Here is a 115,343-nt window from a genome sequence, read left to right on the forward strand (position 1 = left end):
TCAGCTGCTGCTGTTGTTTCCTCAGCTGCTGCAGTTGTCTCTTCTGCTGCTGCAGTTGTTTCCTCTGCTGCTGCAGTTGTTTCCTCTGCTGCTACTGTTGTCTCCTGAGCTGCAGCTGTTGTAGCCTCAGGTGCTGAAGTTGATCCACATGCTGAAAGTGCAAGCATAAGACCTGCTGTTGCTGTCATCATTACTAATTTCTTCATATTTTTTCTCCTCCTTGATCTGAACTGTCAGTCCCTTTGATTCTGGTGGGACTCATTTCAAATACAAAGTCGGATTTTACACTTTTGCATCCTCCATGTCAAATTCAAAGCATTAAAAAAGAGCGGTACAAAACCGCCCTTTTTTGAAAAACTCTGTTGATTTTCAACAAGTATTCTTTTTAGATACTTCCTAAATTGATAATAATCACAAACAAACGAAACGCATTTCTTTCAAATTGATTTCATTTTATTTATTTTTGAATCAATTCAGTACCAGGACTTTTGTTTGTTTTTTGACCCATTCCGGGCGAAGCCTTTTGTTTACTTTTCAACCCATTCCGGACTATGTTTTTTGCTCTCATAAAGCTTGTTGTCTGCCTGCCGGTTCACTTCCACAAAATCCTCGGTACCCTCTACGCGGCCGAATGCATAGCCCACACTGCAGGTTATTTTATGTTCAACCTCACTTATTTCTATCCCGCCAATCTTTTTCCGGAACAGGCTGATCTTTTCCTTGACCTCATCTTCACCAATATCCCTCAGGATGACCATCAGCTCATCTCCGCCGAAACGATATCCGATTCCGGGTGAAAATGCCCCCTTCAAAGCATTGGAAACATCAATCAATACCCTGTCTCCGACGATATGTCCGTAGGTGTCATTGAACTTTTTAAAATGATCAATGTCTATCATTATGATGCATATTTCATGGCTTACAAGCTTCTGATAGTCATCTTTTAAACCAAACCTGTTACGAAGACCCGTAATCTTGTCTTCCCTTGCTTCCTTGCCAAGCACCGCATTGATACGTTCAAGCTCTATCATCTGACTGATGGATCTTATCTTTGCTTTGAATCTCATAACTGAACCTGTCACGCACATAAAGGCAAGGGAGAAATAGTTCACAGAATGAATATTTGCGGCTCCGTCATATCGATATGCCAAAAAGAATAAGACATCAAAAGCAAGCAGTATCATAGCCGTCGCAAATTTCGGAGGTAGTGTCACAAGGCAGGTTACTCCCATCATTACAACATAAAAAATACTGATCTGCATTCCGATCTTATAATGATATATCGAAATATGGATACTCCATAGGATAAGGGCGATAAAATATATGGCATTAAGTATCTTCCTGTGAGTTCTGTTTCGACTGAAGAACCTTGCAAACCTGACCAGAATGCAATATCCAAAATTTATCAGAAATCCAATTGAAGCCTGTTTTACGCTATAGTTGCTGCTGTAATGTCCATTTCCTATAAGAAGAAATATAACCATCGCAATAAGCTCCGCTACAGCAAAACCAAATGTCAGATATTTCATTATGTAGGCATTCTCATCATCGGCTCTGTTTTGTACATCTACATCCGGAGTCGTCGTAAATAATATTTTTAAATACTCTAAACTGCTCATAAACTCTTCTTTATATATGAGAAAGCAGTGTTTGAATGCTGCCTGTTTGGGGAAGTCTGATTGGTCAAATGTTCCCAATGCTTCCTTTGTTCATGTTAGTTTTCCCATTGTATACCCAAATTATGAATTTTTAAAGAACAATATTTACATATCTTATACGCCTAAAATTTGCAAATCATTTGCAAAAGTCTTGACATTGGCTTTCTGTAAGGTTATTATAGCGCAAGTCGGAAATTTGCAATTGATTTGCAATTTATAATTTGTTATTCAAAAAGGACTATTATATGCAGCGTCATTATCATTCAAAAGGAAGTTATTTAGTTGAAAGCTATGCAAAAGAACATCAGGAATCTGCTTTCAGCGCAAAGCAGATAATGGATTATGCAAAAGAGCAGAATGTTAATATCAATACCGCTACCATATACAGAAATCTTGAGAAGATGGCTTCGGAAGGTATGCTTCTTAAAACAAAGGGGCAGGAATCCGATTCTGTTTTCTACCAGTTTGTTTCGGAGCATGTAGATTGTCATAATCATTTACATGCAAGATGCAGGAATTGCGGCAAGATCCTTCATTTGGAGCATGACACCTGTGAAATGTTTTTTGAACACATGATGAAGAAATACAACTTCACCATAGAGGCCGACATGACAACCATTTGCGGTTTATGTGAGGATTGCAGAAAAAGGGCGTAACCTATTTCAGATTTACATTTGAGTGTCAGATGTCAAAGCTCAAAACCGGCGTTAAACGATGAACCAGTCAGATCTAAATCTGAATGTCTGCTATTAAAACTCAAGAAAATACTTTAACACGAGGAGTCATTCTTATAATGAAAAAAAATTTATTTGCAGGAATTATTTCTTTGGTCATTGTAGCTTCAGCACTTGCAGGCTGCAGCCAAAATTCTGTTCCCGAAGTATCAAACAATATGCAGTCAAGTGCCTCCGGAACTGATAAGGTTTCCGTTGTCTGCACCAGCTTCCCGCAGTACGACTGGGTATGTCAGCTCACAAAGGGCCTGGACGATAAATTTGAGATCACTTACCTCCAGAATACAGGAGCTGATCTTCACAGCTATCAGCCAAGTGCCGTAGATATCGCAACCATAGGTTCATCAGATCTTTTTATATATATAGGAGGCGAGTCCGACTCCTGGGTGGAGGGCGCTCTTAAAAATGCTGTAAACCCAAGCCTCATCTCCATAAATATGCTGGATGCTCTCGGAAGTCGTGTAAAGGAAGAAGAGCTTAAAGAAGGAATGCAGGAAGATGACCACGAAGAAGGCGAAGTGGAGTATGACGAGCACGTTTGGCTTTCCCTCAGAAATGCAGAAACCCTCACTGAAATGATTGCTGACCGTATCGAGACATTGGCACCGGAATCTGCAGATACAGTAAAAACAAACTGCGATAATTATGTGGCTGAGCTTAAGGCTCTTGATCAGGAATACGAAAAAGCTGTTGAAGCCGCTCCTGTAAAGACCATCATCTTCGGAGACCGCTTCCCCTTCCGCTACCTTGTGGACGATTACAACCTCGATTACTATGCTGCCTTTGTAGGCTGCTCAGCAGAAACTGAAGCAAGCTTTGAAACTATTTCTTTCCTCACCAACAAGGTGGATGAGCTGCAGGTACCTGCCATCCTCACCATTGAGAATGGTGATCAGAAGGTGGCCAAAACCATTCTTAACAATACAAAATCAAAGAATCAGCAGATTCTGGTTATAGACTCCATCCAGTCGGTATCTCAGGAAGCTATAAATGGCGGAAAGACTTATCTCGGAGCCATGGAAGAAAACCTGAAGACATTAAAGACAGCGTTGGGCTTGAAATAAGCCCCGGAGGCATCAATGGCATATATCACGTGCACGGACCTGGCCGTAGGCTACAGTCCCTATATAGTGGCAAAAGATATCAATTTTGAGATCAATAAAGGCGATTACATCTGCGTTGTGGGAGAAAACGGTGCGGGAAAGAGTACCCTTATGAAAACCATTCTCCATCTGCAGAGTGCCTGTGAAGGCTCCATAACTCTCGGTGACGGACTGACTCCCAGAGAGATAGGCTACCTTCCCCAGCAAACATTAGTACAGCGCGATTTCCCGGCAACAGTTCGTGAAATCGTTCTTTCCGGAACCATCACAAAGGGTTTCGGCTTTTTCTATAGTAAGGAACAGAAACAGACCGCAGAAAACATGATGGAACAGCTCCACATAGCAGATCTTGCTTCTCAGAGTTATCGACAGCTTTCAGGCGGACAGCAGCAGCGTGTACTTCTTGCCAGAGCCCTCTGTGCAACGGACAAGCTTCTGGTTCTGGACGAGCCCATAAGCGGCCTTGATCCTTCCGCAACGGACGAGCTTTATCAGCTTATATCAGAGCTTAATGCCAACGGCACCTCGATCCTCATGGTAACCCACGATCTCAATGCCCTCCAGTATGCTTCCCATGTATTGCATGTAAACAAAGACAGCAGTCTCTTCCTAGAAAGGGATGCATACCTGGAAAGCAAGAATTACATCAAGTTAAACAAGGAGGAATCCGATGGAATGGATAGCTAAACTACAGTATTATATGGGATTTCCCTTTGTAAAATACGCACTCATAGTTGCGGTTCTGACCGCCCTTTGTTCGTCCCTTCTGGGGGTAATACTGGTGCTGAGGCGTTTTTCCTACATCGGAGACGGACTTTCCCACGTAGCCTTCGGAGCCCTGGCAGTTGCCTCTGTACTTAAGGTTACAAATCAGATGGTGATCATACTTCCCGTCACTATCATTACCGCGGTTTTACTTCTGGCGGGAGGAAAGAACAAGAAGCTTACCGGAGACTCAGCCATCGCCATTTACTCCGTGGGAGCCCTTGCAATCGGTTATCTTCTTATGAACACCTTTTCCACCTCAGCCAATATTTCCGGCGATGTATGTACAACCCTGTTCGGATCCACATCGATTCTGACCCTTACAGGAGAGCAGGTTACGTTATGTATCGTTCTTTCCATCATAACCGTTCTGGTGTTCGTACTGTTTTATAACCGTATCTTTATGGTGACCTTCGACGAAAGTTTTGCCAAAGCCTCAGGCATCAATACAGCCGCTTATCAGACTCTGATAGCCGTCATCACCGCAATGGTCATCGTACTTGCCATGAACCTGGTTGGATCGCTTCTGATAACTGCCCTTTTGGTGTTCCCGGTGCTTTCCGCAATGAGAGTGTTCCAGAGCTTCCGGGGCGTAATCGTTTATTCTGCGGTTCTTTCAATCTTCGGAGCCGTAACCGGAATCCTGGTATCCATCCTGGCTTCCACACCGGTGGGTTCCACCATTGTTATATTCGATCTGATACTTTTCCTGATACACTGTGGTATAGGAAGTTTTAAAGGCGAATAAAAAAATCCGCATGGGTTTAACCCATGCGGATTTTTTACTATTGATTCTAAATTACTTAAGAGTAACCTTAGCGCCAACTTCCTCAAGCTTCTTCTTGAGCTCTTCAGCCTCTGCCTTAGGAGCCTGCTCCTTAAGTACCTTAGGTGCTGACTCAACAGCTTCCTTAGCTTCCTTAAGACCAAGACCAGTTGCCTCACGAACAACCTTGATAACCTTGATCTTCTCTGCGCCTACCTCTGTAAGCTCTACGTCGAACTCTGTCTTCTCCTCAGCTGGAGCTGCACCTGCAGCAGGACCTGCAACAACAACACCTGCAGCAGCAGATACACCAAACTCTTCCTCAACAGCCTTTACAAGGTCATTAAGCTCTACAACAGAAAGCTCCTTGATAGCTGCGATAAACTCTTCTGTAGTTAACTTAGCCATTTTTATTTCCTCCATTTAGAAATTTGTGCCCGAGGCACTGATAATAATAATTGTTATAAACTATGCAATTTACATTGCTTTTGTAATCCTTGGATTACCATGTGAAGCTTAAGCTGCTTCACGATGCCTTAAGCTTAGATTTAAGCTGCAGGCTCGCTCTTCTCTGCAACCTGATTGATAACGCGTGCGAAGTTTGCGATTGGGCTCTGAAGAGAACCACAAAGTCTTGAAAGAAGCTCTTCCTTTGAAGGGATAGCTGCAAGAGCCTGAACCTCGTTCTTGTCATAAAGCTTGCCTTCAGCAACTGCTGCCTTAAGCTCAAGCTTAGGAGCTGTCTTAGCAAACTTAGAGATGATTCTTGCTGCTGCTGCAGGATCATCCTTTGATACTGCAATAGCTGTAGGTCCCTCAAGTACGTCATCAAGCTGAGCGAAATCTGTACCCTCTGCTGCTCTCTTGATAAGAGTGTTCTTGTAAACCTTGTACTGAACACCAGCCTCTCTTAACTGCTTACGAAGGATTGTATCCTGCTCAACAGTAAGTCCGAGGTAATCAACGGCAGTAACAGCTACAGCACCATCAAAAAGTGCCTTGATCTCGTCAACGATTGGCTGTTTAATTTCAACCTTTGCCATTTTACGGTTTTTCCTCCTTATAAGATTTCGTATAAACCTTTCTAAAAGGAAAACCCCATGCCAAAAGACACGGGGTTGAACAAACTAAATCGTTTGTATCTTTCCTCGGCAGGCGTTCTGTCTTACGGTACTTTACGGTACCACCTGCTGTCTTCGGGTTAATACGTTGCGTATATTAACATCCGATTATCGGATTGTCAATAACCAATATGTATTCTTTAATTAAGCACCGAACTGAACAGTATCAAGCTTAACTCCGGGACCCATTGTAGATGTCAGAGTAGCTGACTTCATGTATGTTCCCTTAAGAGTTGCAGGTCTAGCCTTAACGATAGCACTCATAAGTGCGCTAAGGTTCTCCTGAAGCTTATCTGTCTCGAAAGATGCCTTTCCAACAGGAACGTGGATGATGTTAGCCTTGTCAAGACGATACTCAACCTTACCGGCCTTAGTATCAGCGATTGCCTTGGCAACATCCATAGTAACAGTACCTGTCTTAGGGTTTGGCATTAAGCCCTTAGGTCCGAGGAGACGACCGATACGTCCAACAACGCCCATCATATCAGGTGTAGCGATTACTACATCGTAATCGAACCAACCACCCTGGATCTTAGGAATAAGCTCCTCTGCTCCTACGAAATCTGCACCGGCTGCCTGAGCTTCATCAGCCTTAGCGCCCTTTGCAAATACGAGGATTCTAACCTTCTTACCTGTTCCGGCAGGAAGTACAACGGAACCACGAACCTGCTGATCAGCGTGACGTGAGTCACAACCGGTTCTGATGTGAAGTTCAACGGTCTCGTCGAATTTTGCTGTTGCATTCTTCTTTACAAGCTCGATAGCGTCTACTGCACTGTACTTTACAGCTCTGTCTACGCCCTGAGCAGCTGCATTATATCTCTTACCTGTTTTCATAATCAGTTGACCTCCCTATTACTTCTCTACTTCAACGCCCATTGATCTGCATGTTCCGGCGATCATAGACATAGCAGCTTCAAGTGATGCAGCATTAAGATCTTTCATCTTTGTCTCTGCAATCTTCTGAAGATCAGCCTTACTGATTGTAGCAACCTTGTTCTTGTTAGGCTGGCCTGATGCCTTCTGAAGCTTACAAGCCTTCTTGATAAGAACTGCTGCAGGAGGAGTCTTTGTGATGAAGCTGAAGCTTCTGTCAGCGTAAACAGTGATAACTACAGGGATGATAACGTCACCCTCGTTAGCTGTTCTTGCATTGAACTCCTTTGTGAATGCAACGATATTTACACCATGCTGTCCAAGAGCAGGACCTACTGGTGGAGCCGGTGTTGCTTTACCAGCTGGAATCTGTAACTTGATATAACCTTCTACCTTCTTTGCCATTATGGCACCTCCTTGTGGTAATTACGGGGTAGACGAACTATTCGCTAACCCTCCCATACTTTGTTATCTGAGTTTCTGAACTTCTCCGTAGGATAACTCTACAGGAGTTTCTCTGCCGAACATCTCTACTGAGATGGTAACGGTCTTCTTCTGATCATTGATCTCGCTGATGACACCGACTGTATCCTTCCATGCTCCGGAAATAACAGAAACTGTATCTCCCAATGCGAAATCCACAAGCACTTCTGACTTTCTATAGCCGAGGCTTATGATTTCCTCTTCTGAAAGAGGCGTTGGCTCTGATCCGGGGCCAACAAATCCGGTGACGCCACGTGTATTTCTCACAACGTACCAGGTTTCCTGATTCATGACCATATTAACGAGAACATAGCCCGGGAACATTTTCTTATCAGTCTTCTTCTCAACGCCGTTCTTCATTTCAATGACCGGCTGCATCGGAACGCTGACTTCAAGAATAAGATCCTGAAGACCACGGTTTTCAATGGTCTTTTCCAGATCCATCTTAACCTTGTTCTCGTAGCCTGAATAGGTATGCGCTACATACCAACGAGCTGCAGAATTTGTCTCTGACATCGATATCCCCTTTACTTAAGTATAAAGCCAAGTCCTGTCTTCATGATGAGATCAAGAACTGCGATAACTACTCCTATAAGCAAACCTACAACGATAGTAGCTGTAGTCTCCTTGATAACGTCCTGTCTATTCGGGAATATAATCTTGTTAAATTCCGTCCTGAGACCCTTGAAGAAGCTCTCTAAACCGGAACTCTTCTTCTCGTCCATTACTTTGTCTCCTTATGAAGCGTGTGCTGTTTACAGAATCTGCAATACTTACGAATTTCCATTCTCTCAGGATGGTTCTTCTTTTCCTTAGTCGTGAAGTAATTTCTCTGCTTACATTCTGTACATGCTAAAATAATCTTTGTGCGCACGGCTGTTCACCTCCAATGATTCTTAACTCCGCATGACTACGAAATTAGTGCATAAAAAATAGGGCTGAGCCCCTTGTTTACGTGCAAACTATAACATGTAGTCCCGATATCGTCAAGCAAAACGCCAAAACCTTCTGTTATTTAAATTTTTTAGTGATTATCACATTTGTAATTGATTAAAATTATAATAGTTTATATACTATCTAGTAAGCGTAACAAAGCAATGTTATAGTCCGGAGCTTTCAAACCCGTTCCGGCGTCTTTACTTATCACTCTATACATCTTAATAGGAAGGCACACCATGGATCTACGTCGAATTGAAAATATCATACGTATAGCAGAGGAAAAAAACATTACCCGCGCCGCAGACAAGCTTTTTATTTCCCAGCCCGCCCTTAATCTGCAGCTTCTAAATCTTGAGAAGGAGCTCGGAACCAAACTCTTCTATAGAAGAGGAAATGAATGGGCCATCACCGAAGCCGGCAAGATTTATGTTGACACCGCCCGGAAGATGATAGCCATGAAGAAGGACTGTTACTCAAGGATCTCCGACATTGCAAAACTTCATAATGAAGAAATCGCCGTCGGAGCGGCAGGTATCGAAGCCGATTATATGATGACTTCCATCTACCGTCAGTTCCACAAGCAGAATCCTACAGTTAAGCTCCAGCTTAATATCATGAAGGGCTTGAAGGCCCAGGAGCTGGTAAAGAACGGTACCATCGATCTCGGTATCATCCTCATGGGTGACAAGCAGAACTACCGTCTTCAGTATGAGTTCTTAAGCCATGTGGAAATGGTTCTGGCCGTTGCTTCATCAAATCCTCTGGTAAATGAAATCGAAACCGAAGAGGACGGCACAGAGGTTATCGATATCCAGAAGTTCAAGGATGTTCCTTTCTTCCTCGGACCAAAGGATTCAACCGAGCGTTATGTTTCCGAGATGGTATTTGAGCAGGCAGGCTTTGAGCCTGATGTATATATGGACGCCGAGGGTATCAACTATGAGCTTGCTCTTGTGGCAGCGGATGAATGTGCCGCTCTTATCGGAGCTTCACATCACGTTGAGATTCCGGATGATGTGCGTCTCATAAAGCTGAAGACCCATCCCGTAATGAATGCCTATGCCGTATACCGCAAAGACAAGTATCTGTCCGAGCCTATGCGAAACCTCATTGATCTCGCAAGGGATTACTGGACAGAAGGGTAATCGGACCAGTTCAGCCGGGACACAGACGGAGCCGGAGGGCATCCAATTAAAACCGTAAAGCTGAGTCATGAAAAATCAAAATCAGACCCCTTAGAACCACTTGGTTTCCTTTTTCCTTAGCCCCCTCGCCAAGTCAGATGTTGTCATAAAGAGAACTCTGACATTGGCGAGGGCCTAGTGGTTCTTAGGGGTCTGATTTTAGATTTTTCTGACGAAGCGTCTCGGTTTTAATTGGATGCCCTCCGGCTTTGACCGTGCCCCGGCTGAACTGGTCCGATTAGCCGTCCGCCTTTATAGCAAGGGCGAAACAATATATCCTTTCCACGCCGGCGGCTTTCAGGCAGCGGCTGGCGGCCTCAAGGGTTGCGCCGGTGGTGAAGATGTCATCTACTATCAATACTGAGTGCAGATCTCGCGGGATGTAACCCGCATAGAACGCACTCGTCAGATTTTTAAGTCTTTCCGCAGCATTAAGTTCCTTTAGTGCTGCGGTCTTTTTATGTCTGTTCAGGGCTTCCTCGTAGACTGGAATACCAAGGGCAGCTCCCATGATATCCGCAAGGACTGCTGCCTGGTTGTAGCCGCGCTTCCTGAGTCTCGACTTATGCACCGGAATAGGCACAATGGCATCCACCCCCATCTGCTTTATCCTGTCTCCGTAAAGCTCAGCCGCTTTCTTTCCATAATAATCAAGAAACTCCCTTGCACCGGTATATTTTATTCTCGTAATGGAATGAGCAACCTCATCGCTGTAACTCATGAGGGCATAGCCGTACTCAAAACTAAATCGGTGGCGCTTGCAGTTGCTGCAAAGCTCCTCCTCTTCCGACACGATCTCTCTGCCGCAGACCTTGCATACAGGTTCTGTGATGAAGTGGATTCGGCCGGTGCATTCAGGGCAGATCAACTCTCCCCTGGGCGATACTATATCCTCGCAGATGGGACACTTTCTAGGGAATAAAAGCTCAGTCATCGCAGCTCTCACTCTCTCTGAAACCCATTGACCATAGCCCTTCCCTGATCGAATTTTCATTGAACTGTATTTTTCTCCATCAAACATACGAGATTCCTCAGAGAAACCATATTCACCGGCCCCACTCCTTAAGGATGCCTCCTCTGAACCTCCTCGCATTTTAACAACATCACCCTGCATCCTTTATCTCCTGCAGCCTCTCCTTCAGGGACGAATATCGCCTTGCCTCGGATTCATTGTTTATCATCTGCTCAAATATCTGCGGGTTTCCCACGAGGCACACGCACCTCTTGGCTCTGGTGACTGCAGTGTAGAGAAGATTGCGGTTCATAAGCATTTGCGGGCCCTGGTACATGGGGATGACCACCGCCGGATACTCTGACCCCTGGGACTTATGTATGGTTATGGCATAGGCCAGATCGAGGCTGTCGCACTGTTTGAACTCATATTCAACAAATCTGTCGTCAAACTGAACCGTAAGGGTCTGGGCAAAATTATTGATCTCTGTTATTGTGCCAATGTCTCCGTTGAACACACCCTCTCCCTTTTCGATGGGGATACCGAATCTGCCCTTGATTTCCCAAATGAGGTTGTAATCATTCTTTACTTGCATAACCTTGTCTCCAAGGCGGAACAGGGTACCGTTTATTTCCTTCTCCGGTTTCTTTCCATCCTTGGGGTTAAGTTTTTCCTGAAGGAGCTGGTTAAGTCTCTCAACTCCGAGAGCACCCTTTCTCTGAGGCGTCATGATCTGAATCTCAAGAGGATCCACACCGAGATACCCCGGAAGCTTATCTGTCACAAGTGCCGTGATGGAGCTGAATATCTGATCCGGATTCTGATTCCTTATAAACAGGAAATCCTTTGATTTTTTGCCGAGATCCACCTTTGCGCCTTCGTTGATCTTATGGGCGTTAACAACTATGTCGGACTCTGCGGCCTGTCTGAAAATATGATTAAGCTTCACCGTACGTATGCAGCCTGAGCTAATGATGTCTCTCAGAACATTTCCGGCCCCCACGGAAGGCAGCTGATTAGCGTCACCTACCATGATAAGCCTGGTGCCCTTGTGTATAGCTTTAAGAAGCGAATTCATGAGAAATATATCCACCATGGACATCTCATCGATGATTACCACATCACACTCCAAAGGATTCAGATCGTCTCTTTCAAAATGACCTCTTACCTGCTCAAGTCCTTCCTTGTCATCCTCCTCAGGTCTTCCCTGATACTCCAGAAGTCTGTGAATGGTGGAGGCCGGCCAGCCTGTGGACTCCGACATCCTCTTTGCGGCTCTGCCGGTGGGGGCTGCCAGAAGAATGGTTTTACCCTTCTCGGCATAAACTCTTATGATGGTATTGATGGTAGTGGTTTTTCCCGTACCGGGACCTCCCGTAATGACCAGAAGTCCTGAATTAACCGCAATGGAAACAGCCTTTCTCTGGAGGTCATCAAGCTCTATACCTTCTTTTTCGGTTATTTCGTCTATTATCTCTTCCAGTTCCTCATCCGGTTCTTCTGCGCCTTCGATATTTAACTCCTGAAGCTTCGTTGCCACCTGAAGCTCTGTGTAATATAAAGATGCTCTGTAGACTCTGGTATCCGGGTCTGTGTTCCTGTCGTCAGCATTATAAACCACATCCCCGCTTCCGCTCTCCGAAAGAAAATCATCGAGAGTCATCTTTTTCGCAGCATTTTTCACTATGACCTTCCCCTGCATCTGAAGGTCTATAAGGTAATGATTAATTTCATGTATGGTGATATTGAGAAGCACCTCGGATGCCTGCAAAAGCTCAGGCAGCGGCAGATAGCAATGTCCGTTTCCCTCAGCCATGGAAAGGGCATACTGAATACCGGACTCGATACGAAAATCGGAATCCGCCTTTATACCGGCATTCTGAGCAATCTCATCACAGGTACGGAAGCCAATGCCTTCGATATCCTCGGCAAGCTTATAGGGATTATCCCGGATGATATCGTACATTTCATTTCCGTAATGTGAGTAGATTTTTCCCGCCATATTGATGGAAATGCCGTACTGCTGCAGAAACATTACCGCATCCTGCATATCTCTTTTGGAATTCACGGAAGCCGCTATATCCACAGCCTTGCTTTTGGAAATGCCTTTGACTTCAGCCAGTCTCTCCGGCTCCTCCTGGATGATGCGCATGGTATCGTCACCGAATTTCTTTACAATGCGGGCAGCCATGGCGGCACCTATACCCTTTATGGCTCCGGAACCTAGATACCTTTCCACAGCCTCAGCGGTCTCGGGAGCCACCACCTGGTATTTATCGATAACAAACTGGGTACCGTAAATCTGGTGGGTGGTTTCATGACCGTCGGCCTTGATATTTTCACCGGCTTCTATCCCGGGAACCGTACCCACCAGGGTGTAGTCCTTACCCTTCATGACTCCGACCATAACCGTGTAGCCGGTGGAATCACTTCTATATATAATATGGTCTATATATCCCTCAAAAAAATCCAATTCTAAATTCCTTCTTTAATATTCCGAAATATTCACTATCCAGCATAGACTTCGGAAAGCCCGCGGATGTGTAAAGCTTTTTCTGCATTTTCATTATTTTAATATAAAAAGGGCAGCCCCTGAAGGCTACCCCTAGAATATATCATGTTTACAATCCTTTTACTTCTGCATTTAACGATCAACTCTCAGAAAATGTGAGCTGCACATCATTTCCATCAGTATTAAAGATCATCATCGTCGCTGTTTGCAATATCGATAAACTTACCTGTTCCGATAGCGACAGCAGTGAGAGGATCCTCAGCAAGTACACAGTTAATTCCTGTCTTCTCCTGCATAAGCTTGTCAAGACCGTAAAGCAGAGCCCCTCCGCCCGTCATTACGATACCTCTCTCATATATATCAGCTGCAAGCTCGGGAGGTGTACGCTCCAGAACATTATGTACAGCATTTACAATCATGGTTGCCGGCTCCAGAAGCGCATCCATGATCTCGTCGGAGCTGACTACCACAGTCTTTGGAAGTGCCGTAACCAGGTTACGTCCCCTCACTTCCATAGTGATATTCTCAGGTCTCTTGCTTGCGCAGCCGATATTGACCTTGATATCCTCCGCCGTTCTCTCTCCTATAAGAAGATTGTGCTTCTTACGCATATATCTGATGATGGCTTCATCGAAATCATCACCTGCCACCTTAACGGACTCAGAAACAACCGGTCCGTCAAGAGCGATAACTGCTATATCGGAAGTGCCTCCACCGATATCGATGATCATATTGCCCTGAGGTCTGCTAATGTCTATACCGGCACCTATGGCTGCAGCCACAGGCTCCTCAATGATGGTAACCTCTCTTGCTCCTGCATGATAGGTAGCATCCTCGACCGCCTTCCTCTCAACCTCTGTTGCGCCGGAAGGGATACAAACCGATACACGGGGCTTACGCAAAGTACGTCTGCCCACAGCCTTATCAATGAAGTGCCTGAGCATCTGCTCTGTTAATGTATAGTCCGAAATAACACCCTGTCTCAACGGACGAACAGCCGCTATGTTCTCAGGTGTTCTTCCAAGCATCAGACGGGCATCCTCACCATAAGCCATAACCTTGCCGGTGTCTTTATTGACAGCAACGACAGCCGGCTCCTTGAGAACCACACCTCTGCCCTTGATATACACAAGCACGCTTGAAGTACCAAGATCAATTCCGATATCGTTTGAAATCAATGAAAACATTAAAATCTCCTATCAAATACCATAATCTACAATAGTATAAGATATATCCATTTATTTTTAAAGTTTTTTTTCATAGAGGCCGGAGGGCATCCATTTGGATGCCCTCCGGCCCGTCCTTAGGTGGTGCCTCGTACCACCAACTTTACGTCAAGAACATTACGCTCCTGGACCTCTCTATGCTCAATGGTATCGATGATCATGTCAAAAGCAAGCTTCGCCATCTCACTCATAGGCTGATGGATGGTAGTTATCTGAGGAGTTGTCAGTCTGGAGATCGCTGTATCATCGAAACCTATGATCTTCAGATCCTCCGGAACCCTCCGTCCAAGCTTGGCTGCCACCTGCAGTGCCTGAGCCGCGATAAGATCGGAACTGCAGAAAATACCGTCAGTTTCAGGGAACTCGGTAAGAGTCTTCAGGATACTCTCATGGTATTCCATTTCCTTGAATTCTTCAAAATTACTGTTGAGGACTCTGGCATTAACACCTTTTTTGCGGCAGACATCCATAAAGCCGTCCTCACGGATATCCGCAGGCATCTTACGAAGTCTGACACTTCCCAGCATGACCAGGTTTCTGCAGCCTTTGTTGATCAGCTCCTCGGCCGCAAGCTGACCTCCCTTATAGTTATCGCAAAGAACGCAGCCTGTACCGCCTTCGATAAAACGCTCTATGGTGATGATGGGAAGATCGAATTTTTTCAGAGTCTCCGGCTTTACCTGATTACTGAATATGAGAACTCCCGCAACCAGGCTGTTCTCGCAAAGCTCAAGGACGCTCTTCTCTTTCTGAGCATCTCCTGAAGAGCTGCTGACATATACCTGAAACTGCCTTTCGGCAGCAAAACGTTCTATCTCTCCAAGCATCTGTGAAAAGTACGGATGCATCATATTGGGCACGATAACCGCAATGGCGTCGGATCTTCCTTTGGAAAGGGTCCGGGCAACCATGTTCGGTCTGTAGCCCAGCTTCTCCATGGAGTCATATACTTTTTTTCTTGTCTTCTCGCTTATATAGCCCCTGTTGTTGAGAACTCTCGAAACAGTCTCAACTGCCAGTCCGGCTTCTTTAGCCACGTCCTTTAATGTAGTTGCCATGTCATTTTCCTTTGTAAAATTGATTTAAAAAAAGCCGGGCAGATACATCGCCCGGCTCTTATTATACTAAAATTTTATATTTTTCCCAGCAATATATCTGTGTTACTTAACCGCACCGGCAACCATACCTGCAATGATCTGCTTCTGTAAGAAGAAGTACAGGATAAGGATAGGAAGAAGTGTAAGTACAAGTGCCGCCATGATGAGGCCGTAATCTGAGCTGTAGGTTCCGTAGAAGCTGTAGGTTGAAAGCGGAAGTGTATAAAGAGGCTTCTTTACGAGAACCAGGCTCGGGAGCAGATAGTCATTCCAGAACTGCATCGCATTAAGGATAACAAGTGTTGCAGTTGTGGGCTTAAGAAGCGGGAATACTATCATTCTGAAGGTCTGCATCTTGGTACAGCCATCGATATATGCTGCCTCCTCCAGAGACTTGGGAACACCACTCTTCAGGAATCCTGCGTACATGAACACCGACATACTCATTGCAAATCCGGTGTGCATGAAAACAAGTGATAAACGATGGTTAGTGAGACTAAGGTTTGCTCCATAAATTGATACCAGAGGTATCATGATTGACTGGAACGGGATGATCATTGAAGAGATCATCAGTGCAAATATCACCTTCGCAAGGTTTGTGTTAGCACGGACAATGTAGTAAGCCACCATGGAGGATAAGATAATAACCGCAATGGTTGAAAGGCCTGTGATGAAAAGTGAGTTTCCGAAGGCCTTCATGAACTCCATCTGTTTAAATGCTTTTCCGTAGTTATCAACGCTCATTCCGCTGGCACCGATAATGTCCATAGGTGCCTTGATGATATCCTTCTTCTGCTTGAAGGAGTTGATGATGACCATGAAGAAAGGCACAAGATAAAACAGTGCGCCGATAGTAAGCAGGATATAAATAAGTATATCCTTTATAAGCTTATTGATACCGCCCACTCTGTCAGCAGCCTTAGGCTGAGATGAAATATTCTCGGAAGTAACATTATTCTGATTGCCCATTATGCTTCTACCTCCTGCTTCTTACCTAAATAAACCTGAAGTCCCGAGATCAGTGCAACCACGAAGAACAGGAATACAGCCTCTGCCTGGCCGATACCATACTGTCTTGCGGTAAACGCCTTCTCATAAACGTGCATTGCAACAAGCTTGGTACTGCCGTAAGGCTCACCGCCCGTCAATGTAAGGTTAATGTCGTAAACCATGAATGCTCTTGAAAGAGTAAGGAATATACAGATAACGAAGGAAGGTACCATGAGAGGCAGAACGATGTGGCGCATCTTTGCCCATCCGTAAGCTCCGTCAATGGAAGCAGCCTCAAGTACATCCTCAGAAAGTCCTGTGAAACCGGCGATGTAGATAAGCATCATATAACCGCTGAGCTGCCACACAGTAACGATGACCAGTGCCCAGAAAGCCTTTGTAGGATCGGACAACCATGACTTTGAGAAGATGGCGATACCGAGATTCTTACCAAACTTTACAAGAAGCTGTGAAAAAACGAACTGCCAGATAAATCCGAGAACGACACCACCGATAAGGTTAGGTGTGAAGAAACCGGCACGGAAAACATTCTGACCGGTTTTGATTCTTCCCGAAAGGAAGTATGCAAAAACAAATCCGAAAGCATTAACAAGAAGAACCGAAAAAACCACATACTTAAGGGTAAGTGCCATGGAATTCCAGAAATTCTTATCTGCCATGAGTGCTTTATAGTTATCAAATCCCACAAGGTTCTTTACTGCTGCAACTCCGTTCCAGTCTGTGAATGTGAGATAAAATCCGTAAAGGAACGGAATGATAACTACACAAACGAAAACGAAAGTGCCTGGCAATGCGAACATAAGAAAACTTTTGATTTTATCACCGGTTGTACGGCCCAGAGAATTCATATTGATCTGCCTTTCTGCAAAAAAATCAGGACATATCCTCTTTAATCCCGGGATGTCTACCCATAAGAACCATAGCTCCTGCGGATACTTGACATCCCGTCTTGTTTTCAAGATTCCGGCAAGAAGATAATGTCCTGAATTATGTTTAAATGTATACGAACTATACTTATACTATACGACCCTTGACCCGGACCGAAGAACCGTGTTCAAATGGGTTTTGCTTAATCTTTTAATTAAGCCTGTGCCTGCCAGTAAGCATCGATCTCAGATGCTGCGCCTGCACGGTCTGTCTCACCTGCTACATACTTCTGCATGATAGCACCAACTACTGACCAGTGGTCTGAAGGAGCTACGAAGCTTGATGAATATGTGTGACCTTCAGCCATCTTGGCAACGATGTCACGGCTAAGTGGATCAAGAGGAGCAACTGTGTTGTTTGAGCAAGCAGGGATAAGAGCAAGCTTCTCAACAAGACCGTGCTGTCCTGACTCAGAGTTTACAAGCCAGTTGATGAACTCAAGAGCTGCTGCCTGCTGCTCAGGTGTTGACTGCTTTGCATCAACCATAAGCTGCTTTGTAGGTGAAGCCTGCATTGATGTGTTTGCAAAATCAGCTGTATCATTTCCGAGAACGAATGGGATAAAGCCATATGCATCATCTGTTGTTGCACCTGCTGTCTCGATGTTTGGCCAAGCCCAGTTACCGTTTGGCCAGAAAGCTGCCTCACCCTCTACAAGGTGCATAGGATCCTCATCATAGTTAGCGCCAAGCGGATCTTCCTTGTTGTAGTTGTACTCAAGGATCACATCCATTGTATCCATGAACTGGTTGAAACGCTCATAATCCTCAACCTTCTGAGAACCATCCTTAAGAGCTGCCATGATCTTGTCAGCGCCTGCTGTTGTTCCGTCGTTTGTATCATAGATATATCCGAGCTGGTGAGCACCGAGTGACCAGTCTTCCTTTGAAAGAACTACAGGATTCTCCATGCCTGCTGCTCTTAACTCCTCACAGATTGCCTTGAAGGAATCAAGTGAGTTGATGGATGCAGGATCAAATTCCTTACCGAGAGCATCCTCGATTGACTTCTTTGAGTAAATGATTCCACGACCCTCAACACAGAACGGGAAGCTGTAAACCTTACCGTCGATCTTTGTTGTCATGCTGTCGCAATACTGGTTCCAGTCCTGATCTGTAAGGTCAAGTCCGTACTCAGCGCCAAGTGCGATAACGTCTGTTGTATCAAGGATAGCCATGGTTGGTGCTGTTCCTGAGCTGTACATGGAAGTAACCTTAGTATAAGGAACCTCACCTGCTCCGCATGCAAGAACCTCAAGGTTGATGCCTGTCTCCTCTGTAAATGTTCCTGCAAGCTCCTCAAGAGCTGTCTGGATCTCACCCTTTGAGTTAAGGATGGTGATCGACTGTCCTGCAAGATCTGATGTATCAGCTGCTGCCTTTGTCTCTCCATCGGCTGCTGCAGCTGTTGTAGCCTCTGCTGCCTTTGTATCAGCAGGTGCGTTTGTCTCAGGTGTTGAGCTGCCTCCGCATGCTGCAAGTGAACTTACCATAGCTGCTGTCATGAGTAATGCAGCCATCTTGTTAATGCTTTTTTTCATGATATTCTCCTCTTGTTCTAAAAAAATAACCTATTTAATGTCATGCTCTGTCAACCGCTTGACACTTGATGTATCTAGAATATAACGCTATTCACAAATTCTGTCAATCGGACAACATAACTTTGTACATATTGTGCAACATTTGGCATCGTTTTTTGTGAGTTTTTTTGTATAAAATGCCGCTATCCCCTGTTTTTAAGGATAACGGCATTTTTAATGTCAATATGCTTTATGCACTTTTAATAAAAATAAACCCTTATTTTATAATCTCGTAGCTGTAATCTGCGAAATCCACTTTAAGGCTTGCTGTATGTCCCTGGTTGTTCCAGGTCATGGTCATCTTTGTGCCATCGGTCTCAACATTAAACTCTGCATCAAATGAGAAGGCAGAGCATGTATTACGGAATCTGAGGAGCTCGATCTGCTTTGAAACAACATCCGATGCAAGTCTCTTCTCCATCTCTTCCGGAGAAAGGTTTGTACGGTTGATCTCCTTGTGTCCTGCGGCGCCGGCGCGCTTAACTGCCTCGTGGTCATTCTTACCGGCAAAGAGATCAAGATACCATACCTGAGGCTTTCCGGGCATAAACATCTGGATAGCACGTGCAAGGAGCATCTTCTTATCGTCTTCGCCGAGAGCGCTGTAGTAGGTAGCATTAACCTGATAATACATGTTCTTCTTGCCGTGAAGATCCTTTACGAGACCGCCTCTTCCCACGATGGTATCGATAAGGTTCTGGATCTCCTCCTCGGGAAGAAGTCCCTTAAGGTCAAGAAGAGGGATTCCGTCATGGCAGCCAAGCATGTTGACTGTGCGGATCTTGTCATTAAAGATCTCCTGTGCCCAGCGTGCGAGATCCTTACCGCTCTTCTTCTCCATGGCGTCGATAAGGAGACCCGGAAGGAAGAAGTCGTAGGTCATGTAGCCCATGTCGGCAACCTTCTTGTAAACCTTCTCGCCGTAGCTTGCATGAATCTCGGGAAGAAGTGTTACGTGATACTTGTCGGCAAGCTCGCGAACCTTTGAAAGGAGATCCCAGGTGTCGGGCTCATTCATGAAGTTCTTCTTACCCGGCTCCTTAGGAGCATAAGCGAAGGCATCGAGACGAACGATGGAAGCGCCGTAGCCTGAAAGGGCCTTGAGAGTATTGTCATAATGCTCCCACACAAGATCGGACTTAACATTGAGATCCATCTGTCCTAAGTACTTGCGGTTCGACTCAAGGTAATCGATAACCTTGTCGCGATACTCTTCAAAACCGGTGAAGTCAATCTCAGCGGGCTTCTTTCCTGCACCGAGCTCAGCATTAACCTTCTCGCAGATGCGCTCTGCCGCAAGGTACTGGATGTCCATGGCACCCATTAAATCCATGGCATCCGGGCGCTTGTAGATAACCTCCTGATAGAAGGTGTTCCAGTAAGGCACGTCCTTACCATCGGGCATACGGACCATAAGGATGGGAAGGCCCGGCTTCCGGAAGAACATGTCCTTGATGTACTCCTCGTCAGGCTGGATATAGCCCTCCTCTGTCATCTGACCCTTGCCCTCCCAGAACTTGTTCCAGTTGATGAAGAAGTCAGCGTACTTTGAGTTCTCGCCGTTTTTGATGAGATCCTGGAACTGAGGTGAAAGGACTGAAGCGTGATTAAGGATGAAGTCCAGCTTCAGGTTAATGCCCAGGGCGCGAAGTCTCTCAAGATCCTGCTCGCTGCCCATCTCGCGGTTGATATCGTAATCTATTACAGAAAATCCACGGTCCAGATCTGTGTTGAAGATGCTCGGAAGGATGTAGAAGGACTGGAAGCTGTCTTCCATCTCCGGCTTCTCCAGGAAGCTAACTACATCGCTGAGTCTGCCGCCCATGCTGTCGGGGTAAGCATTGAGCATAGGGCCGTTATCGGTATAATGTTTCTCCATTTATATAAACTCCTCTTAAAAGAACTAAGGCTGATTGGTATCGCAATCGGCGCCTGGTTTTCCACCGGTGACGGTGGCTCGTCCCCGGCGGTATGTCTCAGAACTGATCTTTCATCAGCTCTGTGTACTATCCGGGCTATCGTAAACAGTTTTTGAACGCCCAAAATCCGGTTTAAAAATCAAAACTGGTCTTTCATCAGCTCTGTGTATTCGTCAAAGCTTATAAGGCTACCGTTTTTTGCGCAGATGATGCCGGCCTTGTGTGCCTGGTCATGAAGTTTTCTCTGCTCGATCTCGAGAACCATTGTTGTGAATGCGCTGTCAGTCTTTCCGTCACGGTTTCTTGATCTTCTGTGGGCCAATGTCTCTGCCGGTGTGCTGTTGAGGAGTACCGGGATATCTACGCCCTGAAGGAAATCACTGTTGCCGTGAGTCCACTCGATAATGAGGATCTGCTTGTCCTTAACATTAACCTCATCGTACCAGAGGCTGGCTGCATCTCTACCCATGCGCTTGAGCCAGAGAGTCTCGGCACCGTCCTTGAAGGCACTGATGATGGTGCTAACCTCGACGAAATCTGTCTCGTTTGGTGTTCCGAGATAGCCTGCAAGACCCTTACGGCCTGCCGCAAGATAAGACTCGAACCATGCATTTCCATCAAGATGGGACTTGTCTGCGTCTGTATCCTCCTGCTGCCACTGGCGAACTTCTTTGAAACGATCGTCTGTATAATCGCCGGCATCGATCATGCCTCTTACTGCACTCTCGCGGAAAATGTGGAGACGCTCAGCGTCATTGTACATAGGGATGCGGTGAGGATAGTTATCGCCTGAAAGGATGTAGGCACCGATGCCTGACTGCTCAAAGAACCACCCAAGTACGGAGGCGATCTCTGACTTTCCTACTCCGGAGCCGCCGCAGACACTGATAACTGCACGCTGGTAAGGGTTCTCCTTTATCTTCTTTGCAAGCTTCTCGGCAAGAGCCGGGAAAATAACATTTGCCTTAGCTATGTGTGACTCGTCGATCTCGATCTTGTCTCCGGGCATATCCCCGTGAGGAATATCTGAAGGAACTTCCTTAGTCTCCCAGGGAAGAACGCTCATAAGCTTCTCTTCGAAATCTGTTGTTGGTGTATTGATTTTATTGTAATTCTTATTCATATTGATCTCCATTCCGCCGCTTTCATCCGGCGGTACAAATAGTGATAAAAAAAACTATTTGCACTATTATCGTTAACATATGTTAAATATGTTAAGCGGTTGACATATCTACGTTAACAAATTCTCAAACATCTGTAAAGAGACTTTACTAATATTTAATAAGCTTTTTTAGGTTTGGAATTTTTGGATGATATGCTGCGGAAAGGGGAATTTTTGAAAGTTGAGTCAATTTTTCTATTTGGAATGAGAATTTCTGAAAGTTGAGTCGATTTTTCTATTCGGAATGAGAATTTCTGAAAGTTGAGTCGATTTTTCTATTCGGAATGAGAATTTCTGAAAGTTGAGTCGATTGATACAGGATGCTTTGACTTTATAATTTGTTTATACTTTTTAGACTTCTTTTAGGTGTGAGACATATTTCAGTCACAAAGCTCCGCTATTATATACACAAGTTACAAGAGATGTAACACAAAAAAAGCTTTTCATACTCATACTCCGGAGATGTAATACAACTCCGGAGCCCCCTTCAGAAACAACGGTCGAAAATGTGTATGAAGAGAGCGGTTTGTAAAATATCGTTCCTTTCAAGCATGACCGTTTCAAATATACTTAGTAAGAGTTCCGATTCCCCCCTTCAAAGAACTCTTGACATACAAAAATAAGAATAGACATTGAGAAGACCCCATCGAAGCGTAAAAGCTCCGGTGGGGTCTTTGGTTTTAGGAATTTATCAGAACCTGAAATCTCTCCTGTTGGAATTCCTGATCTCCTTTATATTCTCCTCAGCGATGGTTCTCACCTTTTCGGCCGGGATCTTCTTAAGCTCTTCCTCGATCATCCTGTAACCCTTTTCCTTTGTCTCGGGGCTTGCATAATCCTCGAGGTACTCTGCAAGTGTCATAAGGGCATTGGGATGACAGCAGTTAAGGATCTGTCCGTTCTTGCAAAGCGCCATGAAACGGTCTCCGGTTCTGCCGGCACGGTAGCAGGCTGTGCAGAAGGACGGAATGTGTCCGGAATCCATAAGCCAGCTCACAACTTCATCCAGGGTTCTCTGATCCGAAACATCGAACTGCTCTGTGTCATGAGGACGCTCCTCCTCGGTGTATCCGCCAACCGAAGTTCTGGAGCCCCCTGATACCTGGGAAATGCCCACTCTCAGAAGCTTTTCACGAACCGACGCAGTCTCTCTTGTGGAAATGATCATGCCTGTATAAGGCACCGCCAGACGGATGCAGGCTGCAATCTTTGTAAAGATTTCATCGCTGATTCCATTGTCAAACATGTCAGGGTCAATGTCGTCGGCCTTCTTCACGCGTGGCACGCTGATAGTATGCGGTCCTACCCCATGAACCGCCTCCAGATGCTCAGCGTGCATGATAAGTCCCGCAAACTCATATTTATACATCTCAAGGCCGAAAAGCACTCCGAGACCAACATCATCAATGCCGCCCTCCATGGCACGGTCCATTGCCTCTGTATGATAAGCATAATCATGCTTGGGGCCTGTGGGATGAAGTGTCTCATAGCTCTTCTTATGGTAAGTCTCCTGGAACAGAATATAGGTTCCGATACCTGCCTCCTTGAGCTTTCTGTAGTTCTCAACCGTTGTTGCAGCGATGTTGACATTAACACGGCGAATGTCTCCGTTTTTATGATGTACACTGTATATAGTGTTAATGCAGTCCAGGATGTATTCAATCGGATTGTTCACGGGATCCTCACCTGCCTCAATGGCGAGACGCTTGTGACCCATATCCTGAAGAGCGATTACCTCAGCCCGAACCTCTTCCTGGGTGAGCTTCTTTCTTCCTATGTGCTTGTTCTTTAAATGATACGGGCAGTAAAGGCAACCGTTGACACAATAGTTGGAAAGGTAAAGCGGTGCGAAAAGCACGATTCTGTTTCCGTAGAATGCAAGCTTTATCTCCTCTGCGATCTCATACATTTTCTCAATCTTGTCCGGAAGCTCGGTAGCAAGAAGTACAGATGCTTCGCGATGAGTGAGACCCGCGCAGGTGCATCCGTTACCGTTCTTCACCGGTCTTGCCTTCTCAAGTATTTGGTCTATAAGTTCGGCATCATTCTTGTGAGCCTCCGCGTACTCCAGGGTTGCGAGGATCTCCTCGTCGTTGATGAATTCCTCTGCTTTAAGTGATTTTGGGTTGTAAACAGCCATAATTGTTTCTCCTTTTTATTTCTTCTCAACTACTATATATCCAATTTTTTCGATCCTCTGTTTCAGGTCCGCCAGGTTCTCCGCGGCCTCCGCACCTGCGGCAAGCTTCCCATCATACAGCAGGTATTTGCTCCGGACATTTGCAGGTGACAGATTCGGCATGACAACATTGGCACCGGAAAGGATACCTTTTTCACGGCCTTCCGGGTCCATGGTTCCGAGAGCCGTTGTGGCGGGCAGAAGCACCTTCGGACAAATGATCCTTATGACGGACAATAGGAAGCAGGTGAGTTCCACAGACCCGGCGCTGTACTCGGAAAACGGGGTGTCATGATGGGGAATGAAGGGTCCGATGCCGCACATTTCCGGCTGAAACTCCTCCAGGAACTTGAGATCCATGGCGAGGTTTTCCGTAGTCTGAAAGGGCGAACCTACCATGAAACCGGCACCGGTCTGGAAACCAAGCTCCTTCAGTTCACGAAGGCACTCCATCCGGTGCTCAAAGCTCATCTCCGGTGGGTGCAGCTTCCGATAATGCTCCCGATCCGCAGTCTCGTGCCTGAGAAGATACCTGTCCGCTCCCGCAGCACGCAGACGCTGAAAGCTTTCCCTGCCTCTCTCACCAAGAGACAGTGTCACCGCGCAGTCGGGATACTTTTTCTTAATCTGCCTTATAATGTTTTCCAGCCTTTCATCCGTGTACCAGGCGTCCTCCCCGCCCTGAAGTACGAAGGTTTTGAATCCAAGTCCGTAGCCTGTTTCCGCCGCAGATAGAATCTCCTTTTCACTCAGTCTGTACCTTTCCGCACGCCAATTACTCTTTCGGATGCCACAATACAAACAGTCATTTTTGCAAATGTTACTGACCTCGATGAGCCCCCGGATCAGGACTTCATTGCCATAGGTTTCTTTTCTGATACATACCGCATGTTCTCGCAAGAACTCTGTAGTCTCAGAGTCTCTGTGTTCTATGAGATATGCATATTCCTCTGCCGTGAGCTTACGGGTTTCCAAGAGCTTACACGCAAGTTCATTAATATAATTATCCATTAAATACTTTGATGCTCCTTTCCAGAATCCCGGTCATCTTCGCGATCACGATCCCGTAATTCGTGAAGGGCACATGCTGATCTTCGGCACACCTCATGCGGTAGCGCATTTCCCTTTCGGTATTCATGCAGCCTCCGCAGTGAATAACTGCCGAAAATCCACTGAGATCCTCCGGAAAATCCTTCCCCGAACAGGTCTCTATGCTAATGCTTTTCCCGCTGTATTTTCGCAGCCAGTTGGGGATCTTCACCGTTCCGATGTCCCCGCACTGCCTATGGTGTGTGCAGCCCTCCGCCATCAAAATCCGATCCCCATCCTTAAGGTGATCCAAAGCCTTAACCGCCTTTACGGAGCTCTCCAAAGTTCCCTTGTACTTTGCCATCAAAATGGAAAATGAAGTTAATGCTACCTCCTCCGGAACCACACTACTCACATAGGAAAACACCTGACTGTCGGTAATGACTACATCCGGTTTTCTGCCAAGTCCCGAGAGAGTTTCCTTCAGTTCAGAATCTCTCGTCACAACAACAGTGGCGCCTTTGTCAAGTGCGCTTCGGATGGCCATCTGTTGAGGCATTATAAGCCTGCCCTTGGGTGCCGCTTTGTCAATGGGGATGACCAGCACTGCAAGTTCGCCCGGACCGATGATCCCATCAAGAAGTGATTTTGAGTCTTCATTGTCCTTCAGGAGAGCTCCGATTCTTTCCTTCAGTTCCTCGATTCCGGCTCCTGTTTTGGCACTGACATATATGATGTCCTCTTCCGAAGGCTTTACTCTGTCCTTTTCGATGAAGCAAGTCCTTGCTTCTCTTTTTTCGGAATTTATTTCTTCTGAATCCAAAGACCTCCTCTCCCCTGAATCGACATCTTTAATTTGTATCGCATCGATCTCATGGGATTCCTGACAATCAGCTGCAAAAAAAGCATCTGAAATATCAGCTTTGTTCCAAACCACCAGATACGGTATCTCGTGCTTTTTGAACATTTCAAGAAGCAGCATGTCCTCCGACCTCATGCCGGTCTCTGCATCCACAACAAGCACCGCAATATCAGTCCGGTTTATGACCTGCCTTGTTCTCTTTACCCTCAGATCCCCCAGCATTCCTTCATCATCAAAACCCGGAGTGTCAATGATTACCACCGGCCCCAGCGGCAACAGCTCCATTGATTTAGTTACCGGATCGGTAGTGGTTCCCTTGACCTCGGAAACCACCGCCATATCCTGACCGGTGATACGGTTAACGAGACTGGACTTTCCTGCATTCCTGCATCCAAAAAAGCCGATATGCAGCCTGTTGGCGGATGCCACCGAATTCATATTTTCCTGTAAACTCAACTTTTCCTCCTAAAACACATATGTAAAACGCCCCTACTTAATACCGCTCTGACCCTCATATGTGCCTTTGTGCAAGTAAAACACACACGTGACGACTTTATCGCAAAAAAAGAAGGCAGTATAAACCGCCCTCTAAAAAGTATAATAGTAAAAGAAAAAGCCGGAGGGTACACTTCCCCTCCGACTCTTGTGGCAGATTTCCACGGAACCTGTTGTGGCTCCGGCCTTCGCACAGCGAACTAAATAACCGGAGTTACCAATCTTTTTTATTCACGTCACTTTCACCGCAAGAGCCGAAGCCGTTTTGGTGTCAGGGGCTTATTCAATTTTCATATATCCAAGTAACAACTTTACTGCCTTGTGCAAATCACCTTTGCCGTAATCTCCGGGATACGACCGAGAGCACCGGTTAAGGCATTGATCTTATCTACGGGTGCATCCATAGCAACGCAGATTACATTGATCGCTTTCTCACGATATGGTATTCCCATACGTCCAATGATATACTGGCCGTACTCATGAAGCAGTTCATTAAGCTGATTGGCTGCCTCATAATCCTCAACTATGATACTCAAAACCGCAACTCTTGTTTCCATGTCTCCTACCTCTGAAATATTTTCTGTTACAATACTAAGATAAGCACTACGTAGGATTCTGTCAACATCTCAAATATGCGACATAATCATGTAGTCGAAATTCAGACCATATGCAAATCAATAAATCTTTGATATCATCACTTTTACATGACCATTCAATCATGTTTTAAAAAATTCCGTCACGTTCTGTGATCAAATTTCATCCAAATTACTATAAAAATGTAGAGGTGTATATAAACCCATGATAGACGATATAAAAACATCCTCATCAGGGACTCCTTTTGATGATGTGTTTAAAACCGGAACCGAAAAACTGAGCCATTTTCTGATTCCGATTATTGAGACTATGTTTAACGTCAAAGCTTCAACAGCTGATTTAGAGGAAATCTCAAGACTGGCCAATGAGCATTATCTGATTGATGAAAAACAGAATAAGATTTCAAAGAAATATTCCGACAGTTGTTTCAAAATTGGTGAAAAGTATTATCATATCGAATGCCAGTCCACTGAAGATGGCAGCATTCTTTTCAGACTGGCAGAGTATAATGTTAGAATAGCTCTTGATAATGCAGAACAAAATCTCAATTCAAATATAGTCATTATCAATCTTCCGGATTCCGGTCTTATTAATCTTAGAGGTTCCAATAATTCATCCAAATTTTATCATATGAACATTGTCTACAAGTATTCAAATCAGGAAATATTACTGCCGGTTCCGGTAATGAATGTTTCCGCATATTCTGCAGATGATATATTCAACAATAGATTATTCTTTCTAATTCCATTTTATGCTATAAGATATGAAAAGCATTTAATGAAAATATCAGATTCGGAAGATCCTGAATATGATAATATATATTTAGAGTTGCAGGATTATTTTAATAGATTAAAAGACGCTTGTGATAAAGGTATCATCTCTGAAGATGACACTCGTAAACTTGCTGAACTTTCAAAAATCATTCTCATACATATATCAAGAAATCTTAATACGAACTTAAGCGAAAGGATGGTGAATCTCGTGGGCGGACAGATACTTGAACTTCAGGAAGACAGATGGCTTAAGCAAGGCCGGGAAGAAGGTCGTTTAGAGGGAAGCAAATCTATATTGTTCTCTTTAGTCATGGATAAAATCATAGATATTTCAGTTGCTGCCGAAAAAGCAGGTGAAAGCGAAAGTGAATTCATTAAAGAGCTGGAAGATTACATCAATAAAAAAAAAATCATAGATATAAACGAAAAAATAGATCGATCATAACTGTAAATTAATTTTTATGCGGCATAAAAAAGTGCCGGTTCTCGATGTTGAGAACCGGCACTCTTCTTATCATCTATTCCATCTCATCGATATGCTCATCTCTTAAACTTTCGAATTCTTTTTCTATACGGGCTTCTATTTTTTGAAAACCCTCTTTGTATCTTCCGGCTGCTTCACGAAGCTTTTCAAAGCCTTCAGAGCCGCCCTTTAATGTTGGGTTGTTTCTAAGCATACTTGCAACCCACCAGTTCATACGACCTGACTTTTCATCACCGCCATCCTCCAGCACACGAAGACGTTCTGTCATGTGACGGCTGTGGAGCTTTAGGCTGACTGCCTTTGCGGCTGCCAGATTGCCCTCGGTTTCAGCGATGGATTTCACCTCGGAAACATTGGCCTTTGCCTGCTCCTGAAGCTCCAGAAATTTAGTTTTGGCTTCAGAGATATTGAGTTTGAGTGCCTGTATCTCCTCGCTGTTAGCGGCAAGATTCTCAAGACGTTTTTTGAGATCCAGGGCACCGATAACGGAAAAGATAACATCCTCAATGAACAGCGTGTACAGCATGGTGACCGCCACCACAAATCCGGTGTAGGTCCAGTCCTTTGAAATCACAGAAACCCGGGGATGAATAAACTCGATGAAAATCACCGCAAGAGCTCCCCAGGCAATGGATGTATACAGACAGATATAACCGTGAAAGTTGAGTGGATTTTGACTGTAATCCCACCATCTCATATGGAAAATATGAAACATGAGGTAACCGGTCACCAGCTCCAGCGCCGATCCAACCAACATTCCCGTCAGAAATGCCTTCCAGTACTCACCCTTGAAAGGTCCGGCAAATACAAGCATAAGTATAGCTCCCGACCCGTAAATCGGAAGCCAGGGTCCATGACAGAAACCGCGGTTAAGAAGCTTTAGCTCCTTTATGGAACAGTATGTCGACTCAAACACCCACCCCAGCATGCAGTAGAGAATAAAAAACAATGCCCACTGAAGTATAGTGTAATCCTCAAATATCCAAAGGTTTTCAATATAAACGTACATAACTGAAAAATTTTCTCCCATCCATAATCACTTTTTTCGCGTGACAGCATTATCGCAAAAACAAGTGCAGCCACTGCTTACTTGATATCCTAAACCACCGGACTCTTCATTTTTCATCTATTGTAACTTCGGGATTTATCTTTGCCTTTACTTCCGAATTTATATTTTGATTTAGATTTAGATTTGGCTCCGGATGCAATACATGACTCCACAATATACAGCAGAGTACTGAAAGGAAAGGCGAATATCTTCGCTGAAAGCACCACCGTCAGCAGCACACTGCAGACAATCAATATGGAAAGCTGAGAAAGATTTGACGGATCCACACAAGTGATATAACCGGCGGCAAGTATCAGATCCCTGATTGGTCTGTGAAGGATATAAATCTGAAGTGTCCTCTGTCCTGTTTTTGTTATAAAAGGAATGTAACCCGTAGGCATGAACCGCAAAAATGTGAAGGTCATATTTCCGGCCATAATGTACCATACAAGCCTCACTATCCACTCAGTAGAAAGACTTCCCATATAAAGTCTGCCGTCTATTCCCAGTGGTGAAACCTTTTCATACCAGGATCCATATACTACATAACGATAGTCCCACAGGTAGTCGAACATAAAAAATCCAACAGCGATAACGGACGCTGCAGTGATCAGGAGATTCAATGATGAGAACACTGAAAACACTTTCCGGTAATCATAATATTTCTCCAGCTTTTCCTGTCCAAGAAAATATCCTGCAAAGAAAAACGGTGCGAAGCTGATAACTCTGTCCAGTTCCAGATATTTCTCAAATACCTGGAAATAACCTCCGGCGAGAGACAATATCGTTATACATATCCACAAATGCAGACTGCATGGGATCTTCAAAGCTTTTTTTCGATATATTATGTTGTTTCGGCGGTATTTTTTATCCGACCCGATCCTTATGTATTTATCCTTAAATAAACTGAAGAAAGGTATGAAAAGATACCATATGAGCAGAGCAAACAGATACCACGGGGCTCCGGTGTCTTTAAGGAAATTGGGAAAATCTGAGGTTTTTCCGTAGGCAGGTATCTCAGAAAAGAATGTAATGATCTCAAATACGATGTACAGCACAAGAGTCCTGAACCATCTTGACCAGTTGAATCTTTTCCGTCCCTGTATCTCCCTGTAAATACCCCGGGAAAATAACCCGGATATAAAGGTAAATGCTGCCATGTGAAATGTATATATCAGGAAAAATATATTGCTGCATACTCTGGTGTTACCCTTTATGGGAAGCAGAAAATGCCCCACCACCACAAGTATTATCAAAATCCCTTTTGCATTGTCATACCTTAGGTTCCTGCCGTCAGCCATAAAACTCCTATAAAATCCACTGAACCATCAGGGATAGTTCCGAACCGTCCCCGGTGGTTAACCCGGTGGATTGTGTCGCAAAAAAATGCAGCCACATACGTGACTGCACTATAATATCATATTTTTTTGTTCTGGTTAATATATACACCATCCCCCGGTGATTTACCCACGAAAAAAGGACTGCCGCCTCAAGCGACAATCCTTTTCTGAAATTTAAACCTTATTCATTAAATCACTCGAGTATAGGCTTTACAGCTGCTGCAAGCTTATCCTTCTCAGCCTCTGCTGCCTGGAGGTCCTTACCGAGGGTTGTGAAGTAAGTCTTGATCTTCGGCTCTGTACCTGAAGGTCTTACGACGATGGTAGAACCGTCATCGAGACCATAGATGAGAACATTGGCCTTTGGAAGTCCTGTCTCCTCTGTCTTCTCGTAGTCGGTAACCTTAACAACCTTCTTGCCTGCGAACTCTGCGGGAGCTTCCTTACGAAGACCTTCCATGATGGATGCCATCTTGTCCATTCCGCTGAGACCGGGGAACTCGAAGGAATCTACCTTGTTGAGGTAACGTCCGTACTCCTTGTAGATCTCCTCAAGTCTCTGCTTGATGGAAGAACCGATTGAGCGGTAGTAAGCAGCCATCTCGCAGATAAGCATTGAACCAACTACGGCATCCTTATCTCTTACGTATGAGCCTGAAAGGTATCCATAGGACTCCTCAAATCCGAAAATGAAACGCTCAACCTCGCCTGCTGCCTCAAGCTGTGCGATCTGGTCGCCGATCCACTTGAAACCGGTGAGAACCTCTCTCAGCTCAACGCCATAATGCTCGGCAACAGCATTGGCAAGAGGTGTGGAAACGATGGACTTAACTGCTACGGGCTTCTCAGGCATAGTGCCCTGCTCCTTGCGGCCTGCGCAGATGTAATCGAGAAGAAGTACACCCATCTCGTTTCCGGTAACCAGCTCATAAGTTCCGTCCGGACACTTCATGGCGATACCAACACGGTCTGCATCGGGATCAGTTGCGAGGAGAAGATCTGCGCCTTCCTTCTTGCAAAGCTCGAGACCCTTTTCCATAGCCTCGAAGATCTCAGGGTTAGGATATGAGCAGGTTGTGAAGTAACCGTTCGGGTACTCCTGCTCGGGAACGATGGTAATGTCGTCAATGCCGATGTCATTGAGAACCTTGGTAACGGGAACAAGTCCGGTTCCGTTGAGAGGAGTGTAAACCAGCTTGAGTCCTGAGTTCTTTGCAACACCCGGACGAACCTGGCGTGACTCGATGGCATCATAAAGGCCCTTCTTGCAATCGTCGCCTACGAACTTGATAAGACCCTTCTCAACACCTTCTGAGAAGCTGATGTACTTAGCGCCTGTAAGAACGTCTGTCTTCTGGATCTGCTCATAAACGATAGCTGCCGCATCATCTGTCATCTGGCAGCCGTCAGGACCGTATGCCTTGTAGCCGTTGTACTTTGCAGGGTTGTGAGATGCTGTAACCATGATACCTGCATTGCACTTGTAGTAACGGGTTGCGAAGGAAAGTGCGGGAACCGGCATAAGCTCGTCATAGATACGAACATTGATGCCATTGGCAGCGAGAACGCCTGCTGCTTCACGTGCGAAATTCCAGCCCTTGAGACGAGAGTCGTAACTGATGGCAACTGTCTGTGTGCCGCCCTGAGTCTTTACCCAGTCAGCAACACCCTGTGTAGCCTGGCGAACAACCCAGATATTCATGCGGTTTGTTCCGGCACCGAGAGTTCCTCTGAGACCTGCGGTTCCGAACTTAAGTGCAACCGCAAAACGCTCCTTGATAGCTTCATCATCACCCTTGATTCCCTGAAGCTCAGTCTTTAAATCAACATCCTGGAGGTCGGCAGCAAGCCAGCGCTCATATTCATCTTGATACATATTTAGTTCCCCTCTCTATGACCCGCCATGCATGATTTTTGCACGGTCGAGGTGATTAATGATAAATGTAAAAGCTACTTATAAATATACCAATTTTAGCGTGTCTCATCAAGAGTTTAGGCACCCATTTTGTGGACCCGGGGGACGGGGTTCGTGGACCATTTTATATGAAAAATGGCCCACGAACCCCGTCCCCCGGGTCCACTGTCTTATCATCTTCTGGCCAATGCCAAAAGCACATCTTTTTCGTTTCTCGACGGCACCTTCAGCACCTCGTCAAGGAGCATGTTGAGGATCATGCCAACCTCTGGTCCCTTGGGAATTCCCATTTCCATGAGGTCTGTGCCTGTGACCTTCAGATCAGAGAGGCTAATGCAGTCGCCCGCATCTCTAACGGCTTCCACGTGATTTCTCGTTACCCTGATCCTTTCGAGACGCTTTGCCGGTTCATCACCTGTTATCTGGCGGTTTAAGCATTCATCTGCATCAAGGAATGCGAGGTAGGTATCAAAGCCTATAACCGACAGAGTCTTTCTCACTTCATAAATGCTTTCCGGAAGATCCTCATCGAAAAGTCCCGCGATGATCCGGGCTTTATCAATGGTGTCGTTATCCATCTTCAGTTCCTTAAGGATGATCTTAGCCTCCTCCGGAACCGCTCTCAGGAAGGTGCCCCATCTCACATACTTTTCGTTCGGGATACCGTCGGGGATCCACTGACGGATGTCGGGATAAGGTGCGCCCATCTCGTTTGTAACATCAAAGGCATCATCAAAATGATCGGAAATATATCCGGAAAGTCCGCTCTCCGACACAAGGGCTATATGGTTCGGATGATCTGACATAAGTAGCTTCGTGAGCTCAACATTGATCCTCTCCTTTGAAACATTAATGAGGTTCGGGGCCAGCTCCTTGATTGCCTCGTAGGTTTCCGGATCGATCTCGAATCCGAGCTGAGCCGAAAATCTCAGGGCTCTAAGCATTCTGAGAGCGTCCTCCGTAAACCGCTGCTTCGCATCGCCCACTGCTCTTATGACATGAGCCTCCATGTCCTTCATGCCGCCGAAGTCATCCACCAGGCCGGAGTCAGCATTAACGGCCATGGCATTGATGGTGAAATCCCTTCTTGCGAGATCCTCGTGGAGGGACGGGGTGAATGTCACCGTGCTGGGGTGGCGGCCATCCAGATACTCGCCGTCTATGCGGTAGGTGGTTACCTCGTAGCCGATGAAGCCCTTGCCTGTGCGAACGGTTGACTGCATATCGGCAGCGCCCGGAGCATAGTCAACTCCTTCCAGGGCCTCAGCTTCCTTTGATTCATCCTCTCCTTTGTGAGCCTTCAGAAGAACCGTAACGGTACCGTGCTGTATTCCGGTGTCGATGGTTCTTTTGAACACCTTCTTGATCTCCTCAGGCTTTGCGCTGGTGGTTATATCCCAGTCCTCGGGAAGCCGCCCCAGAAGGCAGTCTCTCACGCAGCCGCCCACGGCGTAGGCCTCATGACCCGCATCCTCAAGCTTCTTAATTATATGTTTTACGTTTTCCGGTAATGTTATCTTTTCCATCTGTCTTCCTTCCATTGTAATGGGGGCAGACCCCATTACAATATTTTACGTAAATTCAGCCGGTGGACCAGGCTTTTGCTTGACTCATAATCTGCTTTACGGGGATATGAGTCATGTAGAATCATACTTGGCATTGACTCATATCTGGGGTTTTGATGATATGGGTCATGTAGAATCGGACTTGGCATTGACTCATATCTGGTGTTTTGATGATATGAGTCATGTGGAATCAGACTTGGCATTGACTCATATCTGGCGTTTTGATGATATGGGTCATGTAGAATCGGACTTGGCATTGACTCATATCTGGTGTTTTGATGATATGGGTCATGTAGAATCGGACTTGGCATTGACTCATATCTGGTGTTTTGGTGATATGGGTCATGTAGAATCGTTCTTAACAATGACTCATTTCCGGATTTTAGAGTTTTGGGTCATGGAGCAGCAGAACTTGAATATCTACTACTCATTCGTACACCATGGTTCACAGGCTGAACTGTTAACTATTTTACCCTATTATAGCAAAAAGTGTAACCTGTTATTATTGTAACAATGCCGCAATCTGTGTTAGAATATGGAGAAGTTTAAACATTATTCCAAAGGAGAGTCACGCCCGGAGAGTTCGGACGTTGTGAGAGGCAGATCATGAAAGACAAATACATGGCGTATATCGGTTCATACAGCTATACCGGAAACGCAAAGGGAATCACCATATGCGACGTTGATGTGGAGAAAGGTGTCCTCATCAAGAGAACAGAGATCGAGGTCAACAATTCTTCATATCTTGTAGCGTCAAGAAACCAGAAAACCTTATATTCCATTTCTGACGAGGGCATCGTTTCCTTCCGGATCATGGAGAACGGATCCCTCAGCAAGCTCAATACAAGAAACATCCGTGGTATGCGTGGATGCCACCTTGCCGTTGACCAGTATGATGAGTACATAATGGTTTCAGGCTATCATGACGGAAAGGCAACACTTCTCAAGCTGGAGAAAGACGGCTCAGTAGGACCTATCGTCGACGGTGTTTATGACAAAGGCATTGGCTCCGTTGCAGAAAGAACCTTCCGCCCCCATGTATCCTGTGCGAGAATGACAGACGACCAGAAGTACATCATGGTTGCTGACCTCGGTATAGACCAGGTGCGTGTTTTCAGATTTGACAAGGGCGACGGAAAGATGCGCCAGATCGACACCATCCGCTGCGAGCTGAAATCTGCACCCCGTCACTTCCGTTTCTCTCCCGACAGAAAGTATCTTTATCTTATGTATGAGATAAAGAATGTCATCGGCGTTTACCGCATGGAAGAGGGCGCAGGCTACGACGACGTTACTTTTGAGAAGATACAGGAAATTCCCACCCACAAAGAAAAGGGCGACACCAATCTCATTGCGGCAGCACAGATGAGATTCTCTCCGGACAAGGAAGCAAAGCATGTTTTCTGTTCCAATGCCGGAAACGATACAGTTTCCATATACGATCGTGACGTGGAGACCGGTCTCCTTACCATGAAGGGAAGTCTTCCTATCGCAGGAATTTATCCTAAGGATTTCTGCATCTTCCCTGATGAGAAGCATATCGCAGTGGCTAACCACGAGTCAGGCACCGTGACTTTCTTCAGCATTGACTATGACAACGGCCTGCTGGTAATGAGCGCAAGAGAAATCCGCGTGGATGAGCCGAACTGCATCTGCATGGTTAAGCTTCCTCAGAAAAAATAATCAGCAGCGAAGATAGCACAGCACTCCATCAATTCACTTGGAAAGATACATTATCTCTCAGAGACAGATGGATACACATCAATCAGATTTTGGAATAGCAGATATTACGGGTCGAGTAGAAGGGTATGCCTTTCTACTCGATTTTGTGTTATTATCACAACGAAGAGGGTTAGGGATTTCAGGGCTAATGTCTAACCCCAGGGCAGAGAGGCATCTCTGCTGTATATTGAAAAAATGTTTGCTTGAAAGGATATAGATATATATGGCCGGTAATACTTTTGGAAAACTTTTCAGGATAACTACTTTCGGTGAGTCCCACGGACCTGCACTTGGTGTAGTGATAGACGGATGTCCCGCGGGGCTGGAGCTCTCGGAAGATGACATTCAGCCATACATGGACAGGAGAAAGCCGGGGCAGAACCTGAAGACCACTGCCAGAAAGGAAGACGACAAGATCGAGATTCTGTCGGGCGTTTTTGAGGGTGTGACAACCGGAACTCCTATCGCTATCATTGTCAGAAATACCAATCAGCACAGTAAGGATTACTCGGATATCGCCCATGTTTTCCGTCCGGGACATGCGGATTATGGATTCTTCCAGAAGTACGGGTTCAGGGATTATCGCGGAGGCGGAAGGTCCAGCGGCCGTGAGACTCTGGCGCGGGTAGCCGGCGGCGCGGTGGCTGCCAAGGTTCTTGCGGATATCGGAATCACTGTGGATGCCGAGGTTACAGAGCTTGCGGGAATTGATGTGACTACACCTCAGGGCAGGGAAGCTGCGGACGCGAAAATCCTGGAGCTTAAGAGCGAGATGGACAGCGCCGGCGGCGTGGTGACCTGCTTTGTCAACAACATGCCCACGGGTATCGGCGAGCCGGTTTTCGACAAGCTGGACGCAAACCTCGCCAAGGCTATCATGTCTATCGGTGCAGTCAAGGCCGTGGAGATCGGTGACGGCACAAAGGTTGCCCGAATGCGTGGCTCTGAAAACAATGACGGCTTCGAAGCAGTTTCCGTTCCCATCGCTCCCATGGAGGATATGGAGGACAATGAAGACATCGAGCACGAGCCTTCACTTGAGGAGATAAACCACTTCCGCATGTCTCACGGTCAGGAGCCTCTCTCTTCGGAAGAGTATGAAGAGATGGTGGAGAACGGCGAGTTCAGCGGAATGGAGGAGATCTTCCAGGTCACCAGCAACCACGCAGGAGGCATCCTCGGAGGCATGTCCGACGGCGCCGAGATCGTCATCAGAGCCTACTTCAAGCCCACCCCTTCCATCGGTCAGCCTCAGCACACCGCCAATGAAGAGGGCGAAAACGTCACCATCGAGATCAAGGGCAGACACGACCCCACCGTTGTCGAGCGTGCCAATGTTGTCGTCGAGTGCATGGTGGCTGCCACCATACTGGACCTACTCCTGGAGAACATGGGGTGCAAGATGGACAACCTAAGAGATATTTACCCGGAAGATTGAGCCTCATATTCATATTCTTCATGATGAGTCAATAATCCATAAGTATTGTTGACTTCAATTCCAGAAATACATTATTTAAGTCACTCCACAGGCTTGCTACTGTTGACTTCAATTCTAGTAATATCTAATTTAAGTCATTTCACGGGCTGTTATTGACTATCCATCATGTAAAGGAGCAGAGCTCTTGCAAAAGCTCCCCCTCGTTGTTACAATTAACGGGCAAACACCCCCGTGGCCAAGGGCTCGCGGGAAAACCTGCAGCGGCAAGGCACAACGGAAGTGCGCTGATGCCCCTGCAAATATATATTAAGAAAGGCTATTATCATGGCAGACAAGAAACTTGTTGAGCAGATAACTCCTATGGAGGAGGATTTTGCCCAGTGGTACACAGACGTTGTTAAGAAGGCAGAGCTTTGCGATTACAGCTCAGTAAAGGGCTTCATGGTCATCCGCCCGGCGGGCTACGCTCTTTGGGAGAACTACATGAACGTTCTCGATAAGATGTTCAAGGACACAGGCGTTCAGAACGTGGCTATGCCAATGCTTATCCCGGAGTCACTTCTTCAGAAGGAAAAGGATCACGTCGAAGGATTTGCTCCTGAGGTTGCATGGGTTACAGAAGGCGGACAGAAGAAGCTTGAGGAGAGGATGTGTGTACGTCCTACTTCTGAGACACTATTCTGCGACTACTTTGCAAAAGTAGTTAAATCCTACAGAGACCTTCCACAGGTTCTTAACCAGTGGGTATCAGTTGTACGTTGGGAGAAGACCACAAGACCGTTCCTGAGAACCAGAGAGTTCTTATGGCAGGAAGGCCACACTGTTCACGCTACCGCTGAAGAGGCTGAAGAGCGCACAGTACAGATGCTTAACATTTACGCTGACTTCACCGAGCAGTATCTCGCTATCCCGGTTGTAAAGGGCAAGAAGACTGACAAGGAGAAGTTCGCAGGTGCCGTAGCTACATATACTATCGAAGCCCTCATGCACGACGGCCAGGCACTTCAGTGCGGAACTTCACACAACTTTGGCTCTGACTTTGCCAAGGCATTTAATGTTCAGTTCCTCGACAAGGACAACCAGCTTAAGCCTGTTCACGAGACTTCATGGGGTTATACAACACGTATGATCGGTGCTCTCATCATGGTTCACGGTGATGACTCCGGACTTAAGATTCCGCCTCGTATCGCTCCTATCCAGATCTGTGTGGTTCCTATCCAGCAGAAGAAGGAAGGCGTTCTGGACAAGGCTTATGCCCTCAAGGATCAGCTTATCAATGCCGGCTTCAGAGTAAAGGTTGATGACAGTGATAAGTCTCCGGGATTCAAGTTCGCTGACTGCGAAGTAAGAGGTATCCCTCTCAGAGTTGAGATCGGACCCAAGGATATCGAGGCAGGACATGCTGTTCTCGTTCGCCGCGACACCCGCGAGAAGATCCAGGTGGCATTTGAGAATCTCGAGGAAGAGGTTGCTAAGGTTCTTGAGCAGATCCAGAAGGATATGTTCGAGACAGCAAAGAAGTTCCTTGAGGACCACACCTCCAGTGCAACCAACATGGATGAGCTTGTTGAGATCGTTAACACAAAGAGCGGTTTCGTAAAGGCTATGTGGTGCGGATGCCGTGAGTGTGAGGACAAGCTTAAGGATATGTCAGGAATCACTTCAAGATGTATTCCTTTCGAGCAGGAGAAGATCTCCGACAACTGCGTTGTCTGCGGAAAGCCTGCAACAAAGATGCTTTACTGGGGCAGAGCATATTAATCAAGAAGAAAAAACAGGAGCACCACCATCCTTTCGGATGCGGTGCTCCCTTCCTTTTTTCCTTTCTTTAAATATTCTTACTTCTCTCCCTTGTTTTTCTAAATCTATTATTTTTCTTTATCTCTTATTTCTTATTTCCTATTTCCTTTATTTTCTGTAATTGAGTCCGGCTCCTTCTACAGTTTTGTTCGCGGTTGATGTTAAGGATTTTGTAATGGGGTCTGACCCCCTTACATTTCACTTACATTCCGTTCATCCTTTTTTTCATGAATGCCATTACCCAACCGATCATCACCGCCAGGGCTGTTAAGAAGCAAATTGCAGAAATCATCATGAAGCTGTTATCTCCGGTTCTTGTGGCTCCTCTTACTGCTCCGAGAACCTGTCCTATCGGGCTCTCTTCGATTTTATCACGGGCTGCTCCGAGAACCTGTCCCACCGGGCCGTTTTCGATGGCATCTCTTACTGCTCCAAGAACGCTTCCACCGGGGTCTGTAGTTTCTTCTCTTTCATGTTTCTTGCGGTTATCCTTAGGTTCTGAACTTGATCCTGAACTGCTTCCGTTGTTTGCAGGCTGGGTTTCAGCCGGTGCTGTCTCTTCCTTCTTTTCTCCGTAATGGTTGTTAAATTCTATGGAGTCAACAGCTTCTGTTCCCTTAGTGATTGTCATGGTGGCTGTCAGAACTCCTGCCTTCTTTTCAACTACTGCCTTAACTGTGTATTCAGTGGTATCGTAGGTGAAATTTGAAAGGTCTTCCTTTTCCTCGTAAATCTTATATGTATAGGTTCCTGCCTTCTCGTACTCTATCTTTCCGAATTCTACTTTACCTGTTCCAGCTTCAACAGTCTTAGCTCCGTCAACGCTTCCTGCCGGCATCGGGAATGTCTTGTCCTCTGCCTTCAAGGTGAAATGGAACTTTGCTGTATCCGGTGCGGTTCCGGAATCATTGGTTACCACCTTCTTTACCGGAGGATCGATTTCCGCCGGGCAGTATCTGTTTATGAAGATAGCTGCATCCTGTTTTGTTCCCGGATCGTCATCCTTATAAACCTTTACTACCGATGCCTTTAAACCCATGGTCTCCGGATCATTCTCTACGAAAACGATGGCGGTATATACTGTGTCGTCATATGTGTATGCATCTGTAGTTCCGGCTGTTTCTCTGATCTCATATCTGAAATCTACAGGCTCTGTGAAAGTCCTGGTAAATTCAGCCTCCACTGTCTCGCCCTTTTTAGCCTGAACCTTTAGAGAAGTCTGATCAAATGCCGGTGCATCGTCCAGCGGAGTCATCACTATGGTTACTTCCTCCGAAGATGCTTTCTCTCCCTCAAGAGTAACTCTCACAGGAATCTTCACAGCTGCTTCATATTTTCCTGTTGCTGCAAAAACGCTGATGTTAAGGAGCAAAGCAAACAGCATTACCAGGAATGCTCCTATATATTTATTTCCAGAATTTCTACTCATCATCACGAGCCTCCTTAGGGGTTTGCTCTGTCGGCACTCGACCTGTCTGTTAGTTTAATGTCTCTGCATCCGGTATCATCTAAACCCTTTTGGGCTTCTCACCGGAAAAATCTTGTCTCAATCTCCGGAAATTGTCTTCCATTCTCTGCTGTTTTTGCAGCTTTGGCTTCTCACCGGAAATCTTCATCTCAATCCTTTTATCTGTATCCTGTGGAGCCCCGAAGGGCTCCACCCGGACTACTACTAAATTTTAGATTGATAGTTTATTCATTGGGGATCAGACCCCCTTACAGGTTTCTTACATCATTCAGGTTTTGCCTGATCCTTTTCCCTGTAATTTATATTAAATACTTTGTTTATAGTTCCGTAATGGGGTCAGACCCCCTTACAGGTTTCTTAATTTATTTACTGTGACTAATGTCTAAAATACTTTGTTTATGGTTCCTACGCTTTTCGATTTCAATAGTGATTAGATTTCACTGTATCTTTGTATATGTTCTTTTGATCCTTTCCTTTTATCACTCTTCGAACTGATCTTTCTTTCTAAGGAATGTAACTGCTGCGCTTCCTGCCAGAACTACCATGAGTGCATATGGAGCGATATCCATTGCTACACCGGTAGGTGTTACATTGTTTCTATCGTTGATGATGGTAAGTGTTGCGCCATCAGCCAGTGCGTTTACAGTTGCCTTTGCATCTGCATCTACAAGTGCCTGTGCTGCGGTTGTGTTTCCTGCATCATCGCCTGTGATTGTGTAAGTTGTTGTGTAACCGTTAAGTCCTGCCTCATTCTCAGATACGTATACATCGTAATCGCCTGTAAGTCCGTAAATGTGAACTGCCTCGCTATTGCTGAGGGTTACTGCAACCTCTGTTCCGTCTGCTGCGATATTCTGCTTTCCGCCATCTGCATCCTCAAGCTGGAATTCCTGAGCGCTTGATGCGCCTGTATCTGCCTTAGCACGGATTGAAATCTTGAATGTGAAGTCCTTGTTAAGCTCTCCGGCATTTCCGGTAACTGACTTTGTGATTGTAAGATCGTGTGTTGTATTATTTTCTGCACCAAAGTCGTTAGTAATGTCAGCTATCTTTGTGCCGTCGTCCTTTGCAATAACTACATTGTCAACCTTTACTCCGCCGCCTTCCTTATTTACTACACTTACGTACATGTAGTAGGTATTGGCATCGTATGTAATTCCGCTGTAGCCGCCGTTCTTCTCTTTTACTGTGTAGGAGTAAACTCCGGGTACTGAGTAAAGACTGTCGGGAACCTTGATTCCGAAATCTGCCTGATAAACTCCATCTGCCGGGTACTCGGTGATGTTTGCAAATGCTGCACCCGTTATGGTCATTCCGGTGATCTGCTCTGCAGTTCCCGGGGTGAGCTGATAAGTATGAGTCTGATCATCGTTTCCCAAAAGGTCTACAGTTGTTGCATCTGATGGGCCAGCTGTTACTTCAAGCTCGAAGGTTGTCTCAGGTGCCATGGTGTGGTTGTTGGTATCTGTCGGTACCTTCTTGGGGATTGCAATTTCATTTGCTGCGAATGCTGTTAAACTCATGGTTGCTGCCAGAATGCCTGTGGTGATAACTGCCATTAATTTGTTTACGTTCTTCTTCATGATAAACCCCTCTCTAAAATTTAGTTTTATGTTGTGTCTTTATTTTTATAAGTACCTACGCATGTACTTATTGAGTTCTGAATAATGTCTACGCCTTTATTTTGACTTTTCTCTGTTATCTGATTCCTTTGTTCTTTCTGAGTCCTTCCGGATCCGGATCTTTGTCCGGATCCCCGGGACTCATTTTATGGTATTCGTTTGTTTTTTAATCCTCGAACAGTCTCTTCTTCTCGAAATCACATGCCAGGAAGAACATTGCTCCGAATCCTGCAAGTGCCAGTGCCATGAATGGTCTCATGTCATCGTTGAATCCTGTCGGTGCTATAACATTGTTTTCATTTACGAAATATATAGCGTTGACTGTTCCGAGAACCTGAATGCTTGTAATGCTGCTTTCATTTGTTATTGCATTTTCTGCTACTCCCCACTTGGTTTTGTAGGTTGCATAATCTTTATTTGCTTTTACTTCAGAAACCTTGTATTTAACTCCTGAAGGAAGTACAATTGTTGCGGTGGCCGGAGTACCGAGAGTGGTTGGTGTTATGGTGAATCGGTAAGCTCCGTCAGACTGTTTAACAACCGTCGTTCCACCCGCATTAAGGGTTTCTATATAGTTTTCTGTGTAAACTGCAGGAGTTGTGCCATCTTCGTTGTAAAGGTACAAATCGAATGCAGTTTCTTGTGCTGTCGCCATATTTCCTGTGTAGGTCTTGGAAACCTCGAGAGAATCAACCTTTATAACGTTATGTGCAGTTAATGTTGTAAGTTCTTCTACGTCTTCGAGACTTTCTATTCCTGTTATGTGTCCTCCTTCATCGTGTGAGAAGATTACGTTCTTCATGACTCCGTCCACCAGCATCGGATGGTAGGTAATGTCTTCAAGTTCGAAACAGATATTTCCGCTTCTTTCGGTGAACTTATAGTCATGTCCTGTTTCTATCATGTAGTATCCGGATATCAGCTCCACGCCCGGCATGGATGAGAATCCGTATTCATCGCCCTTTGCCTTTGATACCAGGATTCCGGGTGATACATTGATCTCTGTATCATTGGTCCAGGTTATCTCAAGTTCGTCTGCTGAAATGGAAGCATTTGAGTTATCAAGTGTGATTCCGGTTCTGTAATCAACTCCGTCCTTCTGTAATGCAAGTACTATGGAGTTATCTTTTATGAGTGAAATCTGATCTTTGTGATTCAGCTTCCAAAGCTTTGCGATGTCGAGTTTTGTGCTTGCCAGAATCATGGGCTCCGGAGGATCGATGGTTACTGTCTGAGGATCTGAGTAAGTTGTACTTGAAGATCCGTCCTGAGTAACAACATCTACTGTCTGGTAAGTAACTTCTGCGCTTGTGTTTGTCTTGTAGGTCCAGCGACCTATTACAGAATCTCTTACAAGATTCGAATCAGTTACTTCTGTTGAATCATCATTCATCTTGTCAGCAACTGTATCGTATGCATCCTGCTTCGGCCAAACTATGAAGCTTACCGAGTAAGTCGCTCCGTCCTCAAGTCTGTAATTTGTACCTCCTAAGTTCCATACAACCGAGCCGTCACTGTAAGCTGCGGTCTTTAATTCACTGTCTACGTCTTCATGATCTACTACTGTATCGTCTCTCTTAACGATCTTGTATGTGTAATTGCTTGTTCCGCCGGAAACCACTACAGAAGCTGTAAGGTTTGTGAGTCCGTCGGTAATGCTTACATTGGCGTATGAGAGATCCTGCTGGATGATGCTTATAATCTGGCTGAATGCTGAGTTCAATGCTGCCTGATCTGTTGCTTCGAAGTAATTCTCTTCTTCACTGAGAAGTCCCTGCATGTTTGTTGCATCACCGAAAGCATTGATTGTATATAAATGTTTGTTGGCGTTTATTATAGCTGTAGCTGCTGTTTTCGCTGCGTCGTAGCAATATCCATGAGAATCCTTGTTACCTTCACCGTAAACCCCGTAAGTATAGTTGTAATCACTTAAGTAACCGTTTGCATTTTGTCTGAAGGTAGGATTACCGTCTGATACGAAGATCACATATACCGGATCATCATCGTTGAAGTTGTAACTGTTGGCTGCCAGTAATGCTGCCTCCCAGTTGGTTCCTCCGTCAGCTGACAGACCGTTTACTGCTGAACTGAAAGCTGAAAGTGTTGTGTACTTACCTGATGTGGAGTTAACCTTTGTTGAGAAGGTTATGAGTCCAACCTCGATGTTGTCCGGATTCTCCGGTGTGTTGTTGGCGAACAACTGCTCTGCCAGGCCATTGATGGAATCCTTTGCTACTTCAAGTCTTGACTTTGATGATGAGATGTATTTATATCTGGTTCCTGTGTAGGTGTACCACTTGTTGCCGGACTTATATTTCCACTTTCCATCTCTTATCTGGAGCTGTACGTATTTTCCGTTAACCTTTCCGTAATTCGCGTCACTTGCGGTTGATTCAACATATGAGCTTGTTACATCATCCATACTTCCCGAAGTATCGAGAACTACCAGAACATTGGCCTGGGACCTCTGGGTTGCTCCCTTGGATGCGCCCTTAACACTGAGTGTTAATGTATAAGTTCCGTCTCCGTTGTCTTCCAGTGTCTTTGAAGTCTTCGGTGCATCCAGCTCTAATGGATCTACCTCTCCGCCTTCCTGAACTTCTGTCTGCTTGTAGATAAGATAAATGTCTTTTTGTACTGTACTGATGTGGCTTCCGGTTAAGCTGCCTTCATAACCTGCCGAATCCTGCTCGACTCTGTTTCCCGAAGCATCGAAGAAGTCTACGTAATAATTTGTTCTCATGCCCATATAGGCACTTGATTCTCTCTTCTTTACTCTTGTTATGACGTTTCCGCTAACGCTTCCGAGTCTTGCTTCCAGGTAGTCGTGATTTGTAACTCCGCCCTGATAATCTGCAAGTACTACCTCGCCATCTCCGAGATCAAGTGTGTATCCGTTCTCGTTGTTGAGGATCTCTGTTCCGCTCTGATCTACGTAGTGAACATGTATGTCTGCTGCGTTATTGTCTTCTATGTACCAGGTGATTGCGAAGAGTGAGAAGCTGTCTACTTCAAATTCTGCTACCGCACTTGCTACCTCAACTGCCTCTTCCTCATCTCCTTCGAATCTGATCTCATCGTCACTTGAATCCAGTGCCTTGACATCGTCTGTATCTGCTACCTTTTCAGTTTTTAATGTGCTGTTGTTGTCCTTGATGTGATGTACCTCGAGTGAGGATGCATCGATTGTATTCAGGAACTGTTCATCGTTTAATGTTATCTTTACCTTTACATTTCCGTTTGGTTCGACTTCATTTCCGTAATCGTCCTTAAAGCTGATGTCAAGTAAGAGTGAATTGTCGTAAATTCCGTTAGCCTTAAGCTCTGCGATCTGTGCGTCTGTAGGAGCTTCTCCGTTTCCTTCAGCTTCTTCCGGCTTGTAAAGTCTCTTGACTTCAAGTGTTGGTTTGAAACCTCCAAATGCGTCCTGTGATGCGAAAATTTCTACTGAGTATCCATCTATCTCTGTGAGGTAATGTATCTTTCCAAGTGAACCGATGGAGTACTGTACGATCTTCGCTACCATTAATTCTTCTTTTGCAGCTTCCTTATCTTCCAGAACGGCTTCCTTCACTTCGGCTATGAGTTCCTTTGCGAAGTCGTCGTACTCACCCTTTGTCTCCTCGACCTCTGATGGTGAAGCAACCGGCATTTTAACTGTTGTTTCCGGCTTCTGAATCTCTTCTGCTGCTGTGGTTTCCGGTTCAGCCATCATTCCTGTAAGGTCTTCCAGTGTCATCTGTCCTTCAGGAATCGTTCCCTCGATGCCTTCTACCGGTTCATCCCCTGTGGATATTTCTGTTGAAGTTGTATCTGTCTGAACCCCTTCTTCCTGATTATCTTCTGTGAAAATGTCCACTATAGTTACATTTGATTCATTTCCTGATCCTGCTTCATTCTGTCCAGCTATTTCTGCTCCGGATCCATCGTTCTGTTCCAATGTCTCTGTTCCGAGTCCATCACTCTGCTGTTCGATTTCCTGTCCATCCTGCTGTCCTTCTTCCTGTCCGTATTCCTGTCCGCCCTGCTGTCCTCCTTCTGCTGCTCCATTGTTGTCGTCTAAGTCTGCCTGTATTTCCTGTTTGTCTGCTGCATCGTTGTCATTTCCGTCTGTGTTTCCCGCTTCTGCAGCTATATCTTCATTTTTTTCCTCTTCTTCTGTTTCGGGACCCTGCTGCTCTTCTTCGAAAACGTATCCCTCGCCTATGACCTCAGCGTAAACAACCATTCTTCCAAGTATTATGTTTGATACATTGTCTACTGCATCTGAGATCTGGTCTGTGATGGAATCTTCGTTATCTTCAATGTCTTCGATCTGTGCCTGTGCTCCATCTTCGTTTTCGACATTAGCATTATCTTCTGTATCGCTGATCTCTGCTGTATCGTTATCTGTCAACTCTGCTGCATCATTGTTTGTTAACTCTGCTGAATCATCATCTGTCACCACTGCTGTGTCATCGTTTGTCTGCTCTGCTGCGTTGTTTTCTGTCAACTCCTGCTGTGATGTGTTTGTGTCGGCCTCGATGTAACCCTGGTTGTTATCTTCTGTATCAGCACCGTTCTCTATGTCTGTGGATTCCCCTGCTCCTGCTTCCTGTTCAGCTGTAACAGGATTTGAGATTTCAGTGCTGCCATTTTCGTTATCTTCCGGTGTTATAATCTCGGATGTATCTGCTATTCCTTCCTGAATGTTTTCTTCACCGGGCTGTGTGAGTTCTTCTGTTCCTGTAGGTCCGGCTTCCATGTTTACAAGTTCCGGTGCCTGTGTAGTTTCAACCGCCTGTGTGGTTTGAACTACCGCTGCTGTTGTCTCCTCAGTCTTCTTTACACCTGCCTGTGCAAGTACTCTCTTGAGAGCTGCTGTTCTTCCGCAAACCTCTACGGAATCGTACTTGACGCCGTCAACCTTAAGTGTGAATCTTACTGCTCCGTCGGAAGCATTGATAAACATGAAGGTGATCTTTTCTTTTCCGGTAAGCTGGTAATCTGAGTTATCTGCTGTGTCCTGTTCCGGATCTCTGTAGTAAGCATCCTCTCCGCCGTTTACCAGAGTGTCGATCTGAGATGACGGCTCATAAAGGATGATGTCATCTTCAGTTCCGTAACGGAAGTTTACGTCTCTTGAAAGAACCGATTCATCAGCTGCGTTCTCGTCTTCAAGATCAACCTTGGCTTTCTTTTCGTCCTTCTGAACGAATATCCTAAGCTCTGATTCTGCTTCACTTGAAAGGATATCTTTCACTGAATCGGGAACTTCTACTACGTACAGTCCCGGGTTCCTGTTGAAGAATGCCTCATATTCTTTTATTGCTTTCTTACTGTCTGAAGTCGCCCCCAGATAGTCCCCTGCATCGAACAGCCGGTTCTCACGGATTGCCGTCAGAGCTGCGTCTCTCAGATCGTCACTTAAAAGGTCAAGTACAACCTTTTTGTTTACGAGCCCTGATACTGTTGCAGTGGACTCTGTCGGAATTGAGGCTTCAGCTGCATATACAGGTGTCTGTACTCCTGAAACTATGAGACATACAGATAATAGTGTTGCTAACCCCTTTTTTATTGATTTTTTGATTGAATATTTAGCTCGTTTCATAATCTCTATCCTCTAAAAAATCCAACTGCTAATCTGAAAAGTTATCTGAATCGTTTGTAGCCTTAACATAGCAAGGGGGGTATTACAAAAAAGATTAATTTTTAAGAGTTTTTTGCAAGAATCTTCTTTTTAATAATGTTTTTAGGAAATTCTTTCTTTTGTTTATAAAGTTAAACAGAAAGTTTATAAATCAAAGAGGATTGATAATTTTAAGTCAATGTATTGATAAATTTAAGTCAATGTTTTGCTTTTTATTATAGAAGAAATAAGTTTTGGGGAATGAAGAGGCTTGTATAAATATTCATACAATATTGAATGATAAACCACAGGTAGAAAAGACAAAAAACGAGAGAGTTTTCACTGGTGAAAACCCTCTCGTTTGGAATTTTTTTTTATTTCTTCGGTGCCTGTATGACTCATATCTTGTATCACCCATCTATAATAGAGCCATCTGTTCACAGTTTTGTCATTAAATCATTGTTGACTTTTGTCTCGACTCCTTGTATTATAAGCGAATCGATCAAGTACATGTATAACATTTCGATATTTCTATTCATATAGAATTCAAATTCTCCGGTTCCGGAGACACATAATCCAAAACTATACTAATTTTATTGTCTATCAACCAATCAAGTATATTGATTATTCTGATATATAGGAATTATTGGGCATTCTGCTCCGTCCATTTATGATATAATGCTCTTATATAATACTTCGATTAGTCTTTTTGATATGTCAATTTAAATTAGTTTAAGGAGTGTAATTATCACTATTTATACTCATTTAATCAAATATGATAAGGAGACTAACCGAATGACAAGGCATAAATATAACTATCTTGGAAAATGCGTTGACATGGTATTCAATACCTTCATCCGCAAACCATTGCACAAGAATTAGCTGATTATAAAATTGAGGAGGTAACAGAATGGATAGCAGATACAATCAAAAGTGTCTAAATGCTGCAGAAACCGTATTAAGTAATCATTTTCGTTCTGATATGTATAGTTTTGATGGGGTTGCAGATTGTGCAGTATGTCTTGTTCAAAGCGAAAACGGATGGGACGTATATCTCAAAGAACGCAATTCCTTAAGTAACCTTACTACACATATGAACGTCATGGATGCCATAATTGACATGATAAACAGAATATCTGGAAGAGAAGCTGAGCAGATTCGTTCTGAATATTATAATCTTGTACTCCAAAAAGATATTGCCTGATTTTTCAATAATCCCACCTTGGACGGTTCTCGCCGGCGAGAACCGTCCAAGGTGGATTACTTTTGCGCATCAAAAAATCTCCGGAAGGTTCCGGAGATTTTTCATATTTATGCATCATTTTGTCAGTCGTCCGATGACCAGGGCGCGGCCGTTGGTGGCGGCGTCGACACAGGTGGAGAGGGCGATGAGTTTGTCGGAGGGCTGGATGTTCAGGTCGTCACGTATGTTGGTGGCGTTTTTCTCGACGTAGCTTATAAATCGGGCCATATCGTCTTCTGTTTTTTTGTTGAGGACGTTGTATACTTCGTCATCATAGGCGTCTGTTTCGATGCATGCCCAGATCTCGATCTCATAGGTTGTGTCCGGAGTATAAAGGGTTCCGGTCTTTCGTTTATCAAAATATTTCTTGTCGATAAACTCCATAACATCACCGAACATACCGCCGTTATCCATGTGGTGACCGTACATCAGGTTGTATCTGTCGCTCAGGTCATGGGCATTAGCCATGGTGAGGAAGATGGCGCCGGACAGGGAGAAATTCCCGTAGATGTCCTTGTTGACATACTCCATGTCATCCTTTCCGACAACGAAAGGATAGTCAATATGTGTGTCATCCACCTGGATCCATCCAAGCACATCCTTATTGATGAGCATCAGTTCTTCAAGTGTCGGATTTCTCTCTCCTACTCCCCCCGAGGGCTTGTACTTCAGAAGGTCGTCATTCAGGAATGCGCCTCTGTAGACGTTATATGTGTCCCACAGAGCATAGCTGCTGTAACTGATGGCCACCACAACAAACATCGACACGAAGAAGTTCAATATTCTGTTTCCTATTCTTGCTGCAAATGAAATTGTTTCCAAATATTTTTCCTCGTAATCTGTATAATTATAAACTCAGATTTACAACCTTATAGTCTTATTATAAGTCAATCTCTCCAAATGTCGAATTATATTAAAGGGGCATCGACATTCTTTCCGAATGACAACGCCCCTATGTAATCTGATTTAATAAATTATCTTGATCTCTTTAAGAATGCTTTGATCCATCCAAGGAGTACAGCCAATGCTGCAAGGAAGCAAAGACCTGAAACCATCATGAAACTGTTGTCTCCGGTTCTGGTAGCTCCTCTTACTGCGCCGAGAACCTGTCCGATAGGACCGTCCTCAACAAGATCACGAGCTGCTCCAAGTACCTGACCTACAGGACCGTCTTCAATAGCATCTCTTACTGCTCCAAGAACGCTTCCTGAACCTGGATCAGGAACATAATCGCTTTCATGCTTCTTACTGTTATCTTTAGTAGTTGATGAGCCGGATGTTGTACCTGGTGTTGTGTCGTTCTTCTTCTCACCGGCCTTTGCATAGTGGTTCTCAAATACTATCTCATCAAATGTCTTGTCGCCGCTATAGATGGTTCTTGTTGCTTCAAGCTTTCCATCCTTCTTCTCAACTACAACCTTGATTGTGTACTGAGTCTCATCATAAGTGAAGCTTGCGGCATCACCCTTTTTCTCTACTACTGAGTAGGTGTAAGTACCAACCTTCTCATAGTACATGTTACCGAACTCAACTTCACCAACACCTGTTTCTATTGTCTTAACACCGTCAACACTTCCCTCTGGCATAGGATATGTCTTATCATCAGCCTTCATTGAGAAAGTGAACTTTACATCATCAGGTGCTGTGCCTTCATCTTCAACAACAACCTTCCTTACAGGAGGATCTGTAAGACATGGCTCATATACATTAACAAACTCGATATCCTGTTTTGCTTTTTTGTCACCATTCTTATAAGCAACTACAGTAGCTTCAAGATTGTAATCCTCATTATTACGTACAGCTACGATAACTCTGTAAACCGTATCATCATATACATACGCATCTGTGTTACCGCTGATCTGTCTTACTTCATACTCATAATCACCGGGCTCTAAAAATCCCTTTGGCTCTTCATATCCACCAGTCTCTCCGGCTGCACCTGACTCATAGGTTGCTCCTGACTCATAAGCCCCATCTGATTCATACATATATTCAGCTGATTCATCATATGCAGATGATTCGTCGATTGGAGATGAACTTCCGACTGAAGAAGTCATTGTGAATTTATCCTTAACTGTCTCGCCCTTCTTGGCATCCACTGTTATGGAATCCTGATCAAATTCCGGTGCTCCGTCGATAGGGGTTATGGTGATAGTCATCTTTTCAGATGATGCCTTTTCTCCCTTCATCGTAACACTAAACGGAACTTCTGCGTCTGCTTTATATTCTGCTGCGAACGCACATATGTTAAGGAGCAACGCAAACAGCATTACCATGAATGCTCCTATATAGTTTTTTCTTAATACTCTACTCATCCTTTGCGAGCCTCCTCTAACCAGTTTGCTCAGTTGATACCATTCGTCCCAATACTACTGCTCTTCCATTAGTCTGAGCATCAACACATGTCGACAGGCTTATGATCTGATCATCTGCTGTGACATTGATATCTCTGTAGTGTGTAGCTGTTTCCTTTACGTAATCCTGGAACCCTTCCATATCTTCTATCGCGTTTTCTACACGATAGATATACTTGTCATATGCGTCACATTCCATCAATGCATACAACTCTATGTCATAGGTCCTGTCAGGTAGGAAAAGCTTACCTGTCCGGTGTCTGTTGAAGTAACCTTCATCTATGAACTCCATGACGTCACCGAACATACCGCCATTGTCCATGTGGTGTCCGTACAAAAGATTGTAGGGATCACTGAAATCATCTTTATTCTTATACGATACGAATATCGCTCCGGAAAGTGAGAACTCTCCGTATACATCTTTATTTACATACTCCATATCATCGATGCCCTGAAGAACAGGATAGTCGATATGGGTATCATCAACGGTTAACCAGGCCTTAACGTCCTTGTTGATTCTTCTCAACTCTTCAAATGTAGGAGCATTACTGCCCTGAGTACCCGGCTTTAACTTCATAAGGTCACTGGACATGAATGCACCGCTGTAGGTTACGTACACATCCCAGAGAGAATAACCACCGTAGGCAAGCATCGTAATGATCATGACCGTAGCCATAAATCCAAGTATCTGATTACCGATTCTTGCAAGATTTGCCGCTCTCTCCATCGGACCTCCCTTTAGACTTTCCATCCAGAAATTTTTTATATCGGTGAAGCACCAAATATGTATTATAAGGCGCTTCACCAAATTTATCTAATTAAATTTCTGTAAAAGGGTTAATTACAGATTAGTCCTCGAAAGACTCTTTCTTGCGAAGGAATGTAGCAGCTGCGCCACCTGCAAGAGCTACCATAAGAGCGTAAGGAGCGATGTCCATTGCAACACCTGTAGGAGTTACTGCATCACGCTTATTTGTGATTTCAAGAGTAGCACCATTACCACTTACATTAACCTTAAGTGTTTCTGTATTATCAAGTTCAGTTCCAACACTAGTGTAATCATCTGCTGTGATTTCAGCAGCACTACCAAGTGCATAAGTTGTTTTATATCCGTTCTGATTGGCCTCTTCCTCCTTAACACCTACAACATCTCCATCTGTAAGACCATAAACACGATATGATACAGTTTCAGATACCGGTAACTGAAGAGCATCACCACCATCCACTAACTTGTATGTGGTTGTTGTCTCGTTTCCATTTTCAAACTTAACTACCTTGAAGTTCTCACCTGCAACATCTGATTTAACTGATAAATCAAATGTGAATCCCTCAGAATGATTACCTAAAGTTCCATCGATTTTCTTTGAGATTGTGAGATCATATACTTTATCTGTTGTTGTATTATCGCCGTACTCATTCTTAAGCTCATTAACCTTGACATCGTTGTTCATTATTACAACATTTGATACTTTTCTCGCAGCTGTTCCATCGTTTACAACAAATACATACATTGTATATGAATCTTCATCGTACTTCATTCCAGGATAATCAACGGTTGACTGGGTGTTGTCATCTATATAGAATTTTTTATCCTCTGATAATTTGTACTTATATACACCGGCTGTAGTGAACTTTGTCTCATCAAATGTAATAGTGAATGTTGCATCATACTCACTAGATAACTCTCCGGGTGTGAACTTTGCCTTAGTTACAGAACCCTCAGGTAATGCAGCAGCAATACCTTTCTTTATGTCATATGTTTCTGTTTTAGCATTTCCATCACTATCTGTTCCAGCGAATTCCTTTGTCTCCTTCTCAGTAACGTCAGCTGCTTCAACTGTAAAGCTGAATGATCCGTTTGGAGCATATGTCTTTCCATCTGTTGTAACCTTCTTGTGAACAGTCATTGTTTTTCCTGTTCCAACAACACTTTCAGCCTCTACAGCGAAAGCGCTGAAGCTCATTGATGCAGCAAGTGCGCCTGTCATTACGAGTGTTGCAAGTTTGTTAATGTTCTTTCTCATGATAATTAACCCTCTCTTAAAATAAAATTATAATCCTACGTTTTTTATTCAAATAAGTACCGCCGTACTTGTTTGATCTCTTGGTTTTCCGGGTAAGCCTTTACAGATTGGATCTTCTGATGATCGTTATCACCTTACCCAAAATTTCGCTTTTCTTCACAGCTCCGAAGTAGCGGCTGTCCTTGGCTCCGTTTCTGTAGTCGCATAAGATGAAGTATTCATCCTCAGCAAGCTGCAGCGGATACTGTACATAATCCTCATACTTTGGTGTGCTGTAGAAGATATCACTTTCGATCATCGTACTGTCGTTGATCTTAAGTGTTGAATCGTCCGTGACTTCAACTTTGTCTCCGCCCTTTGCCACGACTCTTCCGGTGTAGGTCTTTCCGTCTTTTTGGATAACCACCACATCGTCGGAATTGATTCGTGTCTCAAGCCGGTAGAAAAGCATCAGGTCGCCGGCGCTGATTCTTGGTTTCATGTCGTCATTGGCCATGGGTTTCAGTCCGAAGATAACCCAGAACATGATGTAAATCATTACGATCATCACGACAAGTCTTGAGAAAAATGACTTAATATCACTTATCTGACTTAGTCTTCTTCGTCTTTTCCTGATCGCCTGGTCTACAGGACTTCCTTTGGCCGATGCCTTTTTTTCGGGAGAACCGTTTCCATGTTTCATGACTGTCCTCCTTAGTCCATATTCAGTTTTTCTTTTAATTTCTTTATCTCGAGATCCCGTTCCTCGAGCAGTGTCCGGTATTTGATCTCCTGTTCATCGAATACTGATTTGTATTCATTGTTCAGGTCATCGATCTTTTTCCAGACACTTTGCTCGTTCACCCCTCCGAAAAGGGATTTCTGGAACTTCATCTTTTCGATAAATTCTGCAATATCCTCAAGTGATCTTGATGCCATTTGCTTTTGCCTTTTTAACTGTTTAATCAGTCTTCAAACAGACGACGCTTCTGGAAGTCATATGCAAGGAATACCATTGCTGCTAAGCCCGCAAGTGCAAGTACTACGAATGGAGAAACATTATCGCTGAATCCTGTAGGAGGATCAATCTTCTTTTCGTTAACGAAATAGATTGAATGATACTCGCTGAGCTTATAAGTACCCGTTTCAAGTCCTTGTGTTAAGTTCGTTGCATCTGTTCCCCATTTTGCTGTATATCCCTTACCATCATCTACCTCAACAATCTTGTAAACCGCATCTGCCGGTAATGTAATGGTAACAGGAGTTTCCGTCTCGATTGCAGCCGGTGTGATAGTAAATTCATAAACACCGTCTGACTTATTAGTAAGTGTCACTCCTTCATGCTCAAGATCTTCTATGAATCTTTCAGCATATTTCTTATGAGTTGTTCCAGTTTCATCGTAAAGATGTAACTCGAATGTTGCTGCGTGTGCTGCAGCCATGTTTCCGGTAAACTTCTTGGAAACAACTAGCTCATCAGTCTTGATTTCATTTGTTGCAACGAGTGTTGTCAACTCAATATTTGCAAGATTCTTGATGCTCTTTATTACTTTTCCGGTTTCGTCATACTCGAACTCAACATCCTTAAGTACTCCATCCACGATCATCGGGTGGTAAACTTTTTCTACGAGTTCGAAATGAGCATTTCCTTTAGTCTCTACGAACTTGTAATCATGTCCCTTCTCAATGATGTAATATCCTGAAACAAGCTTTATATCTCGTTCTGTATCATTCAGAAGCAGGTTGAAACCGTGCTCATTACCCTTTGCCTCAGATACAAGTATTCCGGGGGCGATATCAAGACTGATATCATTTTTCCATGTTATTGTCTTTTCGTCTTCGGATACTTCTTTGTTTGTATCATTCAATACCAGTTCTGTCTTATAGTCCTGATACTCAGTACCTACTTTTTTCTTAAGGCTAAGTACAATATTGTTATTGTCTCCGGTAAGCAGGTTCTTCTGATCCTTATTGGTAAGCTTCCATACCTTCTCTGCAGATACCTTTGTATCTACCAGAGACATAGTCGGGAAGGTTGAAACTGATGATGTGTAAGTTGTTGTTGAAGGAACCTGAGTTTGTGTTCCGTTCTCATTCTTGATCTTTACAGTCTTATACGAAACAGATGCTCCAGTATTTGTTCTGTATGACCAAGTCTTTTTTTCCTTGTCATACACATACTGTTTCTTATAAATTATAAATTCTTTATCATTTTCGTCCTTAACTGTCTCAACATCAGCTGCAGGTAATGTAGTCGGATCTACATCCAGCACTTCCGCAAGAGTATCGTATGCATCCTGTTCAGGCCATACTACAAAGCTTACAGAATAGGTTGTTCCATCCTCAAGAACATAGTTTTCTCCACCAACATTCCAGTCAACAGAATTTGTTGCCTTGTTATATGTTGCTGTCTTTATCGGATTGATCTTATCTGTATCAGTAACCTCTGTTCCATCAGACTTTACAATCTTATATGTAAAGCTTTCAGGATTACCCAGAACCGCTACGGAAGCAGTAAGGCTTGTCATTCCATCAGTGAAGCTAACGTTTGTGTAACCTACAGAATTTGTTACTATATGAACGATGTTGCTGAATGCTTCATTAAGTGCACCTTCGTTTGTAGCATCAGTGTAATGACTCTCATCGCTGAGGAGTTGCTTCATTTTGCTAATATCACCGAATGCTCCTATTGCGTATAAATGTTTACCCTGGTTTTCCAGTTTCTTAGCAACTTTTACAGCTGCCTCGAGATTGTATCCATAGTTATCATGGTCACCTGCTCCCCATGCACCTTGGCTTCCGCCATCATAATGACCGTTTTGACTGATTCTGAATGTCGGTTCTCCGTCTGATACGAACACAATATATACAGGATCATCATCTTCGAAATCATAAGTAGTCGCTTTGTCAAGCGCTGCTTCCCAGTTTGTTCCACCGTTTGCTGTAAGAGCATTTACTGCATTTACTATCGTGCTTTCATTACTGGTCTTTGATAAAGTGGAATTAACTCTTGTAGAAAAGGTAATCAATCCCATTTCGATAGTATTGGCATTATTTTTATTATACTCGAACAGACTATGTGCCAGATTTCCAATCGCATCCTTAGCTACATCCAGTCTTGTACGAGGATTATCAATTAAACTGTATCTGTCTCCAGTGTACTCATACCAATGCCAACTATCCATATACCATTTATTACCCGACTTATAAAGTTGGATATAATGGTCACTATAGTATCCATAGGTTCCGTTTCTATTGTCTAGTTTATATGAATCATCCGTTACATCCCCCATACTTCCTGATGTATCAAGGATGACAAGGACATTTGCACTGGAATTGGATGTCTTGGATTTTGCAGCTCCGGTAACACTAAGTGTTAAAGTGTATGTACCATCATTGTTATTCGTTATAGTTTTTTTCGCGTCAGGTGCAGAATCCAGTTCAGGAAGCTCTCCACCTGTAGTACCATCTTTCTCCTTGTATACGAGATAGATATCGTTAACATGATACCAGGTATATCGTTTGGTGCTATTGTACTTATGCCAACTATAATCATAATAATAGTAAAGATCTCTACCATTAATCTTCTCATTGTATAACGGATGAAGATAATCACCTTCTAAATAATATATCAATCTTCCTTTGTCGGTACATGCACCATCGGTTGATTCTTCAAGGTCATTAGCTACATCCTGGGCAACCATTTTTCCATTGTGATCGAAATATTCAACGTAAGTGTCATTGCTGCCCCGAATTGCTGAAACACTTTCTATAACCTTTCCGTTAATATTTCCAAGTCTTGCCTCAACAAACTCGTAGGTTGAAACACCGCCTTCCCACTGTGCAAGATTTACTTCCTGCTCTGTTGGTTTGATGTTTTCGTTTTGACCTGTGAGTTCTACATCTTCCCCGCCAAGGGATAAGGTTAAGTTTAATCCACTTGTATTATCAAGAATTTCCTTTCCTGTCTGATCAACATAGTGAACTCTTACAGTGAAGTCGTTATATCCTAAATAGTTCCATTTGATGGTGTAGACTGAGAAACTGTCAACTTCAAACTCTGCAACAGCACTTGCAACTTCAACTTCTGCACCCTCGCCTTCTGAAGCTGCTGATTCATCAACCACAAGATCAGAATCCTTGATCTCTTCATCATTCTTATCGAGAAGTGTTACATCCTTTGCTGCTGCAACCTTTTCAGTTTTCAAGGTATCATTTGTTTCCTTTAAGTGATGTACTTCAAGTGAAGATGCATCAATCTTATTGAGAAGCTCTTCATCACTGAGTGTGATCCTTACCTTTACTTTCTCTGTCGGCTCTACTTCTTTTCCTGACTTGTCAAGGAAGTGGATGTCCAGTGACTGTGAATTGTGATAAATATTGCCAGCTTTAAGTTTTGCTACCTGTTCATCTGAAAGTTTATCCTCAGATGCTTTAGCTTCTTCAGGCTTGGCAAGCTTCTTTACTTCAAGTGTCGGTGTGATGTTTCCAAAAGCTTTCTTCTCTGCGAAGACTTCTACATTGAACCCATCAACCTCTGCCTCGTAATGGATCTTTCCGAGCTCATTGATTGTGTACTGAGCGATCTTTGCAATCTTTATGTTTTCCTTGGCTGCTTCCTTGTCCTGAAGAACTTCTTCCTTAACTTCTGCGATGAGTTCCTTTGCGAAGTCATCGTACTCAGTTATCTCTGATTCGGATGCTACCTTTTTGGATTCTGACTTTACAGCAGCCTTGGTCTCATCAACCTTCTTGATTTCTTCCTTAGGTGCTTCTGTCTCAGCTACGGCTACGGTTTCAGCTGCTGTTGTCTCAACAGCTTCCGTCTCCTGAACCTGATCCTCAGCCTCGTCCTCTGAGATTCCTTCAGCAACTGCATTCTCAAGTGCTGTTGAATCATCTGCTGCCTCAACTGCTTCTGACTTTACTTCATCAGTTTCATCTGCTGTATCTTCTCCGGCTGCTGCTTCAACTGCTTCAGCAACAACTCCGTCTGTCTCTTTTTCTTCTTCCTCTCCGGAATCTTCTGCTGCAGGTGCTTCTGTCTCAGGATCGAATTCAACGCCTTCAGCAACAACGCCTGCGTATACTGTCATTCTTCCAAGTACTACATCACCTACGCCATCGAATGCATCGCTTACTGCTTCAGCGATCTTCTCAGGAATAGTAGCTTCTGTTTCAAGCTCCTCGGAAGCTTCTGTTGTTTCCTCTGCCTCAACCTCAACCTTTACATCAGATTCTGTCTCAGCTGCTTCTGTTTCTTTTTCTGTCTCAGCGGCTGTCTCTTCAACTACTGTTGATGAATCATTTGTATCAGTTGTAATCTCTGCGGCGTCTGTGCCAGCTGCTTCTGTGACTTCAGCGGTTGTCTCTTCTGCAGGAGCTTCTGTCTCGGCATCCTTAACCTCAGCTGCTGTTGTCTCCTCTACGCTTGTTGTTTCTTCAGAAACTTCTGCAGCTACTGTTGTCTCTTCTTTTGTAGTCTCAGCTACTGTTGTTTCCTCGGTAGACTTCTTGATTCCTGCCTCATTAATGATCTTCTGAAGAGCAGCTTTTCTTCCGCCAACCTCTACCTTGTCGTAAGTTACGCCGTCAACCTTCAGTGTGAAAGATACCTTCTCGTCGGAAGCATTCACAAACATGAATGTGATCTTCTCGTTTCCTGTAAGCTCGTAGTCGGAGTTATCGGCATTTTCCTGCTCAGGCTCAACGTAGTATGCATCCTCACCGCCATTTACAAGTGTATCAACCTGTGATGATGGCTCGTAAAGGATGATATCCTTATCTGTACCATAGCGGAACTCAACATTCTTTGACTCTGTAGAATCTTCTTTTGTGATTTCACTGGGGCTTGCTGTAAGGTCAACCGTTGCCATCTTGGCATCTTTCTGAACGAAGATGCGAAGCTCGGCGTCCTCACCGGAAAGTGTGTCCTGAACTGACTCAGGAGCATCCACTATATAAAGTCCCGGATTCTCATTGAAGAATGCTTCATATTCTTTTAATGCTTTCTGATTGTCTCCGGTTGCTCCCAGATAATCCTCGGCGTCGAAAAGACGGTTCTCGCGGATCGCTGTAAGAGCAGCTTCCTTCAAGTCATCGCTTAAAAGCTCAAGTGTGATCTTCTTATGTATAATTCCGGAAACGGAAGCACTTGATTCTGTTACTTCCTCGGCACTTTCAGCAAAGGCCGGAGCCTGTACTGCTGTGACTACCATGCTGGCAGTCAGCAATGTTGCCAATCCCTTCCTGAATATTTTTTTGATTGAATAATTAGTTTTCTTCATAAACTACACCCTCTATGTTTAAGCCAAACCTTGGTTTAATCATTTTATGAACAAATTTTAGCAAACCGAATATTAATAATTCCCTTAAAAATAAACCGAATTTTTCGTAAAAAGTTATTTTTTATTAATAATTGGTGCCTAGGATTTAATTTTTAAGGGCTTAAATTTGTGAGTTTTTGTATAGATTTTAAGTTTTTCTAAAGAATAGTGTAATAATCGGAGGTAAACTTAGTTTAATTTTGGTTTACCATGTAAGGAAAGTGTAGGTTATGATGATAAAATGGATATTAATTTTATAAACTATGATTTTATGGAATTTATTTCTATTATAGGGAATTTATGGGTAGATTTAATTTTTCAGAGGAGACCAGGTTTACGGATCCGATGGTGATTGCAGAGGCTGATTATTAAAAATTGATGATTTTCTTCTATATATAATAAAAAGAGCTGTCTGAGACGGATATGGTCTGAAAACAGACCATATGAAACCCGATTCAGCTGTGGTATGCTTCTAATATGGAACAATTTACAGGATTGGGAAAACCATAGTGGCTGCGGATCCCGACAAGATCAAAAGGAGAATATACATGAACGTTCTTGAGGCTACAATTGCCATGCTGGAATCTATGCCAGATGAAGACATTAACAAAGTTTATAAATATACCAGAAAGCTATTTGAAGAAATCAAACCCGAAAATCCATTTGGACCATTAACTAAAGAGCAGGTCCTGACTGATCTAGCCATATCGAGAAAGGAATTCGAACAGGGCAAAAGCCTAGATGCGCGTGAAGCGATAATGGAGATGCGGAGATCACATGGATTCATATAAAACTCATATTACTCCGAAAGCTCAAGAGTAATTAAACCGATACATAGATTATATCCAGTACAATCTTTCTGATGAACAGGGTGCGAATGCAGTTCTTTTGGATGCATTAGAGACTATAGATATTCTTGAAATGGTTGCCGGTAGTATGACATTTTGCGAAAGTGAAGAGCTACGAAACCTTGGTTACCATAAAATATTATTTCAAAGGCATGACTATGTGATGATATATAGAATAATCGGAGATATTGCATCTATTGATGCTATATATCATCAGATGCAGGACTATGAAAAAATCTTCATGAAGGAGTTAGGCCTCGATTAATTATGACTACTGGGGACGGTTCTCGCCGACGAGAACCGTCCACGGTGGAATTCCTCTTACATCTTTTCCTTACATAACTCCATCATCTTTCCTGATATTTCATCAACGTGTAGAAATCCTTCTTTCTTAAGCTCAGTAACGCTCTTCTCCAAAGAACCCTTAAATCCCTTTGCAAGTCTGTCATACTCTCTTTCAATAACTTTACCTGATATTCCGATGTCTTGTGATGCTTCAAGAAATGTCTCCTTGTTCATCTTCTCCCAGCGTATTTCACCTGCGATCGCTATGGACATTTCAGCAGTTGATTCTTTATACACCATTGTTGAAACCAAGTCATACGCCGGAGCAAGTGACATTGATGACAAATCGGGTGTATATAGCATCGATAAGTTCTTAATGTGGTTATCAGTGTTTCCAATTAAGACATCATATATCAGAATATCCAATAACAATATCTGATCCCGAAGCGGATTTCTTGATTGCTCTCGTACAAGCCGAAATATTCTTTTCAGGTATTCATCACCCGGTGATTCATATTTTTTGCTCCCGGGAATGCCAAGTGCCTGTGCAAAATCTTCCTGATGTAATCTCAAAGGGCATGACATCCCACTAACCAGTTTAACTGAATTCTCCATGTCCCTGTCATACCGTTTTGACGCGAGAAGTATTTCAGAATCATTGAATCCTCCCTGGTTAACGATAAAACTTTCAATCGTAGGTATCCCCAGGTGAGCAGCCGTACGAAGCGCAAGCTGTTCATTCTCAACTATATGCTGCAACCGAACATGGCTTTGCTTTACTATGTGTGTGCTGGGTGCTGTACCTAAAGGTTGAAACCATTTACCATCTTTATAATATAGACCAACTTTTCCCGAAGCACCTGTTAACGAAAGGTGTGATTTGACCAATAGTTCTGTAGACTTTGTCGCACCTTCTGCTGCAAGATCCCTGACCTGTTCAGGAGTAAGTGGCACATAATTTGGCTCCTCTACTCCTGTATCTGAGGACTCTTCTACTCTTATTGCGCCAAGGCATTCTTTTCCGAGACCGGCAAGTATCGTCAGGTAATCTTCTTCGTCAGCATGCAGCCATTTGGCGACGCTTTTTCTGCTAAATCCCTCCGGGAGCAATCCTTCAAAAAAGCAACTTGTTTCTATCGGACTGAATGGCTCTTTACTTAAAGGCAGCGCTACAGAAATACCCGGATATTTGTCTGTATAGTCAGAATCATATGTAAATACAGAATCTGTTTTATCATAACCCATGATGTGTCCAACATAAACTTCGCTGCCTTGAATTTCTATGAAAACATCTAACTTTCTCATTATTTATCCCTCGCCTCTATCGTAATGTTTAATCCAAGAAGCATGGCAACCTGTATAGCTTTTTCAAGCTGTATGGTTTTTTTCCCGTTTTCCAACTCTGACAGAAAGCTAATGCTTAACCCGGTAAAATCCGAAATATAGCCTTGAGTGTATCCGAGTTGTTTTCTCCTTTCACGTAAGGCAGCTCCAAAAGATTTTGAATCTGTTATTTTCACTTTCTTCTACTCCTCTTTTAATGTGGATATTTAGCCGAACGACTAATTGCCGCTCCGATTCCAAAATAATTAGCCGAACGACTAATTGCATGATGTTTATATCATAATTTAGCCAATCGACTAATTCAAGACTTAAATATCCACCGTGGATATGGTCCGAAAACAGACCATATGAAACTCTGTCCGGCTATGGTATGCTTCTAAAGTCTGGTAGACATTCTAAGGTTATAAAGGGGAGAATTCTTAAAAGTTGCTAAAGGAAAATGTTTAGATTTCATATCAAAAATAATAGATGGTATAATGAACATGCAAGGAGGATTAGCTCTATGGCAATAGAAGTAGTAAAAACACCTGCTCAAAATTTTGGCAAACCTTCAATGACAGATTTACCCTATGACTTAGGAAAAAGAATAATTAACACCATTTTAAATTCGCCTAAGCCAGACTTCACCGATTCAGATAAAGAAATTGCTGAATTGGAAGAAAAAATATTAAAAGATAGGTCTGCTAATAATGAGTGAAAAGAAAGGAATAATACAGACAAGAACTTTCTACTGTGATCATATTGCAGAGAAGGATAAGTCAGATATTGAAAATTTCAAAGTAAGAGACCCTAATGTTGCTGCAGGTCTTGAGAATTATATTAAATCTATTGCTCTTAGTGATGAGGCAATTGGTGCAATGAGGACATATCTGGTCAGAGATCTGGTCACCGATGAACTGGTTGCATATTTTTCTTTAAAATCAGGAATGGTTTCCATTAATGAGCGAGAGATTTTAAATGAAGAAGGAAAACTCGAAACGACGTTTGATACTGTTCCCGGAATAGAAATAGCTAATTTTGCAGTAAACTATGGATACGTCCGCGATCACCCTGATTGGAAAGGTATTGGACTTATTGTTTTCAGAGATTTTATTCGCGAGTTAGCCAGCAGGGTTGCAGCTATCTCTGGTACCATGGTTCTTTATATCTTTGCGCTCCCGTTTGAGAGTTTGATAAAAAGATACCACGATAAATATAAGTTCTTGAGACTTGATGAAGCTGAAGAGAAAGATCTTCACAACAGAATCAAACCTTTCTATGACAGAAGCTGCGTCTTCATGTATCAGATACTGTGATATAGTTAAAAAAGAGCTGCCCGGATGGGCAGCTCTTTTTCTCAGCTTGATTTTACGATTTTCCAGCGGTTGTTATAAAGTGAATCGCCTGCAGGGCCCAGGTAGTGATAGAACTCGGAGGTTTTAAGGAGTTCTGAGGTATCAGGGAAGACTGCTTCATTCTCGAGATACTCTTCGTCAAGGAGGTCCATGGCGCCTACATTGGGAGTTGAGTAGGTGATGTACTCGAAGTTCTGGGCTGCAACGTCCGGTCTGCAAAGGAAGTCGATCCACTTCTCGGCATACTCTTTGTTGCGGGCATTCTTCGGGATGACCCAGGCGTCGATCCAGAGGTTGGTGCCTTCCTCGGGGATACAGTACTCAACATCGATTCCGGAGCCGTCAAGTTCGTCCTGAACATAAAGGATCTCTCCGGAGTAGATAACTCCGACGGCGGCTTCTTCGCCGATCATCTTGTCTCTGACCTGATCGATTACATAAGCCTGGACGATGGGCTTCTGGTCAATGAGGTCCTGCATTGCCTTGTCAAGCTCCTCAGGGTTCTCTGTGTTGCAGCTGTAGCCGTTCTTCTTGAGGGCTACCATAAAGGCGTCCCGGACTGAATCCTGCATGAGGATCTCGTTCTTAAGGGCCGGGTTCCAAAGGTCCGCCCACTTTGTGGGATATGGAACTCCAAGCTCGTCAAGCATTCTTGTGTTATAAAGGATTCCGACGGTTCCCCAGGTGTAGGGCACCGCATATTTGTTTCCCGGATCGAACTGGGAAGCCATCTTCATGTAGTCTTCGCCAATGTACTGAAGGTTCGGTATCTTCTCAGGATCAAACTCCTGAAGAAGGTTGTTCTCGATCATCTTCTCGATCATGTAGTCCGAAGGGCATACACAATCATAGATAACTCCGCCGGCTTCGATGACCGGATACATTTCCTCCAGAGTCTCAAACACATCGTAGACAACATTGATGCCTGTCTCTTCCTCAAACTGATCGATGAGCTCGGGATCTATATACTCTCCGGCATTGTATACATACAAGGTGTTTGCAACCGGTGTCGGTATCTCTTCTATATCTTTTTCGGTGGTGCCGCAGCCTGCTGCAACCGCGGAGATCCCGACGATCACAAGAAGGCCTGCTGCCCCGGCGGCAAAGCGCCGTCTGTTTTTTATTAATGTATCTTTCATTTCATAACTCTCCCCAAATCCCAAAACAAATCCATCTTCGATATAGGTCCTTATTTTGCCTTGCCCTTTTTCTTCTCCAGCCACTCCGGCGCATAATTTCCCATGATGAGGATAACGAACACCGTTATGAAGATGACCGTAGACAGCGCATACATGGTGGGGCTGATGCCCTTTCGTACCTGGCTGTAAACCAGCGTCGAAATGGTGTCGATTCCCGCACCTCTTGTGAAGTGGGTAATGATAAAGTCATCAAGGCTCATGGTAAAGGCCAGCATAAATCCGGAAGTAACTCCCGGCATAAGCTCCGGCAGTACTACCTTGAAAAAGGCCTGTGTGGGTGTTGCACCGAGGTCAAGCGCCGCTTCATAGGTATCCTTGCTGGACTGTCTGACCTTAGGCATTACACTGAGAATTACGTAAGGCAGGTTAAAGGTAATGTGGGCGATCAGTATGGTATGAAAGCCCAGGGATATCCTGAAAGCTATGAAGCACAGCATCAGTGAGATACCTGTAACGATGTCGGCATTGAGCATAGGGATATTGGTGATGCTCATGATGGTGTTTCTGGACCAGGACTTCATATTGTTAATGCCGATGGCCGCGATGGTACCAAGCACTGTTGCGATGAGTGCCGACAGGAACGCAATGATAACCGTGTTTCTGAGGGCAGCCATAATGGTTTCGTCAGCCCACATTTCCAGATACCAGTCTGTGGTGAAGCCGGACCACTTGGCGCGGGAACGGCCGCTGTTAAAGGAAAGCACCATCAGCGTCGCGATGGGTGCGTACATAAAAAGCACAATTAAGGCGAGGTAGCAGTCGGAGGCAAATTTCTTTAACTTATCCATCACATGATACCTCCTCTTTCCGAATCTTTATGGTCATCGAAATGGTTTACTATAAGCATTGACACGATAACGAATATCATGAGCACGAGGCTGAGTCCCGAGCCCTGATGCCAGTCGGAATCCTGCATGAACTCCTGCTCGATGACATTACCGATGAGGTAAATCTTGCCGCCGCCAAGCATGTTGGAAATGGCGAAGGTTGTAAGGGCAGGCACGAATACCATGGTGACGCCGGAAACGATGCCCGGGACAGACAGCGGAAGGATGATCTTCGTAAGGGTCTGCCAAAAGCTGGCGCCCAGGTCATAGGCCGCGTTGATGGTATTGTCATCGATTTTCATAAGTGCGTTGTAAAGCGGCAATATCATAAACGGAAGGAAGTCGTAGACCATTCCGATCATAACTGCTGCTGTTGTGTTGATGAGGTGCTGCTCCGGGAGATGAAGGGTTGTCAGTATTCCGTTGATAACGCCTTTTCTCTCGAGGAGTGTCTGCCACGCCAGGATTCTGAGAAGTGAGTTCATCCACATGGGCAGGATGAATATGAACACAATGAAGGAGCCCCGGCTGAACTTGTTTTCACGAAGGATCATGGCCAGGGGGAATGCTATCAGGAAGCACACAATCGTACTGCCTGCCGAAAGGAGCAGTGCTCTGTACAAAGGTCTGTAGTTTTCCCAGCGGCGGATCTCCATGAGATTGCTCAGAGTGAAAGCATTAGTATCGCTTGTAAAACCGTAATAAAGGATGGTGAGCAGCGGGATCACGATGAATCCGACGATCCACACTACATAGGGTCCCGCGAGATATCTGGAGGCTTTGTTATTCAATGTCCATCGCCTCCTCATCCTCAGATTCCGGCTTGTTCATGATCTGAATGTTGGATGGCTTCACGTAGAGTCCGACTTTGGTGCCTGGCTCGCGAAGCTCGGTGGAGTGGATGAGCCACTCGAAGCCGTCGGGAGTGGTGCATTCCATCTCGTAAATCTCACCCTTGAAAATGACGTGGGTCATCTCGCCGTGAAGGATTGCCTTGGGGTCTTCATCGTCCAGGAGCTCCACGTCCTCGGGGCGGATAACAACGTCGACAGGCTTGTTGGTGCCGAAGCCGGCGTCGATACATTTGAATTCTTTGCCCAGGATGCGAACGGAATAGTCCTCGATCATGGTGCCGGAGAGAATGTTGGAATCACCGATGAAGTCGGCAACGAAGGCATTCTCCGGCTCGTTGTAGATCTGCTCAGGGCTTCCGGCCTGCTGGATGTAGCCCTGGTTCATGACTACCACATAGTCGGACATGGTGAGGGCTTCTTCCTGGTCGTGGGTTACATATATGAAGGTGATTCCCAGCTCGTTCTTGAGTCTTATGAGCTCGTACTGCATTTCCTGGCGGAGCTTAAGGTCCAGGGCGCCCAGGGGCTCGTCCAGAAGGAGGAGTCTCGGCTCGTTTACGATGGCGCGGGCGATGGCGATTCGCTGCTGCTGTCCGCCGGAAAGGGAGTCGATGCGGCGCTTCTCGAAGCCGTCAAGGTTTACGAGCTTCAGGGCATATTTGATCTTGTCTTTTATATAGGAATCGGATTTTTTCTTTATACGGAGTCCGAAGGCAATGTTTTCTTCGATGCTCATGTGCGGGAAGAGGGCATACTTCTGGAAAACCGTGTTGAGCTGGCGCTGGTTGGCCGGAAGGTTTGTGATGTCCTGTCCGTCGAAAAGTACGCTGCCCTTGTCAGGCTTCTCGAAACCGCCGATGATACGGAGTGTGGTAGTCTTTCCGCATCCGGAAGGTCCCAACAGCGTTACGAAGCTGTTCTCATGTATGTCAAGGGACAGGTCATCCAGGATGATCGTTCCGTCGTAGGCTTTAGTAATGTTTTTTAATTCCAAAAGATTTCTGCTCAAAGCTTTTTCCTCCCCAAATAGATAAATCGGTACCCATGTAAGCATTGACATAATGCAGGAGAAATCCTCTATTCTCCCACTCATTCACGGAACGCCGGTGGCGGCTTGCTGACTGCTTTCCGGCAGCAAATCCGTGACATAGAAAAAGGCCGGAGTCTTTTATTAGACTCCAGCCTGTATTACGATCGATTCCGAAAATGATTACCTGCACCCCCGCAGGTTCTTTTTGTAGAAGAGTCTAATTAAACCACTATTCTTATAGGTTTAATATCGTTTCAAATGCAAAAATGTATAATATGCATTTTCACTTCTCTTCAGTATTTTGTTTCCGTTTCGTCTACTCAGAGTGCTTACAAAGGCAACCCTATTGATCGTTTCACAAGATGGAGCATTAACTCCGTTCAGCAGTTAATCTCAACACCCGCACTCTCGCCATATTAAGTGCCGGGCATCCTGATTATCGGCAATGCCTTATAAGATACCGCTAAATACTTATAAAATTTGAGTCCTCCTGACCTTTCTAATCAGGGCCCATCTTTCATGTATCCAGTCCCCCCGGGAACCTTTGCATGCCACAGGCTACTCAATCAATAAAATCATTTGTAAAACATCTCTGTTTCACGTATTTTCAATCAGATACTAACAGCAAAAAGATATATCGTCAACGGGATTTTTAATCATCCCGGAATGTAGTCGGAAAATAGACAATATGCTTATTCTGCTCCTTATGTTACAATCCCAATCAGTGCTTGCCAAAGCGGTAGGCGGTTAGCCCTTTCATCACGAAGGGCATTTTGTAAGTCCCTTCAGAAAGAAAGGAGGGCGCCATGGTGAGTTATTCTGATTTATTCCAGTTTGGGATTCTGATTGTAGCTATCATTGGTCTTGTTTATAAGATCGCAAAAAAATAACCGCCCTCAGCCTATCAATGGGCGGTTATTTTTAATCACCTACTAAAGGGCTAACCGTCTATCGGCAAGCACTTTTTACATCTTTATAGTAAATCAATATTCAATATATTTCAACAGGCATTTTCAGCAACAGTTCAGCCGGCAATGGTTCGCGAAGACCGTGGTCGGCTCTTTTCCCCACCATCCGGAGTTATTGGAACCACTGATTGACCTTAAAACTCAGAATTCAGAATATAAGTCAATGTAACCTGCCATTCAGGATGACCTAAATCCTGATTACCTGAAATTGAGTCATTATTACTGCCATTCAGGATGACTCAAATGCTGGTAACCGGAATATGGGTCAATGTAATGCCTTGTTCACTGCGAAAATAAGGCATCCTGGCTGAACTGTTACCATTTTCATTTCTTATTATCCCTTGCATGCTTCGCCAGTATTGCCTTCTGAACTTCATTGAGTTTCAGCCTATCAAGCTCGGCACGTCTTTCGTCAAGCTCCTTATGTCCTACGTGATCGCAGTGACCAAGCTGAGCCTCAGCACAGCCGGCACAGGTTCCGTATTTCTTGTAGTCTTTGTAAAGCTTCCTGATAACAAATACTGTGACTAAAACAAGTATTGCAATAACTATAAAATCTGCCATATGTGACCTTTCCTTCTATATACGGGATATCCCCCGGGATTGGTTCCAATGCCATTCAGATAATGGGACTCCCTGCCGATCTTATCCATCGGGGACGGTTCTCACCGGCGAGAACCGTCCCCGATGAATAACTCGCCGGTACCATCCGGTATTCTCCGTCGTTTAGTTCTTTGTTGTAAGTCCAAGGATGCGGTATCCCTCCGGGTCTATGGTTTCATGGAGGGCCGCCATGAGATCACTAACGCTCTCAGACTTACTGAGTGTGAAGTTTGCGTTACCGGATTCATGAGATGCGGTTACATTCTTTGCATCCGGGATGGCCTTTCTGATGGCATCCTTTATATGTATCTCACACATTCCGCACATCATGCCATCGATAGTCACAGTGATCCTGTCTCCGGACCGGCATATACTGTCCAAAGACTGCGGGTCCTTCGGAGCTTCCGGCTTTTTAAAAAAGTTGATCACTATCCTAACTCCGATTATAAACAAAATCCCCAAGATGAAAAGAACAATCATATCTGTCCGATTCACAGTAATGTTAGATGTCATTTTTCTCTCCAAAAATCCACCAGGTCATCCACCGGGGACGGTTCCCGGCGAGAACCGTCCCCGGTAGATAACCTGTCAAAAGCAGGCCGAAGCCTAAGCTCCGACCTGTTTTAATGTAGAAATATAGCTTTTTACCGGTTCAATTTAATTACGGGCTTCTCCGACTTTCACTGCTTAGTACGAATTAATACTAAGTATCTCCGCTTTACGCCGCTGCTGCCGGGGTAACACCTGTAACCACTCTCTTTGCGTTTGGATCCGGTCTGAAAAGGAGGTACAGATAACCTGCAAGTACAACTACTGCAGCGATTGTGAATACGCTGAAGGCAACCTGTCCAACCATGAATCCGATAAGCTGGTAGATCATGAGTGATATAAGGTAAGCATTAACATTCTGGTATGCGATGGCGAACCAGAACCACTTTTTGCTGTTCATTTCCTTTGCCATGGAAGCGATGGCTGCAAGGCAAGGTGAATCGAAAAGGTTGAAGATGAGGAATGAAACTGCTGCCATGCTGCATGGGAAGAATGCCTGGAATGCAACATTCATTGCTTCATCATACTCCTCAAGCTCTTCTCCGAGCGAGGATACAACCGAAAGTGTAGTTACAAGACCTTCCTTGGCTACGAAACCTGAAAGTGATGCTGCAACTGCCTGCCAGCTGCCGAAACCTACAGGAACAAACATCCATGCGAAGGCATTACCGATGGAGGCAAGGAAGGAGCTCTCAACATCCTCTACAAGCATAAATGTTCCGTCCACGATACCAAATGCTCCAAGGAACCACATGACTGCACAGCAGAGGAAAAGGATGGTTCCGGCCTTCTTGAGGAATGCCCATACTCTCTCCCAAACATGGAGGAATACATTCTTCGCGGTCGGAATGTGGTAAGCGGGAAGCTCCATAACGAATGGTGCCGGGTCGCCTGCGAACATGCGGGTCTTCTTCATGATGATGCACATGATGATGACCATTGCGATTCCGCCGAAGTAAACTGCCGGTGCGAACCACCATGCTCCGCCCATGAGGTAGCCGGCGATAACAGCGATTACCGGAAGCTTAGCGCCACAGGGGATTGAGGTTGTGGTGATCATTGTCATTCGACGATCCTTCTCTTCCTCGATGGTACGGGTTGCCATGATGCCCGGAACGCCGCAGCCTGATGAGATAAGGAACGGGATGAAGGACTTTCCTGAAAGACCGAATCTTCTGAAAAGTCTGTCCATGATGAATGCTACTCTCGCCATGTATCCGCAGTCCTCAAGGATGGTGAGGAAGAAGAATACGATGGCCATCTGAGGTGCAAATCCGAGGGGTGCACCCAGGCCGCCGATGATACCGTCAACCACCAGGGAAATTACCCAGTCGGAGGCGCCGGCATTGGTAAGGATGTTCTCAAAGAAGGGCTGGATCCACTCACCTACAAGTACATCATTGGTCCAGTCGGTAACGATGGTGCCTAATGTTGTCACCGAAACATAGTAAACCAGGAACATTACCACTACGAAAATCGGAAGTGCGAGGATTCGATTTGTAACGATCTGGTCGATCTTATCTGAAAGCGAAAGCTCACCCGGCTTTCTCTTCTTGACTACGGCTCCGTCAACCAGCTTCTTGATATAGGTATATCTCTGGTTTGTGATGATGGACTCGGCGTCGTCATCAAGCTCGTTCTCGCAGTCCGCGATGTGTGCCTCGATGTCCTTCTTTGTAGTCTCATCGAGAGTGAGCTGCTCCAGCGCCACAGAATCGCGCTCGAATACCTTAACTGCAAACCAGCGAAGGTTCTTGTCGTCAACATTGCCCTCGAGGTGCTCCTCGATTTGGGCGATGGCATGCTCTACTGAACCTTCAAATACTGAAGGAAGATTTGCCTTCTTGCCTTCCTTTGCAGCCTCGATACAGAGTCTTGCAGCTTCGTCGATGCCTTCGCCGCGGAGTGCCGAGATCTCAACGAACTTGCAGCCAAGCTCCTGTGAAAGCTTCTTGATGTCTACCTTATCGCCGTTCTTTCTGACAACATCCATCATGTTTACGGCGATGACCATGGGGATTCCGATCTCCACAAGCTGGGTTGTGAGGTAAAGGTTTCTCTCGATGTTTGTGCCGTCGATGATATTAAGGATCACGTCAGGTTTATCCTTAACGAGGTAATTACGGGAAACAACTTCCTCAAGTGTATATGGGGAAAGGGAATAGATTCCCGGAAGATCCTGGATTGTGACCTCACGGTTTCCTTTTAATTTACCTTCCTTCTTCTCTACAGTAACGCCCGGCCAGTTACCTACATACTGATTGCTTCCTGTTAAAGCATTGAACAGTGTGGTCTTGCCGCAGTTAGGGTTACCGGCTAATGCAACCTTGATTTCCATAATATTTCCTCCTTTAAGCCATCTCTAAAATGTCTGCATCGTCCTTTCGGATTGAGAGCTCGTAGCCCCTCACTGTGATCTCGATGGGATCCCCCAGCGGTGCAACCTTGCGAACCTGAATGTCGGTCCCCTTTGTGATGCCCATGTCCATGATCCTTCTCTTGAGAGCTCCCTCTCCGTGGATCTTCAGGACTGTTGATGACTGCCCAACAGGAATGTCTCTTAGTGTTTTCATTAAACTTCCCCCTTTGAATCTATATGATAAAGTTAGTCATGATTACCTTTTGTTAGTATCCGCTAACCTGTATCGCGTAAAAAATGGCTACCTGACATTTGGAAAACATATCTGACAAATGTCAAATAACCTGCTGATGCAATGATTTATTCATTCCGGCTATCGCTCTGATATCCGATCGTTTTATCAATCGACCATTATCATTGATGCCATCTGATTTCTTAATTCCGGTTATCGCCTTGATATCCGATCGTTTTATCATTCAACCATTATTTTTGATGCCATCTGGCTTGTTATCCCGAGCCTGGTCTCTTTGATATTGACGATGATGTTGCCGTCCCCGGTGTCTGAAATGACCTGAACCTCTTCCCCCGGCACAAACCCGAGGTCCGCAAGATGCTGTTTCATGTCTTCTTTTCCGGTCACCCGCGCAATCAAATGTTTACCGCCTGCCCCGACCATGGATAATGGCAACATATAAACCTCCCTGTCAATTGACACACGCCAAATTATTTAAAAGATGGTGTGCATTTGATGATACTTCATCCCTGACACTTTACATTACTAAAATACATGTTAAAATTAGCATTGACTAACTCAAAAGTCAATAGTCACGACTAACTAAAGTTAGGTATTACTAATAGTAAAAATTATGTATTTTATAAAATTTTTATAAATTGAAAGGTGGTAACTATGAAAGCTTACGAAACCCACGAATCTTCCGAGAACTATCTGGAGAGTATCCTGATGCTTTCCATGGATCATAAGGTGGTTCGTTCCATCGATATAGCTAACATGCTGAGTTTTTCAAAGCCTTCGGTATCTGTAGCTATGAAGCGTCTTCGCGAGGAGGGGATGATCCTTGTTGACGAAAACGGCTACATTACACTGACAGATGCCGGCATGTCCATCGCCAAGGGCACTTACGAGAAGCATGTTGTCATAACGAATCTTCTTGTGGATATGGGCGTTAACGCCTACACTGCGGGTCAGGATGCCTGCCGCATCGAGCATGTGCTGAGCCCGGAGACATTCGCCCGCATCAAGGAGTACTACCTGAAGTCTCACCCGGAAGGAGTTCCGGAACTTGACACAATCCTAGAGTTTCAGCAGACGAAGCCGTTTTTCAATAAATGAACATAAAATATCATAGCCAATATGACTTAAAACATTTAATTCCCCGGGTGAGTCAAATATCATGGAGTGTTTCTATGACCGCACTTTAAATATCTTAAAATTGAGTCAACCATTTTAATGAAATAAATTGACCTACATTTCAGTAATAATCGATATGAGTCAATTCAAGCGCTAAGTTTTTTTGACCTCAATTTTCAGATATCTTCTAGTGAGTCAAACATCGATTTTTTACAGAATGATTCAAAATCTTATAATCCACAAACTGAGTCATATCTACAAACATAATGTATGACTACTGTTTTACTATTGCTCAAAATGAGTCAATTTATTGATTCTAAAATTAATTCAAATCAAAATGGACTGTAACACCGGAAATGTTTCTGGTGCTACAGTCCATTTTTTGAGTTTGATTTACCATTATTCTCTCTTCAAAAGTCGCATGGCGTTCAATATGCAAATAACCGAGACTCCGACGTCGCCGAAAACTGCGGCCCACATGTTGGCGATGCCGAGGGCGCCGAGGATCAGTACAACCAGCTTTACGATGAGAGCAAAGGTAATGTTCTGCATCGCGATGCTCACGGTGCGGCGGGCGATGCGGATGGTTGTGGGTATGCGTCGCAGGTCATCGTCCATGATGACAACGTCCGCTGCGTCAATGGCTGCGTCGGATCCGATGGAACCCATGGCGATTCCGATGTCGGCTCTTGCAAGAACCGGAGCGTCATTGATTCCGTCTCCGATGAAGGCAAGTTCCGCTTTGCCGTCCTTGTGGCCCTTCAGATCCAGAGCCCCGATGAGTTCCTCAACCTTTGAAACCTTATCCTGAGGAAGCAGCTCCGCAAAGGTCCGGTCAACCCCCAGCTCTTTTCCGACTGCTTCTCCCACTTCTTTTCTGTCGCCGGTGAGCATGACAATGCTCTCGACTCCTGCACTCTTCATTTCTCTGATGGCTTCCCTTGCCTCAGGCTTCACTTCGTCTTTGATGAGTATGGCACCGAGATACCTGACACCCTCGCCTTCCGATACAGCAACATAGGAAACGGTTGCTGACGGGTCGGTGACATTGGCATAGGTGACACCGATGGAGTCCATGAGCTTGTCGTTTCCGATGTAGATCTTTTTCCCTTCGGCGGTGGCCACCAGACCCCGGCCGGTGACATTATCAACATCCGTCACGAGATTGGTGTTTAATGTTAACTCCGGCAGTTCCTCGCTGAGCTCTTCGCGAATGGACTTCGCGATGGGGTGGTTGCTCATGCCTTCGGCAAGGGCGGCTGCCTTCAGAACCTCGGCGCGGTCAACACCTGCTGCCGTCTCGACGCCGGTAACCTTGAAGTTTCCTTTTGTAAGGGTTCCGGTTTTGTCGGAAACCACGGTGTTAAGCTTTGCGAGAAGCTCAAGGTAGTTGGAGCCCTTGATGAGAACTCCGCTTGCGCTGGCGGATCCGATGCCTCCGAAGAAGGAAAGGGGGATGGAGATCACGAGGGCGCAGGGGCAGGACACAACCAGGAATGTGCAGGCGCGGTAGAACCAGGTTGCGGGATCATGGGTGATCAGTGACGGCAGCACCGCAAGGGCAATGGCGGAGTACACCACGATGGGGGTGTAAACCCGGGCGAATCTGGTGATGAAATTCTCGGTTTTTGACTTCTTTTCGGAAGCATTCTCAACCAGCTCCAGGATCTTCGTAACCGTGGAATCCTCGAAGGCTTTTGTCGCCCTAACCTTCAGAAGTCCGTCGCCGTTGATACAGCCGGATATAATCTGGTCGCCTTTTCTCACACTTCGTGGCACGGGCTCACCCGTCAATGCCGCGGTATTCACAAGTGACTCTCCGCTCAGCACTTCGCCGTCCACCGGTATCTTGTCGCCGGCCCTGATGATGAGAACATCCCCGACTTCAACCTCGTCCGGGTCGATAGTCTCGACAGTTCCGTCTTCCCGCTCCACGTGAGCCTCCTCCGGAACTATCTCCATAAGATGAGAAATGCTTCTCCTGGACTTTCCGACTGCATACTTCTGGAACCACTCGCCCACCTGATAGAAAACCATAACTGCTACGGCTTCGGAATTCTCCCCTGTGACAAATGCTCCCGCCGTGGCGATGGTCATGAGCAGGGACTCATCCATGGGCTGCCGGTTTTTGATTCCGAGAAGCGCCTTCTTCACAACCGGATAGCCGCTCATGAGATAGGGGATCAGGTACAGAACAAAGCTGTACAGCTTGTTCTCAAAGACCACAGGGCAAAGGCCTGTCTTGTCAACTATCAGCATCAGGAAAAACACCGCGATGCCGGCGAGGATTTTATTCAGTTCCTTTTTCAGTTTCTTTTCCATAGGTCAGTAATTCCTCTACTGTCAGTTATTCACCGGGGACGGTTACCGCCACCGGTGACGGTTCTCCATAATGAAATATCGATATAAATTAACCACCGGAGACGGTTCTGAAAGAATCATCTCCGGTGGTTTAGTAGTATTTTCTCAAATCTCAACAGAAAAATCCGGCTCGATCTTCTTTCCTGTCTCGATGGCAAGCTTCAGAATGTCATCGAACTTCTCATCATCGGCATCGAGAGTAAACTTCTGCATGACAAAGTTAACCTTTGCATCATTAACACCCTCAAGCTTCTTTACAGCTTCCTCAACCTTTGCCGCACAGTTTGCACAATCGATTTCACACTTGAATTTCTTCTTCATAACATGTCTCCGTTTCTTTAATTTATATCACATCCTGTTTTTTAATCTTCTTCTATATGCTCTTTGCCCATTGCAATGATCATCTTCACGTGGTCATCCGCCAGGCTGTAATACATCGCTTTTCCGTCTCGTCTCGACTTGATAAGCTTGCTGGTCTTCAGAATCTTCAGCTGATGAGATATGGCGGACTGATTCATTTCGAGATCATCGCAGATTTCCGTAACATTCTTCTCTCCCTGAAAAAGCTCGTAAAGAATCTTTATGCGGGTGGAATCTCCGAAGATCTTGAAAAGCTCCGCCAGGTCGCTAAGCTCATCTTCCGAAACATTCTGTATAAAATGATTTATATTGTCACTACTGTAATCTCCGGACATTTACACCTCTTTCCTTTACACGCTGCCTCAGCTACAAATGAGCAATTTTCAAATGAATCATTATTCATATGAATATATTATCATATGTTTTGCTTTTGTCAATATATCTTTCGGCAACAAAAAAACTGCCACCGGATTTAATGATCTGATGGCAGTGACTTATTATTTATTTGTCATCCAGCAATCCTCCTCCGCGTCATACCTGAGACTGCCGTATGAGACATTTTCACACGTGGTGCCGTCGGTGCCAATGCTGTATTCCGCGTGCTCATACTCTATACGGTTCTTGTTCGGAACCGAGAAGTTGTAACCCTCCTCCTCGAACAGCATAACCTCACCCTCATCCTTCGAGAACCTGAAAATGATACCCGTGCTTTCGGTGCCGGTGGTGCGGCCGGTAGTACCGTAGGCGTCTATCATATACGGCGTGCGGCCATTGTTGACAACGGAACCCATCTGGTAGTCCGGCATAATGGTATCCCGCCAGTACATGGTGGCAGCCAACTGGATGCCCCTGTCCGTTTCGATACGATAGAGCCTGAGTCCCGTCATGACCGGTGCCGAAAAATCATAAAACTTATAAGTCTCGTAGCCATCCGTGAACCACCACTCCGCGTGATAGTTGTAGCCGTTATCGAAGAAAGCATCGGCTCCCTCTTCTTTATCGTCGGGAGCATTGGTCTGCCCCTCCTCCGCCTCAAAATGATCATATGACACAGTCATGACCACCATGTCCTTGGAACCGTCGCCATTGAAATCATCGTAAATGTAATCCATGACCGGATCAGAAGTGAATTCATATACGGCCTCCACCAGATCCCGGGGAGTGTACTCCTTCGCCTTATCGGGATAGTCCTGCGGATTCCTCTCGATAACATCATTCCGCTTGCCCGAATTGTTGGCCTCTATCCTCATTGCCTTTCGGTACTCGTAAATCTCGCCGATCCGTTCGTAGTAGTCCGTAAGCACCGTCATGGGATAGACAGCCTCGCCATAAGAAATCCAGAAATCCGTGACTCTTGCAACCTCGGAATCATTGGCCGGCTTTCCGTCAATCTCCCGGAGACCGATATCCTTTACTTTTCCGAACTCACCATCGGCATCAAACCCGTAAATTCTGTGTTTGCTAATGCCGTCGTGGGCAACAACATACTCTTCGCCCCCATTCAGAGTCTCCGTGGAAACCGAATAGACCATCGGGTTTCCGTTGCCACCCATAACATCGTCAACATAGTTCACCAGCTCTTCATTTCTGTAACCATACACCCTGAAGTGATACTTCTCCTCCTTGGGATCAAGATACCCCACCAGCATCTCATCCAGTCCGTCACGGTTAAAATCAATGAGCTTTATAAGCCCGATTCCCGTTATGTCATGGTACTTGTCAGCGTCCTGAGCATTGACATCGGAACTCTTCACTCCGGTCTTCCCCAGCTTTTTCTCAAGCTTCAGGATCTCATTATAATAAGCGCCGTAGGCCTGACCCGTCATGCTGATGACTTCTCCGTTTTTGTCAACACTTCGGCCGTCGGGTGTGACAGTATCCTTAAGCATTTTTCCGTCTTCGTCCACGTAGTAAATATCATCGATCCACTGGTCTGTCAGAGGTTCGTGATCCTCATCAAGATAGTACCACTCACCGTCTCGCTGTACCCATCCCGTATCCTTTTCGGGATCAATGTTTTCCTCCGGCTGCTCCGTTTCTTCGTTTATGAGATTCTCAATGGAGGCCGGCAGATCCAGCTCATCCACCGATTCTATGTCCTTCTGTTTTCTCAGATATTTTATCAGTAACTGAGAGTCACTAAGGTAAAATCCGGCGCCCAGAATGACCAAAAGAAGAACGACCATCCCTACGATAATCTTGCCCCTCCCGGTCTTTTTCCGTGGATTCCCACCTTTAAATTGTCTGTCGGGTTTTTCCCCGTACAGGTTTTGCTGCATCCCCTCATACTCCTCGTCTGTTAACGCTGAATTTTAAGCCTCAATATCTGACATACAGATTCATATCTGATAGGCTCATAACACAGTCTGAAATCATTCTGCCGCTCCTTCATAATCGAAAGGATTTATTCTGTCCCCAAAACAGGAAAAAATGTTTCAGACTCTTATAACTGATTATCTCACAGCTTGCGGCTTCTTACCAGTGCAAACGGTGGAGCTCCCCTTCTCTATTCAGGTCCATGAAGTTATTCTGCCTGTAGGCTTCATAAAGTAGTATCGCCACAGAATTACTGAGGTTCAGTGACCTCATCTCTCCCCACATAGGGATGCGAATGCAGGCCTTAGGATGCTTCACCAGAATCTCCTCCGGAATCCCTGCAGACTCCTTTCCGAACATAATGTAGTCATTGGGACCGATCTTCGCATCGCTGTAAACAGTTCTGCCTTTGGTTGTTGCAAACCAGAGCTTCGGGGTTTCGATGACCTCTTTGCTCCAGCCGCTGTACTCGCAGGAGGCATTACCCTTTTCACAGCTGATGCACTCGCCGGAAGCATTACCCTCTTCACAGCTGATGCGCCCGCCGGAAGCATTACCCTCTGCGCGGCTACTGCGCTCGTTGGAAGCATTATTTTCTTCACTGAAGAAATCATCGGCAAAACAAATCTCCGGATGCTTCTCCAGAAAATCTTCATAATCCAGATACTCCGAAAGCTTCAGCTTCTCCCAGTAGTCCATACCGGCTCTCTTGATGTACTTGTCATTAAGCACAAATCCATAGGGTCTGATGAGATGAAGCGGCGTATTCGTCGCAACACAGGTTCTCCCTATAGCCCCGGTATTAAATGGTATTTCGGGTTCATGTAAAACTATATTCAGCATATATTATTCCTTATCTAATATTTTATACTTATTTCTCAATAAGAGTTCAGTTACGTGAAGAAAGCCTGAGCCGGTGGCTCAGGCTTCGCCGTCTGAAAGTTCATCGTGAAGGTCATCCACGAAACGCCCGTCATCACTGTAGCCGGGCAGATGACCTATGGACTGGTGTTTAACAGTTCTGTATTCGTCATTGGTATGCCAGTAAGGACAATGCCTATTCCTGCTGCCCCAGATGCGAGCCATATCATCCTCGTCCATATCCACGTCACAGACCCACTCATCATATTCATCATCATAAGTGTAATTTGAACACATCTCACATTCTGACATAATTACTCCATTCTGTTTCTTTCAGCCGGTGGCATGAATAGTGCTGAAAAGTATTTTTCACATTATATATAACAGTTCAGTCGGTGGATAACTCGGCGGCACCTTCAGTCACTTTATTACTTCTTCTTTTTCTTCCCGCTTGTGACTCCCGCTCTGGTGGCCTCAAGGATATCCTTGTTTCCGCAGCTGGGGCAAAGCTCCTTTGCGATGCAATTCTCACAGTCGGGGGATGCGGACCTACAGTAGTTCCTTCCCAGAGAGATGATGTGGGTGTTCCACCTTATCCAGTACTCCTCCGGAACGATGTCATTAAGCTGGTACTCTGTCTGCTCCGGATCCTTTGAATCCGCAAATCCCAGTCTGTTGGAAACCCTCTTCACATGAGTATCCACAACGATGGCGGGCTTGTTGTAAATGTGTCCGAGAATGAGATTCCCGGTCTTTCTGCCGACCCCGGGAAGTGTGGTGAGGTCTTCAATGTTATCCGGTACCACTCCTCCGAAACGACTCAGGAGCTCTCCCGCACAGGCCTTTATATTCTTTGCCTTGTTCTTGTAGAACCCCGTGGACTTTACATCCTGCTCCAGCTCTGAAAGGTCTGCTGCCGCAAATGCCTCAAGGTCCGGGTACTTCTTAAACAGCTGCTCCGTCACCATATTGACTCTCTCGTCGGTGCATTGAGCACTGAGGATCGTGGCAAACAACAGCTGCCAGGCATTATCACTCTTCAGAAATGCCGGCGGGTCGGAACCATAGGTGCTGTCCAGAATCTCCATCAGCTTCCGGACTCTCAAAACCCTCTCTTCGCTTTTTTCTCCCTTAACGAACATATTACCTCACTTAGCTCTAGACCACAGAATTGCATTAACTAATCGCATTCTTTCAGATTCTTCTGAACCGGCGCAAAATCACAGATCCAATGTCACCTTTCTTCCGGTTGGCTGATACTGATAATATCTCACTCCTGCAGCATCAAGCATTCTCTTACTTGCTCTTGTGGCGTCAGTATCCGCATATTTGTCTGAATAGTAGATAAGAGTCCTGATACCGGCCTGGATAAGAGCCTTTGCACACTCATTGCAGGGGAATAATGTAACATACATTTTTGTCCCCTCCAGTGAGCCGCCACGGTAATTGAGGATGGCATTGAGCTCTGCATGAGTTGAGTAGAAATATTTTGCATTATAGGGGTCATCCACCGCATGGATCTTGGTCCAGGGAAAATCATCATCTGAGCATCCCTTGGGGAAACCGTTGTAGCCCATTGAAAGGATCTTGTTGTCCTGACTTACTATGCAGGCTCCAACCTGAGTGTTGGGGTCTTTGGAACGGCGGGCAGACATCTCTGCCACTCCCATAAAATATTCGTCCCAGGTGATGTAGTCTCTTCTCTTGCCGCTGTCTTCCATCTCTTTATTTCTCCTCCGCTAAAATCTCTGTCATCCCCGCCGCCTTCCGCATGCGGTTCATCAAAGCAAAACCCACACCTCTGTCGCTGTAGCTTTCCGCGTAAATCCGTTCTGCCTTGTCGTCGTCGAACTCTCTCAAAACTCTGAAAAGCTCATGAGTCATGGACAAAGGCTCGCTCCGGTGTCCGAGCACCTTGATATCCGCTTTATCCCCGGAAACCTTCTCGTAGTATGCCAATGTCTCCTCACAGCATATTACCCCGACCTTAAGTCCCGCTTCCACATCCTTTTTCACAAGCTCATTGATGCAATCCGAAACCTGTCTGTCTGCGAGATTTCTCTCTTCTTCACTTACCTCATAGTCCTTTTCTTTCAAAAGACCAGTGGTAACCAGCACCATCTTTGCATTGGGAGCATAATGTCTGTACTTCATGCCCGGAGCCTTCGGGTGTATGCCCTCTTTAACTCCACCGGCAACGATTGCGGGATCAATCTCTACAGTTTTACCGAGAACTTCTGAAAGATCCTCCACTGTAATTGCTCCCGGTCTCAGAAGTGTGGGAACCTCACCTGTCAGATCCACTATAGTTGACTCAACTCCGATACCCACCGGCCCGTCGTCAAGGATCATATCTATGTGCCCGTTCAGATCGTGAAGAACATGCTCCGCTTCAGTGGGACTTGGCTTTCCGGAAGTATTGGCACTGGGCCCCGCAATGGGAAGGCCCGCAGCCTTTATAAAGGAAAGGGTCAGCTTGTTTTCGGGACACCTGATAGCTACAGTGTTGAGCCCGCCGGTTGTCTCCATCGGCACGATGTCCGCCTTCGGCATGATGATGGTCAGGGGTCCCGGCCAGAAGCTGTCCATAAGCTTCTTTGCATCCTCCGGAAATGCCGACACCAGTGGTTCCACCTCTTCTATACATGACACATGTACGATGAGAGGGTTGTCCGAAGGCCGCCCCTTCGCTTCATATATCTTCCGGCTTGCCTCAGGATCCAGAGCATTACCCCCGAGTCCATATACGGTTTCCGTTGGAAATGCCACCAGCCCGCCACGTTTTATAATGTCCGCGGCCTGCTGAACCCCCTCCATTCCTTTGACTATTGTTTCCATTGTTACTCAGACTCCTTCTAAAACAGATCTGATAGACACGCAGACTACCTTCTATTTTTCTTCCGCGTGTCATATGCCAAGCCCAACCTTTTTGAAGACTAACACCTTATTGATTAATGTTTACGATTTCCCATATCTCGTTTGGCTCCTGGCCAAGCTTCCAGGCACCGACGCCTCCGCAGCCGGCTTCCTTGATGGCATCGATCTTCAGCTGCATTGACTGCCGATCCTCAAGCCATACCTTCTTGGTGATACCGTCCTCAACCACTTCGCCGTAATTCTGGCCGATGTCATCGCCTATCCAGCTAAGCTGTACGCCATGGTTCTGAACCCAGTCGAGAGCATCCGACATTCCGAGAGCATCGGAACTTGTCTCGCCTGCTTCATTGGTCATCCATATTCTCGTATAGAACGGAACCGCAATGATCACTCTGTCAGCCGGAACCATCTTTGTGGTCTCGGAAATTCCGTGATTAAGATAGCTTATGGAAGAAACACTTCCCGCATCACTTCCGGCATAGTGCTCATCATAGCACATGATGAGTACGTAATCGATATGTTTTCCCAGCTCCTCAAGGTCATAGTAGCTGTTGTAGCCGTAAGGAACATAGCAGTCGGCAGAGAGAATGATTCCGGTCTTCCTGCATTCAACCGCAAGCTCCCTCATGAACTGAACATAATCTCTGCCCAGCCTCTCCGGTATCAGCTCGAAGTCAATGTTTAGTCCGTCAATGCCTCCGGCCACCGCAGCATCCACAAGGTTTGAGATAAGCTTTTTCCTGATCTCTGTGCTCTTTAAGAATACTGATTCATCGATGTCGCCGCCGTCGAAGTTATTGACTGTAGCCCAGACCTGGTATCCTCTTGCGTGAGCATTATCAACATAATCCTGGGTCCAGTAGTTGTCGAAGTCACCTTCGTCGGAGGTAAGAATAAACCAGGTGGGGGCAATGACATTCATGCCTGTGACACCCTTCACCATGTCGTCGATGTAGGCATTGGCCGCAGTGGAAGTTATCTGGTGGAAACCAAGCACCACCTTTGAGCCGTCATTTCTTGTGATATGAGTGTACTCCGGAGCCTTAAACTCAGATTCCGGTGTTACCTCGGTTTTGTCGGAAAGATGATTGTTCCTGAGCCACCCGATGTAACCGTCTCTTGTCTGAACCTTGCTCCAGTTCTCCATAGCTTCAAGGAGCTTAACCTCATCTCCTGACTTAAGCGTCGTCAGCACCTCGGACTTGATTCCACCGAGAAGTCTCACGGATTCTTTGCCCTTGACCTTACAGGATTCGTATGGGTTCCAGTCATTGAAGATGAAGGCTCTCTTCACCTCGTCATCCAGATGAGCGCTGTAGCGGATATCCGTATATTTCTGAACAAATTTAATGTTCAGGTACAGATCTTCTGTGGTATCCCCTATACGGACAAAGGCCGTTGAGCCGTCCTCCAGGGTATCCCCGAGACCGTATTTCTCAGTCCTGTCGGGTAATGTATAAAAGATTTCATTAACATCCTTTGCCCAGTAGAAGCCTCTGTTAAGCTCAGACATAACCCACTCATAGGGCAGGAAAAGTCCGCCGTTAATGGCTCTGGCCGTCACGGGCTTGTCTTCTTCATTAAACAGCTGCTCTTCGTTCAGGAACAATGCCACGTCATCGCCGCTGACATGGAAGTACGCTGCCTTATCCGCAAGAACCTTTGTGGGCGCAAACTTTTTCTCGTAAATATAGTAGCCCACCAGTCCGAAGGCCAGAAGGATCAGTATAAACACAACCACAAAGGAAGTGCCTTTTTTTCCTCCCGCTTTTTTCTTTCTGGTCTCACGACGCTGCTTTAAACTTTTCAATTCTTTTGCCAAAATGATGTTCTCCCTGATCATTCTTTCACATAGACATCCGTCTATATGATTGCCCAAAGTAAATATACTCGTCTATAATTACGTTTCTTGTTCTAATTTCAGATGTGCATTAAACGTATTTGCTTCCTGTTCTGAATTTAGAATGCTCATTCATCGGATTTAAATCACTTCATTGTTCAGTTCCTGAAGCTTCGCTGCCTGGTCCGCGGAAATGATGGGATCCAGAAGCTCATCCAGGTCACCGTTAAGTACCTTATCAATTGAATAGAGTGTGAGACCTATACGATGGTCTGTAACTCTTCCCTGCGGGAAATTGTAGGTTCTGATCTTCTCGGAACGGTCTCCGGTACCAACCTGTGAACGCTTTGCCTGAGCCGCTTCGCTCTGCTTTTTATTATACTCTATTTCATATAATCTGGCTCTCAGAAGGCGCATTGCCTTTTCACGGTTCTGAACCTGTGAACGCTCCTCCTGACACTCTGCCACCATACCTGTAGGCTCGTGAATGAGACGTACTGCGGATGAGGTTTTGTTGATGTGCTGTCCGCCGGCACCGGAGGATCTGAATACCTCCATCCTTACGTCAGCCGGATTGATCTCTACATCCACGTCCTCTGCCTCAGGCATAACCGAAACTGTGGCGGTGGAGGTGTGGATACGTCCGCCTGACTCGGTCACGGGAACACGCTGCACTCTGTGAACCCCGGCCTCATACTTAAGTCTTGAGTAAGCACCCTTTCCGGTGACAATAAATACAACTTCCTTCATGCCCCCGATGCCGGTTTCATTGGCAGAAACAAGCTCAGTGCGGTAGCCTCTCCGCTCCGAGTAGTTAAGGTACATGCGGTAAAGCTCGTAGGCAAAAAGAGCAGCCTCGTCTCCGCCGGCACCGCCTCTTATCTCGATAATGATATTCTTGTCATCATTTTCATCCTTCGGAAGGAGCAGGATCTGAAGCTCTTTTATAAGCTCCGGCTGGTCTGCCTTCGCCTGGGCAAGCTCCTCCTTCGCCATGTCCAGAAGATCCGGATCTTTCTCTGAAGAAAGAATCTCCAGAGCATCTTTCTCCGACTGAACTGCATCGCAGTACTTGTGGTAGGTGTTTACCAATGTCTCAAGATCGGAGCTCTCCTTCATGAGCTTAAGGTATTTTTCTGTGTCATTTACTATATCAGGCTCTGTCATAAAGCGCTGAATCTCTTCATAATGTCTCGATATGGACTCGAGACGGTCAAACATATCCATAATTTTCTCCTCTATAAAAGTGGTTTTTCGATAGTTTCATGTGATCATGACAACTATCATTTACAATTGAATCCGTGGTGACGATGCTTTACAATAATTGTACGAACCCGTCTTTTTCACTAGCGTCCACGAACGCTCTAAAGGAGCCTGGGTCTTGCGGTACCTGCGTGATTTGTCGTGTAGCCTTGAAAGCACCTAGAGGAGATTTGTCTACACCGTACCGCTTCGTTACGAAGCATTCGGCGATAACACTGCGTGTAATGCGCCACCCCAATTGATTGCTGCCACAAGTACATTTCATCAGTACCATTCATCTTCATATCAGATACGAGTCTTTACGAAGAACACCTTCGTCTTTTTGTGTTGTCACATCATTCCGTAACCCCACTTTTATATCTGACTTACAGATGCCCTCTATCTAGTTGGCTCCTCTATAAACGCATGTTTTTCGCCGTTTATCTCTGACATACAGATGCAGATCTGATTGGCTCCTTATAAATGCCCTGTCACTACTCTGTCGTTTCCGCCGTAATCCTTTATGACCATGACATCCCGAAATCCGGCCGTTTTCAAAAGCTCTGCTACAGCTTCTCCCTGGTCATATCCAATTTCAAATGCCACATGCCCTCCGGGATTCAGATACTTCGGTGATTCCTCTGCCAGTATCCGGTAAAACCTGAGTCCGTCCTCTGTTCCGTCCAATGCTATCCTCGGCTCATATTCCCTGACCTCAGGCTCCAGAGTATCCACCACCTTTGAGGGGATGTAGGGAGGATTTGAGACGATCAAATCAAATCTGCCCTCTACCTCACTGAACATATCCGACCTATACAGCTTGAACCGGCATTTTTCATCCTCTGTCAGAAGGCTTTCTTTGTTATATGTTGCGATTTTTAATGCTTCTTCCGAGATATCCACAGCCTCGACCCTGCTGAAATGCCCCGTTTTACATAGGGTTATGGCAATGCATCCCGTTCCGGTACAGAGATCCAGCAGCGCAGCGTCCTCTTTTTCCACAATCTGCTTTCCGGTTGTCAACCTGTCCACAAGGTCTTTTCTCTCCCGGAGTTCATTCCCGGTTGTCACCCTGTCTACAAGATCTTTTCTCTCCCGGAGTTCAGCCGGGAGGTTGTCATATAATAGGTTTCCAAGCACCGTGTCGATCAGGGTTTCCGTATCGGCTCTCGGACAGAGCACATCCTTCGTGACCTTGAATTCAAAACCATAAAACCACGCTGATCCCAATATCTGCTGCAGTGGCTCCCTTCCTTCTCTTCTCGATAGATTCTCTTCGAAGGTCTCTGCCGCCTTTTTCAGCGCCCCCTCATCCTTAAAATACCGGGGGATAAGATCTGAAGGTTTATCCTCTGAGACAGAAAGATAATTTGATCCTTCCAGCTTAAAGGCATCCATAACAAGAGCCCGCGCATCAAAACGCGGGTCCGGAACATTTGCAGCCTTAAGTCTCTTTTCTGCCTCTGACAATATTTCTTTGAAAGTTTTATCAATCATATTTTTCTTCCTTATAACCTTGTATCCAACAGTTACAGGAAGAAAAGCTAATTTTCGGTACCGGTAGCATTATCCTCCGGAAATTCCAGTCCAAAGGTTTTCTTCTCGAATTCACGCCAGTCAAATACCTTTTCAACTGCCGCAATAGCAACCTCGATCTCGCTGTTATCCGGCTCGAAAGTAGTGAGTCCCTGCATCCACATGCCCGGAATGAAAAGTATCCGGGTCAAAGCATTATCATGAGTTCCCACTATGCGAAGTACCTCATAGCTGATGCCGGCGATCACCGGGATAAGCACCATGCGGCTTGCAAGCTTTAACATGATATTGTCAAATCTTATGACCATGAAAAGCATGATGGAAATAAGCATAACGTAAACTATAAAGCTGGTGCCGCATCTCTTGTGCTCCTTGCTGGAGGCAGCAACATTTTCCACCGTCAGCGGAAGTCCGTGCTCCACACAGTTGATGCACTTGTGCTCTGCTCCGTGATACTGGAAGGTTCTTCTGATATCCGGCATTCTGGAGACAAGCTTAATGTATATGACGAACAATATTACTCTGATGATGCCTTCCACAAGCCCGAGAAGTGCTTCGCTTGGAAGCATTGGCTTTAAAAAGCTCGCTATAAAAGCAGGAAAAACAACGAAGAGACCTATGGCAACTACAAAAGAAAAAAACATAACTATTCCGGAAAGTACCGGTTCCAGTTTCTCTCCAAATGTGTCATCCAGCCACTTCTCAAATTTGCTTGGTTCCTGATCTGCATCCTCAGGATCATCCTCTATAAATGTTGCGCTGTAGTTCAGGCACTTGGACCCCAGCACCATCGAGTCAATAAATGAAAAGATTCCTCTTATAAAAGGCGCTTTGCAGATAGCAAACCTGTCAGTCATGGAGATATAAGTATCTTCCATAACCTCGATGCTTCCATCCGGCTTACGAACCCCCACCGAGTATCTCTTTCCGTTTCTCATCATCATGCCCTCAAGGACAGCCTGACCGCCGATTCCGCTGTAAACCTGTCCCCGGGCCTTAGCCATAGCTTCACAGGGTGAAGCCTCTGTAGTTTCTGTATGTGTAGAAAAAAATATCATAATAGTAACCTTTATAAAAATATGTGTATCTTTAAGTGTATACGAAGTGAGCTATTTATTCAAGAAAAGAGGACGCATGCCGTAGCAAGCGTCCTCTTGAATCCCGTTTCTGTTGACTTATTAAGAAAGACCGAACTTCTTGTTGAACTTATCGATCTGACCAGCAGCCATAGCTGACTTCTCCTTGCCTGTATAGAATGAATGGCAAGCAGAGCAAACTTCTACGTGGATCTCAGGCTTTGTTGAACCTGTTACGAATGTGTTACCGCAGTTGCAGGTAACTGTAGCCTGATAATACTTAGGATGAATTCCTTCTCTCATTTTGTACCTCTTTCTACATGGTTTCCAACCATATAAATTCGCACATGATACAGAATCACGCGCTTAGTTAATTGTAAAGCCATATCAAAATAACACAAATCATTTTTTATTGCAATAGGTTTTCAATAATCAATATCCTGAAATATAGTCGAAATTCAGACTATAGGATAATTCTGCATCCTATGCTACAATCCAGCCAGTGCTTGCCAAAGCGGTAGGCGGTTAGCCCTTTCATTACGAAGGGCATTTTGTAAGTCCCTTCAGAAAGGAGGGCTCCATGGTAAGTTATTCTGATTTATTCCAGTTTGGGATTCTGATAGTTGCTATCATTGGTCTTGTTTATAAGATAACAAAAAAATAACCGCCCTCAGCCTAACAAACTTGGGCAGTTATTTTTTAACAACCTAGTAAAGGGCTAACCGTCTATCGGCAAGCACTTTTTACATCTTTATAGTAAATCAATATCTAGTATATTTCAATATACATTTTCATCGTAAAAGTAATATCTATTACTGTGGTCTGTTGATCTTTATAGCCAGTCGCGAATTCGGATTTGCAGCCGAGTTGGCAGTTGCATTTGAATTGCGCATCACAGGCTTACCATTCACGATAAACTGACATACCTCATCATTGTTAAAGGTCTTATCGAAAAGACTGATAACCTCTTCTGCGGCTCCGGCCTTCTCATCATAGGTTCTCTTGTGAATGATATCCACCGCTTTCCGTTCAAGCTCGGAAAGAAGCAGATCGTCACGGCGTGTACCGGATTTAACGATATCGATAGCCGGGAATATTCTCCTCTCCTGAAGCTCTCTGTTAAGCACCAGCTCCATGTTGCCGGTACCCTTGAACTCCTCGTAGATAACGTCATCCATACGTGATCCTGTATCCACAAGTGCTGTTGCAAGGATGGTAAGAGAGCCTCCCTCTCGCATATTTCTTGCAGCACCGAAAAATCTCTTAGGCATATGAAGAGCCGCAGGATCCAGACCTCCTGAAAGGGTTCTTCCCGAGGCGGGAACCACCAGGTTGTAGGCTCTTGCAAGTCTTGTGATGGAGTCAAGAAGTATTGTAACATCCTCGCCCTGCTCAACAAGGCGCTTTGCTCTCTCGATAGTCATTTCCGCAACCCTCTTATGATGCTCCGGAAGCTCATCGAAAGTTGAGTAGATAACTGTAACAAGTCCTCCCTCTACCTCTTCCTTCATATCCGTAACTTCCTCGGGACGCTCATCAATAAGAAGGATAAGCAGATGCATCTTTGGCTCATTCTTAACTATAGCCTTGGCAACCTGCTTAAGAAGCGTGGTCTTACCTGCCTTAGGCGGTGACACGATCATTCCTCTCTGTCCCTTACCGATAGGGGCAAGGAGGTCAAGAATACGTAATGATGTAGGAGCCTTCTCGCCATCAACTTCAAGCTTTATTCTTTGATTTGGAAATACCGGTGTGAGCTGGTCAAAGCTCTTTCTCTGGGAAATAGCACTGAGCGGCTTACCGTTAACTGTCTCTATATAGGAAAGAGCACCGAAACGCTCATTGGGATTCTTACTTCTGTAAAGTCCCTTGATGACGTCACCGGTCTTAAGTCTGTATCTCTTGATGATGGCCGGATTTACATAAACATCACTCTCGCCCGGAAGGAAATTCTCGGATCTTGTGAATCCAAAGCCATCCGGCATAACCTCAAGGATTCCGCCGCAGGGATTTCCTGTAGGAGTCTTCTGAGTCTCGTTATCAAGCTCATCGGTCTTTTCATTCTCGGCAGCCTTAGCGATAGCGGCATCTCGTGTTGCCATATCTTCTTCTGTACGATCGGCAGCATCCTTCTCGATAAATTCAGATTCCTTGTAAGGATTTTCCTGCTTTGGAACACTTCCCGCCTCTTTCACAGACTCCGGCCTGTTAACATTATCGGTTCTCTGGGTATAATGCTCATTCCTTGTGTCCCTGCCCTGACTTCTGACAGGCTTAACCCCGTGGATGCCCTTTCTGTTAACAACTATGGTCTTGTGATGGGCATTTGTCCTGTTCTCCTGAACCTTTGCGTCAGTATCATCGGAAGCCTCTGCTGCCAATGCTTTCGCCGGAGCTTCGTCATTACTGCCCTCTGCCTGAACTGCGGATGTATCGGACAGTTTCTCCGTTACGCTGTCTGCAGAAACAGTCTCAGAACTCTCAGCCTGAGCCTCTTCCTCATCACTCTTTTTAGACGCAGTTTTCCTGGTTGTGGTTCTCTTACGGACTGTCTTCTTCTCTTCTGCTGCAGCACCCTGAGCGCCTTCTGCCTCTTCCGCTTTTTTCACAGTACGTCTGGTTGTGCGCTTTTTCGGCTTTTCTTCACCGGAATCAGCCGCTGCTTCCCCTGCTGCCGTGACTTCCTTCTCAACAGCTTCCGCAGCTTCAGCTTTTGCTTTTGTCTTACGGACTGTTCGCGGCTTTTTCTCAGCTGCATCACCGCTTTCTTCCTTAACAGCCTTAGTTCTGGTTCTTCTGCTAACCGGCTTAGACTCAGCTGTCATTTTCTCGTCTTTTTCGTCTGCCATGTATCCTCCTTGATCGGTTGGCGCAAGATTTATATCACTGACTGATTGTTCTTGAGCAAGTATTTATGATTGATTTTTAATTCTGAAAATATAAATGACTATACCCAGATTATTGGAAATATCTATCAATGAATAACTCTTGTTTGATATATTAAATATCTATCATTAAATGTAATTTTATAAGTGTTTTGGGAAATAATTATCGATAAAAAGATTAAATTTTCCGAAAATAGTATTCAAGTATTGATAAGTATAACAATAACCGTCTTGTAACGCAAGATTCATTTTGTTATACTCACATAAGTCTAATATTATGTTGGACTTATATGCGCAGTGATTCTTATTATCACAGAAAGGTAAATATGACAAGAGCAAATACAGACAGACGCCCTTCACGTAACAGTGCTCAGGGACGCCAAATAAAGGACGATTCTTCAAAGTCAGGGATATTGAGATTCTTCCTCGGATTCCTGATTCCGTATCTGGTGATCAACGGTCTCATCCTGTTTTTCGTTATCCAGACACCGACCATTACTGCTGATGAACCTGATACAAAGGATTACAAAAGCGCTGATGTCTCCTTCAAGGTTTCATCCCTTATTCCAATGAAATCAGTCACAGCTACCATCGAGGGACAGGAAGTTCCTCTTGAGAAGAATGGTTCAACTTACAAGTGTACACTCACAAACAACGGTAATCTGACAGTAAAGGCCGTAGCCATTAACCAGATGACAAAATCAACATATATACAGGTTAATCTCCTGGATGAGGCAAATCCTGTTATCGATGAGGATTCCATCGTACTTGGCGCAGGTTATCTAGAGTTCGATGTTTCCGATACTCAATCCGGCGTAAACTGGGATTCCATCTACGGTATCGATAATCTGGGTAACAATGTTAAGCCCACAGATATCAATCAGACCACCGGAAGAGTTACCTTCTCCATGGCAGGCGATGCCATAACAGTCTATGTAAAGGATCTCGCCGGCAACGAAGCTCAGGCAAGTTTCTCAGTCAACTAAATAAAGATAGCTGCAAAAAGCCCCGGTTCACAACGAACCGGGGCTTTTTTTCGTGAATAAATCAAAAACTCTCTTCTTCCAGAAGGCTTTCATCCTCCGGAGTTGTTTCTTCTACCGGAGCAGCCTCCTCCTTATGATAATACCGTCCGTAAACTCCGACGATCTCAGACATCTTCCGCTTTATCTCATCGGTAAAGGCGCCCTTACTCATTCTCCACTGCCAGTTACCTCCGCTGGTTCCGGGGGTGTTTATCCTTCCCTCGGCTCCCAGACCCAGATAATCCCCCGCAGGTACTATAACCGTATCCGCCACGGTGCTCATGGATAGCCTGATCAGAAGCTCCGGCATGGCATTCCAGTCATTGTGAGACCTGCTCATGTACATGTACATATAGTTCCTTATCCAGTCCGGTAAGGTCTCAAACCAGTTTTTAAGGGTGTCGTTGTCATGTGTGCCGGTGTAGTAAATGCAGTTAGGCGTCGTGAGACTGTGTGGGAGGTAAGCATTATCAGGACCGGAATCCCAGGCAAACTGAAGTATCTTCATACCCGGGAAGCCTGTTTTCTTCATAAGCTCCTTCACCTCATCCGTGATGATACCGAGATCCTCTGCGATGATGGGAAGGTCCTTCCTGCCATAATGCTTTGTCATGGCGTCGAAAAGGTCCATTCCCGGTCCCGGAACCCACTCTCCGTTTTCAGCGGTTTCATCGCCGTAAGGTATAGCATAATATGCTTCAAAACCTCTGAAATGGTCAACTCTCAGTGTGTCATACATTTCCAGGCAGTAATCCATACGTGAAAGCCACCACTCATATCCGGTCTTTTTATGTACATCCCAGCTGTAGAGAGGATTTCCCCAAAGCTGTCCCGTAGCTGAGAATGCATCTGGCGGAACTCCCGCCACCTTCTTGGGCTCGCCCTTTACCGTGTACTGGAAAAGCTCGCGATGAGCCCAGACATCCGCGGAATCCGGGGCACAGTAGATAGGTATGTCACCGATTATCTCAATGCCTTTGATCTTTGCATACTCATGGAGCTTACCCCACTGTTTATTGAAGAGGTACTGGATGAAGGCATAAAAATCTATCTCATCCTTATGAGCGGCTTTGAATTCTTCGACCGCTGCTTTCTCACAGTCTCGAAGATCTTCGGGCCAGACGTCCCAGCTTGCACCGAAGTAGTTGTTCTTTATAGCCATGAACACACAGTACTCTACGGTCTCCGGTCTCAGCTCCTTGTATATCTTATCGATCTTTCCGCCCTGCTTTTTGTAGTTCTCAAAAGCAAGCTTCAGTGCTTTAAATTTACTTACATAGATCTTGCCGTAATTTACCTTGAAGGGGCTGTCTTCCTCTTCGTACTTATCGATTCCCTGGTTCAAAGTTGACAGAAGATTTCTTGCCTTCTCATCGCCCTCCCAGGCTTTTTTCTGCCATAGAGTTTTAAGAAGCGCAATGGCTTCGCCGTCACCGAAATCGAACTCCTCCGGATCCTCCAGATCTTCTTCAGTGAGAAGCCCTTCCTCTATAAGAGCCTCCAGATCCACAAAGTAAGGATTTCCTGCGAATGCCGAGAACGACTGATAGGGTGAATCCCCGAAACCGGTCGGCCCCATGGGAAGCACCTGCCAGATCTTATTTCCGGTATCCCGCAGAACATCTATAAAACTGTACGCCTCTTTCCCCAATGTTCCTATGCCGTATTTTCCGGGAAAAGAAAATACCGGCATCAACACGCCTGCTTTTTTCATTAACTGATCTCCTCGACTTATCCCTTACGGCGTCTTGCTGCACCTGAGGCCTGCTTTGAAGCTTTGCTTGCCGCCGGCTTTTTTACTGTCAGCTTGCTGTCCGTTTTTGCTTTGCCTGCTGTGGTTTTTGTCGTACTTTTACTTTTTCCGGCAGTTGTCCTTTTTGCAGCCGGCTTCTTGGCGTCTGAAAGATTTACAACCTCAACATCGGCAGCTGCTGTCTTCTTTGCTGCTAACTTTTCTTCGGTATCCTCTTTCTTTGAGGATTTCTTTGAGGTACTCTTCTTTGCTGCAGCCTTCTTTGCAGGAGCCTTCTTTGCAGGAGCCTTTTCATCTGCTTCCGCACAAGGTGTGAGCTGATAAACGGTTGTAGACATGGACGGGATGTCGAGGTCTACGGCAAAGTCTCTGTCGTCCCAGAGGATTCTCTTTGCCTTTATCTGAGTATGCTTAACCATACCGAAACCGCCGTACTTCTCATCATCTGTTGAGATCAGGGCCTTGGCATTACACATAAACGGAACACCCACTCTGAACTTAGGATGGGCAACATTATCAAAGTTTGTAACTACAAGGATGGTCTCACCCGGCTTGTCGGTCTTTCTGATGAACATCACCATGGAAAGATCGCTGTAGCTGCAGTTGATCCACTCAAAGCCGTCCGGATAGTAGTCAAGCTGCCATAATGCAGGCTGTGCCTTGTAGATTGCATTAAGATCCTTGACAAAGTCCTGGGTTTCCTTATGAACCGGATACTCGAGAAGGTTCCACTCCAGCTCCTGATTCTCGGACCACTCATCATACTGGCCGAAATCCTGTCCCATGAAGAGAAGCTTCTTTCCGGGATGTGTCCAGAAGTAGCCGTAAGCGGTACGGAGGTTTCTTGCCTTCTCTTCAAAGGTCTGTCCCGGCATCTTTCCGAGAAGTGAACGCTTTCCGTGAACAACTTCATCATGTGAGAACACAAGCATGAAGTCCTCTGAGTAGTTATAAAGCATTGAGAAGGTAAGCTGGTTGTAGCTTCCCTTACGGAAGAAAGGATCTGTCTCCATATATCCCAGGAAATCATTCATCCAGCCCATATTCCACTTGAGGTCGAAGCCCAGTCCTTCATCCTTTACAGAGCTTGTGATATTAGGCCATGCCGTTGACTCCTCAGCTATAAGGAGTGTTCCCGGAAATCTCTTGTGGAACTGTGAGTTCAGGTGCTTAAGGAACTCTACGGAATCAAGGTTCTCATTTCCGCCGTAGATATTTCTCGGTGCTCCCTGACCCTGGCGTCCGTAGTCAAGATAAAGCATTGACGCTACGGCATCCATACGGAGTCCGTCAACATGATACTTGTCAGCCCAGTACATAGCGCTTCCGATGAGGAAGTTTGAAACCTCGTTCTTACGATAGTTAAATGTCAGGGTTCCCCAGTGAGGATGGCTTGCAAGTACAGGATCCGGATTCTCATAAAGTCCTGTTCCGTCGAACTGCGCAAGTCCCCAGGTGTCTCTCAGGAAGTGAGCCGGAACCCAGTCAAGGATAACACCGATTCCTTCATTGTGAAGGTGGTTAACAAAGAACATGAAATCTTCAGGTGTTCCGTAACGGCTTGTTGGTGCATAGTAGCCTGATACCTGATAGCCCCAGCTTGCATCAAGAGGATGCTCCATGATAGGCATAAGCTCCACATGTGTGTAGCCCTGTTTCTTTACGTATGCAGCAAGCTTCTTTGCAAGCTCTCTGTAGTTATAGAATTCTGAGCCCGGAACCTCGGTTCCGTCTTCATTTATCATTATCTGCTTACGGGCGAAGGATCCGAGATGAACCTCGTAAACGCTCATAGGCTGCTCTTTTATGCCGGAGGTCTTGAGCTCAAGCTTCTTGTCCTCCCAGGCCTTATCTGTCCAGGTGAATTTCTCAAGATCAGCTACAACGGAGGCATTGTTGGGACGCATCTCCATTGCATTTGCATAAGGGTCAGTCTTCAGGAAAGGCTCCTTATGACGGCATTTGATCTCATACTTATAAACTGTTCCCGGAGTGAGCTTAGGAATAAAAGTCTCAAATACACCTGAATTCCCAAGTCTCTGCATCATGTTGCGTCTTCCGTCCCACATATTAAAGTCGCCAACTACTGACACGCGCTCAGCATTAGGCGCCCATACTGAGAATACTACGCCCTTTACCCCGTCAATGGTGATGGGGTGTGCGCCCATCTTGTCATAGATGTTGTACCAGATGCCGGCCTGATATTTCTTGATATCCTCTTCTGTATAGATGGAAGCAAATGAATAAGGATCCTCAGACTCGGTGGTGGTGTCATTATCATAGGTAATGATATAGGAGTACTTGGGAAGTTCTTTCTCCCACTTCTTTTTCATGGGAACCAGCACTGCGTAGAAGCCTTCTTCATCAGCAAGCTCCATCTGATAAACCCTGTCTCCCTGGATCTTTACTTCGATGTCTTTTGCCGTAGGAACAAAAGCCTGAATTAAAAGTCCCTCGGGAACAACATGTGCTCCAAGAATGTTTTTGGGATCTGCTGTTTCCGCATAAGTTACATCTTCTACATCTGCCCAATTCATTACATCATATAATTTTTCGGTCATGAGTTCCTCTCCTCCTTAGCGCTTCTTTTGAGAAGCGCCTTCTATTGCGTCATTCTTTTTCTCTGTACTAATTGTATCTTCTGAAGATGCCGCGGCATCTGTATCAGCTTTTGACTTCTTCACCGGAGTTTTAGGACTGCCCTTAGCTTTTGATTCCTGCTCCGGGGCTTCCGGTCTGCCTTCAGCTTTTGATTCCTGCTCCGGAGTTTCCGGGCTGCCCTCAGCTTTTGATTCCTGCTCCGGAGTTTCCGGGCTGCCTTCAGCTGTTTTTCCGTTGTCAGTCACGTCCTTTTTCTTCCGGACTGCTCTCTTCCTCTTCGGCTTATAGCTCTTATCCTTAACAGCCTTAAGAACCACTATGGTTCTCGGCTCAACTATGATATCCGAGATATCCAGCTCCGGCTCCTGCCCCTCAGGATAGATGCCGTTAATGTCATCCTTTGAAGTATCTATGGCTACTGCCCACTTCTTGCCTACAGGAGCATGCGGCGGCATGAAGTCATGTTTCTCCCAGTGGAAATTGTAAAGCACCAGGAAGGTATCATCATCCGCATACTCACCGGCATACATGGCTCCGAGCTGACGCCTGAAGTTTTCCATCTCCGGCCTCCAGGCATTCTCGCCGTGGAAGCTTAAATCCGGGATGCCTACGGAACGGTAGTCCAGCATCCTTAGCGCCTGGCTCTGATGGAATACCTTGTGATTTTTCCTGAAGGCGATCATGTATTTTGCGAACTCGTAAAGCTCTTTGTTCTTATCAAGAAGCCGCCAGTCAAGCCAGTTAATGTTGTTGTCCTGGCAGTAGGCATTGTTATTGCCAAGTCTCGTCTGCCCGCACTCATCACCTGAGTTTATAAGGGGAGTTCCCTGGCTGAGCATGAGGAGGAGGTAAGCATTCCTCCACATCTTCCTTCTAAGCTGCTTGATGGATTTCTTTCTTGTCTGACCTTCCTCTCCACAGTTCCAGGAGAAGTTCATGTTGGTGCCGTCACGGTTGTCCTCATGATTTCCTTCGTTATGCTTTCTGTCATAGCTCAGGACATCATAGAGACTCATGCCGGAGACATTGGCCATATACTGGATGTTTGCCCGCTCTTCAGGATTGTATCTGATCCTGCTCATAAGGGCCTGCAGCATGCTCTCGTCTCCCTTCAGGATGCGGCGCATGTCGTTCTGGAAGCCGTCATTGTAATCCGCAAGGTATTTCGTGGTCGCATGGCGGTAGGCTCCGTATCTGTCATTTCCGCGGTTCGGATCCTCCCAGCTGTCGGCCCAGATCTTGAATCTGCTGAGATAAGGATCACGGGCGATGACGCTGTAGGGGGCGGAACCTATCATATGGATGCCGTCCACGTGATAGTTGATGCGCCAGTACCTCATCACCGTGGTTATGTAGTCCGGTAATGTCTCGTAGGTGAAATACAGGTCGACGATTACTTCTATATTGTTCCGGTGCAGTTCATACACCATTTTTCGAAATTCGTTTCTAGGGTTTTTGTGATCTGAGGTAAAGCTTGATTTGGGTGCCAGCTGCATGGCGTCTTTGGTGAAGCCCCAATAGTTTATGCGGCCTGTAGGCTTAACCTCTGTCTGATAGGGATTCTTGCTGCCGTAGTCCGGGAGCATTACCTCGTTAAATTCGTAGGCCGGCATGAGTTCCACCGCAGTTACTCCCAGGGATTTAAGATACGGTATCTTTTCTATGATGCCCTGGAATGTGCCCCGGACATCGTTTTTGAGTCCGGAGGAGCTGTGCTCCGTGAATCCTCTTACATGAAGACGATAAATGATGGTTTCGTCATAGGGAGTTTCCAAAGGTCTGTCCTTCATCCACTCCTCGCTGATTTCAGGCATGGCCACCGCCTCCCCCACAGGGGTTTTCAGTATCCTGGTGCCATCCTTCAGATAACCGAATCTTTTCCTTCCTTCAAATACCGTTCCGTTGGGATCGGTAAAAACATTTCCGTCCGCTTCATAGCAATAGCTGTAGCCTGAGATATCTTCCGAAATCTCAAGCTTCCACACATCACCTATGCGCCGGTAAGGATCAAAGGCTATCTGTCGAACCTTTCTGTTACCGTCATATAGATTGAGGAACAGCTGCTCGGTATGAACAACTGCCTCAAATATATATATATTATTTTCTTTTCTTAACCCAAACATTTTTTCCTTACTTTTGTTTCCCGGTGTGGCATATAAGGGATAGGATAAATACATTTATGTATAGTTGGAATAAGTATATCATATAATGTACTTGTTTAGGAGATTTTTTCCAAAAAACGTTACGGTTCACGGTTTTTCTATTCACACCAATACGAGAGGCTTATAAACGGATAAACTTGCTTGACCTTATTTAGGGGTTTTTCGATATGAGTCATACCACCTTCATGCTTTGCTTGACTGCAATTGGGTATTTTTCAATTTGAGTCATAACTGTAGGTTCTTTTGTTTGACTGCTTTTAGCTATTTTCCCAATTTGAGTCATAGTCGCAGCTTCTTTTGTTTGACCGCTTTTGGCTATTTTTCCAATTTGGGTCATAGCTGTAGGTTCTTTTGTTTGACTGCTTTTGGCTATTTTTCCAATTTGAGTCATAGTCGCAGCTTCTTTTGTTTGACCGCTTTTGGCTATTTTTCCAATTTGGGTCATAGCTGTAGGTTCTTTTGTTTGACTGCTTTGGGCTATTTTTCCAATTTGAGTCAATTTTTCTATTTTGGTTTCAATCCATGGAGTCGCAATGTTTTTCTTAATTACAAATTTAAAAACAGCTTACATAGGAATTCCATCCTACACAAGCTGTTTATCTAAATATATGAGCTTTATTGGCATTACAGAAAATTTCGAATTATCTATTCAAGCAATCAATGCATATGATCTTAATCTATGTATAGAACTATACCGTTTAATTATTCAATGCAGAGCTCTATTGGGCAATGATCCGATCCCATTATCTCCTGATGAATGCTTGCATCTTTAATCCTGTCCTTCAGCTTTTCGGATACAACAAAGTAGTCTATACGCCAGCCTACATTTCTCTCTCTCGCCTTCATGCGGTAGGACCACCAGCTGTACTCATCTGCTGCGTCCGGATGAAGCATACGGAAACTGTCAACAAAGCCTGCTGCCAGGAGTCTCGAGAACTTGGCACGTTCTTCATCCGTGAAGCCTGCATTATGATGATTTGTTGCCGGGTTTTTAATGTCTATTTCCTCGTGGGCAACATTGAGATCTCCGCAATAGATGACCGGCTTCTTCTTATCAAGCTCGCTAATGTAGTTTCTCCAGGCGTCCTCCCACTCCATTCTGTAGGGAAGCCTCTTGAGTTCACCCTGGGAGTTGGGAACGTAAACAGTGAGAACATAATAGTCCGGGAACTCTGCTGTTATAACACGGCCTTCCATATCATGCTCGGGAATTCCCATGCCGTAAGTCACATTCAGGGGCTCTTCTTTAGTGAAAAGAGCGGTGCCGGAATATCCCTTTTTCTCTGCATAGTTCCAGTACTGGTGATATCCCGGGAGGTCCAGATCTATCTGTCCGGCCTGAAGCTTCGTCTCCTGAAGACAGAAGATATCGGCATCAAGTTTTTGAAAATCTTCCATAAAGTTCTTGCCCATAACGGCACGAAGACCGTTAACATTCCAGGAAATCATTTTTTTCATAGCATATTCTCCTTGTAAAGTATATTCAGAATTCAGGATTCACATCCCTATTAATCTATAGCTCTTATGGTATTTTAGTATTTTACCACATCCTTATGGGGTGTTACACTCGTCATATAATGAATTTTCAGGAGGTTTCACCTTGGCATCAACCGCTACGGATTTTTCAAAAGGGTCTGTCATAAAAGCCATCATGGCTCAGTCCATTCCGCTACTGGTGGCTCAGATCATACAGCTCCTTTACAACATAGTCGACCGAATATACATCGGGCACCTCCCGGGTTCCAACGGCCTTGCCCTGACGGGAGTCGGTGTCTGCTTCCCGATCATAACTCTGATCACCGCATTCACAGACTGGTTCGGCATCGGCGGAACCCCCCTCTTTTCCATAGCGAGAGGTGAGGGCAATGAAAAAAGAGCTCACAGCATCATGAGTGAAAGTGCATTTCTTCTTATCGTAACCTCAGTAGTCATGACTGTTCTGACACTTATCTTTATGAAGCCAATGCTTTATGCCCTGGGAGCCAGTGATGCCACCTATACATATGCAAAAAGCTACTTTACTATCTACATCCTGGGCACAGTATTCTTCATGACGGGCTCCGGACTTAATTACTACATCAGTGCTCAGGGATTCCCAAGGACCGGTATGATAACCACTGCCATCGGCGCCATTCTGAACATCATTCTGGATCCGATTTTAATGTTTGTTTTAAACTGGGGTGTGGTTGGAGCCGCCATCGCCACTGTCATTTCCCAGATAGTAAGTGCTGTCTGGGTTATAAGATTCCTGCTTTCAGAGAAAGCTTTGTTCAGACTTAAGCTTTCAGAGATACGTTTCAACAGCGGGATAGCCCGTGAGATCGCCACCCTGGGCTTTGCCAATTTTTTAATGAAATCCACCAACACCGTAACTCAGGCAGCCTGTAATATCATGCTTCGTGACTACGGCGGAGATTTATACATTGGCATCTTTGCCATCATTAATTCCATAAGAGACTTTATTTCCCTTCCGGGAACTGCCATCACTCACGCTTCACAGCCCGTGCTTGGCTACAATTTCGGAGCGAGAAAATACAAGCGTTTAAAGCAGGGCATCGTCTTTGCGTCTGCTGCCGCAAGCAGTTACGGCGGACTTGTCTGGATACTTATACTTATCTTCCCGACTTTCTTTATCCGCATTTTCACGCCGGATATGGAGACCATCACAGTAGGAACTCATTGTCTCAGGCTTTACCTTCTGGCCTTCATCTTCCAGATGGGACAGTTCTGTGGACAGTCGGTTTTCTCAGCCCTTGGACAGTCGAAGAAGGCTATCTTCTTCTCAACTCTCAGGAAGATCATCATTATCCTTCCGCTGACCCTGATACTTCCGCTTTACATGGGTGTCGACGGTGTATTTGCCGCTGAGCCGATTTCAAACATAATCGGCGGAACAGCTGCATTCACAACGATGCTTATGACAGTGTACTTCAGGCTGCCTAAGCAGGATGGGGAAGAGGCAAGGCTGTAGAGTAGAATGCTATGTCAAATCGGAGAAATGTGATGATTTCAATCGGAGAAATATGAGGTTTTGAATCGGAGAAATATGAGGGTTTCAGTCGGAGAAATATCAGGTTTTGAATCGGAGAAATATTAGGGTTTGAATCGGAGAAATGTGAGGGTTTTCGATCGAAAAAATATTAGGACTTTTAGTCCAAAAGTAAAAAAGCCCGTGTAGGACATAATATGCCTACACGAGCTTTTTGATTTTATGAATTGATGATCACTACATCTCCAAATATAGGAATGCTTACTTCTGCACACATTTCCTTAAGTTCTTTCAGTGCAAGCTTTCGTGCCTTATCTAATGAAATCATTCTCACAACCATGTCGGAAGAATGTAATTTCTTGAGATCTTCCGGTGATTTTAAAGGGTCACCTGCTTCAACATCTGAAATCTGGGATTTTAAATCATTAACCATCTGATCAGTTATGGTTTTTGCATAATCGGATGAATCATCTCTGGCAATAAAAATGTGATTAAAGTTCTTTTGCTTACAGTACTCTGTTATCCTTGTTACAGTTACCGCCGCAGCCTCTTCATCCTGCTGCTCAGCATGTCCTCGTAGTTTGATGCTTTTGGCAATTCCGAGAAACAGTTTATCTAATCCTTTAAAGGGTTTTTCTTTCTTGTAAATGCATCCGACCAGCTTTATTCCGGTGAATCTTGAAACATCTTCAACCGTCTTAAAATCACCTGCAAACAAATACATGAGACATAAAACTACTGCTACAGCAAATGCTCCGGCAAATCCACCGACAACAACATATTTCTTCCAGCTAGGTCTCTGTGTAACGAAATCATCATGATGGATCATGTATTCAAACAGTTTCTGCTCCTGGCTGTTAAGGGAGGACTTATTATCTTTTTCAAATGCATTATAGCTGGCAACAAGCTCACTTCCCATTGCCATCCTTGACTGTTGCTGCTCCACCAGTCCCGTGTCTACACTTTCTGTATAGTTCACTCCTGACTGGGTCAGCTTTACTGTAACTCCGATATCCGTTAACTCTGTCACAGCTTTTGATAGTGCCTTGTCAACAATCCCGGCAATTTTTTCACACTGTTCTCTGTTACTTGCCTTGATTCTGAGTTTTACCAGGCCACGGTATTTATTTGAAATATCTCCATTGACAATTATCTTATCCGGCATATCCGCATCAATGATCTTGTCATCAGCTGCTGCGGTACACCGAATACTCAGTACTTCATATGCAAATCTGGGGTCAGCCTCATTTCCAAGAATCAAAGCAATGTCTTTATAATCATCAAGATTTAGTGAAAAATCATTAAAATAATCCACCGCAGTCCGCTGATCTGCCTCAAATACATAGCTTACATAGTAATTTGAAACATTGTTGGGATCCATATTCATGAGAATAGAATGATCCATATAATACTGATTATTTGTAATTCGTTTCCTAAAAGTCTTATAACGATTATATAGCTGGTTGACTGTTTCGATTTCTCCCTTGGTCATGTCTTCCTGTATGGCATCCAGCGTTGTATCAGCATATTTGCTCTGAATCTGCCTGTACTGCCTGTATGTAAGCGGACATCCTATCAAAAGGACACCAAAAACAAGACCTGCCAGCAGAAATTTCCATTTTTGGAAAAAATAAGCCAGCATGTCCAGCAGATCGATCACAACCTCATCGTTGTCACATGTTCCCATTATTCTATTCTCCTACTATATACTCTTGCTTTCGTCGTTTATCTCAGACATTTACATGTCATAAGTTCGGTCTCCTCTATAAATGCATGTTTTTCGCCATTTATCTCTGACATACAGATGCAGATCTAATTGGCTCCTAAAATTAAGTAAACTAAACACGATAATACACGAATATGATATATATTTTACTGGATATTCCAGTAAAATCAACCGCGGGTTTAAAATGTTTATATGATGTTCCGAGGAGAATTCCATGAAACATTTATGAAATATTACGAGCGAATCAGAGAACTCAGGGAGGAAAAAAATCTCCCTATGAAGGCTATTGCCCACGAGCTTGGCATCAGCCAGCAAACTTACAATGAATATGAAAAAGATTATCGTTCCAGAATTCCGGTCGAGCGATTGATTCTGCTCGCCCAATTTTATGATGTTTCCATGGACTACATTTCAGGTGTCAGTAATATTCGAAAGTCTTATCCGAAAGAATAAACCAGCCCGCGTAAGTGGATTTGATCCGTTTACGTGAGCTGGTTTTTTAATGTTTTTTGATTTGATAGATGCAAATCTAATTGGCTATAAACGTAAGTTTTTCGCCACTGATTTTACAGCCTCTGTCCCTTAAGCTGTTTCGGAATCCTTACCGTCAGATAGATATCCATAAAATCATGTCCGTATTTGATATCTGCAATTCCTTTCTCAGCCAGTGAAATCAGTGTTTCTTTGGAAAACGGGAACTCATCTGACATTACGCTTTCCTTCTTGCTTACCATCTGGCGCAAACGCTTGATCAAGGCTATTTCTTCATCGGAAAGCAGTTCCTTTACCCTTGAGGGCTTTTCTAAAAGTGCCTGAGATACCAGGGCTGCACTCTCTGATTTATTCTTTCCGGAAGAAACTCCCAGTTTCTTTGCCATTTCAGTCAGCTTCTCTTTGGTGCATTGTCCTAATGCTTTCGTCCAGTCCTCGCACCATTCCGCATCTATCATACCCGGCGCCAGGTCATCGTCAAAGTCATCATCGAATCCATCTTCATCCATATAGTCATCTTCGTAGTATTTTTCTGTGACTTCAAAAAACTCATTGATCAATTTGATTCTTTCCCGCATATTTTTAGGCTCCTGCCATACGAGTTCATAATCACCGTCATCATAATAATCATCAAGATCAGGCAGATCATCGTCTTCAGGCCCACCTAAATACATACCTCCGAAATCATTACCATATTCATTTCTTAAATTTTTACCCAGAATATCTACCAATTCTTCTTCCGTTTTCACGCCGGCCATTTTCATAAGTGCAGAAATTTCCTCATCCTTGAGGCCTATTGCTCTAAGCATACTTCCATCCGCCTCGGGACCCATTCTACGCATATCCCTCTGCAGTCCCCTTTTGAAATCATTTATATGACTCTTTTTGGCGATCTCAACCGGTACTCCAACCGCACTCTCGAGAACAGACAATAACTCTTCCATGATATCTCCGGATACAAGAATCTTCTTAGGTATTCCGTGCTCATTCATCAAATTGGTAAGATACCTGCATACTGCCAAATGATCATCTGAGGGCTCAAGCATTTGCTGATAGATCACCATTCCGGTATTATGATCCAAAACAAATAAAAGGTGAGGGAATAAAGGTCTGTCGTATTTCTCATCCTCTACCATAGAATTCATGTGAGTAATATCCACTTCCCATAAACTATTAAGCTTCTTCCATTTTGCGGATTCATTCTTCAGAGCATCATTTTGTACAACAACAGGTAATTTACTAAGTTCATTCTGGTTCCACACAATCATATCAGTCTTCCATTCTGACTTTTCTGATTTATGCACAAATCCATGTCCCATCAAATGCATCCCCCGAGGTTTTAAAGCTTCAATCTGTGGTAATGCTTCGATCAGTTTTTCCAGATACCTGGTTGTATTTATAACATCCTGCTGATCAGGTATGTATGGGCAGTATCCTCTGGCGTGGTTCTCAAAATAAATCCATTTTCTTCCTTTACCATAATTTCGTCCAATTTTTTTGATGACTTCCATTTGCTCCGGAGGAATAACTTCCTTACGATCCATGAACATCACAATGCAGTTTTGCATATACATCATGTAATCGTCTCCGTTATGACCATGTATCTGTAGTTGCATTTCCCTAAAGGCAATATCTCCGAAATAAAGTCCAAAACCATATTCCATCCCGCCGTTTCCCATAACGGTAAAATATCCGCGGTCTTCCTCGGAAAAGCTTACACACACCATTTCTTCATTATCCAGCACTTCCCATGGTTTCATCTCGACATACTTTTCCGCAAAATCATACAGCTTCTTCCACTCCTTCGTTGTCGCTTCTTTTCTCATATTTTCATTATCCTTTCAGGTCCTCTTAATCAGTTTTTCAGGCAGCACAAGGGCACTACATAAACTCCGTTTTCCATTTGATAAGCAACCTTATTTTTTGTTACTACCATCAAAAATGCCGGCTTTCCTGACTTCTGCCAGTCGATATCTTCAGCTATTTTTATAAGGTTCTCTGAGGCCTGAAGTATATCTTTTTCGCCGCCAAGCTTTACCTCTACTAAAGCCCATGTACCATCATTAAACTGTATGACTGCATCGGCTTCTCTTTTTTTGGAATCTCTGTATTTATAGACCCTTGCCCCTATAGTATCCGCATATACCCTGAGATCATGTACTACCAATGATTCGAACAAAAGACCAAATGTTGTTATGTCCTTAAATATACCTTCAGGCGTTATTCCAAGTGCCGCCGCACCTATAGATGGATCAGTAAAATGTCTGGTTTCCCTTGTCCTAATAGCAGTTCGGCTTCTAAGATTGGGGTTCCAGGCAGGGAGCTCTTCTATAACATACAGGTTGCGAAGTGCATTCAGGTACTTTGCAAAAACATCTTTATCAAAGGTTTCGTCGCCTCCTGCACAATCATCACGAAGCGTCGTATCTGTTGCAGCGATAGAAACATTTCTGGCGTAGGAACGCATCAGCTTCCTTGCTTTTTGCTCATCTCTTTTGAGGGGAATATCTTTAAGCGAAAAAATGTCATCAGTTACAACTACTTCGTAATAATCCCTTGCCTGTGCCAGCGACACATCCCTGTCTTTATTAATGGCAATCGGCCACCCTCCACGGCATATGTAGTAAGCGTAGTCATTTATATCCTTATTTGACATTGCCTTTGAGAATTTACCGTTCTTCAGATCAATAAGTGATACTGTACCGTTGCTGTCACCGGTTTCAAAAAGAGACATAGTCCTCATCATCTTTCGAATGATCCTGCCATTACCCGTATGTCTGCTGCTCTCGTCATCCATATCAGATCTGGTTTTGTCAGTAACGCTTCCTGTCAGAATGTACTGTCCAAATTCACCTGTTTTATCGACTTCGTACTTTACCTGATCCCAGATAAATGCCACATGTTGCCATTCGTCAATCAGCAGAGGCTTAGGTCCATAGTTTAAAAAATTGGACGGAGATATCTCTGCCAATTCAATAAATTCATGCCTTGATTCAAGAGGCATCAGGTCTATTACTGTCTTCGCATATCTGTTTGCTGTAGTAGACTTTCCACACCATTTTGGACCGACAATCACGACTGCACCTTTACTCTTAAGGGCAAACTCCAAAATTCCGTCAAATAGCCTGTTTATATACGGTCTTTTTTTCATTTGTTTCGCTTCTCCTTCCTCAAAATTTTACTTTAAATCGGAGAAAAAATCAATTTTGAATCGGAGAAATGTGAGACTTTTGGTCGGAGAAATATTAGGTTTTCAATCGGAGAAATATCAGGTTTTGAATCGGAGAAATGTGAGACTTGAATCGAAAAATGAAGCTTTGAGAGTCCTTTATCGTAATGTAACAGGGTTTACTTTTGTAATTTCTTGGGTAAACCAGTGAGGACGGTTCTCTCCGGAGAGAACCGTCCCCACTGGTTTCTGTGAAACCTTTTTAAATTACTTCTCATCACAAACCTGGAAGATGTAGAACTTAAGATAATAGCTGTTTTCATCCTTTGCCCAGAGGATCGGGTGGTCGGAGCACTGGGTGCGGTACTCTACCTGACGGAGGCGGCGGTGAACGGAGTTGGCTGCCTCGGCGATGGTCTTTGTGAAAAGCTCAGGAGTCATGAAGTGGCTGCAGCTGCAGGTAGCGAGGTAACCACCGTCTTTAACAAGCTTGATTCCCTGCATGTTTATCTCGCGGTAGCCGCGGATAGCTGCCTTTGTAGCTTCTCTTGATTTTGTAAATGCCGGCGGGTCGAGGATCACCACGTCATACTTCTCCCCGGCTTTGTTGAGCTTCGGAAGCTCATCCAGCACGTCAGCCACGCGGAAGTGAACTGTATCGGAAAGACCGTTTCTCTCAGCATTGGCGGTAGCCTGCTGCACCGCAAGCTCAGAGATGTCGAGGCCCTCAACGGAAGCTGCTCCTGCGATTCCGGCATTGAGCGCGAAGGTTCCCATGTGGGTGAAGCAGTCCAGCACCTTCTTGCCCTTGCAGAGCTTGTGGATAGAGAGACGGTTGTACTTCTGGTCGAGGAAAAATCCGGTTTTCTGACCGTTTACAACGTCCACCATATACTTAACGCCATTCTCTGTGATGAGAACATCAGTATCGAACTCAGGCCCGATGAACCCCTTGTGCGGCTCCATGCCCTCTTTCTTTCTGACCGGGGCATCTGACCTCTCATAGATTCCTCTTATGCTAATGCCGTCTTCCTTCAAAATCTCAACCAGATCCTCAAGTATCATCTCCTTGAGTCTGTCGATTCCAAGTGCCAATGACTCAACCACCAGCACATCCTCGTACTTATCAACTGTGAGTCCCGGAAGCCAGTCAGCCTCACCGAAGATGACTCTGCAGGAACTTGTATCAACCACGGTCTTTCTGTAGTCCCAGGCATTCTTCACTCTCTCCCGGAGAAACTCTCTGTCGATGGGTTCCTTTCTCCATCTTGAAAGCATTCGAACTCTTATTTTGGAATTGTGATTTATAAAACCGTAGCCCATGAAGAAGCCGTCAAAGTCGGAAACGGTGATGATATCTCCGTTTTCATATTCACCTTCATACCGGTCGATTTCATTATCAAAGATCCAGGCTCCGCCCGCCTTGATGGTGCGGCCCTCACCCTTTTTTAAAACTATTTTTCCGTTTGAAACCAAAGATTCTGACATATTGATCTCCTCTATAAGCGAATGTTTTTGGTCATTATGTGCCTTAAAAAAATATTATATCTGTGTTATGATTTCAAGCATATTCTACCAGTAATAAGCGGCTTTTGCCACAAAGTCAGAATAGTAACATAAAATCGGGCTGTTTTGCCGGTCCGTGTTATATGTTTGTTATATCTTTTGATTCAGGGGGTAAACTATGTACGATATAAAATGTGACACACATACACATACTTTATACAGCAGGCATGCCTACTCAACCATAAAGGAAAATGTTATCGAGGCCAAAGAAAACGGAATAGAGCTTCTGACATCCACAGACCATTTTTCAGAAATGCTCTGGCCGGAATATACTAATCTCAAAAACTATCAGTACCTTGCAACTTCTCCAACCATCTGGCCAAAGGAATGGATGGGCGTGACACTTCTCTCAGGCTGCGAGGTAGATATAGTGAATCTTGATGGAGGACTGTTCGGACAAGACATCAGCATCGACAAAAATATCGTCGGAGATCCCATAAGACCCACAAATCTGTATGAGCTGGTTACCAGAAAAATGGATTATGTAATCGCAAGCATTCATGGAAAGGCATTTACAAAAGGGGCAAGCAGAACTCAGCTTACGGACATGTATATAAAGGCGCTCCAGGATGAGAAGGTATTCATCCTCGGTCACCTGGGAAGAAGCGGTCTCGATGTGGATTTTAGAGCTATCGTTGACGCTGCAAAGAGTCTCAACAAGCTTCTGGAGGTTAATGAACACAGCTTCGAGTTTGGCAGCGAGGCGGAGGACAGCATAACCAGAAGCCGCTGCAAGGAGCTTCTTGAAATCTGCGCCGAGAAAGGCTGCAAGGTTTCCATCGCCACCGATGCTCATGTCTCAAATCTTATCGGTCGTTTTGAGAAGACGAAGATCCTCCTTGAGGAAGTTCATTTCCCGGAGGAACTGATCGCAAGTTTAAACAGAGAGACCTTCCTGGAGGCTTTAAAAGAGTCCGGGATAAAGGGACGGATTGTATAGATTTATAAATCTGACTAAACTGTCACCTGTAACAGTTCAACCGATGGACCACTAACTCCGTCCCCTTGGTTCACTGACTGAACTATTACCCTTTGTCCCTTTTCTTCTCAATATTTTTTGTGTTTTTCATTTCTATTTTATATAATACATGATATAGTGTGATAAATTTTTTAAATAAGGGGATAATTATTATGAAAAACAAAACACTGTTACTTACTATGATAGCCGCAGCTTCAGCTATGCTTGCGCTCTCCGGTTGTTCCGTAGAACGTAAGTCAACTTCGGAAGTCAATTTTTCTGTCAATACAGACGGGAATTCAAAGGAATACAGTTTCAAGGCCGAAAACAACAACGGCGTGATCACAACTGAGAAGTCAGTCACAGAAGAAACTGCTGCTGCAACCGAAGCTCCAGAGGAATCAACAGAAGCTGCAGAGGAATCAACAGAAGCTCCAGAGGAATCAACAGAAGCTGCAGAAGAAACAGAAAACGAAGATTTCTTAAATGCAATATACTACGTTGACGATACTATCAGCGAAGCCTGGAACGATGAAGGCTGCGCTCATAAAATAACTTATGATCCTGATGAAATCTATATTCACGTTTGGCGTGAAGGCATAACCACCATCGATGATATCGATGTTGATCCATTCCGTGATGAAACCATTCCTGCATGGCTCGATATCGTTAATGATTGTCGTGAAGAACTGAATAAAAGAGGTTACAGTGACGTTGAACTGTGTTTACAGTTTATAACCGATGACCCTGAAAATGAGCTGGTTTTCTTAACCATTGAGGGTGGAGAAGTTATATACTTCATAGGAGACGAGGCCTGATTTTATAAGGCCAAAAGGTCATAGAAATGCACAAAGCCGCGCAAGATCAGAGATTTTCTCTATGAAAGCTCTGATTTTGCGCGACTTTTGCATTTCAAAAAGAATCCGAAAGGATCCTTTCTTTATCTGAGTCGGAATTTTTTTTATTTTTTCTGCGAAGGTGCCTCGGTTTAAAATGGATGCCCTCCGGATCTTATTTATTCCTCTGCTGCCTTAAGCTTCTGTGTATCCTGAATCTCCATGATCATATTAACGCGGGTCTCATGACGACCGCCCTCGAACTTTGAATTTAACCAGGCATCAACGATCTGCTTAGCAGTCTCGATACCGATAACTCTTGCGCCGAAACATATAACATTTGCGTTATTGTGACGCTTGCTCATCTCGGCAGAATAGGGTTCACTGCAGCAGCAGGCACGAACACCGTCTACCTTGTTGCAGGCAAGGCTGATGCCTACGCCGGTTCCGCAGATTGCGATGCCGCCGTCAACCTTTCCCTCTGCAACCATCTTTCCTACACGGTATCCTGAAATCGGATAATTGAAGCTGTCTGTTGAATTGGTTCCAACATCAATCATCTCAATTCCCTTCTCCTCGAGATACTCCTTTATCTCATTCTTCATATCTACCGATGAGTGATCATTTCCGATTACTAATTTCATAACTGATCTCCATTCTATAAATTCTATTTTAATGTAGCAGCTCATCCGGAACCCTGGTGACGGATGAACTGAAACATTTAAATTTGCTTTTTCTCCAAAAAGTATAACATAGGATATTTTATTTCTCTATAACATCACCCTTTGGTTCCTGCTGAGAAAAATTCAGCCAAACTTGACCCATACTTCGATTTTCGTGTTTTAAGTCATACAGAACCCTGCTCTTGCTTGACCCATTCTCCGCTTTTCGTGATTTGAGTCATACAAACCCCTGCTTTTGCTTGACCCATTCTTCATTTCTCGTGATTTGAGTCATACAGGACCCTGCTCCTGCTTGACCCATTCTTCATTTCTCGTGATTTGAGTCATACAGAACCCTGCTCTTGCTTGGCCCATCCTCCGCTTTTCGAGTTATAAGTCAATTGATCATCACTTGATAGTTGACTCAAAGACATTATTTCGGATATGTAATCAATCCAACAACGCCTTCGCATGCAGATACCCGGTATCCACTATCATATCCTCATAGTTCTCAGCCGTCACAACTAAAGGAAACAACTCGATAGCGGGCACCACAATCGCCCCGTTCTGGTACATCTCAGCGTCCGTGATCTCCATCTCTGTGCCGTGATATATGTCATCCACAAGCTCCGTTATACTGAAAGCATACTGCGCAGGATCGTAAAATACAGACATTGACTGCTTTCCCTGAAGTATCCTGTCCAGAGCCTCTTCACTTGAACCGTCTCCGGTTATGACCGGCATAGTTCCTCCATATGTGCCGTCCATAACGGCCTCAGCCATCGCCCTGGATACGCCTCCCGCAAGCACATCGTCAATACATATAACAGCATCAAGATTTCCGGAGGTATAAACCTCGGCAAGAAGCTCCTTCATACGTTCATAGGCCTCAGACTCACTGTTGTCCAATGTACTCACCTGCTCAAGCTCTATCTGCCCGGAAGGTATAACAAGGGCTCCGGAATCGATATACGGAAACAATGCTTCCATCAGACCCGGGAACCTGAAGTACAGGGTCTCATCCGACATGTCTCCCGTAAAGATTTCCGCGGTCTTTGGCTCCTCCGCTGTAGCATGCTTGAGATCCAGCGCATCAACGATGTAATTACCCATGGTTTCACCCACATGGTAGTCATCACATCCAAAAAGGAAATTCACACCGTCTGTTCTCATGGGTACATGATCGATGGCGACAACATAGATACCCGAGTTTTTCACCTGTGTAAGCTCCGCTGCAAGGGCTTCCGACGAAACATCCCCGGGGGCCACAAATATGATCCCCGCTCCTTCTTTTACCAGCTCTTCGATATCCTCAATCTGCTTTTTAACCAGCTTATCTTTATGGAATCCCTCCACTGAAGGGCCTTCCTCCAGAGGCTGCTCCACAGCATATTTAAAGTCTGCATTATATCCGGAAGCATGAAGCACCTTATCAATCTGCTTCTCCATAAGCATCCACTTTTCACATTGCTGATCCGGGAAGGAGAAGCCTATAAGCTCTCCGTTTCCTCCGATGATATCGAGGTTTTCAATGTCATTGGGCGGCGCCACGTTCTCTTCGATCAGATATTTTGAGGCTGTGGTTTCTTCTTCTGATTCATCTCCTGTAGGAGTGTTCTCATCTGCCGCTGTACTGCTGCTTTCCGAGACCTCCTGTGTCTCATTGATTCCGGATCTGATTCTCTTCCCCAGGAAAATGCAGAAAAGCAGAAAAACAAAGAAAATGATACTGCCGATGGCAAACTTTACCATCATCTTATGTTCTGTAAGCCGTAATTTTTTATGAGATTTTTCATGCTCACCATGGAGATTCTGATTAACATTCCTCTCATTCATCCTGATGGATTTATGATGAAGACTCTCCCACTGGTACTCAGAATCTACCTGGACCCTTTTCCTTTTGGGCTTTTTAACAGTATTTTTTTGATCATTCTTGAGATTTTCTTTTTTAATTTCGTTATCCTTATCCAATGATCTCCCCCATTATCCATTGGGGACGGTTCATTATCCTATCCATCCAGTCCCCGTCGAATTATACCCCTCGCTTCATTATACTAAAAAAGGACCGGTATAAAACCGGTCCTCATAAATCTTTAAAGATTTTTTAATCTGAAGTGTAAATGTCGAGCTCCATTCATATCCGAATTGCTGCTATGAAAGCAGTATCCGATTAAGAATGATCTGTGAGCACTTCGATTCTTTGGTTATCGTCTTAGTTCTTTGACTTCTCAGAACCATCCTCAACCATGTTCTTTGCTCCTGCCTTCTTGGCAAGCTGCCAGACAAGGGATTCACCCTGGGCGATCTCAAGGTCAACGCCTGTAGCATTAGGCTCGCTGTCCTTAAAGGCATAATCCTTACCGGGAAGGATGGCATTCAAAATGATACCTACAAGTGAACCTGTTGCGATACCTGAGAAGTTGATCGTTATAGCTCCAAGCGGGATGATGATGGCGCCGGCGCTGGAGTAGTTGACTCCGATGGCAAGAACCATGATGAGTGCAGCGATGATGACGTTTCTTGTCTTTGAAAAATCAACCTTTGTTTCAACGATGTTTCTGATTCCGACAGCAGAAATCATACCGTAAAGAACCAGTGAGATACCACCGACTGTAGCCGCCGGCATTACCTCGATAAGAGCTGCGAACTTAGGGCAGAAGCTGAGGATGATAGCAATGCATGCAGCCAGGCGGATAACCATAGGATCATAAACCTTTGTAAGTGTAAGCACACCTGTGTTCTCGCCGTAGGTTGTATTGGCAGGTGCTCCGAAAAGAGAAGCAAGAGCTGTTGCCAGACCGTCACCGGTAAGTGTTCTGTGGAGACCCGGCTCCTTGATGAAGTTCTCTCCTACTGTTGAAGAGATAGCTGAGATGTCACCGATATGCTCCATCATGGTTGCGAATGCTATAGGCACGATGGTTATCACTGAAGTTATGAGCAGTGAAGTGTCCATGGTTCCGTCAGTGAAAAGTGAGAATACTGTACGGCTGTAATTTAAAGGAAGTCCAAACCATGCAGCTTCAGAAACAGGTGAGAAATCGATAACTCCGGCAACTGCAGCAACAAGATATGAACCTATAACACCGAGAAGGATAGGGATGATCTTCACCATTCCGCGTCCCCAGATATTACAGATAACAACTATGAAGATAGCTACCAGGGCGATAGGCCAGTTGGAAGCACAGTTCTCGATAGCTGACTTTGAAAGGTTGAGACCGATTGCGATGATGATAGGGCCGGTTACTACAGGCGGGAAATATTTCATTACCTTTGACTCACCGAAGGCCTTGAAAGCAGTGGCAAGTACAAGGTAAACAAGACCTGCACAGGCTACACCGAAGCATGCATATCTAAGGAGATCGGGCTCACCGTTAGGAGCAATTGCTGCATATCCTGCAAGGAATGCAAAGGATGATCCCAAAAATGCAGGTACCTTTTTCTTACTTATAAGGTGGAACAAAAGTGTACCAAGACCTGCCCAGAGCAATGTTGCCGACACGCTGAGTCCTGTGAGCAGTGGTACCAGAACAGTTGATCCAAACATCGCAAACATATGCTGGAATCCCAGGATCAATACCTTTCCTGTTCCAAGCTTTCTGGCATCATAGATACCTTCTTCTCCAATCTTGATTTTTTCGTTACTCATTTATTAACCCCTTTCCTAATTAGTCATTACAAAGAAAAAGCACGCTTAGGAGGAAATATTCCCTCCTTGCGTGCTTGATAGATATTTACAATGACCTTTTAATCAGTATCTTCATCTTAATTTTAAAATCCCTCGTTTGATTTTTTACTATTTTAACAAACTTTTTTATATCGTCAATAGTGAGAACCAAGGTTTTTTTGAATAAAAATCCAATTTAAAACTATTAATTTTTTAATAAATATTTTTTATTTAAAGATTGATAGCTCTCTTTTTTTTATATATACTATTCCATGCTTTATTGAAGTGATGGAGATAATTTGAAAAACACTTTACATCACTGTTTGTACCGCCGGCTGAAAGAGGCGGAATGGAGATATTATGGAAATAAGACAGCTAAATTCTTTTGTTAAAATAGTAGAAATGCAGAGTTTCAGTAAGGCAGCCGAGTCCCTTGGTTATACTCAGGCTGCGGTTACTATTCAGATACGTCAGCTTGAACAGGAATTCAATACAAAGTTTTTTGACAGAGTGGGAAGACACGTTGTCCTCACCCCTCCGGGCCGGGAGTTTCTCCAGTATGCCAATGAAATCCTCCGCCGGGTTGATGATGTCCACACAGCCCTCGGAAATCCCCAGATGCAGGAACATAAGCTTCGTATAGGCTCACTTGAATCTCTTCTTACCTATAAGATTCCGAATGTGGTGAAATACTTCTATGACAATCACCCGGAGATAACATTGGAAATAAAAACAGGTTCACCTAAAGAGCTTATAGATATGCTGGAGCATAACCTGGTGGATATGGTTTATTTCCTCGACCGACGTGTTTATGACTCTAACTGGATAAAGATACTTGAGGAACCGGAACCCATCATTTTTGTGGCAAGCCCGGATCTGGAAATCCCCGGAGAAGACCCAAAAACCGGACAGGTTCATATGAATGACCTTCT

97 protein-coding genes, 1 pseudogene and 1 other annotated feature (1 of these 99 running past the window's edge) are annotated in these 115,343 nt (G+C 44.8%); of the genes and pseudogenes, 24 read left to right on the forward strand and 74 right to left on the reverse strand.

The window, feature by feature from the left end:
* A pseudogene (locus tag T357_RS0108475) lies at positions 1-206 on the reverse strand (carbohydrate ABC transporter substrate-binding protein); the annotation flags it as partial.
* A gap of 321 nt (positions 207-527) precedes the next feature.
* Positions 528-1,619, reverse strand: coding sequence for a GGDEF domain-containing protein (locus T357_RS0108480; RefSeq protein WP_155991329.1), 1,092 nt, complete (start codon positions 1,617-1,619; stop codon positions 528-530).
* A 284-nt stretch (positions 1,620-1,903) separates the two neighbouring features.
* On the opposite strand from T357_RS0108480, the gene T357_RS0108485 reads away from it, so the two are divergent.
* From T357_RS0108485 to T357_RS0108500, 4 genes are all read left to right on the forward strand, one after another.
* Positions 1,904-2,314 (forward strand): Fur family transcriptional regulator, encoded by a 411-nt coding sequence (locus T357_RS0108485; protein WP_031550995.1) that lies wholly within the window; start codon positions 1,904-1,906, stop codon positions 2,312-2,314.
* A gap of 137 nt (positions 2,315-2,451) precedes the next feature.
* Entirely contained in the window at positions 2,452-3,456 is a 1,005-nt protein-coding gene (locus T357_RS0108490; RefSeq protein WP_031550999.1) for a metal ABC transporter substrate-binding protein, read from the forward strand.
* 15 nt (positions 3,457-3,471) lie between these two features.
* On the forward strand, positions 3,472-4,182 hold the full coding sequence (locus tag T357_RS0108495) for a metal ABC transporter ATP-binding protein (RefSeq protein WP_031551002.1): 711 nt from the start codon (positions 3,472-3,474) through the stop codon (positions 4,180-4,182).
* The gene (locus T357_RS0108500; RefSeq protein ID WP_197027322.1) at positions 4,166-5,008 is read left to right on the forward strand and encodes a metal ABC transporter permease; all 843 of its coding nucleotides are present in this window, start codon (positions 4,166-4,168) and stop codon (positions 5,006-5,008) included. Before T357_RS0108495 ends, T357_RS0108500 begins: the two co-directional genes overlap by 17 nt.
* A gap of 51 nt (positions 5,009-5,059) precedes the next feature.
* Here the strand turns inward: T357_RS0108500 and rplL are convergent, their stop codons facing one another.
* The 7 genes from rplL to rpmG all read right to left on the reverse strand — a co-directional run bounded on the left by rplL (position 5,060) and on the right by rpmG (position 8,380).
* Positions 5,060-5,434, reverse strand: a complete 375-nt coding sequence (gene rplL, locus T357_RS0108505) for a 50S ribosomal protein L7/L12 (RefSeq protein ID WP_031551008.1) — start codon at positions 5,432-5,434, stop codon at positions 5,060-5,062.
* A 140-nt stretch (positions 5,435-5,574) separates the two neighbouring features.
* Complete coding sequence (gene rplJ, locus T357_RS0108510) at positions 5,575-6,069, reverse strand: 50S ribosomal protein L10 (protein ID WP_031551011.1); 495 nt, start codon at positions 6,067-6,069, stop codon at positions 5,575-5,577.
* 38 nt (positions 6,070-6,107) lie between these two features.
* Positions 6,108-6,244 (reverse strand) — a sequence feature (ribosomal protein L10 leader region).
* 47 nt (positions 6,245-6,291) lie between these two features.
* On the reverse strand, positions 6,292-6,984 hold the full coding sequence (gene rplA / locus T357_RS0108515) for a 50S ribosomal protein L1 (protein WP_044916570.1): 693 nt from the start codon (positions 6,982-6,984) through the stop codon (positions 6,292-6,294).
* An 18-nt stretch (positions 6,985-7,002) separates the two neighbouring features.
* Positions 7,003-7,428, reverse strand: a complete 426-nt coding sequence (gene rplK / locus T357_RS0108520; RefSeq protein WP_031551017.1) for a 50S ribosomal protein L11 — start codon at positions 7,426-7,428, stop codon at positions 7,003-7,005.
* Positions 7,429-7,491: 63 nt separating this feature from the next.
* Complete coding sequence (nusG, locus tag T357_RS0108525; protein WP_029201707.1) at positions 7,492-8,022, reverse strand: transcription termination/antitermination protein NusG; 531 nt, start codon at positions 8,020-8,022, stop codon at positions 7,492-7,494.
* An 11-nt stretch (positions 8,023-8,033) separates the two neighbouring features.
* Positions 8,034-8,231 carry a preprotein translocase subunit SecE gene (secE, locus tag T357_RS0108530; protein WP_031551021.1) on the reverse strand — a complete coding sequence of 66 codons (198 nt, stop codon included), beginning with the start codon at positions 8,229-8,231 and terminating at the stop codon, positions 8,034-8,036.
* On the reverse strand, positions 8,231-8,380 hold the full coding sequence (gene rpmG, locus T357_RS0108535; protein ID WP_029201705.1) for a 50S ribosomal protein L33: 150 nt from the start codon (positions 8,378-8,380) through the stop codon (positions 8,231-8,233). The genes secE and rpmG overlap by 1 nt, the downstream gene beginning before the upstream one ends.
* Before the next feature lie 301 nt (positions 8,381-8,681).
* Between rpmG and T357_RS0108540 the strand changes: the two genes are divergently transcribed.
* Positions 8,682-9,590: a LysR family transcriptional regulator gene (locus tag T357_RS0108540; RefSeq protein WP_029201704.1), complete on the forward strand. Its 909-nt coding sequence runs from the start codon at positions 8,682-8,684 to the stop codon at positions 9,588-9,590.
* 277 nt (positions 9,591-9,867) lie between these two features.
* Here T357_RS0108540 and T357_RS0108545 read toward each other — a convergent pair whose 3' ends face one another.
* The 13 genes from T357_RS0108545 to T357_RS0108610 all read right to left on the reverse strand — a co-directional run bounded on the left by T357_RS0108545 (position 9,868) and on the right by T357_RS0108610 (position 27,136).
* Complete coding sequence (locus tag T357_RS0108545; protein WP_242840084.1) at positions 9,868-10,743, reverse strand: ComF family protein; 876 nt, start codon at positions 10,741-10,743, stop codon at positions 9,868-9,870.
* A complete protein-coding gene (gene recD2, locus T357_RS0108550; protein WP_031551027.1) occupies positions 10,733-13,054 on the reverse strand; it encodes an SF1B family DNA helicase RecD2 in 2,322 nt (773 codons plus the stop codon). The genes T357_RS0108545 and recD2 overlap by 11 nt, the downstream gene beginning before the upstream one ends.
* Positions 13,055-13,275: 221 nt before the next feature.
* Entirely contained in the window at positions 13,276-14,280 is a 1,005-nt protein-coding gene (locus tag T357_RS0108560; protein ID WP_031551030.1) for a rod shape-determining protein, read from the reverse strand.
* 116 nt (positions 14,281-14,396) lie between these two features.
* Positions 14,397-15,377 carry a LacI family DNA-binding transcriptional regulator gene (locus T357_RS0108565; RefSeq protein ID WP_031551032.1) on the reverse strand — a complete coding sequence of 327 codons (981 nt, stop codon included), beginning with the start codon at positions 15,375-15,377 and terminating at the stop codon, positions 14,397-14,399.
* Between the two features lie 102 nt (positions 15,378-15,479).
* A complete protein-coding gene (locus tag T357_RS0108570; protein ID WP_081828105.1) occupies positions 15,480-16,385 on the reverse strand; it encodes a carbohydrate ABC transporter permease in 906 nt (301 codons plus the stop codon).
* A complete protein-coding gene (locus T357_RS0108575) occupies positions 16,385-17,275 on the reverse strand; it encodes a carbohydrate ABC transporter permease (protein WP_031551038.1) in 891 nt (296 codons plus the stop codon). Before T357_RS0108575 ends, T357_RS0108570 begins: the two co-directional genes overlap by 1 nt.
* A 233-nt stretch (positions 17,276-17,508) precedes the next feature.
* Positions 17,509-18,894: an ABC transporter substrate-binding protein gene (locus T357_RS0108580; RefSeq protein WP_031551041.1), complete on the reverse strand. Its 1,386-nt coding sequence runs from the start codon at positions 18,892-18,894 to the stop codon at positions 17,509-17,511.
* Positions 18,895-19,150: 256 nt separating this feature from the next.
* Positions 19,151-20,812, reverse strand: a complete 1,662-nt coding sequence (locus tag T357_RS0108585) for an alpha-amylase family protein (protein ID WP_031551044.1) — start codon at positions 20,810-20,812, stop codon at positions 19,151-19,153.
* 179 nt (positions 20,813-20,991) lie between these two features.
* On the reverse strand, positions 20,992-21,975 hold the full coding sequence (locus T357_RS0108590; RefSeq protein WP_242840085.1) for an adenylylsulfate kinase: 984 nt from the start codon (positions 21,973-21,975) through the stop codon (positions 20,992-20,994).
* Between the two features lie 730 nt (positions 21,976-22,705).
* A complete protein-coding gene (gene hydG, locus T357_RS0108595) occupies positions 22,706-24,154 on the reverse strand; it encodes a [FeFe] hydrogenase H-cluster radical SAM maturase HydG (RefSeq protein ID WP_031551052.1) in 1,449 nt (482 codons plus the stop codon).
* A 15-nt stretch (positions 24,155-24,169) separates the two neighbouring features.
* The gene (hydE, locus tag T357_RS0108600) at positions 24,170-25,204 is read right to left on the reverse strand and encodes a [FeFe] hydrogenase H-cluster radical SAM maturase HydE (RefSeq protein ID WP_031551055.1); all 1,035 of its coding nucleotides are present in this window, start codon (positions 25,202-25,204) and stop codon (positions 24,170-24,172) included.
* Positions 25,197-26,522, reverse strand: coding sequence for a [FeFe] hydrogenase H-cluster maturation GTPase HydF (gene hydF / locus T357_RS0108605; RefSeq protein ID WP_031551058.1), 1,326 nt, complete (start codon positions 26,520-26,522; stop codon positions 25,197-25,199). Before hydF ends, hydE begins: the two co-directional genes overlap by 8 nt.
* 368 nt (positions 26,523-26,890) lie before the next feature.
* A complete protein-coding gene (locus T357_RS0108610; protein WP_029201691.1) occupies positions 26,891-27,136 on the reverse strand; it encodes a TM1266 family iron-only hydrogenase system putative regulator in 246 nt (81 codons plus the stop codon).
* A gap of 241 nt (positions 27,137-27,377) precedes the next feature.
* Between T357_RS0108610 and T357_RS0108615 the strand changes: the two genes are divergently transcribed.
* A complete protein-coding gene (locus tag T357_RS0108615) occupies positions 27,378-28,391 on the forward strand; it encodes an RpnC/YadD family protein (RefSeq protein ID WP_031551061.1) in 1,014 nt (337 codons plus the stop codon).
* 73 nt (positions 28,392-28,464) lie between these two features.
* Here the strand turns inward: T357_RS0108615 and T357_RS0108620 are convergent, their stop codons facing one another.
* The 4 genes from T357_RS0108620 to T357_RS19140 all read right to left on the reverse strand — a co-directional run bounded on the left by T357_RS0108620 (position 28,465) and on the right by T357_RS19140 (position 34,259).
* Entirely contained in the window at positions 28,465-29,439 is a 975-nt protein-coding gene (locus T357_RS0108620; protein ID WP_031551066.1) for a putative ABC transporter permease, read from the reverse strand.
* A 113-nt stretch (positions 29,440-29,552) separates the two neighbouring features.
* Complete coding sequence (locus tag T357_RS0108625; RefSeq protein ID WP_031551069.1) at positions 29,553-30,779, reverse strand: acyltransferase family protein; 1,227 nt, start codon at positions 30,777-30,779, stop codon at positions 29,553-29,555.
* A 232-nt stretch (positions 30,780-31,011) separates the two neighbouring features.
* Positions 31,012-32,694 (reverse strand): phospho-sugar mutase, encoded by a 1,683-nt coding sequence (locus T357_RS0108630; protein ID WP_031551072.1) that lies wholly within the window; start codon positions 32,692-32,694, stop codon positions 31,012-31,014.
* Positions 32,695-32,906: 212 nt separating this feature from the next.
* A complete protein-coding gene (locus tag T357_RS19140) occupies positions 32,907-34,259 on the reverse strand; it encodes a CCA tRNA nucleotidyltransferase (protein WP_044916574.1) in 1,353 nt (450 codons plus the stop codon).
* A 160-nt stretch (positions 34,260-34,419) separates the two neighbouring features.
* Here T357_RS19140 and T357_RS0108640 point away from each other — a divergent pair, with 160 nt between their 5' ends.
* From T357_RS0108640 to proS, 4 genes are all read left to right on the forward strand, one after another.
* On the forward strand, positions 34,420-34,809 hold the full coding sequence (locus T357_RS0108640) for a hypothetical protein (RefSeq protein WP_155991332.1): 390 nt from the start codon (positions 34,420-34,422) through the stop codon (positions 34,807-34,809).
* Positions 34,810-34,904: 95 nt separating this feature from the next.
* Positions 34,905-35,981 (forward strand): lactonase family protein, encoded by a 1,077-nt coding sequence (locus tag T357_RS0108645; protein ID WP_031551082.1) that lies wholly within the window; start codon positions 34,905-34,907, stop codon positions 35,979-35,981.
* 262 nt (positions 35,982-36,243) lie between these two features.
* Complete coding sequence (gene aroC / locus T357_RS0108650; protein ID WP_031551085.1) at positions 36,244-37,458, forward strand: chorismate synthase; 1,215 nt, start codon at positions 36,244-36,246, stop codon at positions 37,456-37,458.
* Between the two features lie 324 nt (positions 37,459-37,782).
* Positions 37,783-39,219, forward strand: a complete 1,437-nt coding sequence (gene proS, locus T357_RS0108655; protein ID WP_031551087.1) for a proline--tRNA ligase — start codon at positions 37,783-37,785, stop codon at positions 39,217-39,219.
* Between the two features lie 241 nt (positions 39,220-39,460).
* Here the strand turns inward: proS and T357_RS0108660 are convergent, their stop codons facing one another.
* The 3 genes from T357_RS0108660 to T357_RS0108675 all read right to left on the reverse strand — a co-directional run bounded on the left by T357_RS0108660 (position 39,461) and on the right by T357_RS0108675 (position 47,938).
* Positions 39,461-40,687: a Spy0128 family protein gene (locus T357_RS0108660; RefSeq protein WP_197027323.1), complete on the reverse strand. Its 1,227-nt coding sequence runs from the start codon at positions 40,685-40,687 to the stop codon at positions 39,461-39,463.
* Between the two features lie 518 nt (positions 40,688-41,205).
* Positions 41,206-42,309, reverse strand: a complete 1,104-nt coding sequence (locus T357_RS0108670) for a DUF7601 domain-containing protein (protein WP_031551090.1) — start codon at positions 42,307-42,309, stop codon at positions 41,206-41,208.
* A 205-nt stretch (positions 42,310-42,514) separates the two neighbouring features.
* A complete protein-coding gene (locus T357_RS0108675; protein ID WP_031551093.1) occupies positions 42,515-47,938 on the reverse strand; it encodes a DUF7604 domain-containing protein in 5,424 nt (1,807 codons plus the stop codon).
* Positions 47,939-48,866: 928 nt separating this feature from the next.
* Here T357_RS0108675 and T357_RS0108680 point away from each other — a divergent pair.
* Positions 48,867-49,160 (forward strand): hypothetical protein, encoded by a 294-nt coding sequence (locus T357_RS0108680; RefSeq protein WP_031551097.1) that lies wholly within the window; start codon positions 48,867-48,869, stop codon positions 49,158-49,160.
* A 114-nt stretch (positions 49,161-49,274) separates the two neighbouring features.
* On the opposite strand, the gene srtB (T357_RS0108685) is transcribed toward T357_RS0108680, so the two are convergent.
* The 7 genes from srtB (T357_RS0108685) to T357_RS0108715 all read right to left on the reverse strand — a co-directional run bounded on the left by srtB (T357_RS0108685) (position 49,275) and on the right by T357_RS0108715 (position 59,843).
* Positions 49,275-50,021 (reverse strand): class B sortase, encoded by a 747-nt coding sequence (gene srtB / locus T357_RS0108685; RefSeq protein ID WP_031551100.1) that lies wholly within the window; start codon positions 50,019-50,021, stop codon positions 49,275-49,277.
* A gap of 152 nt (positions 50,022-50,173) precedes the next feature.
* Complete coding sequence (locus tag T357_RS20230) at positions 50,174-51,514, reverse strand: Spy0128 family protein (RefSeq protein WP_049962354.1); 1,341 nt, start codon at positions 51,512-51,514, stop codon at positions 50,174-50,176.
* A 16-nt stretch (positions 51,515-51,530) separates the two neighbouring features.
* Positions 51,531-52,280, reverse strand: coding sequence for a class B sortase (gene srtB / locus T357_RS0108695; RefSeq protein ID WP_031551107.1), 750 nt, complete (start codon positions 52,278-52,280; stop codon positions 51,531-51,533).
* Between the two features lie 121 nt (positions 52,281-52,401).
* Entirely contained in the window at positions 52,402-53,577 is a 1,176-nt protein-coding gene (locus T357_RS0108700) for a DUF7601 domain-containing protein (RefSeq protein WP_031551110.1), read from the reverse strand.
* Positions 53,578-53,677: 100 nt separating this feature from the next.
* Positions 53,678-54,259 (reverse strand): signal peptidase I, encoded by a 582-nt coding sequence (gene lepB / locus T357_RS0108705; RefSeq protein WP_044916578.1) that lies wholly within the window; start codon positions 54,257-54,259, stop codon positions 53,678-53,680.
* A gap of 11 nt (positions 54,260-54,270) precedes the next feature.
* The gene (locus tag T357_RS0108710; protein ID WP_031551117.1) at positions 54,271-54,495 is read right to left on the reverse strand and encodes a hypothetical protein; all 225 of its coding nucleotides are present in this window, start codon (positions 54,493-54,495) and stop codon (positions 54,271-54,273) included.
* A gap of 26 nt (positions 54,496-54,521) precedes the next feature.
* A complete protein-coding gene (locus tag T357_RS0108715) occupies positions 54,522-59,843 on the reverse strand; it encodes a vWA domain-containing protein (protein WP_031551119.1) in 5,322 nt (1,773 codons plus the stop codon).
* A 587-nt stretch (positions 59,844-60,430) separates the two neighbouring features.
* Between T357_RS0108715 and T357_RS0108720 the strand changes: the two genes are divergently transcribed.
* The gene (locus T357_RS0108720) at positions 60,431-60,673 is read left to right on the forward strand and encodes a hypothetical protein (RefSeq protein ID WP_031551121.1); all 243 of its coding nucleotides are present in this window, start codon (positions 60,431-60,433) and stop codon (positions 60,671-60,673) included.
* Between the two features lie 97 nt (positions 60,674-60,770).
* On the forward strand, positions 60,771-60,995 hold the full coding sequence (locus T357_RS19145; RefSeq protein ID WP_049962355.1) for a hypothetical protein: 225 nt from the start codon (positions 60,771-60,773) through the stop codon (positions 60,993-60,995).
* A 56-nt stretch (positions 60,996-61,051) separates the two neighbouring features.
* Here T357_RS19145 and T357_RS0108730 read toward each other — a convergent pair whose 3' ends face one another.
* Both T357_RS0108730 and T357_RS0108735 read right to left on the reverse strand, forming a co-directional pair.
* Positions 61,052-62,320 carry a HipA domain-containing protein gene (locus T357_RS0108730; RefSeq protein WP_031551123.1) on the reverse strand — a complete coding sequence of 423 codons (1,269 nt, stop codon included), beginning with the start codon at positions 62,318-62,320 and terminating at the stop codon, positions 61,052-61,054.
* A complete protein-coding gene (locus T357_RS0108735) occupies positions 62,320-62,535 on the reverse strand; it encodes a helix-turn-helix domain-containing protein (protein ID WP_031551125.1) in 216 nt (71 codons plus the stop codon). Before T357_RS0108735 ends, T357_RS0108730 begins: the two co-directional genes overlap by 1 nt.
* A 326-nt stretch (positions 62,536-62,861) precedes the next feature.
* On the opposite strand from T357_RS0108735, the gene T357_RS0108740 reads away from it, so the two are divergent.
* Both T357_RS0108740 and T357_RS0108745 read left to right on the forward strand, forming a co-directional pair.
* The gene (locus T357_RS0108740) at positions 62,862-63,056 is read left to right on the forward strand and encodes a hypothetical protein (RefSeq protein WP_031551127.1); all 195 of its coding nucleotides are present in this window, start codon (positions 62,862-62,864) and stop codon (positions 63,054-63,056) included.
* Positions 63,049-63,654, forward strand: coding sequence for a hypothetical protein (locus tag T357_RS0108745; RefSeq protein ID WP_031551129.1), 606 nt, complete (start codon positions 63,049-63,051; stop codon positions 63,652-63,654). The genes T357_RS0108740 and T357_RS0108745 overlap by 8 nt, the downstream gene beginning before the upstream one ends.
* 41 nt (positions 63,655-63,695) lie before the next feature.
* On the opposite strand, the gene T357_RS0108750 is transcribed toward T357_RS0108745, so the two are convergent.
* From T357_RS0108750 to T357_RS0108765, 4 genes are all read right to left on the reverse strand, one after another.
* A complete protein-coding gene (locus T357_RS0108750; protein ID WP_031551131.1) occupies positions 63,696-64,817 on the reverse strand; it encodes an ABC transporter substrate-binding protein in 1,122 nt (373 codons plus the stop codon).
* A 65-nt stretch (positions 64,818-64,882) separates the two neighbouring features.
* Positions 64,883-65,680 carry an ABC transporter permease gene (locus tag T357_RS0108755; RefSeq protein ID WP_031551133.1) on the reverse strand — a complete coding sequence of 266 codons (798 nt, stop codon included), beginning with the start codon at positions 65,678-65,680 and terminating at the stop codon, positions 64,883-64,885.
* Entirely contained in the window at positions 65,680-66,510 is an 831-nt protein-coding gene (locus T357_RS0108760; protein WP_031551135.1) for an ABC transporter permease, read from the reverse strand. Before T357_RS0108760 ends, T357_RS0108755 begins: the two co-directional genes overlap by 1 nt.
* The gene (locus tag T357_RS0108765; protein WP_031551137.1) at positions 66,503-67,582 is read right to left on the reverse strand and encodes an ABC transporter ATP-binding protein; all 1,080 of its coding nucleotides are present in this window, start codon (positions 67,580-67,582) and stop codon (positions 66,503-66,505) included. The genes T357_RS0108760 and T357_RS0108765 overlap by 8 nt, the downstream gene beginning before the upstream one ends.
* Positions 67,583-68,409: 827 nt before the next feature.
* Here T357_RS0108765 and T357_RS22170 point away from each other — a divergent pair.
* On the forward strand, positions 68,410-68,493 hold the full coding sequence (locus T357_RS22170) for a putative holin-like toxin (RefSeq protein WP_242840089.1): 84 nt from the start codon (positions 68,410-68,412) through the stop codon (positions 68,491-68,493).
* Between the two features lie 402 nt (positions 68,494-68,895).
* Here T357_RS22170 and T357_RS0108775 read toward each other — a convergent pair whose 3' ends face one another.
* The 5 genes from T357_RS0108775 to T357_RS0108795 form a co-directional block, all read right to left on the reverse strand.
* Positions 68,896-69,135, reverse strand: coding sequence for a FeoB-associated Cys-rich membrane protein (locus T357_RS0108775; RefSeq protein ID WP_031551140.1), 240 nt, complete (start codon positions 69,133-69,135; stop codon positions 68,896-68,898).
* Between the two features lie 162 nt (positions 69,136-69,297).
* Entirely contained in the window at positions 69,298-69,603 is a 306-nt protein-coding gene (locus T357_RS20835; RefSeq protein WP_242840086.1) for a heavy-metal-associated domain-containing protein, read from the reverse strand.
* A gap of 289 nt (positions 69,604-69,892) precedes the next feature.
* Complete coding sequence (feoB, locus tag T357_RS0108785; RefSeq protein WP_031551146.1) at positions 69,893-72,061, reverse strand: ferrous iron transport protein B; 2,169 nt, start codon at positions 72,059-72,061, stop codon at positions 69,893-69,895.
* Positions 72,062-72,074: 13 nt separating this feature from the next.
* Entirely contained in the window at positions 72,075-72,296 is a 222-nt protein-coding gene (locus T357_RS0108790; RefSeq protein WP_031551149.1) for a FeoA family protein, read from the reverse strand.
* A 258-nt stretch (positions 72,297-72,554) separates the two neighbouring features.
* A complete protein-coding gene (locus T357_RS0108795; protein WP_330373105.1) occupies positions 72,555-72,773 on the reverse strand; it encodes a FeoA family protein in 219 nt (72 codons plus the stop codon).
* 216 nt (positions 72,774-72,989) lie between these two features.
* Here T357_RS0108795 and T357_RS0108800 point away from each other — a divergent pair, with 216 nt between their 5' ends.
* Positions 72,990-73,433, forward strand: coding sequence for a metal-dependent transcriptional regulator (locus T357_RS0108800; protein ID WP_044916583.1), 444 nt, complete (start codon positions 72,990-72,992; stop codon positions 73,431-73,433).
* A 417-nt stretch (positions 73,434-73,850) separates the two neighbouring features.
* Here T357_RS0108800 and T357_RS0108805 read toward each other — a convergent pair whose 3' ends face one another.
* From T357_RS0108805 to rpmE, 14 genes are all read right to left on the reverse strand, one after another.
* Entirely contained in the window at positions 73,851-75,773 is a 1,923-nt protein-coding gene (locus T357_RS0108805) for a heavy metal translocating P-type ATPase (protein ID WP_031551157.1), read from the reverse strand.
* Positions 75,774-75,917: 144 nt separating this feature from the next.
* A complete protein-coding gene (locus T357_RS0108810; RefSeq protein ID WP_029200727.1) occupies positions 75,918-76,133 on the reverse strand; it encodes a cation transporter in 216 nt (71 codons plus the stop codon).
* A gap of 41 nt (positions 76,134-76,174) precedes the next feature.
* On the reverse strand, positions 76,175-76,507 hold the full coding sequence (locus T357_RS0108815; RefSeq protein WP_044916586.1) for an ArsR/SmtB family transcription factor: 333 nt from the start codon (positions 76,505-76,507) through the stop codon (positions 76,175-76,177).
* A 162-nt stretch (positions 76,508-76,669) separates the two neighbouring features.
* Positions 76,670-78,451, reverse strand: coding sequence for a hypothetical protein (locus T357_RS0108820; protein ID WP_031551163.1), 1,782 nt, complete (start codon positions 78,449-78,451; stop codon positions 76,670-76,672).
* A 196-nt stretch (positions 78,452-78,647) separates the two neighbouring features.
* A complete protein-coding gene (locus tag T357_RS22330) occupies positions 78,648-79,331 on the reverse strand; it encodes a tRNA (cytidine(34)-2'-O)-methyltransferase (protein WP_044916591.1) in 684 nt (227 codons plus the stop codon).
* Positions 79,332-79,409: 78 nt separating this feature from the next.
* Complete coding sequence (locus tag T357_RS19150; RefSeq protein ID WP_044916593.1) at positions 79,410-79,661, reverse strand: DUF6472 family protein; 252 nt, start codon at positions 79,659-79,661, stop codon at positions 79,410-79,412.
* Positions 79,662-79,777: 116 nt separating this feature from the next.
* On the reverse strand, positions 79,778-80,491 hold the full coding sequence (nth, locus tag T357_RS0108835; RefSeq protein ID WP_031551182.1) for an endonuclease III: 714 nt from the start codon (positions 80,489-80,491) through the stop codon (positions 79,778-79,780).
* A 78-nt stretch (positions 80,492-80,569) separates the two neighbouring features.
* Positions 80,570-81,070, reverse strand: coding sequence for a deoxycytidylate deaminase (locus tag T357_RS0108840; protein WP_031551185.1), 501 nt, complete (start codon positions 81,068-81,070; stop codon positions 80,570-80,572).
* 4 nt (positions 81,071-81,074) lie between these two features.
* Complete coding sequence (locus tag T357_RS0108845; RefSeq protein WP_031551188.1) at positions 81,075-82,187, reverse strand: L-threonylcarbamoyladenylate synthase; 1,113 nt, start codon at positions 82,185-82,187, stop codon at positions 81,075-81,077.
* A gap of 106 nt (positions 82,188-82,293) precedes the next feature.
* Positions 82,294-84,048 carry a glycosyl hydrolase family 18 protein gene (locus tag T357_RS0108850; RefSeq protein WP_197027324.1) on the reverse strand — a complete coding sequence of 585 codons (1,755 nt, stop codon included), beginning with the start codon at positions 84,046-84,048 and terminating at the stop codon, positions 82,294-82,296.
* A 159-nt stretch (positions 84,049-84,207) separates the two neighbouring features.
* On the reverse strand, positions 84,208-85,287 hold the full coding sequence (prfA, locus tag T357_RS0108855) for a peptide chain release factor 1 (protein ID WP_031551195.1): 1,080 nt from the start codon (positions 85,285-85,287) through the stop codon (positions 84,208-84,210).
* A gap of 498 nt (positions 85,288-85,785) precedes the next feature.
* Positions 85,786-86,805, reverse strand: coding sequence for a N5-glutamine methyltransferase family protein (locus tag T357_RS0108865; RefSeq protein ID WP_031551199.1), 1,020 nt, complete (start codon positions 86,803-86,805; stop codon positions 85,786-85,788).
* A 47-nt stretch (positions 86,806-86,852) separates the two neighbouring features.
* Entirely contained in the window at positions 86,853-87,848 is a 996-nt protein-coding gene (locus T357_RS0108870) for a DUF1385 domain-containing protein (protein WP_031551202.1), read from the reverse strand.
* A 174-nt stretch (positions 87,849-88,022) separates the two neighbouring features.
* Positions 88,023-88,223: a 50S ribosomal protein L31 gene (rpmE, locus tag T357_RS0108875; protein ID WP_029200738.1), complete on the reverse strand. Its 201-nt coding sequence runs from the start codon at positions 88,221-88,223 to the stop codon at positions 88,023-88,025.
* Positions 88,224-88,500: 277 nt separating this feature from the next.
* On the opposite strand from rpmE, the gene T357_RS22185 reads away from it, so the two are divergent.
* Positions 88,501-88,584, forward strand: a complete 84-nt coding sequence (locus T357_RS22185; RefSeq protein WP_242826618.1) for a putative holin-like toxin — start codon at positions 88,501-88,503, stop codon at positions 88,582-88,584.
* Between the two features lie 148 nt (positions 88,585-88,732).
* Here T357_RS22185 and rho read toward each other — a convergent pair whose 3' ends face one another.
* Entirely contained in the window at positions 88,733-90,769 is a 2,037-nt protein-coding gene (gene rho / locus T357_RS20235; protein WP_242840087.1) for a transcription termination factor Rho, read from the reverse strand.
* A 362-nt stretch (positions 90,770-91,131) separates the two neighbouring features.
* Between rho and T357_RS0108890 the strand changes: the two genes are divergently transcribed.
* Entirely contained in the window at positions 91,132-91,791 is a 660-nt protein-coding gene (locus T357_RS0108890; RefSeq protein ID WP_049962356.1) for a hypothetical protein, read from the forward strand.
* A 61-nt stretch (positions 91,792-91,852) separates the two neighbouring features.
* Here T357_RS0108890 and malQ read toward each other — a convergent pair whose 3' ends face one another.
* The 5 genes from malQ to T357_RS0108915 form a co-directional block, all read right to left on the reverse strand.
* Complete coding sequence (gene malQ, locus T357_RS19160; RefSeq protein WP_044916598.1) at positions 91,853-93,544, reverse strand: 4-alpha-glucanotransferase; 1,692 nt, start codon at positions 93,542-93,544, stop codon at positions 91,853-91,855.
* A gap of 17 nt (positions 93,545-93,561) precedes the next feature.
* On the reverse strand, positions 93,562-96,144 hold the full coding sequence (gene glgB / locus T357_RS0108900; protein WP_031551211.1) for a 1,4-alpha-glucan branching protein GlgB: 2,583 nt from the start codon (positions 96,142-96,144) through the stop codon (positions 93,562-93,564).
* A 15-nt stretch (positions 96,145-96,159) separates the two neighbouring features.
* On the reverse strand, positions 96,160-98,307 hold the full coding sequence (locus T357_RS0108905) for an alpha-amylase family glycosyl hydrolase (protein WP_049962357.1): 2,148 nt from the start codon (positions 98,305-98,307) through the stop codon (positions 96,160-96,162).
* A 211-nt stretch (positions 98,308-98,518) separates the two neighbouring features.
* The gene (locus tag T357_RS0108910) at positions 98,519-98,845 is read right to left on the reverse strand and encodes a hypothetical protein (protein ID WP_197027325.1); all 327 of its coding nucleotides are present in this window, start codon (positions 98,843-98,845) and stop codon (positions 98,519-98,521) included.
* Positions 98,846-99,048: 203 nt separating this feature from the next.
* Positions 99,049-99,804, reverse strand: coding sequence for an exodeoxyribonuclease III (locus T357_RS0108915; RefSeq protein WP_031551216.1), 756 nt, complete (start codon positions 99,802-99,804; stop codon positions 99,049-99,051).
* A gap of 142 nt (positions 99,805-99,946) precedes the next feature.
* Between T357_RS0108915 and T357_RS0108920 the strand changes: the two genes are divergently transcribed.
* Positions 99,947-101,317: an MATE family efflux transporter gene (locus tag T357_RS0108920; RefSeq protein ID WP_031551219.1), complete on the forward strand. Its 1,371-nt coding sequence runs from the start codon at positions 99,947-99,949 to the stop codon at positions 101,315-101,317.
* Between the two features lie 238 nt (positions 101,318-101,555).
* Here the strand turns inward: T357_RS0108920 and T357_RS0108925 are convergent, their stop codons facing one another.
* Positions 101,556-103,022 carry a hypothetical protein gene (locus T357_RS0108925; RefSeq protein ID WP_031551221.1) on the reverse strand — a complete coding sequence of 489 codons (1,467 nt, stop codon included), beginning with the start codon at positions 103,020-103,022 and terminating at the stop codon, positions 101,556-101,558.
* A gap of 264 nt (positions 103,023-103,286) precedes the next feature.
* Between T357_RS0108925 and T357_RS0108930 the strand changes: the two genes are divergently transcribed.
* The gene (locus T357_RS0108930; protein WP_031551224.1) at positions 103,287-103,514 is read left to right on the forward strand and encodes a helix-turn-helix domain-containing protein; all 228 of its coding nucleotides are present in this window, start codon (positions 103,287-103,289) and stop codon (positions 103,512-103,514) included.
* Between the two features lie 113 nt (positions 103,515-103,627).
* Here T357_RS0108930 and T357_RS0108935 read toward each other — a convergent pair whose 3' ends face one another.
* The 3 genes from T357_RS0108935 to T357_RS0108945 all read right to left on the reverse strand — a co-directional run bounded on the left by T357_RS0108935 (position 103,628) and on the right by T357_RS0108945 (position 108,210).
* Positions 103,628-105,379, reverse strand: coding sequence for a DUF7309 domain-containing protein (locus T357_RS0108935; RefSeq protein ID WP_031551227.1), 1,752 nt, complete (start codon positions 105,377-105,379; stop codon positions 103,628-103,630).
* Positions 105,380-105,408: 29 nt separating this feature from the next.
* Positions 105,409-106,704: an ATP-binding protein gene (locus T357_RS0108940; RefSeq protein ID WP_031551230.1), complete on the reverse strand. Its 1,296-nt coding sequence runs from the start codon at positions 106,702-106,704 to the stop codon at positions 105,409-105,411.
* 285 nt (positions 106,705-106,989) lie between these two features.
* Complete coding sequence (locus T357_RS0108945) at positions 106,990-108,210, reverse strand: class I SAM-dependent rRNA methyltransferase (RefSeq protein ID WP_031551233.1); 1,221 nt, start codon at positions 108,208-108,210, stop codon at positions 106,990-106,992.
* 196 nt (positions 108,211-108,406) lie between these two features.
* On the opposite strand from T357_RS0108945, the gene T357_RS0108950 reads away from it, so the two are divergent.
* Both T357_RS0108950 and T357_RS0108955 read left to right on the forward strand, forming a co-directional pair.
* Entirely contained in the window at positions 108,407-109,228 is an 822-nt protein-coding gene (locus T357_RS0108950) for a PHP domain-containing protein (protein ID WP_031551236.1), read from the forward strand.
* A 191-nt stretch (positions 109,229-109,419) separates the two neighbouring features.
* A complete protein-coding gene (locus T357_RS0108955) occupies positions 109,420-110,064 on the forward strand; it encodes a hypothetical protein (RefSeq protein WP_031551239.1) in 645 nt (214 codons plus the stop codon).
* 197 nt (positions 110,065-110,261) lie between these two features.
* Here the strand turns inward: T357_RS0108955 and rpiB are convergent, their stop codons facing one another.
* The 3 genes from rpiB to T357_RS0108975 form a co-directional block, all read right to left on the reverse strand.
* Entirely contained in the window at positions 110,262-110,726 is a 465-nt protein-coding gene (rpiB, locus tag T357_RS0108960) for a ribose 5-phosphate isomerase B (protein WP_031551242.1), read from the reverse strand.
* 468 nt (positions 110,727-111,194) lie between these two features.
* Positions 111,195-112,715 (reverse strand): substrate-binding domain-containing protein, encoded by a 1,521-nt coding sequence (locus T357_RS20240; RefSeq protein WP_049962358.1) that lies wholly within the window; start codon positions 112,713-112,715, stop codon positions 111,195-111,197.
* Positions 112,716-112,956: 241 nt separating this feature from the next.
* Positions 112,957-114,393 carry a uracil-xanthine permease family protein gene (locus T357_RS0108975; RefSeq protein WP_044916601.1) on the reverse strand — a complete coding sequence of 479 codons (1,437 nt, stop codon included), beginning with the start codon at positions 114,391-114,393 and terminating at the stop codon, positions 112,957-112,959.
* Between the two features lie 378 nt (positions 114,394-114,771).
* Between T357_RS0108975 and T357_RS0108980 the strand changes: the two genes are divergently transcribed.
* On the forward strand, positions 114,772-115,343 hold the 5' portion of the coding sequence (locus T357_RS0108980; protein ID WP_031551265.1) for a LysR family transcriptional regulator. Its footprint extends 325 nt past the window's final position; 572 of the gene's 897 nt are visible here — the first part of the coding sequence; it begins with the start codon at positions 114,772-114,774; its stop codon lies beyond the right edge, outside the window.

The sequence above is a fragment of the Oribacterium sp. FC2011 genome, from assembly GCF_000701645.1.
Classification (GTDB): Bacteria; Bacillota; Clostridia; order Lachnospirales; family Lachnospiraceae; genus Oribacterium.

Excerpts from the sequence above, each read along its gene's own strand:
- T357_RS0108480 (WP_155991329.1), bottom strand. The coding sequence starts at position 1,619 with ATGAGCAGTTTAGAGTATTTAAAAATATTATTTACGACGACTCCGGAT.
- T357_RS0108485 (WP_031550995.1), top strand. The coding sequence starts at position 1,904 with ATGCAGCGTCATTATCATTCAAAAGGAAGTTATTTAGTTGAAAGCTAT.
- T357_RS0108490 (WP_031550999.1), top strand. The coding sequence starts at position 2,452 with ATGAAAAAAAATTTATTTGCAGGAATTATTTCTTTGGTCATTGTAGCT.
- T357_RS0108495 (WP_031551002.1), top strand. The coding sequence starts at position 3,472 with ATGGCATATATCACGTGCACGGACCTGGCCGTAGGCTACAGTCCCTAT.
- T357_RS0108500 (WP_197027322.1), top strand. The coding sequence starts at position 4,166 with ATGGAATGGATAGCTAAACTACAGTATTATATGGGATTTCCCTTTGTA.
- rplL (WP_031551008.1), bottom strand. The coding sequence starts at position 5,434 with ATGGCTAAGTTAACTACAGAAGAGTTTATCGCAGCTATCAAGGAGCTT.
- rplJ (WP_031551011.1), bottom strand. The coding sequence starts at position 6,069 with ATGGCAAAGGTTGAAATTAAACAGCCAATCGTTGACGAGATCAAGGCA.
- rplA (WP_044916570.1), bottom strand. The coding sequence starts at position 6,984 with ATGAAAACAGGTAAGAGATATAATGCAGCTGCTCAGGGCGTAGACAGA.
- rplK (WP_031551017.1), bottom strand. The coding sequence starts at position 7,428 with ATGGCAAAGAAGGTAGAAGGTTATATCAAGTTACAGATTCCAGCTGGT.
- nusG (WP_029201707.1), bottom strand. The coding sequence starts at position 8,022 with ATGTCAGAGACAAATTCTGCAGCTCGTTGGTATGTAGCGCATACCTAT.
- secE (WP_031551021.1), bottom strand. The coding sequence starts at position 8,231 with ATGGACGAGAAGAAGAGTTCCGGTTTAGAGAGCTTCTTCAAGGGTCTC.
- T357_RS0108540 (WP_029201704.1), top strand. The coding sequence starts at position 8,682 with ATGGATCTACGTCGAATTGAAAATATCATACGTATAGCAGAGGAAAAA.
- T357_RS0108545 (WP_242840084.1), bottom strand. The coding sequence starts at position 10,743 with ATGCAGGGTGATGTTGTTAAAATGCGAGGAGGTTCAGAGGAGGCATCC.
- T357_RS0108560 (WP_031551030.1), bottom strand. The coding sequence starts at position 14,280 with ATGTTTTCATTGATTTCAAACGATATCGGAATTGATCTTGGTACTTCA.
- T357_RS0108565 (WP_031551032.1), bottom strand. The coding sequence starts at position 15,377 with ATGGCAACTACATTAAAGGACGTGGCTAAAGAAGCCGGACTGGCAGTT.
- T357_RS0108570 (WP_081828105.1), bottom strand. The coding sequence starts at position 16,385 with ATGGGCAATCAGAATAATGTTACTTCCGAGAATATTTCATCTCAGCCT.
- T357_RS0108575 (WP_031551038.1), bottom strand. The coding sequence starts at position 17,275 with ATGAATTCTCTGGGCCGTACAACCGGTGATAAAATCAAAAGTTTTCTT.
- T357_RS0108580 (WP_031551041.1), bottom strand. The coding sequence starts at position 18,894 with ATGAAAAAAAGCATTAACAAGATGGCTGCATTACTCATGACAGCAGCT.
- T357_RS0108585 (WP_031551044.1), bottom strand. The coding sequence starts at position 20,812 with ATGGAGAAACATTATACCGATAACGGCCCTATGCTCAATGCTTACCCC.
- T357_RS0108590 (WP_242840085.1), bottom strand. The coding sequence starts at position 21,975 with ATGAATAAGAATTACAATAAAATCAATACACCAACAACAGATTTCGAA.
- hydG (WP_031551052.1), bottom strand. The coding sequence starts at position 24,154 with ATGGCTGTTTACAACCCAAAATCACTTAAAGCAGAGGAATTCATCAAC.
- hydE (WP_031551055.1), bottom strand. The coding sequence starts at position 25,204 with ATGGATAATTATATTAATGAACTTGCGTGTAAGCTCTTGGAAACCCGT.
- hydF (WP_031551058.1), bottom strand. The coding sequence starts at position 26,522 with ATGAATTCGGTGGCATCCGCCAACAGGCTGCATATCGGCTTTTTTGGA.
- T357_RS0108610 (WP_029201691.1), bottom strand. The coding sequence starts at position 27,136 with ATGGAAACAAGAGTTGCGGTTTTGAGTATCATAGTTGAGGATTATGAG.
- T357_RS0108615 (WP_031551061.1), top strand. The coding sequence starts at position 27,378 with ATGATAGACGATATAAAAACATCCTCATCAGGGACTCCTTTTGATGAT.
- T357_RS0108620 (WP_031551066.1), bottom strand. The coding sequence starts at position 29,439 with ATGTACGTTTATATTGAAAACCTTTGGATATTTGAGGATTACACTATA.
- T357_RS0108625 (WP_031551069.1), bottom strand. The coding sequence starts at position 30,779 with ATGGCTGACGGCAGGAACCTAAGGTATGACAATGCAAAAGGGATTTTG.
- T357_RS0108630 (WP_031551072.1), bottom strand. The coding sequence starts at position 32,694 with ATGTATCAAGATGAATATGAGCGCTGGCTTGCTGCCGACCTCCAGGAT.
- T357_RS19140 (WP_044916574.1), bottom strand. The coding sequence starts at position 34,259 with ATGGAAAAGATAACATTACCGGAAAACGTAAAACATATAATTAAGAAG.
- T357_RS0108640 (WP_155991332.1), top strand. The coding sequence starts at position 34,420 with ATGGGTCATGTAGAATCGGACTTGGCATTGACTCATATCTGGTGTTTT.
- T357_RS0108645 (WP_031551082.1), top strand. The coding sequence starts at position 34,905 with ATGAAAGACAAATACATGGCGTATATCGGTTCATACAGCTATACCGGA.
- aroC (WP_031551085.1), top strand. The coding sequence starts at position 36,244 with ATGGCCGGTAATACTTTTGGAAAACTTTTCAGGATAACTACTTTCGGT.
- proS (WP_031551087.1), top strand. The coding sequence starts at position 37,783 with ATGGCAGACAAGAAACTTGTTGAGCAGATAACTCCTATGGAGGAGGAT.
- T357_RS0108660 (WP_197027323.1), bottom strand. The coding sequence starts at position 40,687 with ATGAGTAGAAATTCTGGAAATAAATATATAGGAGCATTCCTGGTAATG.
- T357_RS0108670 (WP_031551090.1), bottom strand. The coding sequence starts at position 42,309 with ATGAAGAAGAACGTAAACAAATTAATGGCAGTTATCACCACAGGCATT.
- T357_RS0108675 (WP_031551093.1), bottom strand. The coding sequence starts at position 47,938 with ATGAAACGAGCTAAATATTCAATCAAAAAATCAATAAAAAAGGGGTTA.
- T357_RS0108680 (WP_031551097.1), top strand. The coding sequence starts at position 48,867 with ATGGATAGCAGATACAATCAAAAGTGTCTAAATGCTGCAGAAACCGTA.
- T357_RS20230 (WP_049962354.1), bottom strand. The coding sequence starts at position 51,514 with ATGAGTAGAGTATTAAGAAAAAACTATATAGGAGCATTCATGGTAATG.
- srtB (WP_031551107.1), bottom strand. The coding sequence starts at position 52,280 with ATGGAGAGAGCGGCAAATCTTGCAAGAATCGGTAATCAGATACTTGGA.
- T357_RS0108700 (WP_031551110.1), bottom strand. The coding sequence starts at position 53,577 with ATGAGAAAGAACATTAACAAACTTGCAACACTCGTAATGACAGGCGCA.
- lepB (WP_044916578.1), bottom strand. The coding sequence starts at position 54,259 with ATGAAACATGGAAACGGTTCTCCCGAAAAAAAGGCATCGGCCAAAGGA.
- T357_RS0108710 (WP_031551117.1), bottom strand. The coding sequence starts at position 54,495 with ATGGCATCAAGATCACTTGAGGATATTGCAGAATTTATCGAAAAGATG.
- T357_RS0108715 (WP_031551119.1), bottom strand. The coding sequence starts at position 59,843 with ATGAAGAAAACTAATTATTCAATCAAAAAAATATTCAGGAAGGGATTG.
- T357_RS0108720 (WP_031551121.1), top strand. The coding sequence starts at position 60,431 with ATGAACGTTCTTGAGGCTACAATTGCCATGCTGGAATCTATGCCAGAT.
- T357_RS0108730 (WP_031551123.1), bottom strand. The coding sequence starts at position 62,320 with ATGAGAAAGTTAGATGTTTTCATAGAAATTCAAGGCAGCGAAGTTTAT.
- T357_RS0108740 (WP_031551127.1), top strand. The coding sequence starts at position 62,862 with ATGGCAATAGAAGTAGTAAAAACACCTGCTCAAAATTTTGGCAAACCT.
- T357_RS0108745 (WP_031551129.1), top strand. The coding sequence starts at position 63,049 with ATGAGTGAAAAGAAAGGAATAATACAGACAAGAACTTTCTACTGTGAT.
- T357_RS0108755 (WP_031551133.1), bottom strand. The coding sequence starts at position 65,680 with ATGGATAAGTTAAAGAAATTTGCCTCCGACTGCTACCTCGCCTTAATT.
- T357_RS22170 (WP_242840089.1), top strand. The coding sequence starts at position 68,410 with ATGGTGAGTTATTCTGATTTATTCCAGTTTGGGATTCTGATTGTAGCT.
- T357_RS0108775 (WP_031551140.1), bottom strand. The coding sequence starts at position 69,135 with ATGGCAGATTTTATAGTTATTGCAATACTTGTTTTAGTCACAGTATTT.
- feoB (WP_031551146.1), bottom strand. The coding sequence starts at position 72,061 with ATGGAAATCAAGGTTGCATTAGCCGGTAACCCTAACTGCGGCAAGACC.
- T357_RS0108790 (WP_031551149.1), bottom strand. The coding sequence starts at position 72,296 with ATGAAAACACTAAGAGACATTCCTGTTGGGCAGTCATCAACAGTCCTG.
- T357_RS0108795 (WP_330373105.1), bottom strand. The coding sequence starts at position 72,773 with ATGTTGCCATTATCCATGGTCGGGGCAGGCGGTAAACATTTGATTGCG.
- T357_RS0108800 (WP_044916583.1), top strand. The coding sequence starts at position 72,990 with ATGAAAGCTTACGAAACCCACGAATCTTCCGAGAACTATCTGGAGAGT.
- T357_RS0108805 (WP_031551157.1), bottom strand. The coding sequence starts at position 75,773 with ATGGAAAAGAAACTGAAAAAGGAACTGAATAAAATCCTCGCCGGCATC.
- T357_RS0108810 (WP_029200727.1), bottom strand. The coding sequence starts at position 76,133 with ATGAAGAAGAAATTCAAGTGTGAAATCGATTGTGCAAACTGTGCGGCA.
- T357_RS0108815 (WP_044916586.1), bottom strand. The coding sequence starts at position 76,507 with ATGTCCGGAGATTACAGTAGTGACAATATAAATCATTTTATACAGAAT.
- T357_RS0108820 (WP_031551163.1), bottom strand. The coding sequence starts at position 78,451 with ATGCAGCAAAACCTGTACGGGGAAAAACCCGACAGACAATTTAAAGGT.
- T357_RS22330 (WP_044916591.1), bottom strand. The coding sequence starts at position 79,331 with ATGCTGAATATAGTTTTACATGAACCCGAAATACCATTTAATACCGGG.
- T357_RS19150 (WP_044916593.1), bottom strand. The coding sequence starts at position 79,661 with ATGTCAGAATGTGAGATGTGTTCAAATTACACTTATGATGATGAATAT.
- nth (WP_031551182.1), bottom strand. The coding sequence starts at position 80,491 with ATGTTCGTTAAGGGAGAAAAAAGCGAAGAGAGGGTTTTGAGAGTCCGG.
- T357_RS0108840 (WP_031551185.1), bottom strand. The coding sequence starts at position 81,070 with ATGGAAGACAGCGGCAAGAGAAGAGACTACATCACCTGGGACGAATAT.
- T357_RS0108845 (WP_031551188.1), bottom strand. The coding sequence starts at position 82,187 with ATGGAAACAATAGTCAAAGGAATGGAGGGGGTTCAGCAGGCCGCGGAC.
- prfA (WP_031551195.1), bottom strand. The coding sequence starts at position 85,287 with ATGTTTGACCGTCTCGAGTCCATATCGAGACATTATGAAGAGATTCAG.
- T357_RS0108865 (WP_031551199.1), bottom strand. The coding sequence starts at position 86,805 with ATGATTGATAAAACTTTCAAAGAAATATTGTCAGAGGCAGAAAAGAGA.
- T357_RS0108870 (WP_031551202.1), bottom strand. The coding sequence starts at position 87,848 with ATGGCTAAGGCCCGGGGACAGGTTTACAGCGGAATCGGCGGTCAGGCT.
- rpmE (WP_029200738.1), bottom strand. The coding sequence starts at position 88,223 with ATGAGAGAAGGAATTCATCCTAAGTATTATCAGGCTACAGTTACCTGC.
- T357_RS22185 (WP_242826618.1), top strand. The coding sequence starts at position 88,501 with ATGGTAAGTTATTCTGATTTATTCCAGTTTGGGATTCTGATAGTTGCT.
- rho (WP_242840087.1), bottom strand. The coding sequence starts at position 90,769 with ATGGCAGACGAAAAAGACGAGAAAATGACAGCTGAGTCTAAGCCGGTT.
- T357_RS0108890 (WP_049962356.1), top strand. The coding sequence starts at position 91,132 with ATGACAAGAGCAAATACAGACAGACGCCCTTCACGTAACAGTGCTCAG.
- malQ (WP_044916598.1), bottom strand. The coding sequence starts at position 93,544 with ATGAAAAAAGCAGGCGTGTTGATGCCGGTATTTTCTTTTCCCGGAAAA.
- glgB (WP_031551211.1), bottom strand. The coding sequence starts at position 96,144 with ATGACCGAAAAATTATATGATGTAATGAATTGGGCAGATGTAGAAGAT.
- T357_RS0108905 (WP_049962357.1), bottom strand. The coding sequence starts at position 98,307 with ATGTTTGGGTTAAGAAAAGAAAATAATATATATATATTTGAGGCAGTT.
- T357_RS0108915 (WP_031551216.1), bottom strand. The coding sequence starts at position 99,804 with ATGAAAAAAATGATTTCCTGGAATGTTAACGGTCTTCGTGCCGTTATG.
- T357_RS0108925 (WP_031551221.1), bottom strand. The coding sequence starts at position 103,022 with ATGGGAACATGTGACAACGATGAGGTTGTGATCGATCTGCTGGACATG.
- T357_RS0108930 (WP_031551224.1), top strand. The coding sequence starts at position 103,287 with ATGAAATATTACGAGCGAATCAGAGAACTCAGGGAGGAAAAAAATCTC.
- T357_RS0108935 (WP_031551227.1), bottom strand. The coding sequence starts at position 105,379 with ATGAGAAAAGAAGCGACAACGAAGGAGTGGAAGAAGCTGTATGATTTT.
- T357_RS0108940 (WP_031551230.1), bottom strand. The coding sequence starts at position 106,704 with ATGAAAAAAAGACCGTATATAAACAGGCTATTTGACGGAATTTTGGAG.
- T357_RS0108945 (WP_031551233.1), bottom strand. The coding sequence starts at position 108,210 with ATGTCAGAATCTTTGGTTTCAAACGGAAAAATAGTTTTAAAAAAGGGT.
- T357_RS0108950 (WP_031551236.1), top strand. The coding sequence starts at position 108,407 with ATGTACGATATAAAATGTGACACACATACACATACTTTATACAGCAGG.
- T357_RS0108955 (WP_031551239.1), top strand. The coding sequence starts at position 109,420 with ATGAAAAACAAAACACTGTTACTTACTATGATAGCCGCAGCTTCAGCT.
- rpiB (WP_031551242.1), bottom strand. The coding sequence starts at position 110,726 with ATGAAATTAGTAATCGGAAATGATCACTCATCGGTAGATATGAAGAAT.
- T357_RS0108975 (WP_044916601.1), bottom strand. The coding sequence starts at position 114,393 with ATGAGTAACGAAAAAATCAAGATTGGAGAAGAAGGTATCTATGATGCC.